Below are 115343 nucleotides of genomic sequence, written 5' to 3'. Positions count from 1 at the left end.
AGTGCGATACCGCCAAGATAGGCGAAGATCACGCCGCCGTGGGTGTTCAGGCCGATAAAGGGTACGTACTGGCCCAGACGGTCAAACAAGGCATACAACGCCACCAGCGACAGCACGGCCGGGAACATCTGGAAAATCAGCATCCCTTTCAGCAGCGTCGCTTTACCCGGGAAGCGCATGCGGGCGAAGGCGTAGGCGCAGGTAGTGGAGAGCGTCACGATGCCGATCGCGGTAATGCATGCGATTTTCACCGAGTTCCACAGCCACAGCAGCACCGGGAACGGCGGCGGCGTGACGCGGCCATCCGCGTGTTCCACACTGAAGCCCAGCGCGAGCTTCCAGTGCTCCCAGGAGATTTCGTCCGGGATCAGGCTCCCGGTGGCGAAGTTACCCGAACGCAGGGAGATGGCGATAACCATCAGCAGCGGGAACATGATCGCCGCGATGAAAATCAGCAGGCCTAAGTGTGTTGCGAAGAGGCGCAGCTTTTGTGATTTGGGTTGGACCATAGACATAATCAGTGCCCTCCTTAGTCAAATTTCATACGTGTGGCTTTCAGGTTCACAATCGCCAGAGCGCCTACCAGCAGGAAGATCAGGGTGGCAATTGCTGCCGCCAGACCGAAGTCCTGACCGCCGCCGCCTTCGAAGGCGATACGGTAGGTGTAGCTCACGAGCAGGTCGGTATAGCCTGCTGGCGTCGTGGTGCCAAGGCGGTCCGGGCCGCCGTTGGTCAACAGCTGAATCAGCACGAAGTTGTTAAAGTTAAAGGCGAAGCTGGCAATCATCAGCGGCGTCAGCGGCTTAATGAGCAGCGGCAGCGTAATTTTAAAGAAGTTCTGGAACGGGCCCGCACCGTCCATCGCCGAGGCTTCATACAGATCGTCAGGGATAGCCTTCAGCAGGCCCATGCACAGGATCATCATGTATGGATAACCGAGCCAGGTGTTCACGATGATAATCATCGAGCGAGCGGTGGTCGGGTCGCTGAACCAGGCCGGTTTGATGCCGAACAGGGCGCTCAGCATCATGTTGATTTCACCGAAGCTCTGGTTAAACAGCCCTTTGAAAATCAGAATCGAGATAAACGACGGCACGGCATACGGCAGAATCAGCAGCACGCGGTAAATCGCTTTGCCTTTCAGGGATTCCCACTGGACCAGACAGGCCAGCACCATGCCCACGGCAACGGTCAGGATCACCGTGAGCACCGAGAAGACCACCGTCCAGACGAAGATGGCGAAGAACGGTTTCTGAATGCCTTCGTCGGTAAACACGCGGGTAAAGTTGTCCCAGCCAATGGTGACGGTATAGCCAGGGCTGAGCTTGTCATCACCCCATTTGCCGTCGGCAGTAATGGACTGATAGAAACCAATGTCGTTATTCGGACGATATTTCACGCCGCTCTGGTTGTTGGTCAGCGTGCCGTCGTCCGCCAGGGTATAGAGTGGCTGCGTGCCGGAGAACTGGCGCAGCGAGCTCATGGTCACTTTGCTTTCGTCTGGCAGCACGGCGGTGAGCTGGGTCAGCGCCTGACGGTTCTGGGTAATGACGCGCAGGTTGGCACGTTCACCTTCCGGCAGGGCCTGTGCCTCTTTTAAGGCCAGCTTCTGCTCGCCGCCAAATTTGAACGCGTCAGAGACATAGTATTTGCTGCTTGCTTCGTCAGTAAGCGCTAACTTCCACTCGTTACCGGCAGGATACAGGCCGAAGTTAAAGGTCTTGCCTGCCTGATATGAGCGATCCAGCAGGACCTGCTGCGCGCGCTCCTGCGCAAGCTGGTTGGTGCTGCTGTAGTTGGTGAACGCAATGGCGATGGTACAAATCAGCGGGAACAGGACAAACAGCCCCATCCCGGCCACGCCCGGGTAGACATAGCGCCAGGCATAGGCTTTACGATTAGCGAAAATATACAGGCCAGCAGAGCTTAAAATCAGCGTCATGATGGCAAACAGATATTCCCCTTGTACGTACATTAAAACAACAAGGTAACCCACCAGCAGGCACAGCAGACCTATCGCTGACCACTTCAGCGCGTCGCTTTGCCACCAGCGTTTCTTTTTAATGACATCCATGGGGTTTTTCCTCTACAACGTTTGATCTTTTCTCCCTCTCCTGGGGGAGAGGGCCGGGGTGAGGGCGTGCGGATAGCGCCAACCCTCACCCTAACCCTCTCCCAAAGGGAGAGGGGACTACGTCATTACTTAGTAATACGACCCTGAGCATCTTTCAGCGCGGCATCGACAGTCTGACGACCGCTTGCAGCGTTGATGACCGCGGTACGCGTGGCGTACCAGAACGCAGCCATTTGTGGGATGTTCGGCATGATTTCGCCTTTCTGGGCGTTATCCATGGTGGCCGCGATACGTGGGTCTTTCGCCAGCTGATCCTGGAAGGATTTCAGCGCGACGGCGCCCAGCGGTTTGTCCTTGTTCACTTCATCCAGACCCTGATCGGTCAGCAGGTAGTTTTCCAGGAACTCTTTCGCCAGCTCTTTGTTCGGGCTGGCGGCGTTGATGCCCGCGCTCAGCACGCCAACGAACGGTTTAGACGGCTTGCCTTTGAAGGTTGGCAGCAGGGTCACGCCGTAGTTGATTTTGCTCTTGTCGATGTTGGTCCAGGCCCACGGACCGTTGATGGTCATCGCGGTTTCGCCTTTGTTGAACGCCGCTTCCGCGATGGAGTAATCGGTATCCGCGTTCATGTGTTTGTTCTTGATCAGATCGACCAGGAAGGTCAGACCCGCTTTCGCGCCCGCGTTGTCCACGCCCACGTCTTTCACGTCATATTTGCCGTTTTCAAACTTGAACGCGTAGCCGCCGTCGGCAGCAATCAGCGGCCAGGTGAAGTACGGCTCTTGCAGGTTGAACATCAGGGCGGATTTACCTTTCGCCTTCAGCTCTTTATCCAGTTTCGGGATCTCTTCCCAGGTTTTCGGTGGGTTTGGTACCAGGTCTTTATTGTAAATCAGAGACAGGGCTTCAACCGCGATAGGGTAAGCGATCAGCTTGCCGTTATAGCGAACGGCGTCCCAGGTGAACGGGAACAGCTTGTCCTGGAAGGCTTTATCTGGCGTCACTTCTGCCAGCAGGCCAGACTGCGCGTAACCCCCGAAACGGTCATGCGCCCAGAAGATGATGTCCGGGCCGTCGCCGGTTGCTGCAACCTGCGGGAACTTCTCTTCCAGCTTGTCCGGGTGTTCTACGGTAACTTTGATGCCGGTATCTTTTTCGAATTTTTTGCCCACTTCGGCCAGGCCGTTATAGCCCTTGTCGCCGTTAATCCAGATAACCAGCTTGCCTTCTTCAATTTTGGCGAGCGCTGGGGCGGAAACCATCATTGCTGCAAGGGCGGACAATGCGAAAACGCGTGCGCCAGTCTTGATATTCATATCTGCCATCCTTTTTGGTGATGTGCTCGTGGATACATAAGGTGGTTCAACGTGTCTCAGTCTCCTTATTTGACATCCTCTTTCCATCCTCCCAACCCCTACGCCCCACCCCCCGTTTGTGTGATCTCCGTTGCATAAATTTAAGTTATGAGTGGTGGCGCACATAAAAACCCACCGAATTTTGCAGGCGGCTTCACGAATTTTGCCTCAGCCCGCCCGCGGCGGTCGCAGAGCCTGCTCCCTCATCCTCCCGCCTCCTCCCCCATAAAAAAGGCGGGGGGTGGAGGATTCGGGAAAGTAATGGATACCCCATAGTGAACTTATCTTGAATGTTTCTGTCGGTGACAGGTTGTAACGAAGGGAGAAGGGCATGGCGAGCGTACAGCTGCGTAATGTAACGAAAGCCTGGGGTGACGTTGTGGTGTCGAAAGACATCAATCTGGACATCAACGAAGGCGAATTCGTGGTGTTTGTTGGCCCATCAGGCTGTGGTAAATCTACTCTGCTGCGTATGATTGCCGGTCTTGAAACCATCACCAGCGGTGACCTGCTGATTGGTGATACCCGAATGAACGACATCCCGCCTGCCGAACGTGGCGTCGGTATGGTGTTCCAGTCTTATGCACTCTATCCACACCTTTCCGTTGCCGAAAATATGTCCTTTGGCCTGAAGCTGGCCGGCGCGAAGAAAGAAGTGATTAACCAGCGCGTGACGCAGGTGGCGGAAGTGTTACAGCTGGCCCACCTGCTGGAGCGTAAACCAAAAGCGCTTTCCGGTGGTCAGCGTCAGCGTGTGGCGATTGGCCGTACGCTGGTGGCCGAACCGCGCGTGTTCCTGCTCGATGAACCTCTCTCTAACCTGGATGCCGCCCTGCGCGTCCAGATGCGTATTGAAATCTCCCGTCTGCACAAGCGTCTTGGCCGCACGATGATTTACGTCACCCACGATCAGGTGGAAGCGATGACCCTCGCCGACAAAATCGTGGTGCTGGATGCCGGCCGCGTGGCGCAGGTAGGTAAACCGCTGGAGCTGTACCACTACCCGGCAGACCGCTTTGTTGCGGGCTTTATTGGCTCGCCAAAGATGAACTTCCTGCCCGTCAAAGTGACCGCGACAGCCATTGAACAGGTACAGGTGGAGCTGCCAAACCGCCAGCAGGTCTGGCTGCCGGTCGACAGCGCCAACGTACAGGTCGGGGCAAACATGTCCCTCGGTATTCGTCCTGAGCACCTGCTGCCGAGCCACATCGCTGATGTGACTCTGGAAGGTGACGTTCAGGTCGTCGAACAGCTTGGTCACGAAACACAGATTCATATCCAGATCCCCGCCATCCGTCAGAACCTGGTCTACCGCCAGAACGACGTGGTGTTGGTAGAAGAGGGTGCCACATTCGCTATCGGCTTGCCGCCAGAGCGTTGCCATCTGTTCCGTGAGGATGGCACTGCATGTCGTCGGTTGCACAAAGAGCCAGGCGTTTAAGCAATCCCAAAAGAAGACACGAAACCGACAGGTGAAGTGTTCAAAGAAAAGCAATGATCTCAGGAGATAGAATGATGATTACTCTGCGCAAACAAGTCCCTCTGGCAATCGCCATTGCGGCAGGCATACTGTCTGCCCAGGCAGGCGCCGTGGACTTTAAAGGTTATGCTCGTTCCGGTATTGGCTGGACCGGGAGTGGCGGTGAGCAGCAATGTTTCCAGGCAACAGGTGCACAAAGTAAATACCGTCTCGGTAACGAATGTGAGACCTACGCTGAACTGAAACTGGGCCAGGAAGTGTGGAAAGAGGGCGATAAGAGCTTCTACTTCGACACCAACGTCGCGTATTCCGTTTCTCAGCAGAACGACTGGGAATCCACCAGCCCGGCCTTCCGTGAAGCTAACGTGCAGGGTAAAAACCTCATTGAAGCACTGCCAGGTTCCACCATCTGGGCCGGTAAGCGCTTCTATCAGCGTCATGACGTTCACATGATCGACTTCTACTACTGGGATATTTCAGGTCCTGGTGCGGGTATCGAAAACATCGACCTGGGCTTCGGTAAGCTCTCTCTGGCCGCAACCCGTTCTTCTGAAGCAGGCGGCTCAGCGACCTTTGCCGATCGTGACGCGCTGGGTAACCGTATTTATGACAACCTGGTACCGAACGATGTCTTCGACGTCCGTTTAGCACAGATGCAGGTCAACGAAGGCGGTACGCTGGAGTTCGGTGTTGATTATGGTCACACCAATATTCCTGATGATTACTACCTGCAGCCTGGCGCGTCTAAAGACGGCTGGATGTTCACTGCTGAACATACCCAGAGCATGCTGAAGGGCTTTAACAAATTTGTGCTGCAGTACGCAACTGACTCTATGACCTCCAACGGCAAGGGCCGTGCGGAAGGTGGTAGCATCAACAACAACGGCGACATGTGGCGTGTTCTGGACCACGGTGCGATCTCTCTGGGCGACTCCTGGGACCTGATGTACGTGGGTATGTACCAGGACATCAACCTGGATAACAACAACGGCACCAAATGGTGGACTGTCGGTGTTCGTCCTATGTACAAATGGACGCCAATCATGAGCACCCTGCTGGAAGTGGGCTACGACAACGTCAAGTCTCAGAAAACTGACGACACTAACAGCCAGTACAAAATTACCCTGGCACAGCAATGGCAGGCTGGCGACAGCATCTGGTCCCGTCCGGCTATCCGTGTCTTCGCAACCTACGCGAAATGGGATGAGAAATGGGGCTACGCGAACGGCGACTCCGGTGCAGGCTATGACTCTGGTATTGCGTACAGCGACACGTCCGCAAAAACCTTCAGCCGCGGCGACTCTGATGAGTGGACCTTCGGTGCCCAGATGGAAATCTGGTGGTAATTCGTTAGACCTGACGTAATGACCTAAAAAGAGGGGCGCAAGCCCCTCTATCCTTAGGGTGCTGCGCGCTATTGCCTGGCCACCGCAGTGCTCACGCTATCAGAGGTAATAACAATGAAAATGAAGAAAAGTCTCGTCGCGCTGTGCCTCTCTGCGGGGCTGATGGCCTGTGTTCCGGCGGTCTCCTTTGCAGACGTGAATTTCGTGCCACAAAATACCAGCGCTGCGCCGGCTATCCCGGCGGCGGCCCTCCAGCAGCTGACATGGACGCCGGTTGATCAATCCAAAACCCAGTCGACACAGCTTTCTACGGGCGGCCAGCAGCTGAACGTGCCGGGTATCACCGGGCCGGTTGCCGCCTACAGCGTGCCGGCTAACATTGGTGAGCTAACCCTGACGCTGACCAGCGAAGTGAACAAGCAAACCAGCGTCTTTGCGCCGAACGTTCTGATTCTGGATCAGAATCTGACGCCGTCTGCCTTCTTCCCAAGCGAGTACTTTAGTTATCAGGAGCCTGGCGTCATGAGCGCCGACCGTCTGGAAGGCAAAATGCGCCTGACGCCAGCGTTGGGACAGCAGAAGATTTATGTTCTGGTTTTCACGACTGAAAAAGATCTACAGCAGACCACTAAGCTTATCGATCCGGCAAAAGCCTACGCCAAAGGAACGGGTAACTCTGTTCCGGATATTCCGGATCCGTTAGCGCGCCACGTCACCGACGGCCTGCTCAAACTGAAAGTCTCAACTAACAATGCGTCCAGCGTGCTGGTCGGCCCGCTGTTTGGCTCCTCCGGCACAGGCCCTGTCACTGTAGGTAACACTGCTGCTCCTGTTTATACCGCGCCAGCTGCCACGGCAGCCGCACCGGTAGCGACCGCAGCGCCTGCCCCGGCGAAGAAAGCCGAGCCGGTACTGAACGACACCGAAGAGTACTTCAACAACGCCATTAAGCAGGCGGTGAAGCGCGGCGATGTCGATAAAGCGCTAAAACTGCTTGATGAAGCCGAACGTTTAGGTTCAACCACTGCCCGTTCCACCTTTATCAGCAGTGTAAAAGGCAAGGGGTAACCGTTTCCCCACAGTGCTGATTTGTTAGTAGTTTGGTGCGCCTGAGTGGGCGCACTTTTTTTCGTATCTGCCAGGCTGTTGCGCCCATGTTGCGATCGTGATCGTTAAATAACGTTTGGCCCCCCTCAATCCGTGTTTCTGCGATACAATGCCATTACGTTATGTATCGGAGAGTCTGGCATGTCACACCCTGCGCTAACGCAACTGCGTGCGCTGCGCTATTTCGACCAAATACCTGCGCTTGATCCGCAGCAGCTTGACTGGCTGTTGCTGGAAGATTCCATGACGAAACGTTTTGAGCAACAGGGTAAAACGGTCACGGTGACCCTGATTCAGGAAGGGTTTGTCTCTGGCGATGAGATCGCCAGCGAGCTGCCGCTGCTGCCGCAGGAACCACGCTACTGGCTGCGGGAAATTTTACTCTGTGCTGATGGTGAACCATGGCTTGCCGGGCGGACGGTGGTGCCCGAGTCCACCCTTTCCGGGCCAGAGCTGGCGCTGCAACGTCTGGGGAAAACGCCGCTGGGGCGCTACCTTTTCACCTCGTCTGAGCTTACCCGGGATTTTATTGAGATTGGTCGTGATGCCGAACTCTGGGGGCGTCGTTCCCGCCTTCGCCTGAGCGGTAAACCGTTAATTCTGACGGAGCTTTTTTTACCGGCATCACCGTTGTACTAAGAGGAAGAAAAAATGGAGTGGAGTCTGACGCAGAATAAGCTGTTGGCGTATCACCGCTTAATGCGTACCGATAAACCCATTGGCGCGTTACTGCTGCTGTGGCCGACCCTGTGGGCGCTGTGGCTCGCCACGCCGGGCGTGCCGCCGCTGTGGATCCTGGCCGTGTTCGTTGCCGGCGTCTGGCTGATGCGTGCGGCGGGCTGCGTGGTGAATGACTATGCCGATCGTAAATTCGACGGTCATGTTAAGCGTACTGCCGGTCGCCCGTTACCCAGCGGACAGGTCACCGGGAAAGAAGCCCGCGTGCTGTTCATTGTTCTGGTGCTGCTCTCTTTCCTGCTGGTGTTAACCCTCAACACCATGACCATCCTGCTTTCCGTTGCGGCGCTGGCGTTGGCCTGGGTTTATCCGTTTATGAAGCGCTACACCCACCTGCCTCAGGTGGTGCTGGGCGCGGCGTTTGGCTGGTCGATTCCGATGGCGTTTGCGGCGGTTAGTGAGTCCTTACCGCTCAGCTGCTGGCTGATGTTCCTGGCGAACATTCTCTGGGCGGTGGCGTATGACACGCAATACGCGATGGTAGACCGCGACGATGACCTGAAGATTGGCATCAAATCCACCGCCATCCTCTTTGGTCGTCAGGATAAGCTGATTATCGGTATCCTTCAGGTCGCGGTACTGGCGCTGATGGTTGCGATCGGTCGCCTGAACGGGCTGAACTGGGAGTTTTACTGGTCCGTGCTGGTGGCGGGACTGCTGTTCGCGTACCAGCAAAAGCTGATTGCGAAGCGTGAACGTGACGCCTGTTTTAAAGCGTTTATGAACAATAACTACGTTGGTCTGGTGCTGTTTTTAGGCCTGGCGATGAGCTATTTCTTATAAAAAAGTCGGGTGGCGGCTTCGCCTTACCCGACCTACGAGTTAGCAGGACATGTAGGCCCGGTAAGCGTTAGCGCCACCGGGCTTTTTTTATCGGCGACGCAGCAGTCGAAGCGCGTTCGCCGTCACCAGTACCGTTGCCCCGGTATCTGCCAGCACCGCCAGCCACAATCCGGTCATGCCGAGCAGGGTCGTCACCAGGAAAATCCCTTTCAGTCCGAGCGCGATGCCGATGTTCTGACGGATATTGGCCCGCGTCGCCCGCGCCAGGCTAATCATCTGCGCCAGCCCGGTCAGGCGGTTGTGCGTCAATGCCGCGTCGGCCGTTTCCAGCGCCACGTCGGTACCGCTGCCCATCGCTATACCGATGGTGGACGCTTTCATCGCCGGGGCATCGTTAATCCCGTCACCGACCATTGCCAGCGGCGCGCGAGCGTTCAGCTCCGTCACGGCGCTGACCTTATCCGCGGGCAACAATCCGGCTTTAAACTCCAGCCCCAGCTCACCCGCAATCGCTGCCGCCGCGCGAGGGTTATCACCGGTGAGTATAACGCCCTGCACGCCCAGCTTGTGCAGCGCCGCCACGGCTTCTTTGGCATCATCGCGCAGGGTATCGCGCAGCGCCAGCATCCCTTTCGCGACGCCGTCCTGCAGGACGACCACGACGGTTTGTCCGGTCTGTTCTAACGCCTCAACCTCTGGATGAGAAGACTTGCCCGCCGCGACAATCAGTACCTTTTTACCGTCAACGGTGGCCTCAATCCCTGACCCGACCAGCGCCCGCTGGGCGGTTGCCGGAGGGATATTCAGCCCGCGCGACTGCGCTTCACGCACAATCGCCTGCGCCAGCGGGTGAGTGGACCCCTGCTCAACGGCGGCGGCCAGCGTAAGCAGCTCATCTTCACTGATTTCCTGCGGATACACGCCGGTCACCTGCGGCTTGCCGACGGTTAACGTACCGGTTTTATCGAAGGCGATATGCTGAACCTGGCTCAGCTGTTCCAGCGCCGCGCCGCCCTTAATCAGCGCGCCGCGACGTGCCGCAGCCGCCAGACCTGAGGTAATTGCCGCCGGGGTGGAAATCACCAGCGCGCACGGGCAGCCAATCAACAGCAGCGTCAGCCCTTTATAAATCCAGCCCTCCCACGGCGCGCCAAAGAACAGCGGCGGGACGACGGTGACCAGCAGGGCAACCAGCATGATGGCAGGGGTATAAATCCGGCTGAAGCGATCGATAAAGCGTTCGACCGGCGCGCGGCGCTCCTCCGCCTCTTCAATCAGCTTCAGGATACGGTCGATAGCGCTGTCGCCCGGCTCGGAAAGCACGGTGAGCTGCACCAGACGGTCGACGCTGGTGGCGCCAGCAGGCACTTTTTCACCCGCGGCACGCTCTACCGGAATGGATTCCCCGGTCAGGGCGCTTTCATCAAAGCTCGCGGTGGCGGTAAGCAGCGCGCCGTCTGCGGGCAGACGCCCCCCTGCGGCCACTTCAATCACGTCACCCGGGCGCAGCGTATTGATGGCGACCGTTTCACGCGTGCCGTTTATCACGCGAGTGGCGGTTTCCGGCTTCAGCGCCATCAGCGCGCTGACCCCTTTACGCGCCCGGCTCGCCGCCCAGCCCTCAAGGCGTTCACCGATTAAGAACAGCAGCAGCACCATCGCCGCTTCTGCCGTCGCGCCAATGAACAGCGCGCCGATTGCCGCCACGCTCATCAGCGTTTCGATGGCAAACCAGCTGCCGCTTTTCATCAGGCGAAGCGCCTGACGGGCAATCGGGAACAGCCCGACCAGCGTGGTGGCGATAAACGCCAGATTGCCGAACGGATGGTTAATCTGCTCCAGACCCCAGCTCAGGGCCATCATGATGATGAGGGTAATGAGCGGCAGGTTTTCTTTCAGGGATGAGGTTTTTTCAACGGGCGCCGTTTCGCTGCGCAGGGTATAGCCCGCCTGGCTGACGGCGGCTTCAACCTGTTTGCTGACGTCGTTATCGGCGCTGACCAGCAGCTTTTCGGTGGCGAACAGCACCTGAACGTGACTCACGCCCGGCACCTGCTTGACGGCGTTTTCCACCTTGCGGGCGCAGGCCGCGCAGTCCATGCCGTTAACGACCCAGCTGAAGCGGTTGCCGCTTTCAGGAAGGGGTTGAGTTGGCGTTTCGCACGCGCCTTCGCAGCAGCAGTCGTCTTTCGACGGAGCCGGGCTGAGCTTAAGTGCCGAGAATTGAGGTACTTTTTTAGGTATTTCTGGAGTCGACATGGCAGTCTCCGGCAATGATAATTTTCTCATTAACCGCAGCATACACTCTGGAGTCGACTCCAGAGTCAAGCGCTATTTAGATATACAGCGAACGCACAATCAGGAAATGCCCGGCAAAGTAGCAGGCGGAGGCAATCGCGTTATCCGCCCGGAAGCGGCGGCGATAGTGGCTGCCCAGCCACACGATATTCCCGATCAGCAGCAGCGCGGCACCGAAGAACGCGGACATCGCCGGAGCGGTCGGACGGAAGAACCACAGCTCGCCCGCCAGCCACACCATCACCAGCGTCATGGCGATAAAGGTACAGACCGGCAAACGCATCTCTTCCAGACGTGACCAGATCACCGCAATCAGCAGCGCGCCAATCACCAGCAGCACCAGCGGCAGCGGCCAGAAGAAGGAGAGCGTCATCTGGCTGGCAAAGTAGATGGTATACAGCAGATGGGAGAGGAAGAACGCCCCAACGGCGTACAGCAGGCGCTGGCGCGGCAGCAGGGTTAAGGCATCGCCAATCAGGGATGCACACAGCCCGGCGAGCACCAGATAGCTGACGGCGTTGAACATCGGCGCTTGCCATGCCAGCAGCAGCAGGAGCAACAGCGTGACCGGTTTAAACAACCAGCGCTGCCAGGTGGGACCGCGGTACGACGCATCGACATAAAGCCATGCGGAAAAACAGACAGCGATAAATGACCAAAGCATATTAACTCCCTGTATCTGTTAAGTCTGAATAATCAGTTTCTGATCCAGTGTAGTGACGCGGGCGGGCGTTTGGCAATGGCGGTACAGGCAATGTATCCTGAATTCCGCATAATCTGATGGGATTTTTCAATGAGCAAGATGCCGCTTTTTTTCATTATCGTGGTGGCGATTATCGTCATTGCCGCCTCGTTCCGTTTCGTGCAGCAGCGCCGCGAGAAGGCGGATAACGATGCCGCGCCGCTGATGCAAAAGCGCGTGGAGGTGACCAACAAACGCGAGAAGCCGCTCAACGATCGCCGCTCGCGCCAGCAGCAGGTGACGCCTGCGGGCACAGCAATGCGCTATGAAGCGAGCTTTAAGCCGGAAACGGGCGGCCTGGAGATGACCTTCCGCCTGGAGGCGCAGCAGTACCATCAGCTGACGGTGGGGGAGAAAGGGACGTTGAGCTACAAAGGATCGCGGTTTGAGGGGTTTGAACCGGAGCGGTAATTTTCCCCTCACCCCTGCCCTCTCCCACAGGGAGAGGGTGTAATCGTTCCCTCTCCCTGTGGGAGAGGGCATCAGGCCGCACCTTACTTCTTCACCTGCGCCTTAAACTTCTTCATCCACACCAGCAGTTCAAACACGCCGAAAATAAACACGCGCAGCTGCTGCCAGCCCGTCATCTGCGGGCCGTCTTTCGGCAGGCCGTTTTTCAGCATCACCATCTGCAGGGCGTGCATGAACGACGTGAAAATCAGCGCGACGTTAACGAAAATGTTCATCGGGCGCGGGAACGGGTGCACAAGATTTAAAATCAAAAATGCCCAGACGCCCAGCATCAGCAAACGTCCCAGGTTAATCAGTACCGGCATCGGAGCCTCCTTGTGCCTGACGGTGATAAAGACGATAGGCCACCTGACCGGCGACCTTTTCGCGGTGCAGATCCCAGTGCGCGGGTACCGGCGGTAAACCGTTTTCCACTTCGCTTTCAACGTAAATTAGCGCGTCATCCGCAAGCCAGCCGTTTTGCTCCAGCAGGGATAACGTCTCCTCCAGCAGCCCCTTACGGAACGGCGGGTCGACAAACACCACGTTATGCGGCGTGCCTTTCTGCGCAAGAAAACTCAGCGTGTTGGTGTTCACGACTTTGGCGTTGCTCGCCTTCAGCGTCGCCAGATTTTGCTGCAGCGTCTGCGCCACGCCGCGCTCCATCTCCAGCAGCGTGGCGCTGGCGGCATAGCGCGACAGCGCTTCCAGCCCGAGCGCGCCGCTTCCGGCGAAGCAGTCCAGGCAGTGGGCGTCTACCATTGACGGGGCCAGCCAGTTAAACAGCGTCTCGCGCACGCGGTCGGTAGTAGGGCGTAAACCGGGGCTATCCGGCACCGGTAATTTCCGGCCTCGCCACTGACCGCCGATAATACGAATTTGACCGGCCGGGGCGCGGTTGGGTTTCTTCATTTCAGGAAAGCTCTGTTAACAATTGGCCTGCGATTGCGGGCGGTGATGTCAATTAAGTAAAGTGTTAGACTATTTCATCATTTTTTTAGCTTCCATGTATATAGCGCCGCGAGGAGTGTAGTCGCAGATGGCAAAACAAAAAAAACGTGGCTTCTTTTCCTGGCTGGGCTTCGGTGAAAAAGAGCAAGAAACAGAACAGAAAACCGAAGAGCAACAAGCCGTTGAAGAGCAGTCACAGCCTGAAACGCCTGTAGAAACCGCCGCGGTTGTCGAAGCGGAAGAAACGGCGCACAGCAAAGAAGAGATTGAATCCTTTGCGGAAGAGGTGGTTGAGGTCACGGAACAGGTTCAGGAGAGCGAGAAGCCAGAACCGATTATCGTTGAGGATATTACCGAAACGCCGCAGGCCGTTATCGAACACGAAGAGCTGCCGCTGCCGGAAGAGGTGAAAGCCGAAGAGGTGTCTGCCGAAGAGTGGCAGGCGGAAGCGGAAACCGTTGAAATTGTTGAGGCGGTGGAAGAAGAAGCGGCACTCGAGCCAGAGCTGACCGACGAAGAGCTGGAAGCCCAGGCGCTGGCGGCAGAAGCGGCTGAAGAAGCGGTCATCGTCGTGCCGGTAGAAGAGCAGGCCGAAGAAGAGAGCGTCCAGGAGCAGGAAAAACCGACCAAAGAAGGTTTCTTCGCGCGCCTGAAGCGCAGCCTGCTCAAAACCAAAGAAAACTTAGGTTCCGGATTTATCAGTCTGTTCCGCGGCAAAAAGATCGACGACGATCTCTTTGAAGAGCTGGAAGAACAGCTGCTGATTGCGGACGTCGGCGTGGAAACCACCCGTAAGATCATCGCCAATCTGACCGAAGGGGCGAGCCGCAAACAGCTGCGCGACGCCGAAGCGCTGTACGGTCTGCTGAAAGACGAGATGGGTGAAATTCTCGCAAAAGTTGACGAACCGCTTAATATTGAAGGCAAAACGCCATTTGTTATTCTGATGGTCGGCGTAAACGGCGTGGGTAAAACCACCACCATCGGCAAGCTGGCGCGTCAGTTCGAGCAGCAGGGCAAATCGGTGATGCTGGCGGCGGGCGATACCTTCCGTGCGGCAGCGGTTGAGCAGCTGCAGGTTTGGGGCCAGCGCAACAACATTCCGGTGATTGCCCAGCATACCGGCGCTGACTCCGCGTCCGTGATCTTCGACGCCATCCAGGCGGCGAAGGCGCGCAACGTGGACGTGCTGATTGCCGATACCGCAGGGCGTTTGCAGAACAAATCGCACCTGATGGAAGAGTTGAAGAAAATCGTTCGCGTCATGAAGAAGCTGGACGAAGACGCACCGCATGAAATTATGCTGACCATTGATGCCAGCACCGGACAGAACGCCATCAGCCAGGCGAAGCTGTTCAATGAAGCGGTAGGACTGACGGGGATCGCGCTGACCAAGCTGGACGGCACCGCGAAGGGCGGGGTGATCTTCTCCGTGGCCGACCAGTTCGGCATTCCTATCCGCTACATCGGTGTGGGCGAGCGTATTGAGGATTTGCGTCCGTTTAAAGCGGACGACTTTATTGAGGCATTATTTGCCCGAGAGGACTAACAATGATTCGCTTTGAACACGTCAGCAAGGCCTATCTCGGTGGGAGACAAGCGCTGCAGGGGGTGACATTCCACCTGCAGCCGGGCGAGATGGCATTCCTGACCGGCCATTCCGGCGCGGGGAAAAGTACCCTGCTCAAGCTTATCTGTGGGATCGAGCGGCCAAGCGCCGGGAAAATCTTTTTCGGCGGCCATGAGATCAGCCGCCTGAAAAACCGCGAAGTGCCGTTCCTGCGTCGTCAGATCGGCATGATTTTCCAGGATCACCACCTGCTGATGGATCGCACCGTTTTCGACAACGTGGCCATTCCGCTGATTATTGCCGGCGCCAGCTATGACGATATCCGCCGTCGCGTTTCTGCGGCGCTGGATAAGGTCGGGCTGCTGGACAAAGCGAAGAACTTCCCGATCCAGCTCTCCGGCGGTGAACAGCAGCGCGTGGGCATCGCCCGCGCGGTGGTGAACAAGCCTGCCGTACTGCTGGCGGATGAACCAACCGGTAACCTGGACGATGCCCTGTCCGAAGGGATTTTGCGTCTGTTTGAGGAATTCAACCGCGTAGGGGTCACGGTATTGATGGCGACGCACGACATCGGGCTCATTTCCCGTCGTTCGTACCGCATGCTGACCCTGAGCGACGGGCATTTGCACGGAGGCCACGGTGAACAAGCGTGATGCAATAAACCAGATTCGGCAGTTCGGAAACCGGTTTGACCGTTTCCGTAAGCCGCAGGGCGGTGGTGACGGCAATCGTAATGCGCCGAAGCGCCAGAAGGCCGCGCCAAAACCGGCCTCCCGTAAAACCAACGTGTTCAACGAGCAGGTGCGCTATGCCTTCCACGGCGCGCTGCAGGACCTGAAAAGCAAACCGCTGGCGACGTTCCTGACGGTGATGGTAATTGCCATCTCCCTGACGCTGCCAAGCGTCTGCTATATGGTCTATAAAAACGTCAATCAGGCGGCCTCACAGTATTATCCGTCTCCGCAGATCACTGTCTATATGGATAAAGCGCTCGACGATAACGCCGCAGCGCAGGTGGTTGGGCAAATCCAGGCCGAGCAGGGCGTGGAGAAGGTCAACTATCTCTCACGCGAAGACGCGCTGGGCGAGTTCCGTAACTGGTCTGGCTTTGGCGGCGCGCTGGATATGCTCGAAGAGAACCCGCTGCCCGCCGTGGCGGTGGTGATCCCGAAGCTGGATTTCCAGGGGACCGATTCGCTTAACACCCTGCGCGATCGCATCACGCGCATTAAGGGCATTGATGAAGTGCGCATGGACGACAGCTGGTTTGCGCGCCTTGCTGCCCTGACCGGGCTGGTAGGGCGCGTCGCGGCGATGATTGGCGTGCTGATGGTGGCGGCGGTCTTCCTCGTCATCGGTAACAGCGTGCGCCTGAGCATTTTCGCCCGTCGCGATACCATCAACGTGCAGAAACTGATTGGTGCGACAGATGGTTTCATCCTCCGACCGTTCCTTTACGGTGGCGCACTGCTCGGTTTTTCCGGTGCATTTCTTTCACTGATATTGTCAGAAATTTTGGTGATGCGGCTTTCATCTGCCGTCACTGAAGTGGCGCAGGTTTTCGGAACGAAGTTTGATATCAGTGGCTTAGGCTTCGATGAGTGTCTGTTGCTGCTGCTGGTTTGCTCGATGATTGGGTGGGTGGCAGCCTGGCTGGCAACCGTTCAACATTTACGTCACTTTACTCCCGACTAATAAAAGCGTGATATAATCTTTCCCTGCACCGAGATGTTCGCTCTGCAGGGAAAGCGTCCCTGTTGTCGCTTCCCCTGTTATAATCTCCATGTCACAATTTGTGCGTAATTTATTCACCGTTGCACCTGGAACTTGTGGATAAAATCACTGTCTGATAAAAGAGTGAATGCTAATCTCGTTGCTCAAACGCTTTGGCATGGTTGTTGCCTGACGGGGACGACCAGGACCAGAAGAAACATTGAGAGGAATGAATGACCAAAGAAATGCAAACTTTAGCTTTAGCCCCTGTTGGTAACCTGGAATCTTATATCCGGGCTGCGAACACCTGGCCGATGTTAACGGCCGAGGAAGAAAAGGAGCTTGCTGAAAAGCTGCATTACCAGGGCGATCTGGAAGCAGCGAAAAAGCTGATCCTGTCTCACCTGCGCTTTGTTGTTCACATTGCTCGTAACTATGCGGGCTATGGCCTGCCGCAGGCGGACTTGATTCAGGAAGGTAACATCGGCCTGATGAAGGCTGTGCGTCGCTTTAACCCGGAAGTGGGTGTGCGACTCGTCTCCTTCGCTGTGCACTGGATCAAAGCAGAAATTCATGAATACGTGCTGCGCAACTGGCGTATCGTGAAAGTCGCCACGACAAAAGCGCAACGCAAACTGTTCTTCAACCTGCGTAAAGCCAAGCAGCGTCTGGGCTGGTTCAACCAGGATGAAGTGGAAATGGTGGCGCGCGAGCTGGGCGTAACCAGCAAAGACGTGCGTGAGATGGAATCCCGTATGGCCGCGCAGGACATGACCTTTGATATGTCCTCCGACGACGACGCATCTGACAGCCAGCCGATGGCGCCGGTTCTGTATCTGCAGGATAAAACCTCTAACTTTGCTGATGGCATCGAAGAGGATAACTGGGAAGATCAGGCCGCGAACAAGCTGACCCATGCGATGGAAGGCCTCGACGAACGTAGCCAGGATATTATTCGCGCCCGCTGGCTGGACGAAGACAACAAGTCCACGCTGCAGGAGCTGGCCGACCGCTACGGCGTTTCTGCGGAACGTGTCCGTCAGCTTGAAAAGAACGCCATGAAAAAACTTCGCGCCGCTATCGAAGCGTAATTTTCGCGAAGTACACCGAGAACCCTCGAATGCAAATTCGGGGGGTTTTGTTTTTTTAGCGCCCGCTCTGGCGAATTCCCTCCCCCTGGCAAACACTTACTGATGCGCTAAGCAGGCGATTTTCTCAGGGGGACAGGGTGAAAAATAACGAACTGAACGACCGGCGTTTACAGGCGACGCCGCGCGGTATCGGCGTGATGTGTAACTTCTATGCCGATAAAGCTGAAAACGCCACGGTGTGGGACGTGGAAGGCAACGAGTACATCGACTTCGCCGCCGGGATCGCGGTGCTGAACACCGGCCATCGCCATCCAAAAGTCATTTCCGCCATTGAAAAACAGCTCCACGCGTTTACCCATACGGCGTACCAGATTGTGCCGTACGAAGGCTATGTGGCGCTTGCCGAGCGCATCAACCAGCGCGTGCCCGTTGACGGTCCGGCTAAAACGGCGTTCTTCTCCACGGGGGCAGAGGCGGTTGAAAACGCGGTTAAAATTGCGCGGGCGTACACCAAACGCCCCGGCCTTATTACCTTCGGCGGCGCGTTCCACGGCCGCACCTTTATGACCATGGCGCTGACCGGCAAAGTTGCGCCGTACAAGCTCGGCTTTGGCCCGTTCCCCGGTTCGGTGTATCACGCGCAGTATCCGAATGAACTGCACGGCGTCAGCACGGCGGAAGCGTTGAAAAGCCTGGAACGTATCTTTAAAGCGGACATCGCATCCGACCAGGTCGCGGCCATTATTCTCGAACCGGTTCAGGGAGAGGGCGGTTTCAACATTGCGCCAGCTGATTTTATGCAGGCGCTGCGCGCCCTGTGCGACACCCACGGTATTTTGCTGATTGCCGACGAGGTGCAAAGCGGCTTTGCCCGTACCGGCAAGCTGTTCTCGATGGAACACCACTGCGTGAAGCCCGATCTGATCACCATGGCGAAAAGCCTGGCGGGCGGGATGCCGCTTTCTGCGGTGTCGGGCCGTGCGGAGGTGATGGACGCACCCGCGCCGGGCGGGCTGGGCGGTACCTACGCCGGAAACCCGCTGGCGATTGCGGCGGCGCATGCCGTGCTCGACGTGATTGATGAAGAGGATCTCTGCACGCGCTCGGCTCATCTTGGCCATCACCTGGTGGAAGTGCTGAACAAGGCGAAGGAACACTGCCCGTATATCGCTGACATTCGCGCGCAGGGCTCGATGGTGGCGGTGGAGTTTAACGACCCGCAAACGGGTCAGCCTTCGCCGGAATTTACCCGCCAGGTGCAGGAGCGCGCGTTGCAGGAAGGGCTGCTTCTTCTGAGCTGCGGCGTCTACGGCAACGTCATTCGCTTCCTCTATCCGCTGACTATTCCTGAAGCGCAGTTCCGTAAAGCGCTGGACATTATCTCCGCGTCGCTGACACGTTAAAGCCACATGCCCGGCGAAAATCCCAGCCGGGCCTGGCATATATTCATTTCAAATTAGCTATTCCAAAATCATAAAAATCGGGTATGTTTTAGCAGAGTATGCTGAAAAAGCGCGGACAGCACACCTATAACTGACATAAAGCGCTGCACAACAACATCACAACAATCGTAATAACCATAATAATGGGGAATCTCAGGATGAACATGAAGGGTAAAGCGTTACTGGCAGGATGTATCGCGTTGGCATTCAGCACCATGGCACAGGCAGACATCAAGGTGGCCGTTGTTGGCGCAATGTCCGGTCCGGTAGCACAGTACGGCGACCAGGAGTTTACCGGCGCTGAGCAGGCGGTTGCAGACATTAATGCCAAGGGCGGTATCAAGGGCGAAAAACTGCAGATCGTAAAATATGATGATGCCTGTGACCCGAAACAAGCGGTCGCGGTCGCGAACAAAGTGGTGAACGACGGGATCAAATACGTTATCGGCCACCTGTGCTCTTCCTCAACTCAGCCAGCGTCTGACATCTACGAAGACGAAGGTATTCTGATGATCACCCCGGCAGCGACCGCACCAGAGCTGACCGCGCGCGGCTACAAGCTGACCCTGCGCACCACCGGTCTGGACTCTGACCAGGGCCCAACCGCGGCGAAATACATCGTTGAAAAAGTGAAGCCGAAGCGCATTGCCATCGTTCATGACAAGCAGCAGTACGGTGAAGGTCTGGCGCGTTCAGTGCAGGATAATCTCAAGAAAGCGAATGCCGACGTGGTGTTCTTCGACGGGATCACCGCCGGTGAGAAAGACTTCTCCACCCTGGTGGCGCGTCTGAAGAAAGAGAATATTGATTTCGTTTACTACGGTGGCTACCACCCGGAAATGGGCCAGATCCTGCGCCAGGCGCGCGCTGCGGGCCTGAAAACCCAGTTTATGGGCCCGGAAGGCGTGGCGAACGTGTCCCTGTCTAACATTGCGGGTGAATCAGCTGAAGGCCTGCTGGTGACCAAGCCGAAGAACTACGACCAGGTTCCTGCGAACAAACCTATCGTAGATGCCATCAAGGCGAAGAAACAGGATCCAAGCGGCGCGTTCGTCTGGACCACCTACGCGGCGCTGCAGTCGCTGCAGGCGGGCCTGAACCAGTCGGCCGATCCGGCTGAGATTGCCACCTGGCTGAAAGCGAATACCGTCGAGACCGTCATGGGACCACTCTCCTGGGACGCGAAGGGCGACCTGAAGGGCTTCGAGTTCGGCGTGTTTGACTGGCATGCGAACGGCACGGCTACTGACGCCAAATAATGCTGGTGAGGGCATCAGGCCGCACAGCCCCTCTTTTGCCCGGTGGCGCTTCGCTTACCGGGCCTACAATGAGCACCTCGTAGGCCGGGTAAGGCGCAGCCGCCACCCGGCTTTCTTTTAGCGCTTCTCCCACCCGCTCTCCTGCGCCGTAAACCCTAACGCCTGCATAAACGCCGCCATCACGGCACGGTCTTCCACGCCCACGTCAGCCATCCACCATGAGGTCACGCTCGGGTTTTCACGGATCACTTCTTCAATTAAATACTGTCCCACACCGCGGCGACGGGTGACGTCACGCACGCGCAGCGAGTCCAGCGCCCCTTCCGTACCGCTCAGGGTTACGCGAACCGCTGCCAGCAGGCGTTCGTTAAAACGCGCGGCATAAATACGGTGGGTCTCATCAACGCGCAGCGACGAAGGGGAATATTCCGGCCAGATCTTGCCCAGGTCGATATGATCCTGGTCGCTAAAGGTCACCAGACGCACGATAGTCAGTTTCATTAGCCACTTGTCCAAATCAGATTGAGTAGGGGCAGTGTACTCAATTTATTCACCCAGCGGCTTCCTCTTTTTATTCTCATTAACCAGGCGATTAGTTTTTTGGCAACGCGATGGGCAGCTTGAAAACACATGGATCGAAAAATAAGCAGAATTTTAACCTGAACGGTAGTGATTTATTCGGCGCTTTGTACCGTTATTTTATGCTGCAAACTGCACTTTTATTTGTTTATCTCTGCCTGATTTCAGAATATTATCTTTGCTTAATCGCCTGAAAAATAGAGATTTTAGTCTGGTTTTTGACAAAAACCTGCGCTAAACCATTAAAGGCACTGGTAAAAATAGCGTTGTTCATTAAAAGTACAGAATGCTTTTTAACCATAATAAAACAAAATATAAACACGACATCACGAATGGGGATTCAGAGATGAAAAGGAACGCGAAGACGTTAATCGCGGGGATGGTCGCACTGTCGATCTCGCATGCCGCTATGGCAGACGACATTAAGGTTGCGGTAGTGGGGGCGATGTCCGGCCCTGTTGCCCAGTGGGGTGACATGGAGTTCAACGGCGCGCGCCAGGCCATTAAAGACATCAACGCCAAGGGCGGCATTAAGGGCGACAAGCTGGTGGGCGTGGAATATGACGACGCCTGCGATCCGAAACAGGCCGTCGCGGTCGCCAACAAAATCGTCAACGACGGTATTCAGTATGTGATCGGCCACCTGTGCTCATCCTCCACGCAGCCTGCGTCTGATATCTACGAAGACGAAGGCATTCTGATGATCACCCCAGGCGCAACGAACCCTGAGCTGACCCAGCGCGGCTATCAGCACATTATGCGTACCGCCGGTCTGGACTCCTCGCAGGGTCCCACCGCCGCCAAATACATCCTCGAGAGCGTTAAGCCACAGCGCATTGCCATTATTCATGACAAACAGCAGTACGGCGAAGGCCTGGCGCGCTCCGTTCAGGACGGCCTGAAAAAAGGCGGCGCGAACATCGTCTTCTTCGACGGCATTACCGCCGGTGAGAAAGACTTCTCCGCGCTGATCGCCCGTCTGCAAAAAGAGAACATCGACTTCGTTTACTACGGCGGCTATTACCCGGAGATGGGCCAGATGCTGCGCCAGGCGCGCGCCACCGGCCTGAAAACCCAGTTTATGGGGCCAGAGGGCGTGGGCAATGCCTCCCTGTCAAACATCGCGGGGGATTCTGCTGAAGGCATGCTGGTGACGATGCCAAAACGCTATGACCAGGATCCGGCCAACAAGGCTATCGTGGATGCGCTCAAGGCGCAGAAGAAAGATCCGAGTGGTCCATATGTCTGGATCACCTACGCGGCCGTACAGTCTCTGGCCACCGCGCTGGATCGCTCCGGCAGCAAAGAACCGCTGGATCTGGTTAAAGATTTAAAAGCGCACGGGGCGAACACCGTGATTGGGCCGCTGAACTGGGATGAGAAAGGCGATCTGAAGGGATTTGAGTTTGGTGTCTTTAAGTGGCACGCCGATGGTTCATCCTCGGCCGCCAAATAATTATCCCACCGCCCGGCATGACGGGCGGGTATAAAAAGGTTTGCATATGTCCGAGCAGTTTCTCTATTTCCTGCAGCAGATGTTTAACGGCGTTACGCTGGGAAGCACCTACGCGCTGATCGCCATCGGCTATACGATGGTTTACGGCATTATCGGCATGATCAACTTCGCCCACGGCGAGGTGTACATGATCGGTAGCTACGTCTCCTTTATGATTATCGCCGCCCTGATGATGATGGGCATCGACAGCAGCTGGCTGCTGGTCGCCGCCGGGTTTGTCGGCGCGATTGTGATTGCCAGCGCCTACGGCTGGAGCATTGAGCGCGTGGCCTACCGGCCGGTGCGCAGCTCCAAGCGTTTGATTGCGCTTATTTCCGCGATCGGGATGTCGATCTTCCTGCAAAACTACGTCAGCCTGACCGAAGGCTCGCGCGACGTGGCGCTGCCAAGCCTGTTTAACGGCCAGTGGATTGTGGGGGCCAGCGAAAACTTCGCGGCCTCTATCACCACCATGCAGCTGGTTATCTGGGTCGTGACCTTTATTGCGATGCTCGCTCTGACGCTGTTCATCCGATACTCGCGTATGGGACGCGCCTGCCGCGCCTGCGCGGAAGACCTGAAGATGGCGAGTCTCCTCGGCATCAACACCGACCGCGTGATTGCCCTGACCTTCGTGATTGGCGCCGCGATGGCGGCGGTGGCGGGTGTCCTGCTCGGCCAGTTCTACGGCGTGATCAACCCGTACATCGGCTTCATGGCCGGGATGAAAGCCTTCACCGCGGCGGTTCTGGGCGGTATCGGCAGTATTCCGGGCGCGATGATTGGCGGCCTGATTCTGGGCGTGGCGGAAGCGCTCTCCTCGGCGTACCTGAGCACGGAATATAAAGACGTGGTGTCGTTTGCCCTGCTGATTCTGGTTCTGCTGGTGATGCCTACCGGTATTCTGGGCCGTCCGGAGGTAGAGAAAGTATGAAACCGATGCATTTTGCAATGGCGCTGCTCTCTGCCGCCATGTTCTTCGTGCTGGCCAGCGTCTTTATGGGCGTCCAGCTTGAGCTGAATGGCACCAAACTGGTTGTCGATACCGCAGCTGACATCCGCTGGCAGTGGGTGTTTATCGGTACGGCCGTGGTGTTCCTGTTCCAGCTGCTGCGTCCGCTGTTCCAGAAGACGCTGAAAAACGTCTCCGGTCCAAAATTCGTGCTGCCGGCAATCGACGGTTCTACGGTTAAGCAGAAGCTGTTCCTCGTGGCGCTGCTGGTGGCCGCCGTGGCGTGGCCGTTTGTGGTGTCTCGCGGCACCGTGGATATCGCCACTCTGACCATGATCTACGTGATTCTCGGCCTCGGGCTGAACGTGGTGGTGGGGCTCTCAGGCCTGCTGGTGCTGGGCTACGGCGGCTTCTACGCCATCGGTGCCTACACCTTCGCGCTGCTGAACCACTATTACGGTCTCGGGTTCTGGACCTGCCTGCCGCTGGCGGGGCTGGTCTCTGCCGCGGCGGGCTTCCTGCTTGGCTTCCCGGTTCTGCGCCTGCGCGGTGACTACCTGGCGATTGTGACCTTAGGCTTCGGCGAAATCGTCCGTATCCTGCTGCTCAACAATACCGAAGTGACCGGCGGCCCGAACGGCATCAGCCAGATCCCGAAACCGACCTTCTTTGGCCTGGAGTTCAGCCGTACCGCCCGCGAAGGCGGCTGGGATACCTTCAGCAACTTCTTCGGCGTGAAGTATGACCCGTCCGACCGCGTGATCTGGCTCTATCTGGTGGCGCTGCTGCTGGTGGTGATTACCCTGTTCGTGATCAACCGTCTGCTGCGCATGCCGCTGGGCCGCGCGTGGGAAGCGCTGCGTGAAGATGAGATCGCCTGCCGCTCCCTGGGCCTGAACCCGACCCGCATCAAGCTGACCGCGTTCACCATCAGCGCCGCGTTTGCCGGTTTCGCCGGAACGCTGTTTGCCGCGCGTCAGGGCTTCGTCAGCCCGGAATCGTTCACCTTTGCCGAATCCGCCTTCGTGCTGGCGATTGTGGTGCTCGGCGGGATGGGCTCGCAGTTTGCCGTTATCCTCGCGGCCATCCTGCTGGTGGTCTCGCGCGAGCTTATGCGCGACTTTAACGAATACAGCATGCTGATGCTGGGTGGTTTGATGGTGCTGATGATGATCTGGCGTCCGCAGGGTCTGCTGCCGATGACCCGTCCACAGCTGAAGCTGAAGAACGGGCAAGCGAAAGGAGAGCAGGCATGAGTCAGCCATTATTATCCGTTAACGGTCTGATGATGCGTTTTGGCGGCCTGCTGGCAGTCAACAACGTGAATCTGGATCTGCACAAGAAAGAGATTGTCTCCCTGATTGGCCCGAACGGTGCAGGGAAAACCACGGTCTTCAACTGTCTGACCGGCTTCTACAAGCCGACGGGCGGCACCATCATGCTGCGCGACCAGCACCTGGAAGGGCTGCCGGGCCAGCAGATCGCCCGCATGGGCGTGGTGCGTACCTTCCAGCACGTGCGTCTGTTCCGTGAGATGACGGTAATTGAGAACCTGCTGGTGGCACAGCATCAGCAGTTGAAAACCGGGCTGTTCTCCGGCCTGCTGAAAACCCCGGCCTTCCGCCGCGCGCAGGGTGAAGCGCTTGACCGCGCCGCCACCTGGCTCGACCGAATTGGCCTGCTGCAGCACGCCAACCGTCAGGCGAGCAACCTGGCCTACGGCGACCAGCGTCGCCTGGAGATTGTGCGCTGCATGGTGACGCAGCCGGAAATCCTGATGCTCGACGAACCGGCGGCAGGGCTCAACCCGAAAGAGACCAAAGAGCTGGACGAGCTGATTGCCGAGCTGCGCGACAGTCACGACACCACCATCCTGCTGATTGAGCACGACATGAAGCTGGTGATGGGTATTTCGGATCGTATCTACGTGGTCAACCAGGGCACGCCGCTGGCAAACGGCACGCCGGAAGAGATCCGCAACAACCCGGACGTGATCCGCGCATACCTTGGTGAGGCATAAGATGGAAAAAGCGATGTTAACGTTCGACAATGTCAACGCGCACTACGGCAAGATCCAGGCGCTGCACGACGTCAGCCTGCATATCAATCAGGGGGAAATCGTGACCCTGATTGGGGCCAACGGCGCGGGCAAAACCACGCTGCTCGGCACCCTGTGCGGCGACCCGCGCGCCACCAGCGGGCGGATTGTGTTCGATGGTAAAGACATTACCGACTGGCAGACCGCCAGAATCATGCGCGAGGCGGTGGCGATTGTTCCGGAAGGGCGCCGCGTCTTCTCCCGCATGACGGTGGAAGAGAATCTGGCGATGGGCGGGTTCTTCGCTCACCGCGATGAATACCAGTCCCGCATCAAGCGGGTGTACGAACTCTTCCCGCGCCTGTGGGAGCGCCGCATCCAGCGTGCGGGCACCATGTCCGGAGGCGAGCAGCAGATGCTGGCGATTGGCCGCGCGCTGATGAGCCAGCCGCGCCTGCTGCTGCTGGACGAGCCGTCGCTCGGTCTGGCACCGATCATCATCCAGCAGATCTTCGACACCATTGAACAGCTGCGTAAAGAGGGGATGACCATCTTCCTCGTCGAGCAGAACGCCAACCAGGCGCTGAAGCTCGCTGACCGTGGCTACGTGCTGGAGAACGGCCGCGTGGTGCTGGAGGATACCGGCGACGCGCTGCTGGCGAACGAGGCGGTGCGGAGCGCGTATCTGGGCGGCTGAGCCGTCTGTATCGCCCGGTGGCGCTACGCTTACCGGGCCTACACGCTTTTCTCCCTCTCCCCGTGGGAGAGGGCGGGGTGAGGGCACCAGACCGCACGAGGTAAAAGCAAAAGGCAACGCAAGTTGCCTTTTTTAGTGTTTGCTCCCTCTCCCTGTGGGAGAGGGTTGGGGTGAGGGCACCAGACCGCACCTAAACCACACCCCCAACCCTTTCACACAACCATCATCCCCCTGACGCCTGGCTGTCACTTATCTGTAAACAAACAGTTATTTTTCTGTAATTCGAGCATGTCATGTTACCTCGCGAACATAAAACGCGTGATATCGCGCATCCGGCACAATAAGAGAGATGACAATGACATCGTTACGACACACAGCTTTGGGTCTGGCACTGGGTCTGGCTTTTGCGACGAACGCAATGGCTGTCACCACCATTCCGTTCTGGCATTCAATGGAAGGGGAGTTGGGTAAAGAAGTTGACTCCCTGGCGCAGCGTTTCAACGACACCCACCCGGATTACAAAATTGTGCCGGTGTACAAAGGCAACTACGAGCAGAGCCTGAGCGCGGGGATCGCCGCCTTCCGTACCGGCAACGCGCCTGCCCTGTTACAGGTTTATGAAGTGGGCACCGCCACCATGATGGCCTCCAAAGCCATCAAGCCGGTCTATGAAGTTTTCAAAGAGGCGGGCATCAACTTCGACGAATCGCAGTTCGTGCCGACCGTAGCGGGTTACTACACGGATTCCAAAACCGGCCATCTGCTGTCCCAGCCGTTTAACAGCTCTACGCCGGTGCTGTACTACAACAAAGACGCCTTCAAAAAAGCCGGTTTAGACCCGGAGCAGCCGCCAAAAACCTGGCAGGACCTGGCGGAGTACACCGCGAAGCTAAAAGCGGCGGGGATGAAGTGCGGCTACGCCAGCGGCTGGCAGGGCTGGATCCAGATTGAAAACTTCAGCGCCTGGCATGGCCTGCCGGTGGCGACCAAAAACAACGGCTTCGACGGCACCGACGCGGTCCTGGAGTTCAACAAGCCGGAGCAGGTGAAGCATATCGCGCTGCTTGCCGATCTGAACAAGAAGGGCGACTTCAGCTACTTCGGACGTAAAGACGAATCCACCGAGAAGTTCTACAACGGCGACTGCGCCATTACCACCGCCTCGTCCGGCTCGCTGGCGGATATCCGTCACTACGCCAAATTCAACTACGGAGTGGGCATGATGCCGTACGACGCAGACGTGAAGGGCGCGCCGCAGAACGCCATCATTGGCGGGGCGAGCCTGTGGGTCATGCAGGGTAAAGACAAAGGCACCTACAAAGGCGTAGCCGAGTTCCTCGACTTCCTGGCCAAGCCTGAAAACGCCGCCGAATGGCACCAGAAGACCGGCTACCTGCCGATCACCAAAGCCGCGTACGACCTGACCCGCGAGCAGGGCTTCTACAGCAAGAACCCGGGCGCGGATATCGCGACGCGCCAGATGCTGAACAAGCCGCCGTTGCCGTTCACCAAAGGCCTGCGTCTGGGCAACATGCCGCAGATCCGCACCATCGTGGATGAAGAGCTGGAAAGCGTGTGGACCGGTAAGAAAACGCCACAGCAGGCGCTGGACTCTGCGGTAGAGCGTGGAAATCAGCTGCTGCGCCGCTTTGAGCAGTCGACGAAGTCTTAATCTTTTTACCCTCACCCTAACCCTCTCCCAAAGGGAGAGGGAACGTATACCCCCTCTCCCTTTGGGAGAGGGCCGGGGTGAGGGGAAACCAACCTGAGCAAACCTATGTCATCATCCCGTCCGGTGTTCCGTTCCCGCTGGCTGCCGTATCTGCTGGTCGCGCCGCAGCTGGTCATCACCGTTATTTTCTTTATCTGGCCTGCGGGCGAAGCGCTGTGGTACTCGGTGCAAAGCGTCGATCCGTTCGGGCTTTCCAGCCAGTTTGTTGGCCTGGACAACTTCACCGCGCTGTTCCACGACAGCTACTACCTGGACTCCTTCTGGACGACGATGAAGTTCAGCGCCCTCGTAACCGTCAGCGGTCTGGTTGCCTCGCTGTTTTTCGCCGCGCTGGTGGACTACGTGGTGCGCGGCAGCCGTATTTATCAAACCCTGATGCTGCTGCCTTACGCCGTGGCTCCCGCCGTCGCTGCCGTGCTGTGGATCTTCCTGTTTAACCCGGGGCGCGGGTTGATTACCCACTTCCTGGCCGAACTGGGCTACGACTGGAACCACGCCCAGAACAGCGGTCAGGCGATGTTCCTGGTGGTATTCGCCTCGGTGTGGAAGCAGATCAGCTACAACTTCCTGTTCTTCTTTGCCGCGCTGCAGTCCATCCCGCGCTCGCTGGTGGAAGCCGCGGCGATTGACGGCGCAGGGCCCATTCGTCGTTTCTTCAGGCTGTCGCTGCCGCTGATCGCCCCGGTGAGTTTCTTCCTGCTGGTGGTTAACCTCGTGTACGCCTTCTTCGACACCTTCCCGGTGATCGACGCGGCGACCGCAGGCGGCCCGGTGCAGGCGACAACGACGCTTATCTATAAGATCTACCGCGAAGGCTTCGCGGGGCTGGACCTCTCCGCCTCTGCCGCGCAGTCGGTCGTGCTGATGTTCCTCGTCATCATCCTCACGGTGGTGCAGTTCCGCTATGTCGAAAGTAAGGTGCGCTACCAATGATTGAGAACCGTCGCGGGCTGACGATTTTCAGCCATACCATGCTGATTTTAGGGATCATCGTCATCCTCTTCCCGCTGTACGTGGCGTTTGTCGCCGCCACGCTGGACACAAAAGCGGTGTTCGACACGCCGATGACGCTGATCCCAGGCACACATCTTTTCGAGAACATGAAGACCATCTGGACCCAGGGCGTGGGCGCCAACAGCGCCCCGTTCTGGCTGATGATGCTCAACAGCTTCATCATGGCGTTTGGCATTACGGTCGGCAAAATTACGGTGTCGATGCTTTCGGCCTTCGCCATCGTCTGGTTCCGCTTTCCGCTGCGTAACCTCTTCTTCTGGATGATCTTCATTACCCTGATGCTGCCGGTGGAAGTGCGTATCTTCCCGACGGTGGAGGTGATCGCCAACCTGAAGATGCTCGACAGCTATGCGGGCTTAACCCTGCCGCTGATGGCCTCGGCGACCGCCACCTTCCTGTTCCGCCAGTTCTTTATGACTCTGCCGGACGAGCTGATTGAAGCGGCGCGCATCGACGGCGCGTCGCCGATGCGCTTCTTCCGCGACATCGTGCTGCCGCTGTCGAAAACCAACCTTGCGGCGCTGTTTGTGATCACCTTTATCTACGGCTGGAACCAGTACCTGTGGCCGCTGCTGATTATTCAGGACGTCAACCTCGGCACCGCCGTGGCGGGCATCAAAGGCATGATCGCCACCGGCGAAGGCACCACCCTCTGGAACCAGGTGATGGCGGCGATGCTGCTCACCCTTATCCCACCCGTAGTCATTGTTTTAGCCATGCAGCGTGCGTTTGTCCGCGGCCTGGTCGATAGCGAGAAATAAGATGGCAGGTTTAAAACTTCAGGCAGTAACCAAAAGCTGGGATGGCAAAACCCAGGTTATTCAGCCGCTGACGCTCGACGTGGCGGACGGGGAATTTATCGTGATGGTCGGCCCGTCCGGCTGTGGCAAATCCACCCTGCTGCGCATGGTGGCGGGGCTGGAGCGCGTGACCTCCGGGGATATCTGGATTGACCGCCAGCGCGTCACCGAGATGGAGCCGAAAGACAGAGGCATCGCAATGGTGTTCCAGAACTACGCCCTCTATCCGCACATGAGCGTGGAAGAGAACATGGCCTGGGGGCTGAAAATCCGCGGCATGGGCAAAGGCCATATCGACGAGCGGGTGAAAGAGGCGGCGCGCATTCTCGAGCTGGACGGCCTGCTGAAGCGCCGCCCGCGCGAGCTCTCCGGCGGCCAGCGCCAGCGCGTGGCGATGGGGCGCGCCATCGTGCGCGATCCGGCGGTATTCCTCTTCGACGAGCCGCTGTCTAACCTCGACGCCAAGCTGCGCGTGCAGATGCGTCTTGAGCTGCAGCAGCTGCACCGTCGTCTGAAAACCACCTCTCTGTACGTGACCCACGATCAGGTCGAAGCCATGACCCTCGCCCAGCGCGTGATGGTGATGAACAAAGGCATCGCCGAGCAGATTGGCACTCCGGTGGAGGTGTACGAGAAACCGGCCACCCGCTTTGTGGCAAGCTTTATCGGCAGCCCGGCAATGAACCTGCTCGAAGGGCGTATCAGCAGCGCGGGCACGCATTTTGAGCTGGAAAGCGGGATGGCGTTGCCGATCAACTGGTACTATCGTGGCTACGCCGGGCGTAAGATGACGCTCGGAATCCGCCCGGAGCATATTGCTTTAACCTCTCAGGCGGACGGCGGCGTGCCGCTGGTGATGGACACGCTGGAGATGTTGGGTGCAGATAACCTGGCGCACGGGCGCTGGGGCGAACAAAAAATGGTGGTGCGCCTGCCGCATCAGGAGCGCCCTAAAGCAGGCAGCACGCTGTGGCTTCACCTGCCGGAAAACCATCTGCACCTGTTTGACGGTGAAACAGGACAACGAGTATGAGCAACTGGCCTTATCCCCACGTCGTCGCCCACCGGGGCGGCGGTAAGCTGGCGCCGGAGAACACCCTGGCGGCAATTGACGTTGGCGCGCGCTACGGTCACACGATGATCGAGTTCGACGCCAAGCTGTCGAAAGACGGCGAAATTTTCCTGCTGCATGACGATAATCTCGAACGCACCAGCAACGGCTGGGGCGTGGCGGGTGAACTGCCGTGGCGCGATCTGCTAAAGGTGGACGCCGGAAGCTGGTACAGCGGCGAATTTAAAGGCGAACCGCTGCCGCTGCTGGCGGAAGTGGCCGATCGCTGTCGCCAGCACGGCATGATGGCCAATATCGAAATCAAACCGACTACCGGCACCGGGCCGCTGACGGGCAAAGTCATTGCCCTGGCCGCGCGCGAGCTGTGGGAAGGAATGACCGCGCCGCTGCTGTCATCATTTGAAATCGATGCGCTGGAGGCCGCACAGGCGGCCGTGCCGGAGCTACCGCGCGGGCTGCTGCTTGACGAGTGGCGCGAGGACTGGCGCGAGCTGACGACGCGCTTAGCGTGCGTTTCTATCCATCTCAACCACAGGCTGCTGGATGAAGTGCGGGTGAAGATGCTGAAGGACGCGGGTCTGCATATTCTGGTCTACACCGTTAACAAACCCCAGCGCGCAGCCGAGCTGCTGCGCTGGGGCGTGGACAGCATCTGTACCGATGCAATCGACCTGATCGGCCCGAACTTTAGTTCTGCGGATTAAGCATACTGCCATTCGACTGCGGCGGCAGCATATGCTGCTGTCCGCTGCCTGACGACGTCATTCCCCCTAACATCCCGCCGTTTTTATTCGGCAGCGGCTGCTCGCGCACCTGCCCCTGCTGCACGCGCTGGGTGTTGGCGTTCATCTGATTTTGCAGGCTTTGCTGCTGCATTTGGGTCTGCGTTTTAAGCTGCTGGTTAAGCATCCCTTTCTGCTGCTGTTGCTGGCTCATCATCTCCGTCTGCATACGCTGCTGGCTCGGGATAACGTAACCCTGCTGGTTCGGGTTATTCATGGTGTTGAGCGGCTGTGCGAGCGCGGCAAACGGGATCAGCGCCGTAAGAATCAATAAGCGTTTCATTGTCATTTCCTCCTCTTGAGGTCTCTCTTAAGTTTACCCTGATTTCACCATGACGATGATTTTTTAGGAGTTGTGAACCAGGCTTAAGCGGGGAATATGGATCCCTTCACCTGGAGAACAATAATGATGAAACCAACGTTTTTGCGCTGGGTTGCCATCGCCGCGCTGATGGCAGGCGGTACATTTAGCGTGGCGGCCAACCCGCCAGCGGCGCCTCCGGTCTCTTACGGCGTGGAGGAAGATGTTTTTCATCCCGTGCGGGCAACCCATGGCATGGTGGCGTCGGTGGATGCGCTGGCAACAAAAGTGGGCGTCGATATTCTCAGGCAGGGCGGCAACGCGGTGGATGCAGCTGTCGCCGTCGGCTATGCGCTGGCGGTGACGCATCCGCAGGCGGGGAACCTGGGCGGCGGCGGTTTTATGATGCTGCGCACCAAAGACGGCAAAACCACCGCCATCGATTTCCGAGAAATGGCGCCTTCTCAGGCGTCCCGCGATATGTTCCTCGACGATCAGGGTAACCCTGACAGCAAAAAATCCCTGACTTCGCACCTCGCCACCGGCACGCCGGGCACCGTTGCGGGCTTCTCGCTGGCGCTGGAAAAATACGGCACGATGCCGCTGAACAAGGTGGTGCAGCCTGCCATCAAGCTGGCGCGCGACGGCTTTGTGGTAAACGATGCGCTGGCGGACGATCTCAAGACCTACGGCAGCGAAGTGATTCCGAATCACGAAAACAGCAAGGCCATCTTCTGGAAAGACGGCGAGCCGCTGAAGAAGGGCGATAAGCTGGTGCAGAAGAACCTCGCCAAAAGCCTGGAGCTGATTGCGGAGCACGGTCCGGACGCCTTCTACAAAGGGGCAATTGCCGACCAGATTGCTGAAGAGATGCAAAAGAACGGCGGGCTCATCACCAAAGCGGATCTGGCGGAATACAAGGCGGTGGAGCGCGAGCCAATTAGCGGCACCTATCGCGGCTACGAGGTCTTCTCCATGCCGCCGCCGTCCTCCGGCGGGATCCATATCGTGCAGATCCTCAATATTCTCGAAAACTTCGACATGCACAAGTTCGGCTTCGGCAGCGCGGACGCCATGCAGGTGATGGCGGAAGCGGAAAAACGCGCCTACGCCGACCGTTCGGAATATCTCGGCGATCCAGACTTCGTGAAGGTGCCGTGGCAGGCGCTGACCAACAAGGCGTATGCCAAATCCATTGCCGATCAGATCGATATCAACAAGGCCAAACCGTCGAGCGAGATCCGCCCCGGCAAGCTGGCGCCGTACGAAAGCAACCAGACCACCCACTTCTCGGTGGTGGATAAAGACGGTAACGCGGTGGCGGTGACGTACACGCTCAACACTACCTTCGGCACCGGGATTGTGGCGGGCAACAGCGGCATTCTGCTGAACAACGAGATGGATGACTTCTCTGCCAAACCGGGCGTGCCGAACGTCTACGGGCTGGTTGGCGGCGATGCGAATGCGGTAGGGCCGAAGAAACGTCCGCTGTCGTCCATGTCGCCCACCATTGTCGTGAAAGACGGGAAAACCTGGCTGGTGACCGGCAGCCCTGGCGGGAGCCGTATTATCACCACCGTGCTGCAGATGGTGGTGAACAGCATCGACTTTGGGATGAACGTCGCCGAAGCGACCAACGCTCCGCGTTTCCATCACCAGTGGCTGCCTGACGAGCTGCGCGTGGAGAAGGGCTTTAGCCCGGATACCATCAAGCTGCTGGAGCAGCGCGGTCAAAAGGTGGCGGTGAAAGAGGCGATGGGCAGCACCCAGAGCATTATGGTGGGGCCAGACGGGGCGCTGTTTGGCGCGTCGGACCCGCGGTCGGTGGATGATTTGTCGGCGGGGTATTGATGTGTTGCCGGGTGGCGGCTTCGCCTTACCCGGCCTACGTGTTTCATTCCCTCTCCCTGTGGGAGAGGGTTAGGGTGAGGGCAACAAACTACTTCATCCGCGCCATATAATACGCATCCACATACTCGCCGTTGCGCAGGGCAAATTTCCTGCCGGTGCCTTCGATTTCAAAGCCAAACTTCTGGTACAGCGCCAGTGCAGCAGGGTTATCGGCAAAAACCGTTAACTCGATACGTTCGATGCGCATCCAGTTGTCGCACAGGTTGATCATCTCGCGCATGAGCGCGCTCCCGACGCCGCGCCCTTGAGCGTGCGCCGCAACGCTGATACCGAACGTTGCCACATGGCTGCGTCGCGGGCTGGCTTCCACCTGAAGCATCAGATCGCCAACGATTTGCTCATCAATGCAGGCGACCAGCCGTTTTTGTCCGGGTTTTGTAATAAGACGTTCTTGCCAGTACTCAAGGGAAGGATGAGGTAGCTGTAGCGTGTCGTGATACACCCCCGGATGCATGTAGTTCTGGCGTAAAGCTTCGGCATCTTTCGATTCAGCGTGGCGTATCACTATCTCACTCATTCCTTGTTCCTCAGTCAGTTAAATGTCCCTTCCAACATCAATGACTTTAAAATTTGAGTCAACCGCTATTTTTTGCAAAAAGTATTGGACAAGTGCGAATGAGAATGATTATTATTGCTCTGCATTCAGGAAGACCCCTACGGGAACCTGAAAGCACGACATTGCTCACATTGCTTCCAGTATTACTTTAGCCAGCTTCTAGCTGGCTTTTTTTTTGTTATGGTTAGACTCAGTAACCTTCCAAAAGGACTGAGCCATGACACTACATTGCGCATTTATTGGATTTGGTAAAAGTACGACCCGCTACCACCTGCCGTATGTTCTCAACCGTAAAGACAGCTGGCACGTCGCGCACATCTTCCGCCGCCGCGCGAAGCCGGAAGAGCAATCTCCGCAGTATTCTCATATCCATTTCACCAGCGATCTTGATGAAGTACTTAACGACCCGCAGGTCAAACTGGTTGTCGTCTGCACCCACGCCGACAGCCATTTTGACTATGCGAAACGCGCGCTGGAAGCGGGTAAAAACGTGCTGGTGGAAAAGCCGTTCACCCCAACTATCGCCGAAGCAAAAGAGTTGTTCGCGCTGGCGAAAAATAAAGGCCTGACCGTTACGCCGTATCAGAACCGTCGCTTTGACAGCTGCTTCCTGACGGCGAAAAAAGCGATTGAAAGCGGCAAGCTGGGCGACATTGTGGAAATCGAAAGCCACTTCGATTACTACCGTCCGGTAGCGGAAACCCAACCCGGTCTGCCGCAGGACGGCTCGTTCTATGGTCTGGGCGTGCATACTATGGACCAGATCATCTCCCTGTTTGGCCGACCGGACCACGTGGCGTATGACATCCGCAGCCTGCGTAATAAAGCCAACCCGGACGACACGTTTGAAGCGCAGCTGTTCTACGGCGACCTGAAGGCCATCGTCAAAACCAGCCATCTGGTGAAAATCGACTATCCGAAATTTATCGTTCACGGCACCCTGGGCTCGTTCATCAAGTACGGCATCGACCAGCAGGAGACCAGCCTGAAGGCCAACATCATGCCGGGTGAGCCGGGCTTTGCGGCGGATGATTCCGTGGGCGTGCTGGAGTATGTGAAGGCTGATGGCACAACCGCAAAAGAAGAACTCAAACCGGAAGTGGGCGACTATGGCCGCGTCTACGATGCGCTGTATGAAACCCTCACAACAGGCTCGCCGAATTACGTCAAGGAATCTGACGTTCTGACCAACCTGGAAATCCTTGAGCGGGCCTTCGAGCAGGCTTCTCCTGCCACGGTAACCCTCGCGAAATAAGCAAAAACGGCTCCTCTGCGCTTGTTCATATTTTTTGAACAGAGGAGTCAATTTTCACCCTCTATGATCCCAGGCGGTTTGCGTCCACACTTACTCCATCGAAACGAACTGAGGGTGAAACAATGATCTACTTACGCAAAGCAAACGAACGTGGTCACGCGAATCATGGCTGGCTGGACTCATGGCATTCATTCTCGTTTGCCGACTACTACGACCCGAACTTCATGGGCTTCTCCGCACTGCGCGTGATTAACGACGACGTGATTGATGCAGGCCAGGGCTTCGGTACCCACCCGCACAAGGACATGGAAATCCTGACCTATGTGCTGGAAGGGGCGGTTGAGCACCAGGACAGCATGGGCAACAAAGAGCAGGTTCCGGCGGGCGAGTTCCAGATTATGAGCGCAGGTACAGGGGTGCGTCACTCCGAGTACAACCCGAGCAAAACGGAAAAACTGCACCTGTATCAAATCTGGATCATTCCAGAAGAGACCGGCATCACGCCGCGCTACGAGCAGCGCCGCTTCGATGCAAAACAGGGCAAACAGCTGGTGCTGTCCCCGGATGCGCGTGAAGGTTCCCTGAAGGTGCATCAGGATATGGAGCTGTACCGCTGGGCGCTGGCAAAAGACGAACAGTCTGTGCACCAGATTGCCGCCAACCGCCGCGTCTGGATCCAGGTGGTGAAAGGTGAGGTGTCCATCAACGGCACCAAAGCAACCACCGCCGATGGCCTGGCCGTCTGGGATGAGCAGGCGCTCTCCGTGCATGCCGACAGCGAAAGTGAAATTCTGCTGTTTGACCTGCCGCCGGTGTAATAAATCATAAATAAATGCCCATCCTTCCCTTTGACAGGGGAAGGATGGGCTTTGTCCGTGATAAACTGAGCAAATCTCTCACTTCAAGATTTCTCAGGACGATGAAAAAGAAACGCCCCGTACTTCAGGATGTCGCCGATCGCGTCGGTGTGACCAAAATGACGGTCAGCCGTTTTTTACGTAACCCGGAGCAGGTTTCCGTGGCGTTACGTGGCAAGATTGCCGCTGCCCTTGATGAACTGGGTTATATCCCCAACCGCGCGCCCGATATTCTCTCCAATGCGACCAGCCGTGCGGTGGGCGTCCTGCTTCCTTCCCTGACCAACCAGGTTTTCGCCGAAGTATTACGAGGAATCGAAAGCGTCACCGATGCTTTTGGCTATCAGACCATGCTCGCCCACTACGGGTACAAGCCGGAGCTGGAAGAGGAACGTCTTGAATCGATGCTTTCCTGGAACATCGACGGCCTGATTTTAACCGAACGTACCCACACTGCCCGCACGCTCAAAATGATCGAAGTGGCCGGTATCCCGGTGGTGGAGCTGATGGACAGCCAGTCGCCGTGCCTCGATATCGCCGTGGGGTTCGATAACTTCGAAGCGGCGCGCCAGATGACGGCGGCTATCATCGCTCGTGGGCATCGTCATATCGCCTATCTGGGTGCGCGTCTTGATGAACGTACTATCATCAAACAGAAGGGATACGAGCAGGCGATGCTCGACGCGAACTTAACCCCGTACAGCGTGATGGTGGAGCAGTCCTCTTCCTATACGTCGGGTATTGAGCTGATGCGTCAGGCACGACGCGAGTATCCGCAACTGGACGGTATTTTCTGCACCAACGACGACCTTGCGGTTGGCGCGGCGTTTGAGTGCCAGCGTCTGGGGCTCAAGATCCCTGATGATATGGCAATTGCCGGTTTCCACGGCCACGACATCGGCCAGGTGATGGAGCCGCGTCTGGCGAGCGTCCTGACCCCGCGTGAACGTATGGGCCGCATTGGCGCAGAACGCCTGCTGGCGCGCATTCGTGGCGAGACGGTTACCCCGAAAATGTTAGATTTAGGTTTCACCTTGTCACCGGGTGGATCTATTTGAACTGACAAATTTGAAGTAGCTCACACTTATTCACTTCGCGCACGTTTGGATATTGCTTCTCTTTTGCCCCGGCAGGACAATGTTACCGATAACTGTTACCCGTAACAATTGACTGAGGGACACCCTTTGAGCACGACTAATCACGATCACCACGTCTACGTCCTGATGGGCGTTTCCGGTAGCGGGAAATCAGCCGTAGCCAGCGAAGTGGCGCATCAACTCCAGGCTGCGTTCCTTGATGGCGACTTCCTCCATCCGCGCAGCAACATCATGAAAATGGCCTCCGGCGAGCCGCTGAACGACGACGACCGCAAACCGTGGCTACAGGCGCTGAATGACGCCGCGTTTGCGATGCAGCGCACCAATAAAGTCTCCCTGATCGTCTGCTCTGCGCTGAAAAAAACCTACCGCGACCTGCTGCGTGACGGCAACCCGAACCTCTCTTTCATCTACCTGAAAGGGGATTTCGAGGTGATTGAAAGCCGCCTGAAGGCGCGTAAAGGTCACTTCTTCAAAACCCAGATGCTGGTGACGCAGTTCGAAGCGCTGCAGGAGCCGGGCGAAGATGAGAAAGACGTCTTAGTGGTTGATATCGATCAGTCACTGGAGGGTGTTGTTGCCAGCACCATCGAGGTCATTAATAAAAGGCAGTAAGTTTTGAGTACATTAACGCTAGTTTTGACAGCAGTGGGTTCCGTGTTGCTGCTGCTGTTTTTAGTGATGAAGGCGCGTATGCACGCTTTTGTTGCTTTGATGGTGGTTTCTATTGGTGCAGGTCTCTTTTCCGGTATGCCGCTCGACAAGATCGCCGCGACGATGGAAAAAGGGATGGGCGGTACGCTGGGCTTCCTGGCGATTGTGGTCGCCCTTGGCGCGATGTTTGGCAAGATTTTGCACGAGACGGGCGCGGTCGACCAGATTGCTGTCAAAATGCTGAAATCCTTCGGCCACAGCCGCGCGCACTACGCGATTGGTCTGGCTGGCCTGATTTGCGCGCTGCCGCTGTTCTTCGAAGTGGCCGTTGTGCTGCTGATAAGCGTCGCGTTCTCCATGGCGCGCCATACCGGCACTAACCTCGTGAAGCTGGTTATTCCGCTGTTTGCGGGCGTGGCGGCGGCCGCAGCGTTTCTGCTGCCGGGACCTGCGCCGATGCTGCTGGCGTCCCAGATGCACGCTGACTTTGGCTGGATGATCCTGATTGGCCTGTGCGCGGCAATTCCGGGAATGATTATTGCCGGTCCGCTGTGGGGCAACTTCATCAGCCGTTACGTTGAGCTGCACATTCCGGACGACATCACCGAGCCGCACCTGGGCGAGGGCAAAATGCCGTCCTTCGGCTTCAGCCTGTCGCTGATCCTGCTCCCGCTGGTTCTCGTGGGTCTGAAAACCATTGCCGCGCGCTTTGTGCCGGTGGGCTCCAGCGCCTACGAATGGTTCGAGTTCATCGGTCACCCGTTCACGGCGATCCTGGTGGCCTGTCTGGTGGCGATTTACGGCCTGGCGATGCGCCAGGGGATGCCAAAAGACCGGGTGATGGAGATCTGCGGTGCCGCGCTGCAGCCTGCGGGTATTATCCTGCTGGTGATCGGTGCCGGCGGCGTGTTCAAGCAGGTGCTGGTGGATTCCGGGGTAGGCCCGGCTCTGGGCGAAGCGCTGACCGGGATGGGCCTGCCGATTGCGGTAACCTGCTTCGTGCTGGCTGCGGCGGTGCGTATCATCCAGGGTTCCGCAACCGTGGCGTGTTTAACCGCCGTGGGTCTGGTGATGCCGGTGATTGAACAGCTGAACTACTCCGGTGCGCAGATGGCCGCGCTGTCTATCTGTATCGCGGGCGGTTCGATTGTGGTCTCTCACGTTAACGACGCGGGCTTCTGGCTGTTCGGGAAATTTACCGGCGCCACCGAAGCGCAAACCCTGAAAACCTGGACGCTGATGGAAACCATCCTCGGTACGACGGGTGCGATTGTCGGGATGATTGCCTTTACGCTGCTGAGCTGAATGCGGTGATTTAACAAGGCTCAAAAATAAGGCCCGGTAGCGTTAGCGCTTACCGGGCCTTAATATTATGCAGAATGCCAGGCCGGGTCAGGTGAAACCACCACCCGGCTTTTTCACATCACTCGCCCTGCGTCGCGCTCTCGATCGTCAAACGCACATCCGACGTAATGAGTTCGGCCAGCATCTGGTACACCTTCAGCGTCTCTTCCGGCTCGGCATCGCCCGTATCGCTGATGTAGCCTTCGTCACGCAGCGTCAGGACCAGAGAACTGAAGACCGCTTTGTCGAAGAACTCCGGGGCGTTAATGCCGTGCAGAACGGACAGGCGCTGTGCCAGCGTCCGGCTCTCTTTCTCCAGCGTACCGCGGTTGATAGACGGGTTCGCACTCAGCAGCCAGAACGTAATGGCGTAGCGCTGCAGCGTTTCGCGCGCACCGGCCGCCAGCAGTTGCAGGGTGCGGGAGCGTGACGGATTGATGTGCAGCTCGTCGTTTGAAACGGCGATCAGCCCCTGACGACGCAGCTCTTCCGTCAGTTTGTCCAGTTCGCCCGCCAGCTCATCCTTGCTCCAGCGCAGGAACAGTTCCGCTTTCAGCATCGGATAGAGCGTCTCAACGTGACGCAATAGCTCCTGACGCGAAATACTGCGGTGCTGGGTGATGATAGCCGCCATGAGCGACGGCAGCATCAGCATATGGGTGATATTATTGCGGTAGTAGGTCATCAGCACTGCCTGCTCGCGCGGCAGAATGATGATGTCGCCGATCGTGTCCTTTTCGACTTCAAACTTGTTCATCTGCAGTGCGTGATCGATAAGCTCACTGGCGGTAGCAGAAGGCACGGTTGAATCAACGGAATACGGCACGTTGCGCATCATGTCCAGATAGCAATCCAGCTGCTCCGTGAGCTGTTCGCGGGTCAGCGAGCGCTGACGCGAAGCCAGAAGCGCCGTACAGCACAGGTTCATGGCGTTAGCCGCACCGGCGTTGTTAATGCGCACCATCAGCTCGGACGCGATGCCGTTGACCGTTGGCGTCAGCCAGGCCGGACGAATCGCTTCGATAGGATCGATGGACTCGCGCCACTCGGGAACGTGATGGTTCAGGTACGTCATCAGCGGCATTGGTTCGCCGAAGTTCACGTAGCCCTGACCGAGATTGCGTAGCTTGCTCAAGCCGCGCAGCATCTGCGGCAGGCTCTCTTTCTCTTTGGTTGCACCGCGCAGCTCTTTGGCGTACGTGCCCACTTCCATCACGTGCTCATAGCCAATGTAGATTGGCACCAGCGTGATTGGACGGGTTCCTCCGCGCAGCATCGCCTGAATGGTCATCGACAGCGTGCCGGTCTTCGGATCGAGCAGACGTCCGGTACGGGAACGACCGCCCTCCACGAAGTATTCGACGGAATAGCCGCGGCTGAACAGCTCGCCCAGATACTCGCGGAACACGGTGGAGTAGAGCTTGTTGCCCTTGAAGGTGCGACGGATAAAGAACGCACCCAGTCGGCGGAAAATCGGACCTGCTGGCCAGAAATTCAGGTTGATACCGGCTGCAATGTGCGGCGGTACCAGCCCCTGGTGATAGAGCACGTAGGAAAGAAGCAGGTAGTCCATGTGGCTGCGGTGGCAGGGGACATAGACAATCTCATGGCCGTCATGCGCCAGCTGACGTACTCGCTCGGCGTTATGAACGTTGATGCCCTGGTAGAGACGGTTCCAGGTAAAGCCGAGAATACGATCGGACAGGCGAATCATCTCGTAAGAGAAGTTCGCTGCAATCTCTTCCATCAGCGCAATGGCGTTCTGCTGGGCTTTCTCATGCGATATTTTCTTGCTGCGCGCTTCGTCTTCAACGGCGCGAGCAATCGCTTTGGAGGCCAACAGCTTGTTGAACAGATCCTGACGCGCCGGGAGACGTGGCCCTACGGCAGCCAGGCGCTGGCGGGCGAAGTGCATACGCGCCACGCGCGCCAGTTTCTGCGCGATGATCTTGTCGGTTCCATGCTCGTCCGCCATTCGACGCAGCGAAACGGAAGGAGAGAAACGCACAAAGCTGTCGCGTCCCAGCCAGGAGACCGCGAAGAACTTCTGGATGCCGTTAAGCATGCGCAGCGGCGGGTTCTCTTCACCTTTTTCACGGCCCGGACGACGACCAAACATCACCGACACCGGCACCATCTGCACATCCAGATCGGGGTTGCTGCGGTGCAGGTCGAGATAGTCGTGGAACAGCTTGATGGACTCTTCTTTTGGCGTGTAGTAGGTAAACACGCGCGGTCCACCGTGAATGAACACGTAGCGCGGCAGCAATGTACCGTCAACTTCAAGCGGTTCAAGCGGGTCAGGTAAGTCATGCGCTAGACACTGGGCGCGAAGCGTCAGTAAGTCTGCCTTCGAGTTATAAGGCAAAACGTACATAATAGGACGCGAGGTATCGAGCCCCAATTCCAGCGCGGGTTCTGCTGGGATAGACTTGCTTTTTACCAGGATGCTTAATGGTAAATTAAGTAATTTGTAGTAAATTCGTGGCCAGCCGGACATAAACGATGTAAAGCCTCTGGTTAATAATGCAATTGCGGCGCAAGGATAACAGAAAGCGCGCAAAATTTCTGTTGTTACCCGTCATACTTCAGGCTGCAGCGAAACGCGCTACAGTTCCTGTTACTGACGCTTTTTTTCATAAAAGGTTCTTTTAATGGCCAATAATACCACTGGGTTAACGCGTATCATCAAAGCCGCCGGCTATTCATGGAAAGGTTTCCGTGCCGCCTGGATCAACGAAGCTGCCTTTCGCCAGGAGGGCGTCGCTGCAATCATCGCGGTGATCATCGCCTGTTTCCTTGATGTTGATGCTATTACCCGCGTACTTCTTATCGGTTCCGTACTTCTGGTGATGATAGTGGAAATTCTTAATAGCGCTATTGAGGCCGTTGTTGATCGCATTGGTTCAGATTTCCACGAGCTTTCTGGCCGCGCAAAAGACATGGGCTCTGCTGCCGTGTTGCTGGCGATTATCACTGCCGTTATCACCTGGGTCACGCTGCTTTGGTCACATTTCCGATGAGCCTCGAGGAATAATTAAGTCCCTGGTTTTTTGTGCAGTTTTTGGTTCCAAAATCGCCTTTGACTGTATATACTCACAGCATAACTGTATATACACCCAGGGGGCGGAATGAAAGCGTTAACGACCAGGCAGCAAGAGGTGTTTGATCTCATCCGGGATCATATCGGCCAGACGGGTATGCCACCCACGCGTGCGGAAATCGCGCAGCGTCTGGGCTTCCGTTCTCCGAATGCTGCTGAAGAACACCTGAAAGCGCTGGCGCGTAAAGGCGTGATTGAGATTGTTTCAGGCGCGTCACGCGGTATCCGCCTGCTGGTGGAAGAAGAGACGGGCATTCCGCTGATAGGCCGTGTTGCTGCCGGTGAGCCTTTACTGGCACAGCAGCATATTGAAGGCCACTACCAGGTCGATCCTGGCATGTTCAAACCGAGCGCTGATTTCCTGCTGCGCGTCAGCGGTATGTCGATGAAAGATATCGGTATTCTTGACGGCGATCTGCTTGCGGTGCACAAAACGCAGGATGTGCGTAACGGCCAGGTGGTTGTCGCGCGCATTGATGATGAAGTCACCGTCAAACGTCTGAAAAAACAGGGGAACACCGTTCAGCTACTGCCTGAAAACAACGAGTTCTCCCCGATTGTGGTCGATCTCCGCGAACACAACTTCTCTATCGAAGGACTGGCGGTTGGGGTCATTCGCAACGGCGAATGGCTGTAACTTCTTCCTGACAGGCTATGGCGCCGCTGTAGCCTGCTTCATTCTCGACTCCCGGTATTTTCATGTCACTGCTGACGGCATCCGATAAGGCATTGTGGCGTCTTGCTCTGCCGATGATTTTCTCCAATATTACCGTTCCCTTGCTGGGGCTGGTCGATACTGCCGTTATTGGCCACCTTGATTCGCCTGTTTATCTCGGCGGCGTGGCGATTGGCGCGACGGCAACCAGCTTCCTGTTTATGCTGCTGCTCTTTTTGCGCATGAGCACCACCGGGCTAACGGCCCAGGCTTATGGTGCAAAAGATCCGCTGCGTCTGGCGCGCGCACTGGTCCAGCCGCTGATCCTTGCGCTTGGCGCGGGGGCGTTAATCGTTTTATTACGTGCGCCTCTTATCGACCTTGCGCTCCATGTTGTCGGCGGCAGCGAGGCGGTACTGGCGCAGGCGCGACGTTTTCTTGAAATCCGCTGGCTCAGCGCGCCCGCCTCGCTGGCAAACCTGGTTCTGCTGGGGTGGCTATTGGGCGTGCAGTACGCCCGTGCGCCAGTGATTTTGCTGGTGGTAGGCAACCTTCTCAACATTGTGCTGGATGTCTGGCTGGTAATGGGCCTGCATATGAACGTGCAGGGCGCGGCGCTGGCGACGGCGATTGCCGAGTACGGAACCTTTATTATTGGCCTGTGGATGGTCTGGCGCGTGCTGGCGATGCGCGGCATCTCTCTGGCGCTGCTCAAAACCGCATGGCGCGGCAATATCCGTAAGCTGCTGGCACTTAATCGTGACATCATGCTGCGCTCGCTGCTGCTTCAGCTCTGCTTCGGCGCGCTGACGGTTTTCGGGGCCCGACTGGGGCCAGAAATCGTTGCGGTCAACGCGGTATTGATGACGCTGCTGACCTTTACCGCCTACGCGCTGGACGGTTTTGCCTATGCGGTAGAAGCGCATTCCGGGCAGGCGTACGGCGCGCGCGAAAGCGGGCAGCTGCGGGACGTCTGGCGGGCAGCCTGCCGCCAGTCTGGGCTGGTGGCGCTGGCGTTCGGCCTGGTTTACGCCTGCTTTGGTGAGCAAATTGTCGCATTGCTTACGTCTCTTCCTGCGCTGCGCGAGTTGGCGAGTCACTATCTCATCTGGCAAGTCATCTTACCGGTGGTCGGCGTCTGGTGTTATCTGCTGGACGGCATGTTTATTGGTGCGACTCGCGGAACGGAAATGCGTAACAGCATGGCGGTCGCGGCGGCCGGGTTTGGCCTGACGCTGCTGACGCTCCCCTGGCTGGGTAATCACGGTTTGTGGCTGGCCCTGGCCGTTTTCCTCTCGCTGAGAGGGATATCGCTGGCTTTTATCTGGCACCGCCACTGGCAAAAAGATACCTGGTTCCCTTCACGTCACGATATATCGTGACGGTTAAAGATTCCGAATATGAAATCAACTGCCGAATCCTTAACTACAATAATTATCACGTCCAGCAGAAAAGAACGTAACGGACGTTACGACCCGACGCTTAACTAAGAGGACACGATGATGAATAAAGACGAAATCGGCGGCAACTGGAAGCAGTTCAAAGGTAAAGCGAAAGAACAGTGGGGTAAGCTGACTGATGACGATATGACCGTCATTGAAGGTAAACGCGATCAGCTTGTCGGTAAAATTCAGGAACGTTACGGCTACGCGAAAGACCAGGCGGAAAAAGAAGTAGGCGACTGGGAAAAACGCAACGACTACCGCTGGTAACCGGGCTATACCCGCAAGTACAAGGAAGTACACCCTGAGGGCGGCCATGAGCCGCCTTTTCTTTTGCCGTTAACGCGGTTTTTTCTTCACAAGAATAGAGTGGTCGTGCTGACACGCGTCCTGATGACGACAGGCTTCCACTTCCACGCAGGCAGAGCACAGCCCGTGCGCTTCAATCACGTTATGACGCAGGGCAAAACCCATTTTTGCTGCCAGCGTATGCATAATATCTTCCACGCCTTCCGCAGCTTCTTCTTTCACCACGCCGCAGCGGTCACAGATAAACATCGCCGATGTGTGGGTGGGCTGATCGAACAGATGGCACAACACATAGCTGTTTGTGGACTCAACTTTATGCACGAATCCTTGTTCCAGCAGGAAATCCAGGGCGCGATATACGGTCGGTGGTTTCGCCTGCGGCTCGCTTTCGCGGAGCAGGTCCAGCAGATCGTAGGCGCTGATAGCGCCCTGCTGCAGGCTCATCAGACGTAAGACTTCAAGGCGCTGCGGAGTCAGGCGCACATTGCGTTGGGCGCACAGCTTTTCGGCCTGCGCTAACAGCTCTTTTGTGGACTTATCCATTTAGCACCCCGGATGTTATAGGACGGAAACCCCCACTTTATCATGTTCTGGTAAAAACGCCGAGATCCGCCAGTCTGTGCTATACCTGACCCATTGCAAACCGGGAAATAAACAATGAAAAAACCTGACTGTATTCGGCACTGGCGCGACGTTGAAGGCGCGGATGATTCGACCTACCCAGATAGCGATGAGCGTTTTTCTATCGGCGCCCCGTTGGCTCGCAAGCTTGGGCTCGGGCGCATTGGTATCCATCATGAGCGTTTACCGCCCGGGCGCAGGACGTCCTATCCGCACGCGGAAAGCGATGAAGAAGAGTTCGTTTATGTGCTCGAAGGTCATCCAGAAGCGTGGATTAACGGCTATTTATGGAAACTTGAACCGGGCGACAGCGTGGGGTTTCCTGCCGGAACCGGTATTTGCCATACCTTTATCAACAACACGGACGAAGAGGTGCGGTTACTGGTCGTTGGCGAGGCGAATAAGAAGCACAACCGCATCTACTATCCGCTTAACCCCGTGTATGCCGCTACCCGTGAGGATCGCTGGGTAGACCACCCGCCCCAGTTTTTTGGACCGCATGATGGAAAACCTGGGAAAAAATAATTTCCTCTTCTATAAATATTGAGGGCCGTCACAAAATACAACAGGCCGTAAGGAAGTTTTACTTAGGGATAGAAATAGCGGGTCTTTTACTACTTATTCACAGCAATAGTTCGTTCCTGTTTGGGTGATAACAGACAGGGGTTATTTCATAACAGACTATAACGGGCATACTGTGAAAAAAAATTTTAAATTTTCGGTGGTTAGTATCGCTGTTTCCTTGTTTATGGCAAATCAGGCGGGAGCAGCCAATACCTGGACAGAATCACGTAGCGACGCAATGGGTGGCACTGGCGTTGCCTCCGGGAGCTATGGTAGCGGGGCGTTAATCAACCCCGCGTTGCTGGCAAAGGCAAAACCGGACGATGATGTGACGGTCATTTTGCCGTCCGTTGGCGTACAGGTGACGGATGAGGACAATCTTCAGGACGAGATAGATACCATCAACGACAAAATCAATCACTATAAGGATGTGGTTGACGACCTCACGCCAGGAGACATTATCACCAATCCTTTAGGTTCCATTAATCAGTTCCAGGGCGCGGCCAAAGATCTGGCCGATGAGCTGGACTATCTCAAGGGCAAAACCGCACGCGCGACGGCAGGTGCAGGGCTTGCCGTAAGTATCCCTAACGATGTGCTTTCCGTGGCCTTTATGGCGAAAGGCTATGCCCATGGCCGGGTGAGCTCGTCTATCGATCAGCAAGATATTGATTATCTGCGCGGTATTCAACAAAGCAAGGTGGTGGCTGCCGGTGTTGCCCTGGACGCTGCGCTGAACGGCACGGATCAGATCACTAAAAATCTCAACTCAACGGCGTCTGGCCGGGCGGCGATTGTGTCCGACTATGGTGTTGCCGTAGCCCGTCAGTTTGACCTTGGCGGCGTCCCGGTTTCCGTAGGCGTGACGCCAAAGCTGCAAAAAACCTGGGTCTATAACTACACCACCTCAATCTACGATTACGACAGTAACAAGTGGAACGACAGCCGCTATCGTACGGACGACACGGGCTTCAACGTCGATGCCGGTATTGCGGCTGATTTCGGCGAACACTGGACGGTCGGCGTGAGCGGTCAAAACCTGATGTCGCGTGATATCGACACCAAAGATATCCGTATCCGCAACGGCCGTACGGGAGAAGTGGTGAGCTATAAAGACACCTATCAGATCCGTCCGCTGGTGACCGCCGGGGCCGCCTGGCACAACGATCTGGTGACGCTGACCGCCGATGGCGACCTGACGGAAACCAAAGGCTTCAAGAGCGAAGATACGTCGCAGTACGTGGGGGTCGGTGCTGAGGTTACGCCGCTCAGCTGGCTGGCGGTGCGTGCGGGTTATCGCGCGGACGTGAAGGGTAACGACAGCAATGTCTTTACCGGCGGTGTCGGTTTCGCGCCGTTCAGTACCGTTCATGTTGACCTGATGGGCCTGTACGGCGAGGACGAAACCTGGGGCGCCGGGGCTCAGCTGAGCATGACGTTCTAAAGTCCACCGGAGGCGCTGCGCCTCCGGCTTTTCTTTGTGCTATAGTAGCGCCCCTTTTCCACCAGATGCTTAAAACTTCGCCATGTCGTCAGAATTACAGACCGCTTTCCCTGCACACCGTTTCTCCATTGCGCCGATGCTCGACTGGACGGACAGACACTGCCGCTATTTCCTGCGCCAGCTCTCCCGCCATACGCTGCTGTACACCGAAATGGTGACCACGGGCGCAATCATTCATGGGAAGGGCGACTATCTGGCCTATAGCGAAGAAGAGCATCCGGTTGCCCTGCAGCTGGGCGGCAGCGATCCGGCCGCGCTGGCGCAGTGCGCGAAGCTGGCAGAAGAACGCGGCTACGACGAGATCAACCTGAACGTTGGCTGCCCGTCCGACCGCGTGCAGAACGGCATGTTTGGCGCCTGTCTGATGGGGAATGCACAGCTGGTAGCGGACTGTATCAAGGCGATGCGCGATGTGGTCTCCATTCCGGTCACGGTCAAAACCCGTATCGGCATTGATGATCAGGACAGCTACGAATTCCTGTGCGACTTCATCAACACGGTATCCGGGAAAGGCGAGTGCGAGATGTTCATCATTCACGCGCGAAAAGCCTGGCTCTCCGGCCTCAGCCCGAAAGAGAACCGTGAGATCCCGCCGCTGGACTATCCGCGCGTGTATCAACTGAAGCGTGACTTCCCGCACCTGACGATGTCCATCAACGGCGGCATCAAGTCGCTGGAAGAAGCTAAAGCGCATCTGGGGCATATGGATGGCGTGATGGTCGGCCGCGAGGCGTATCAGAACCCGGGCATTCTGGCGACGGTCGATCGCGAAATCTTTGGTATCGAAGGCGCGGACACCGATCCGGTTGCCGTCGTGCGTGCGATGTATCCTTACATTGAGCGCGAGCTGAGCAATGGCACGTATCTCGGCCATATCACTCGCCATATGCTTGGCCTGTTCCAGGGGATTCCGGGTGCGCGTCAGTGGCGCCGCTACCTGAGCGAGAATGCGCATAAAGCCGGAGCCGATATTGAGGTGCTGGAACATGCGCTGCGACTGGTGGCAGACAAGCGATAACTTTCGCTAAAAGTTCGTCAAATTCACCACGCCCTACGACCGTTCGCGGGGCGTTTTGCTTTAATAACAACAGGTTAATACTGGCATGATTCTTGTAATGCTGAGTGCATTACTCGGGAACTCGTGGGAGAGCACCATGCTGGAACTACTTTTTGTGATTGGTTTTTTTGTCATGCTGTTAGCGACAGGCGTTTCGCTGCTCGGCATTCTCGCGGCTATCGTGGTGGCGACGGTGGTCATGTTTATTGGCGGACTGTTTGCGCTGACGATCAAACTGTTGCCGTGGCTATTGCTGGCCATTGCGGTCGTGTGGGTGATTCGGGCGATTAAAGCGCCAAAAGTGCCCAGTTATCAGCGCAATAACCGCTTCCGTTACTAAGGTATTGAGGGGTTCGTCACATACTTGTAACTTTTCCGGCGGCATGGCTTAGAACAGAATAGGATTTAGTTATCGAATCTGTCACTATGACTGCCGTTAAAGAATTCATCGAGCTGTACCCTACATACAGCCGAACTAAAAAAAGAAAGGGCTTCCCACGGGAAGCCCAATTTCTTTTTGGGGCTCAGGGAATCAACAAGCTCGACCCCTGCGTCGCCCGGCTCTCCAGCACCTCATGCGCGCGCTGCGCATCGGTCAGCGCGAATTTCTGCGCATCTGACACATCCACTTTAATGACCCCGCTGGCGATCAGCGAGAACAGCTCGTTGCTGGCTTCCTCAAGTTCTTCCCGGTTGGTGATGTATCCTTGCAGGGAAGGGCGCGTCACGTACAGAGAACCTTTCTGGTTCAGTATGCCGAGGTTAACGCCGGTTACCGCGCCTGACGCATTGCCGAAGCTGACCATCAGACCACGGCGCTGCAGACAGTCCAGCGACGCTTCCCACGTGTCTTTCCCCACCGAGTCATACACCACGCGCACTTTTTTGCCGCTGGTGATCTCCTTCAGCCGCTCAACAATGCTCTCTTCACGGTAGTTAATCACCTGCCAGGCGCCCGCCTGGAGCGCGCGCTGCGCTTTTTGTGCATTTCCGACCGTGCCGATCAGCTTCGCGCCCAGTGCTTTTGCCCACTGACAGGCGATGAGCCCGACGCCACCCGCTGCGGCATGGAACAGGAACTGCTCGTCGGGCTTAATTTCATAGGTTTTGCGCAGCAGGTAGTAAACCGTCAGACCTTTCAGGAACGAGGCCGCCGCCTGCTCAAAGGAGATGGCGTTAGGCAGCAGGGCGGCTTTATCCGCCGGAACGTTGTGGACGGAGCTGTAAGCGCCCAGCGCAGACTGCGCGTATATCACGCGGTCGCCCTCTTTAATATGCTTAACCGCGCTGCCCACTTTAACGACGACACCGGCTGCCTCGGTGCCCAGGCCGCTCGGCAATGATGGAGGCGGGTAGAGACCGCCGCGAATATAGGTGTCGATGTAGTTAATGCCGATGGCTTTGTTTTCAACCTGCACTTCGTTTTCGCCAGGTGCGGCAGGGGTGAACTCCACCGCTTTCAGTACGTCTGGCCCACCGTGTTTCTGGAATTCAATGCGCGTTGCCATGCTCCCTCCGTAAGAAAAATATGGTAATCTTTCGACCCACTCTTTATCTCGGTAACTCCATTCACTATGGCAGGAAACAAACCCTTCAACAAACAGACTGAACCTCGCGAGCGTGATTTCCAGGTCGCAGGGTTAAAGGTCCCGCCGCACTCGATTGAAGCGGAACAGTCGGTGTTGGGCGGTTTAATGCTGGATAACGAGCGCTGGGACGACGTCGCCGAGCGCGTCGTGGCGGAAGATTTCTACACCCGCCCGCACCGCCACATCTTTACTGAAATGGCGCGTCTGCAGGAGTCGGGCAGCCCGATCGACCTGATCACGCTCGCGGAATCGCTGGAGCGTCTTGGTCAGCTCGACAGCTGCGGCGGGTTTGCCTATCTGGCGGAACTGTCAAAAAACACGCCTAGTGCGGCGAACATCAGCGCTTATGCCGATATCGTGCGCGAACGTGCCGTCGTTCGTGAGATGATCTCGGTGGCGAACGAGATCGCCGAAGCCGGTTTTGATCCGCAGGGGCGTACCAGCGAAGACCTGCTCGACCTCGCTGAATCCCGCGTCTTTAAAATCGCCGAAAGCCGCGCCAATAAAGACGAAGGCCCAAAAAACATCGCCGATGTCCTCGATGCCACCGTGGCCCGTATCGAACAGCTGTTCCAGCAGCCGCACGACGGCGTCACCGGCGTGAACACCGGCTATGACGATTTGAACAAGAAAACCGCCGGCCTGCAGCCGTCGGATTTGATCATCGTCGCCGCGCGTCCGTCGATGGGTAAAACCACATTTGCGATGAACCTCGTCGAAAACGCGGCGATGTTGCAGGATAAGCCGGTGCTGATCTTCAGCCTTGAGATGCCCTCCGAGCAGATTATGATGCGTTCTCTGGCGTCGCTGTCGCGCGTGGATCAGACCCGCATTCGTACCGGCCAGCTCGATGATGAAGACTGGGCGCGCATCTCCGGCACCATGGGCATTCTGCTGGAAAAACGTAACATCTATATCGATGACTCCTCCGGCCTGACGCCGACGGAAGTGCGCTCCCGCGCGCGCCGTATCGCCCGTGAACACGGCGGCATCGGCCTCATCATGATCGACTACCTTCAGCTGATGCGCGTCCCGTCGCTCTCCGACAACCGTACGCTGGAAATTGCGGAGATTTCCCGCTCGCTCAAGGCGTTAGCCAAAGAGCTGCACGTACCGGTCGTTGCGCTGTCGCAGCTGAACCGCTCTCTGGAACAACGTGCCGACAAGCGCCCGGTCAACTCTGACCTGCGTGAGTCCGGCTCCATCGAGCAGGATGCCGACTTAATCATGTTTATCTACCGTGATGAGGTTTATCACGAGAACAGCGACCTGAAAGGGATCGCCGAAATTATTATTGGTAAACAACGTAACGGCCCAATCGGGACGGTGCGTCTGACCTTTAACGGACAGTGGTCGCGTTTCGACAACTATGCCGGTCCTCAATATGATGATGAGTAATTTCTAAGGAATTCAAATGCAAGCGGCAACTGTTGTTATTAACCGCCGCGCTCTGCGACACAACCTGCAACGTCTGCGTGAACTGGCGCCTGCCAGCAAGCTCGTTGCAGTCGTGAAAGCGAACGCTTACGGACACGGTCTTCTGGAGACCGCGCGAACGCTCCCCGATGCCGACGCCTTTGGCGTCGCCCGTCTTGAAGAAGCCCTCCGCCTGCGCGCGGGCGGCATTACCCAACCCATTCTGCTCCTCGAAGGCTTTTTCGAAGCCAGCGATCTGCCGACCATTGCAGACCAGCATCTGCATACCGCGGTACATAACGAAGAACAGCTCGCCGCACTGGAAACCGCCGAGCTGAGCGAGCCGGTGACCGTCTGGATGAAGCTCGACACGGGCATGCACCGTCTGGGCGTGCGTCCGGAAAGCGCGGAAGCCTTTTATCAGCGTTTATGCCGGTGCAAAAACGTGCGCCAGCCGGTGAATATCGTTAGCCACTTCGCCCGCGCCGATGAGCCCGAGTGCGGTGCGACCGAGCGCCAGCTGGATATTTTCAACACCTTCTGCGAAGGCAAGCCGGGGATGCGCTCGATTGCGGCATCCGGCGGTATTCTGCTGTGGCCGCAGTCGCATTTCGACTGGGCGCGACCGGGCATCATTCTCTACGGCGTGTCGCCGCTGGAGAATAAACCCTGGGGGCCGGACTTTGGCTTCCAGCCGGTCATGTCGCTGGTCTCTAACCTGATTGCCGTGCGTGACCATAAAGCGGGCGAGCCAGTCGGCTACGGCGGTACCTGGACCAGCGAGCGTGATACCCGTCTCGGCGTGGTGGCGATGGGCTATGGTGACGGCTATCCGCGCGCCGCGCCGTCGGGCACGCCGGTTCTGGTCAACGGTCGCGAGGTGAAGATTGTTGGCCGCGTGGCGATGGACATGATTTGTGTCGATCTGGGCCCTGAAGCCCAGGATAAGCCCGGCGACGATGTGGTGATGTGGGGCGAAGGTTTGCCCGTCGAACGCATTGCTGAAATTACGAAAGTGAGTGCTTACGAACTTATCACGCGCCTGACGTCAAGGGTCGCGATGAAGTACATCGACTGAGACTCGCAGATAGTCGTCCAACGGCATTAGCTGCCGTTGGACGCGTAACGCTTATTTCAACACGTTATAGATTGCCTGATTAGTCAAATAATCCGACGCGAGCCCTGACTCCGGACTGAAGCGCGAACCCTGGATGGACGAGAACCGTTTTCCGGTGCTGCCCAGCGAGACATAGCGCTCCCCCCCATCGTTTTCCGAAATGGTGTACACCGTTTTCTGCATCTCGGCGAATAGCGGAGCGTTACGCTGAATGGCCTGATGCAATTCCAGCAGCTGCACCCCATCCAGATTGAGCTTTTTATCCAGCGTGACGCCCCATCTTTGCAGGCAAACTTCTGCGAAATGACGCACGATCGTGCCGGGTTCATGGACCACTTTTTCCCCGCTATTCCCATTGGCCGAAGCATTCCCCACCAGCGTAGCGTGGCGACCAGACATGGGATAAATATGTACTTTTGTCGCGCTATCGGTCTGTGGAATGACGCACGAGAAACCTTTTGATCGCTCATGTCTGGCATAGAAAGCCACATACTCCTTCACGTTGCTGCCCAGAGTGACTTTGTCCGCCTGGAAATTACCCATGCCCGGAACTGGATCGACCGCAAAAATATTCACCGGAATCGTCGTTAAAAGAGGATCGGCCAGCATTGCATTGGCAAGCATATGGCAGCTAATTCCCCCCCGGCTCCACCCAACAAGGTTCACCTGAGTGGGCAGGATCTGCCCCTGGCGGAAGGTTTTGATGATTTGCTGCTGTAGCGCCTGCTGGGTCACTTTACGATCGCCATAGTCATATTTTCGCCACCAAAATGAGCCGGTAACCTCAACGTCCTGAATCGGTACGCCCGCCTTTTTAAGCTGCTCATAGTTTTCTTTTGTGAGCTTTTCACGCTGCCAGTCAACGTGGCCTTTGATAATATTGATCGCATGCTGAACATTCTCATTCCAACCGCTGCCCAGAAGCTGGGCACGAAGCTGAGAATATTCTCCGCTTTTGACCCAAAGCTCATCGCTTTGTAGATTGCCGCTCCCCGGACCATCAAGAATGACCCATTCGGCGAACTCTTTACCCTTGTTATTGGCTGCCAGAGAAGAGATGAGCTCGCCGTTCCAGTAATTAGCATGAGACTCATCAAATTTATTAGATCCAGTACCACAGAAATACACTGTTAGTATTGTCATAAATGACCTCATTGAAATATTAATATGTAGGTGGATGGCACGCGTGCAGTTAAATAATATGTGTCAGCAATTTTTCGGGGAATATGCTATTAAGCCCAGGCTGTTTTTGATAATGATAAGATCGTTTTTAATTAAATATGGCTATGTCTAATGTGTAGTACTGCTTAACTTTTTGCTTTGGGTATATGACGTTTGCCTTATGCCGAATGCTGTTTTTACAGTTTTGTAATAGCACGCATACTTAATTTCGGAATAAGTTGGTTGAATAACCTAAGAAAATAGATTTCACACGGGGTTATGCTACGATGAATATATTAATGATCGATGAGTTACCGATCTTCATTCACGGTATGAAAACAGAGCTGGAACGCGTAATGCCGGAATGCACTGTTTTTGCAGCGAACAATTTTGAAGATGCACACGCAATTTTAACCTCTATGCCGGTCAGCATTATTTTGCTGGATGGTGAAATGAAGTGCCGTGATTTTATCACTAATTTGATGACAAACTGGCCTGAGCTACCGATCGTGGTGATGTTACGAAAAACGACGGATAAGATATTCAACTTCTACATCCGACAAAGCATTAAGGGCATTTTTACCAAGGATCTCCCCGCCGAGAAAATCAGCCAGATACTTTGCATGGTCTCCTCGGGGGTGGTCTGTTTTCCGGAGCAAGCCGTGGTCCAGCGAGAACAACCCACTGGCGGGTTGCCGATCTACTCCCTGAGTCGTCGGCAGAAGGAAGTTCTTAAGCTGCTGGCGAATGGAGGAACAAATAAGCAGATCAGCCGGCAATTGAATATCAGTGCAGGTACGGTCAAAGTACATCTTGAATCCATCTTTCACCGACTACAGGTCAACAATCGGACACAGGCCGCAATGCTCTATTTTAAATATATGTCTAATTAGCCGATTTTCAGGAAAGCGAAAGGCTGCAGTCAAAATGCGTTAAAAGAAAAGCGCAACAGATGGACCTCTGTTGCGCTTTGTTTTTTTAACGGTACTGAGATTTGAAATAATATATCACCACCACCAGCGTTCCGAAGTCCTGCAATAGCCAGAATGGAAAGCTGTCACTCAGTATATCAGCACCGGTAAGAATAAATTTCATGTTTAAGCTACTTTCACCAAAAAAACCAAAGGCGAGGGCGGCTAAGCCAATTTTACACATTACCGGCAGGGCATGGACTCTTCGGCTATAGGCGGCAAACAAAATCAGCAGCGATGTTATCAGGTCGACGAAGATAATAAAGGGAAGTACCCAGCCATTCATTATGTTAAGCATTTATTCTCCATCGGGTTTGTTGTGGGTTAAATCAGGCGGAGAAAGTGATTCATGTCTGACTTTATTTTTGATGACGCTTGCAACATCAAAAATATCGCGTTGTTCATGCCGGCGAAAAAAGTTGGCCAGCCAGACGATCAGGCCATTACTCATTGCCCCGAGGATATACCCTAAACCAAGCGTGATATCGGCCTGATTAAGGTCTATCTTTAACCAGCGGGCTGCTAATCCACCTAATGCGACGGCCGCGCCCATGCTGATTCCACCAAAAATAATGCCTGCCATAAATCGGCTGTGCTGGTGCAATCGCTGCGGTTGCCAGAAAAACGAGATACTGACGCCGCCAAATAAACCTGAAAAAGCCAGCAAGGCTTCACTGATGAGGGTCGGGAGATAGATGTCAGACATACGTTCATCCTCTGCAAGGATAAATCCCCTCGGAAAAGGGGATTTATTATCGTAACGGGCGCTTATTATTGGCAGGGATCCAGCTCAACAATATGCTGATACTTATCGGTCGTAATAAAGCGCTGTTGCCCTGACAGGCTGTAAATCAAACGCTTGGGAGAGCGATATCCCTTCACGACATCGACATCCGCGCTAAGCCAGGGCTGACTGGAAGGAAGAGCGCGATCGCTGTATTTATCGCCACCGATCCATTTTTGATTGGTGAGTTTCACTCCCCAAAGCGATTCGCTTTCATTTCCCGACCAGCCGAGGCGTTTAGCCTCATCCGAGGTAATATAGCGGTCGGGCAGGCGCCCAAAATTTTTTATATGACGAAGCGTTGTCGCCAGATCGGTCACGTTATTGACGGGCACCATACCCTGAGAAGATAAAAAGGCGTTGGCTTCCTTTATTTCCTCTTCGCAGGTTGGCATGGCGGCGGTTGCCTGTAACACGGTGAATAACGAAACAGACAGTACGGCCATTTTCACTATGTATAGTGGTTTCATTGTAATTTTCCTGTTGAATTAACTAAGAAATAGCTTCATTTCCGCCTCGCGGCGTCGGGTAAGCCCGGTCAAAACCTTACCACCTGCCTTATTCCAGCTTTTGAACTGCAGTGCGGCGCCCTGGATATCGCCTGCGTTGAATTTTTTGAGCAGCGTGGATTTCTTTAAATTGCCCACGCCAAGGTTGAAGGCGAACGAAACCAGCGCGTCGAATTGGTTCTGTGTCGAAGCGCTGTTCAGCAGTTTTTTCACGCCGTCCTCGGTGCGTTTCAGATCTTTGCGCAGCAGATCTTTGGCCTCACCGGTGGTAATTTTGGTGAGCTTTTCCATCTCCTCTTTGAGGATCAAATGGCCATATCCGATGGTCCACAAACCTACGGCATCGCGATAACGCTCCAGCTTCAGCCCTTCGAACTGGCAAATAAGCTGAATGCCCCTGTCACCTGTACGTTCTGGTTGTTTTTGCATTACGGAGTCTCCTCTGCTTTCGGACGGGGAATCACCTTGTTGGTGTATTCGTCAATCAAACGCATGACGCTTTCCGGTGGCTCAAGTGCGGTAAATTGCATCTCTACATCGACGTGGCGGCTATCACGCCCGCCTTTGTTATCGCTGGAAGGCGACAGGCTGACGTGAAAGCGGCCGAAGTCGTTTTCACCGGACTGGCGGGAAGGGGCCTGCATGCCTTCCGTACGGATCGTCAGGTTGACCTTCATCTTTTCCAGCATCAGCCCGCGCGGTGTCGAAAGCGCGACTAAGGGCAGGTCAAAGTAGTGCTTTTCATCCAGTGCCAGCTGTACGGTGCGCGGTACCAACGAACCGTCCTCTGCGGGTTCGAAAAAGGGATCCAGCGCCTTCATATACTGCTGAGCAATCAGTTCGTTGGCCGCAGTGGCCGCGTACTGCATTCCGCGCGTGATATCTTCAAGCGAGATCGGCACGCCGGGAATATCGGCTGGAGGCGCTGGAGGCGTGTTTTCCTGTACCGGTGGCGTGCCTTCATCCTCTTTGCCCGTCTTGTTTTCCGGCTCTTCATCCTTGCCGCCGCGCAGCCATTTTTTAAAAGACATATTTCGCTCCTGGAAAAAGGGCTACCCGGGTAGCCCCTGCGTTACGGAATCGCACGTATGTCGCGGCGTGGAAGATTATTGCGCGGCGACAGGCTTGGTTTTGGCGTTGGTCAGGTAATCAATCACGCGCTGCAGAGCTTCAGGTGGCTCCTGGCGTTTAATCTGGGTATGAATGGAATATTTCGCGCGTGTATCGGTCGAACGGGTCTGCTCCGATTTATGGGAGACCTTGCCGGTCATTTTCGCTTTGAAAACGCCCCAGCCGATGGACGCTTCCACGGAAGCCTCCGCTTCGGTGCTGCTGGAACTGGCTTCGCTCTGGCTCACTTCCAGCTCAAAGTCGATGGTGCCTTCCTCGATGCAGATGATGGGGTGGGTGACCGCCGCCAGGAGCGGAATACTCATCTTGCGGGTCACGCTGCCTTTATTGACCCCCTGTTCGTCTACCACGGTTTCGTCGTAATCGAACTCGATCGCAACAGCTTTGCCGTCTTTAATACAGACGGAGAGCAGGAAGTCGGTATAGGACTTGCTCGCCTGGACCTGTGCTTTGATCATCGCCTGCAGCGGACCGCCGATCATATGTTCCAGCGGCAGGGCGTTAATAACTGAACCAATAAATTGTGAATCCATGATGTGAACTCCTTGAATCAGTGAATGCGCGGTTGCGCAGGAGCCACATTACGGAAAGCGAGAAGGGGAAAATATTGGGTAAATGGCATGGCGAGAGGACGCAAAAAACCTATGCCGATCGCAGGATAATCTTAAGGGGTGGTGTTGAGTGATATTCCGGTTTATTGTTGAAATCCCTGCCTCATCGAATTCCGGAGAACCATCGCGTGTTTCAGAAAGTTGACGCCTATGCCGGCGACCCTATCCTCTCCTTAATGGAGCGTTTCAAAGAAGATCCTCGCAGCGACAAAGTAAACCTCAGCATCGGTTTGTATTACAACGAGGATGGCATCATTCCTCAATTAAAAGCCGTTGCCGAAGCCGAAGCGCGTCTGAACGCTGTTCCACACGGTGCTTCTCTTTATCTGCCGATGGAAGGGTTAAACGCCTACCGCAACACCATCGCTCCGCTGTTATTCGGTGCCGATCACGCGGTGCTCGCGCAAAAACGCGTGGCGACCATCCAGACGCTGGGCGGCTCGGGTGCGCTGAAAGTGGGTGCAGACTTCCTGAAAAAATACTTCCCGGATTCAGGCGTGTGGGTCAGTGACCCGACGTGGGAAAACCACGTTGCGATCTTCGAGGGCGCAGGTTTCAACGTGGCGACCTATCCGTGGTTCGACAGCGAAACGAACGGCGTGCGCGTTGAAGCGCTGCTGGAAAAACTGAACACCCTGCCGGCGCGCAGCATTGTGCTGCTGCATCCATGCTGCCATAACCCGACCGGGGCGGATCTCACCAACGCCCAGTGGGATGCGGTGATTGAGGTACTGAAGGCCCGCGACCTGATTCCATTCCTCGACATCGCCTACCAGGGCTTTGGCGCAGGCATGGAAGAAGATGCTTACGCCATCCGCGCCGTGGCCAGCGCAGGGCTGCCAGCGCTGGTCAGCAACTCCTTCTCTAAAATTTTCTCCCTGTACGGTGAACGCGTTGGCGGTCTGTCCGTGGTGTGTGAAGACGCCGAAGCGACGGGTCGCGTGCTCGGCCAGCTGAAGGCGACGGTGCGCCGCATTTACTCCAGCCCGCCGAACTTTGGTGCGCAGGTGGTGGCGACGGTGCTCGGCGACGAACAGCTGAAAGCGTCCTGGCTTGCCGAAGTGGAAGCGATGCGTAAGCGTATCCTGTCCATGCGTCAGGAGCTGGTTAACGTGCTGAAAGAGGCGGTGCCTGGGCATAACTTCGACTATCTGCTCAAGCAGCGCGGGATGTTCAGCTATACCGGACTGAGCGCTGCGCAGGTCGATCGCCTGCGGGAAGAGTTCGGCGTTTACCTGATCGCCAGCGGCCGTATGTGCGTGGCGGGCCTGAATGCCAGCAACGTTCATCGCGTGGCGCAGGCATTTGCTGCTGTAATGTAAGTACTTACTATTCACTTTCCCCTCTCCCTGTGGGAGAGGGCCGGGTGAGGGCATCTGGCCGCACAAAAACCTTGCCCGGTGGCGCTTCGCTTACCGGGCGTACGGGCTGGGTGTTCTCCCTCTCACCGTGGGAGAGGTCCGGTGTGAGGGCATCTGGCCGCACAAAAACCTTGCCCGGTGGCGCTTCGCTTACCGGGCCTACGGGCTGGGTGTTCTCCCTCTCACCGTGGGAGAGGGCCGGGGTGAGGGCATCAGGCCGCACAAAAACCTTGCCCGGTGGCGCTTCGCTTACCGGGCCTACGGGCTGGGTGTTCTCCCTCTCCCTGTGGGAGAGGGCCGGGGTGAGGGCATCATGCCGCACAAAAACCTTGCCCGGTGGCGCTTCGCTTACCGGGCGTACGGGCTGGGTGTTCTCCCTCTCCCCGTGGGAGAGGGCTGGGGTGAGGGTATCAGGCCGCACAAAAACCTTGCCCGGCGCTTTGTGATCGTCTTCTTTTTATTCAGCTTCATAAGCAAAAACTCCTTCCCTTCACCTCCCGCTGGGGTTATGGTCGGATAGTTTTTTGACCATCTACTCAAATTAAAACGATAACAAACTGAATATTCAGGGGAAAATATGCGCAAGATCACACTGGCGCTCAGCGCCGCCTGCTTATTGTTCTCGCTTAATAGCGCCGTCGTCGCGCGAGCTTCTGCCCCGACGCCGCTTTACACCGGCACCACCGCCGCCATTCTCGCCGAGCAGGCGCCCATTCACTGGGTTTCCGTGGCCCAAATCGAAAACAGCCTGATCGGCCGTGCGCCAATGGCCGTGGGTTTTGACATTGACGATACCGTGCTGTTCTCAAGCCCCGGCTTCTGGCGCGGGAAGAAAACGTATTCACCCGACAGCGAAGCGTATCTGAAGAACCCGGAATTCTGGGAAAAAATGAATAACGGCTGGGACGAATTCAGCATCCCGAAAGAGGTTGCCCGTGCGCTTATTGCCATGCACGTGAAGCGCGGTGACAGCATCTACTTTGTCACCGGCCGCAGTCAGACCAAAACCGAAACCGTCTCTAAAACGCTGCAGGATGATTTCCAGATCCCGGCGACCAGCATGAATCCGGTCATTTTTGCCGGTGACAAAGAAGGGCAAAACACCAAAACCCAGTGGCTGGAAAAGAAAAATATCAAAGTATTCTACGGCGATTCGGATAACGACATCACCGCCGCGCATGACGTGGGGGCCAGAGGGATCAGGGTGTTACGTGCCTCTAACTCCACGTATCGACCGCTGCCGATGGCCGGAAAGTTTGGCGAAGAGGTGATCGTCAACTCGGAGTATTAAGTACACGGCAGCGGGCTTGACTCTTTTTTAATCAAATCTCGCTGCTGCGGGTTTTACCTTTCGTCTTCTTGCTGCACACTTAGAAAGATTCATCTTTCATCACGGAGCAGCACATGTGGTACCAACAGACCCTGACCTTAAGCGCTAAACCACGCGGATTTCACCTGGTGACGGATGAAGTCATCGGGCAACTCCGCGACCTGTCGCGGGTGAAAACGGGTTTGCTGCATCTGCTGCTTCAGCACACGTCTGCCTCTCTCACGCTGAATGAAAATTGCGATCCCACCGTCCGGTCCGACATGGAGCACCATTTTCTGAAGAGCGTACCGGACAACGCGCCTTACGAGCATGACTATGAGGGGGCGGACGATATGCCTTCGCATATTAAATCCTCCCTGCTGGGCGTATCGTTGATGCTGCCGGTTCACAACGGGCGGCTGCTGTTGGGAACGTGGCAGGGGATCTGGCTGGGAGAGCATCGCATTCACGGTGGTTCGCGTAAAATTATCGCCACGCTACAAGGGGAATAAAGATGACAATTTCGGAGATACTTCAGTACTGCATGAGCAAGCCCGGCGCGGAGCAGAGCGTTCACAGCGACTGGAAAGCCACGCAGATTAAAGTGGGAGATGTCCTGTTTGCGATGGTGAAAGAGGTGGAAGGCCGTCCGGCGGCGTCGCTGAAAACCAGCCCTGAACTGGCGGATTTGCTACGTCAGCAGCATGATGACGTGAGGCCGAGCAAGCACCTTAATAAGGCGCACTGGAGCACCGTCTATCTGGATGGGTCGATTCCTGGCTCGCAGATTTACTACCTGGTGGACGCGTCCTATCAGCAGGCGGTTGAGCTGCTGCCGGAAACCACCCGACAGCAACTCTCCGTCTGACAATTACAGCAACGGTTTAAGGAAGCGCGCGGTGTGCGAGGCTTCGCACTCTGCAACGGTCTCTGGCGTACCGGAGACGAGAATTTCACCGCCGCCGCTGCCGCCTTCCGGGCCGAGATCGACAATCCAGTCCGCAGTTTTAATCACGTCCAGGTTATGCTCGATGACCACGATGGTGTTGCCCTGATCGCGCAGCTGATGCAGAACCTCGAGCAGCTGCTGGATGTCGGCAAAGTGCAGGCCGGTGGTCGGCTCGTCCAGAATGTAGAGCGTCTGACCGGTGCCGCGTTTTGACAGCTCACGCGCCAGCTTCACGCGCTGCGCTTCACCGCCGGACAGCGTGGTGGCGGACTGTCCCAGACGAATGTAGGTCAGGCCTACGTCCATCAGCGTCTGCAGCTTACGCGCCAGCGCAGGGACGGCGTCAAAGAACTCGCGCGCCTCTTCGATGGTCATGTCCAGCACTTCGTGGATGGTCTTGCCTTTGTACTTAATCTCCAGCGTTTCGCGGTTATAGCGTTTGCCTTTGCACTGGTCGCACGGCACGTAGATATCCGGCAGGAAGTGCATCTCAACCTTGATCACGCCGTCGCCCTGGCACGCTTCGCAGCGGCCACCGCGCACGTTAAAGCTGAAACGTCCTGGCGTATAGCCGCGTGAGCGCGCTTCCGGCACGCCGGCAAACAGTTCACGTACGGGCGTGAAGACGCCGGTATAGGTTGCCGGGTTAGAGCGCGGAGTACGGCCAATCGGGCTCTGGTCAATGTCGATAACTTTATCGAAATGCTCCAGACCCTGGATATCGCGGTACGGCGCAGGCTCGGCCAGCGTCGCGCCGTTCAGCGCAGTCTGCGCAATCGGGAACAGCGTATCGTTGATCAGCGTCGATTTACCGGAACCGGACACGCCGGTGATGCAGGTAAACAGGCCAACCGGCAGCGTCAGGGTGACGTCTTTCAGGTTGTTGCCGCGCGCGCCGGTCAGCTTCAGCACTTTTTCCGGATCTGCCGCTACGCGCTGTTTCGGCACTTCAATCTTGCGCTTGCCGCTCATGAACTGGCCGGTCAGCGATTCGGGTACCGCCATAATGTCCTTCAGCGTCCCTTCCGCGACTACCTGGCCGCCGTGTACGCCAGCGCCTGGGCCAATGTCGATGACGTGGTCAGCCGCGCGGATCGCATCTTCATCGTGCTCGACCACAATTACCGTGTTGCCGAGGTTGCGCAGGTGAACCAGCGTCCCGAGCAGACGCTCGTTGTCGCGCTGGTGCAGGCCGATGGACGGCTCATCCAGCACGTACATCACGCCTACCAGACCTGCACCAATCTGGCTCGCCAGACGGATACGCTGGGCTTCACCGCCGGAGAGCGTTTCCGCCGAGCGGGAAAGCGTCAGGTAGTTCAGGCCAACGTTCACCAGGAACTTCAGGCGATCGCCGATCTCTTTCAGCACTTTTTCGGCAATTTTCGCGCGCTGGCCGGAGAGCTTCAGGTTGTTGAAGAAGTCCATCGCGTGACCGATGCTCATGTCTGAGATGGTCGGCAGCGCGGTGTTTTCCACAAACACGTGGCGCGCTTCGCGACGCAGACGCGTACCCTCACAGGTGGCGCAGGAGCGGTTGCTGATGAACTTTGCCAGCTCCTCGCGCACCGCGCTGGATTCGGTCTCTTTGTAGCGGCGCTCCATGTTGTGCAGCACCCCTTCGAACGGGTGGCGACGCACGGAGGTATCGCCGCGATCGTTCATGTACTTGAACTCGATGTTCTCTTTGCCGGAACCGAACAGGATCACTTTGTGCACGTTCGCGCTCAGGCTCGCCCACGGGGCTTCGACGTCGAACTTATAGTGCTCTGCCAGCGATTTCAGCATCTGGAAGTAGTAGAAGTTACGCTTGTCCCAGCCGCGAATGGCGCCGCCCGCCAGCGACAGCTCCGGGTTCTGGATCACGCGGTCCGGGTCGAAATATTGTTGAACGCCCAGGCCGTCACACGTCGGACACGCGCCCGCCGGGTTGTTGAATGAGAACAGGCGCGGTTCCAGCTCGCGCATGCTGTAGCCGCAAATCGGGCAGGCGAAGTTGGCGGAGAAGAGCAGCTCTTCCGCTTTTGGATCGTCCATGTCGGAGACCACGGCCGTGCCGCCAGAGAGTTCCAGCGCGGTTTCAAAGGACTCCGCCAGGCGCGTGGCGAGATCGTCGCGCACCTTGAAGCGGTCAATCACCACTTCGATGGTGTGCTTCTTCTGCAGCTCCAGCTTTGGCGGATCGGACAGGTCACACACCTCGCCGTCGATACGGGCGCGGATATAGCCCTGGCTTGCCAGGTTTTCCAGCGTTTTGGTGTGTTCGCCTTTTCGCTCTTTAATTATCGGCGCCAGCAGCATCAGGCGTTTGCCTTCCGGCTGCGACAGCACGTTATCCACCATCTGGCTGACGGTCTGGGCCGCCAGCGGGACGTCGTGGTCCGGGCAGCGCGGCTCGCCCACGCGGGCATACAGCAGACGCAGGTAGTCATGGATTTCGGTAATGGTACCGACCGTTGAGCGCGGGTTATGCGAGGTGGACTTCTGCTCAATAGAGATAGCAGGGGATAACCCTTCAATGTGGTCGACATCCGGTTTTTCCATCAGCGACAGGAACTGACGCGCGTACGCAGAGAGCGATTCAACGTAACGACGCTGTCCTTCGGCATACAAAGTGTCGAAAGCCAGTGAGGATTTGCCAGACCCCGAAAGCCCGGTCACGACAATGAGTTTGTCGCGAGGGATTATGAGGTTGATATTCTTGAGATTGTGGGTGCGGGCGCCCCGAACTTCGATCTTATCCATTCACCTTTCCCGGTTGGAACACGGATTGCCTGATTTGTTTGAAGGACAAACGGCTGTCAGAAACGGCTAATTATGACACAATTTGACCTGTTTGAATATACAGTATTGGAATGCATTTTCTGATTGGCTGTGTAACAATGTGGAGTTGCGAGAGAACTCTGGAACGTGCTACGCAACTATCAAAGTGCAGCATGGAAATGGTACACTCGCGCGTTTACACTATTAAGAAACGTATTCAGGAGACACGAACATGGCCAGCAGAGGCGTAAACAAGGTGATTCTCGTCGGTAATCTGGGCCAGGACCCGGAAGTACGCTACATGCCGAGTGGTGGCGCAGTTGCCAACATTACGCTGGCTACTTCCGAATCCTGGCGTGATAAAGCGACCGGTGAGATGAAAGAGCAGACCGAATGGCACCGCGTTGTGCTGTTTGGCAAACTGGCAGAAGTGGCCGGTGAGTATCTGCGTAAAGGTTCTCAGGTCTATATCGAAGGCCAGCTGCGTACCCGCAAATGGACCGATCAGTCCGGTGCTGAGAAGTACACCACTGAAGTCGTGGTTAACGTGGGCGGTACCATGCAGATGCTGGGTGGCCGTCAGGGCGGTGGTGCACCAGCAGGTGGCGGTCAGACCCAGCAGCAGGGCGGTTGGGGTCAGCCTCAGCAGCCGCAGGGCGGCAACCAGTTCAGCGGCGGCGCACAGTCTCGTCCGCAGCAGCAGTCTGCTCCGGCGCCGTCTAACGAACCGCCAATGGATTTCGACGACGACATTCCGTTCTGATTTCCGCGTGCTGAAAACAAAAAACCCAGACTAGCGTCTGGGTTTTTTTATTCCGTCAGGGATCAGGTTATCACCATCGGCCAGTCTGGCGGCGTGTGGCTCATCGCCTCAACCATCACCACTTTAATATTTTCCCAGACGGCGGCGATATCCAGCAGGGTGATGCCAAGCAGGCCCGTTGCAAACCAGCAGGCCGCACCCAGCCCCAGGAGGGTGCTGATGACAGCAAGACCCGCATAGTCAGATTTACGAAACTGAATATTCAGCGTGCTGGCTAAAAACATCAGTACCGCACTCAACAAAGGCCAGCGCAGGAGAACCATGCTGGTAGTAATGGTTGCCATAAAACCCATCCTCTACAAAACAGACGAACTGAATGAAACGGTGTTTCTCGTTACAAAATATGTGTGAACTATATCACATTTGTTGATTTATTCGCCAGTGCCTGAGCGATCAAAAAAGAGGATTTTATTCTTCAGAAAAGGCGATTGCGCGGGCTGGTCCTGCCTTCGGCGCACGAGGAGGCGGAGCCACAGCTTGCCGAAAATGCCCTTCGGGCAAGTGGGGATAGCGCAAATTCGGTTTTTATAAGAGGGACGTTATTCTCACCCAGTCCTGAAAATATTGTGGTGAAGGCTGACTATTTATAAATCAACGAGCACAATGGCTCAGAGCAAATAGCATAAAACGTCATGATGAAGTTGTACTTTTTTCATGCTGTCAGACGTTTGGCTTAATCAACGATCGTCTGTTGTGTTATCTTCCCGTCAGCCCTAACGGGCTGGATAATTATTTTCCTTAATTGAAACGGAACGAATACTTACAGTTTAACTTACGGGAAAATATTATCGGCATAACGAAATTTAAGATTTTTAATACTAAAAGTCAGTTGCTAACTTCGCATGATTCATGCAACGTAATCACCTGTTTAACAAAGCATCCGGCCTTCATTACTACAGGCGTACAACATGCAGGGATATAGGGCGGGAAATGAATCGTAGCGCGCGGCGCAAAATGCTCAGGGTGGTAGGGATCATCATGGTAGTTATGCTGCCGGTGATGCTTGCGCTATGGTTTGCCCAGCTACGAGCCGTTTCTGAAACAAGCGCCCAGCTACGCACATTTGCTGAACTGGCTTTAGACAAAACAGAGCTGGTTATTCAACAGGTTGAGCTGGCCAGGGACGAGGCTGTAAAATATCAGGGTGAGCTTTGCACGCCGGGACACCGTCAATATATGCTGAACGTTGTTCGTGGTCGCCTGTTTGTCGCCGATTTAATTTACGCTGAAGGTCAGAATTTTCTTTGTTCGACCGTTTTTACACCGGATCACCCCTACGCCATTCCTGTCGCTAATTACACGCGTAAACCTGACGTCGCTATCTATTATTATCGCGACACCCCATTTTATACTGGCTATAAAATGACATATATGCAGCGCGGAAATTATGTGGTTGTAGTTAACCCGCTTTCATACAGCGAAGTCATGTCCGCGGATCATTCTCTCTCCTGGGGTGTGTACGACACGGTAACCAATGCTTTCTTTTCCGTCAGCCAGAAAGCCAATGTTTCTTTATTAAATTCGATGATTCGGGATAAGGAATCGGTATTTCAAAAAGATAACCGCTTTTATACGATCGTAACATCTCCCAAAAGACCGATTGCGGCCATTGTGTCGACATCGAATAAACGCTTTTATGAAACGCTTTATCACCAGGCGACGTTGACGCTGCCGCTGGGCATGATCTGCAGCATTATTATTTTGCTGGTATGGTCCCGTACCCATCGTGAGCTTAATTCGCCGGGGCGCTTACTGCACCGCGCGCTGAACAAACGACAGCTTTGCGTCCACTATCAGCCGATTATTGATATTAAGAATAACCAGTGCGTGGGTGCGGAGGCGCTGTTGCGCTGGCCTGGCTTTAACGGGCAGGTGATGAGCCCGGCTGAGTTTATCCCGCTGGCGGAAAGTGAGGGAATGAGCGAGCGGATTACGGACTATGTCGTTGAGGAGGTGTTCAACGATCTGGGTCATTTCCTGGCCGAGCATCCGCATCTCTATATTTCGATTAACCTGTCGGCCACGGATTTCCACTCCTCGCGGCTGATCGCCATGATTTCCGACAAGGCCCGCCACTACGCCGTCCGTGCGCAGCAAATCAAAATAGAAGTGACGGAACGCGGTTTTATCGATGTGCCAAAAACCACGCCGGTGATTCAGGCTTTCCGTCAGGCGGGTTATGAAGTCGCGATCGATGATTTCGGTACCGGCTACTCGAACCTGCACAACCTCTACTCGCTGAACGTGGATATTCTGAAAATCGATAAATCGTTTATCGATACCTTAACGACCAACAGTACCAGCCACCTGATCGCCGAGCATATTATCGAGATGGCGCAAAGCCTGCGGCTGAAAACCATTGCGGAAGGGGTAGAGACGGCAGAGCAGGTGAGCTGGCTGCTGAAGCGCGGCGTCCAGTTTTGTCAGGGATGGCACTTCGCGAAAGCGATGCCGCCCCAGGAATTTATGACCTGGCAGCAGCAGCCTTTGCACTGAGGGTGATTAATTTAACTGGTGGCGATAGTCGCTCGGCGTGCGGTCAAACTCGCGGCGAAACACGCGGGAAAAAGTTTGTTGCGACACATAGCCAAGGTCCATCGCGATATCAAAAATGGGCCGCTGCGTTGAGCGTAGCGCCTGCGCCGCCAGCAGCAGTCTGCGCTGGCGAATGTACTCGCCCAGCGTTTGATGCATGACCGTGCGGAACATTCTCTGTAAATACCATTTCGAATAGCCCGACTTTTTAGCGACCACATCAATGTTCAACGGTTGGTCGATATGTTCATCAATCCATTCAATAAGCGTCTGAATAATCTGCTGATGCGACATAAGGTTGCCCCTCTGTAGATACAACTATCTCGGTTAATTCGTCGTTTTCTCTGCGGGGGAGTATAATTCCTCAAGTTAACTTGAGGTAAAGAGGTTTTATGGAAAAGAGATTGCCGCGCATTAAAGCGCTTTTAACTCCCGGTGAAGTGGCGAAGCGAAGCGGCGTGGCGGTATCGGCGCTCCACTTCTATGAAAGCAAAGGGTTAATTAAAAGCATCCGTAACGGGGGCAACCAGCGCCGCTATACCCGAGACGTGCTCCGCTACGTGGCGATTATCAAAATTGCGCAACGAATCGGAATTCCCCTGGCCACGATCGGCGAGGCGTTTGGCGTGCTGCCGGAAGGTCACACGCTTAGCCCGAAAGAGTGGAAAGAGCTGTCGTCCCAGTGGCGTGAAGAGCTGGACCGGCGTATTCATACGTTGGTCGTCCTGCGCGACGAACTGGACGGTTGTATCGGCTGCGGCTGCCTGTCGCGTAGCGATTGTCCGTTGCGTAACCCTGGCGACAGGCTGGGCGAGCAGGGGACGGGGGCGCGGCTGCTGGAAGAGGATTGAGCGTGCGTGTAGCCCATTCGCCCGGTGGCGCTTCGCTTACCCGGCCTACCAGACCGTAAAATGTAGGCCGGGTAAGGCGCAGCCGCCACCCGGCAAAACCCCGCGTACATAAAGAACTAAAGCGCCACATAAGGGCGCTTTAGTTTTTCCCGGTCTTTGTCTTTCACTCTATCCCGCTGGTTCACGGGAGGGTTTCCCCCGACATCAGCACCCCTCAGTGTCGAGCTGGTTGGGGAGGTTCCGGATTGTGCTGACACTTTAATTCTATGCAAGACCCGTTTTTTCGCCAGCCTCGTTGGCCGTTTTTTAGACGAATTTTTTTCGCGGTGTTGTTCAATTTTCTATAGTTAAAAAGTATGAATCACAGGAGAAAACCATGCTCACGGTACACCACCTTAACCAGTCGCGCTCGCACCGCGTGATTTGGGCGCTGGAAGAACTCGGCCTGCCTTATGAGATCGTTCACTACGAGCGCGAAAAGAACATGCTGGCACCGGAGGCTCTCAAGAAGGTGCATCCGTTGGGCAAATCGCCGGTCATCGAAGATAACGGGCTGATCCTTGCGGAGTCGGGCGCCATCCTGGAGTACCTGCAGGAAACGTACGATGCCGAGTCACGCCTTAAGCCTTTAGATCCGGCGCATAAGGTGCAATACCGCTTCTGGCTGCATTACGCCGAAGGATCGCTGATGCCGCTACTGTTAATGAAGCTGGTCTTCAACAGTCTCGGCAAGCCGCCGGTGCCGTTTGGTATCAGAACCCTGGGCAAAGCGCTGGGGCAGGGGGTGCAGAAAGCGTATCTCAACCGTCAGTTGGAGACCCATGCGCGCTTTATTGAGTCACATCTTGCCGAAAACAGCTGGTTTGCCGGGGATAGGCTCAGCATGGCCGATATTCAGATGAGCTTCCCGATCTTTGCGCTGCTGGCGCGCGGCGGCATCGCTAATCTGCCGCATATTCAGGCATGGAAGACAAAGGTTGAGAACAGCCCTGGCTGGCAAAAAACCCTGGAGCAAGGGGGTCCGTTATCTATTCCCGGTGAGGACTGAAATGTAAACAAATTGCGCATAGACGATAACGTTTGCGCATCCTCTGTTTATTTCTTCAGCGTCATAAGTGAATTTTAGCGAAAAACGAGAAAGTTCAGTTGAAAAGGGCGGGGATTACGCTAGATAATCGTTTGCCTTAATTTGACCACCCGTTTGTAAGCGCGGAGCTAAACGTTTGCTTTTTTTGTGACGCCCTTTCGTCACAAACGCAACACAAGGATTTGACGTTCAGCTGGCAGTGGCGTCTCCACCTCGCTTACGGACTTCCTAAAAAACTCTCAGGGGATGTTTTCTATGTCTACGCCATCTGCGCGTACTGGCGGTTCACTTGACGCCATGTTTAAAATTTCGGCCCGCGGCAGCACCGTGCGCCAGGAAATTGTTGCCGGTTTGACAACGTTTCTGGCGATGGTTTATTCCGTCATCGTTGTGCCGGGCATGCTGGGCAAAGCAGGCTTCCCGCCAGCGGCCGTCTTTGTGGCGACCTGCCTTGTGGCCGGCGTGGGCTCCATCGTGATGGGCCTGTGGGCGAACCTGCCGCTGGCGATTGGTTGCGCCATCTCTCTGACCGCGTTTACCGCGTTCAGCCTGGTGTTGGGTCAGCATATCAGCGTACCGGTTGCGCTGGGTGCCGTGTTCCTGATGGGTGTGCTGTTTACCGTGATTTCGGCGACCGGCATCCGTAGCTGGATCTTGCGCAACCTGCCGCAGGGCGTGGCGCACGGTACCGGCATCGGCATCGGCCTGTTCCTGTTGCTGATCGCCGCTAACGGCGTCGGTCTAGTCATCAAGAACCCGCTGGACGGTCTGCCGGTAGCGCTGGGCCACTTCGCCAGCTTCCCGGTGATCATGTCGCTGATCGGTCTGGCGGTGATTATCGGTCTGGAAAAACTGAAGGTCCCGGGCGGCATTCTGCTGACCATTATCGGCGTTTCTATTGTCGGCCTGATTTTCGATCCGACCGTACACTTCTCCGGTATCTTCGCCATGCCGTCGCTGAGCGATGACAAAGGCAACTCCCTGATTGGCAGCCTGGATATCGTTGGCGCGCTGAACCCGGTGATCCTGCCAAGCGTGCTGGCGCTGGTCATGACCGCCGTGTTTGACGCGACCGGTACCATTCGTGCGGTGGCCGGTCAGGCGAACCTGCTGGATAAAGACGGTCAGATTATTGATGGCGGAAAAGCGCTGACCACTGACTCCCTGAGCAGCGTCTTCTCCGGCCTGGTGGGCGCGGCGCCTGCGGCGGTGTACATCGAATCTGCAGCGGGTACGGCGGCAGGCGGTAAAACCGGCCTGACGGCGATCACCGTCGGCGTGCTGTTCATGCTGATCCTGTTCCTCTCTCCGCTCTCCTATCTGGTTCCGGCGTATGCGACCGCGCCAGCGCTGATGTACGTTGGCCTGCTGATGCTGAGCAACGTGGCGAAAATCGACTTTGCAGACTTCGTGGACGCCATGTCTGGCCTGATCACCGCGGTCTTCATCGTCCTGACCTGTAACATTGTGACCGGCATTATGATCGGCTTCGCGTCGCTGGTGATTGGTCGTCTGGTTTCCGGTGAATGGCGTAAGCTGAACGTTGGCACCGTGATTATCGCCGTTGCGCTGGTGGCGTTCTACGCGGGCGGCTGGGCAATCTAAGTTGTCCATTGATGCGAAAACGGGTGGCTCAGGCCGCCCGTTTTTATTTTCAGGACTCATCCTGTTGCCTTTTGCGTTACTCTGGAGAAGATAGAATAAAAGGCACGACGCCTTCCGGAGTACATAAGCAACACAGCAAACAGGGAACGCATGGAAATCTTCTTCACAATACTCATCATGACCCTTGTGGTCTCGCTATCCGGGGTGGTTACACGCGTACTGCCCTTTCAGGTCCCCCTGCCATTAATGCAAATTGCCATCGGCGCGCTGCTGGCGTGGCCGACGTTTGGCCTGCACGTGGAATTTGACCCCGAACTGTTCCTCGTGCTGTTTATCCCGCCGCTGCTGTTTGCCGATGGCTGGAAAACGCCCACGCGAGAATTCCTTGAGCACGGGCGCGAGATCTTCGGCCTGGCGCTGGCGCTGGTGGTGGTCACCGTCGTCGGGATTGGTTTTCTGATCTACTGGGCGGTACCGGGTATTCCGTTAATACCGGCTTTCGCGCTGGCCGCCGTGCTGTCGCCAACCGATGCCGTGGCGCTGTCCGGCATTGTGGGTGAAGGCCGTATTCCGAAGAAAATCATGGGGATTTTACAGGGTGAGGCGCTGATGAACGACGCCTCCGGCCTGGTTGCCCTGAAGTTTGCCGTGGCCGTTGCGATGGGCACGATGGTCTTTACCGTCGGCGGCGCAACCCTGGAATTCTTCAAGGTGGCGATTGGCGGTATTCTCGCAGGCTTCGTGGTGAGCTGGCTGTACGGCCGCTCATTGCGCTTCCTCAGCCGCTGGGGCGGCGATGAGCCCGCAACGCAGATCGTACTGCTGTTCCTGCTGCCGTTTGCCTCTTATCTGATTGCCGAACATATCGGCGTGTCGGGCATTCTGGCAGCGGTTGCGGCGGGGATGACCATTACCCGTTCCGGCGTAATGCGCCGCGCGCCGCTGGCCATGCGCCTGCGTGCAAACAGCACCTGGGCGATGCTGGAATTTGTCTTTAACGGCATGGTGTTCCTGCTGTTGGGCCTGCAGCTGCCGGGCATTATGGAATCCTCGCTGGTTGCGGCCGAAGCCGACCCGAACGTTGAGGTCTGGATGCTGTTTACCGACATCGTGCTGATCTACATGGCGCTGATGCTGGTGCGTTTCGGCTGGCTGTGGACGATGAAAAACTTCAGCGTACGTTTCCTGAAGAAAAAGCCGATGGAGTTCGGCTCGTGGACAACGCGTGAGCTGCTGATCGCCTCTTTTGCGGGCGTACGCGGGGCGATCACCCTTGCCGGTGTGCTCTCCATTCCGCTGCTGCTGCCCACGGGCGACGTCTTCCCGGCGCGCTACGAGCTGGTCTTCCTGGCGGCGGGCGTGATTCTGTTCTCCCTGTTTGTCGGCGTGATTATGCTGCCGATTTTACTCCAGCATATTGATGCCGGTGATTCGACTCAGCAGCATAAAGAAGAACGTATTGCCCGGGCGGCGACTGCCGAAGTGGCAATTGTCGCGATTCAGAAAATGGAAGAGCGTCTGGCCGCGGATGCGGAAGAGAACATCGATAATCAGCTGCTGACGGAGGTCAGTTCCCGCGTGATTGGTAACTTGCGCCGCCGCGCGGACGGGCGTAACGACGTGGAAAGCTCGCTGCAGGAGGAGAACCTGGAGCGTCGGTTCCGCCTGGCGGCGCTGCGCTCAGAGCGCGCCGAGCTGTATCACCTGCGCGCCACGCGGCAGATCAGCAACGAAACGCTGCAAAAGCTGCTGCACGATCTGGACCTGCTGGAAGCGCTGTTGATAGAGAATCAGTAGCGCTGTTTTGCCCGGTGGCGCTGCGCTTACCGGGCCTACCTTCGAACCGTAGGCCGGGTAAGGCGAAGCCGCCACCCGGCACTATTCAGACCGCACCCAAAACCCCTCACAACACTGCAGCCACGCCTGCGCGCTCTGCGATAAATACACCCCTTCGCGCCAGATCATCCCCAGTTGCCAGTGCAGGTCGCTCTCCAGCGGGATCCAGCGCAGCGTGTTTTTATCCAGACGTTCGCAAATCGGCTGCGGCAGAATGGCAATCCCCACGCCGGCCTGCACCATCGCCGCCAGGAAATCCCACTGTCCGCTGCGCACCGCTATGCGCGGCTTGACGTTATGCTGGTTAAACAGCGTCATCAGCTGGCGGCTGAGGGCGAAGTCTTCGTTGTAGATCAGCAGAGGGTGCTCGCCGAGCAGTTCAGGTCTCACCGAGTCTAACTTCAGCCAGTCGCCGGAGCGGGGCACCAGCACGCACAGCGGATGGCTAAAGAGAGGAAGCGTCGCCAGACCGCTCTCTTCCTCAACGGGAAGGGCGGTCATTGCCACGTCGAGCTCGCCGTTGGTGACGGCCTGCTGGACGGTTAACCCACCAAACTCCGAAATCTTCAGCTCAACGCCGGGATAACGCTGGCGAAACAGGCTAATCGGCCCGGCCATCATCATCCCCACCATTGGCGGAATGCCGAGGCGAAGCACACCTTTCTTCAGATGATTGATATCGCCCAGCTCCGCTTCCAGCTGGCGAAACTCCGCCAGAATCGCCAGCCCGCGTTCGAACACCACGCGTCCGGTGTCGGTCAGCAGCAGCTTGCGCCCGTCGCGGATCAGCAGGGTACAGTTCAGTTCATCTTCGAGGTTTTTCAGCATCTTGCTTATGGTGGGCTGGGTAACAAACAACTTCTCCGCTGCGCGGGTAAAACTTTGCTGACGAACCACTTCGACAAAATAGCGCAGCGTTCTTATGTCCATGATTATTCCTCGAAACTATACCTTTGATGATTTTAATTCATTTCAGTCCATACCGTGCGCTCTCTATACTGGCGCCTCGTCTCATTTTTGAGGAAAACCCCCATGGCCGTGGCGTTAAGCCGTGTTACGCCTGCCGTTGTGCAACGACTCCAGGTCCCGATGCAGGTACTGCTCTACGCGGGACTGTTTGTTTTCGCGGAATATCTTGTCGGCTGGCTGCATCTGCCGCTGCCCGCAAATCTTGTCGGGATGCTGCTGATGCTGACGCTTATTCTGTGCCGCGTGATCCCCCTTAACTGGGTGCGCGCCGGGGCGCGCTGGCTGCTGGCGGAGATGCTGCTGTTCTTTGTTCCTGCCGTGGTGGCGGTGGTGAACTACGCCCAGCTGCTGATGGTCGACGGCTGGCGAATCTTTGCCGTTATTGCGCTGAGTACGCTGATGGTGCTGGGGGCGACCGCCTGGGTGGTGGATAAAGTGTATCGCTTTGAAATCAGCAGGCACAAACATGACTAACTTTCAGATCAGCGTCTTGTGCCTGATTGCGACGCTGGCGATCTACTTTGCCAACAAGCGGCTGTATCGTCGTTTCCATGCCCTGCCGCTGATGCCGCTGGTCTTCACGCCGATCCTGCTGGTGCTGATGCTGGTCTTCGGCCACATCTCCTGGCAGAACTACATTGGCGAATCCCACTGGCTGCTGTGGCTGCTCGGCCCGGCGACCATCGCTTTTGCCGTCCCCGTTTACGACAACCTCGCCATTATCAAACGCCACTGGATGTCGCTCAGCGCAGGCGTGATCACCGCCACGGTGGTCGCGGTGTGCAGCTCCGTCTGGCTGGCGCGGCTGTTTACGCTGCCCGATGAAATTCAGCGCAGCCTGGCCGTGCGTTCGGTAACCACACCGTTTGCGCTGGCGGCCGCCAAACCGCTCGGCGGACAGCCGGATCTGGTGGCGCTGTTTGTTGTCGTGACGGGCGTGTTCGGTATGGCGGTCGGCGATATGCTGTTCCTGCGATTGTCGATCCGTGAAGGGATGGCAAAAGGCGCGGGGTTTGGCGCGGCATCGCACGGGGCGGGCACGGCACGTTCGTATGAGCTGGGGCAGCAGGAGGGCGTTGTCGCGAGCCTGGTGATGATGCTTTCGGGCGTGGTAATGGTGCTGATTGCGCCGCTGGTGGCGTGGGTGATGTTTTAAGCTCCCCGGCCAGAATGACCGGGGAGAAAGGCTTAATGCGCGCGGCCCTGCTCAACGCCCAGGCCGGTTTGAGAACGGATAAACTGGGCGCGGAATTTCTCACGCTCCAGGTTACCCTCCGGCGAATTGTCGGTGGCCGAGAAGAACCAGATGCCGATAAACGCCACGGCGATCGAGAACAGCGCCGGGTATTCATACGGGAAGATAGCGCTTGCGTGACCGAGGATCTGCACCCAGATGGTCGGGCCCAGAATCATCAGGATCACCGCCGTCAGCAGCCCCAGCCAGCCGCCAATCATCGCCCCACGCGTGGTCAGCTTCGACCAGTACATGGAGAGCAGGATGATCGGGAAGTTACAGCTTGCCGCAATCGAGAAGGCCAGCCCCACCATAAAGGCGATGTTCTGCTTCTCGAACAGAATGCCTAACAGAATCGCCACGACGCCCAGCACCAGCACGGTGATTTTCGAGACCTTCAGCTCGTCGCGCTCGCTCGCGCCTTTGCGGAAGACGTTGGCGTAGAGGTCATGCGACACCGCAGACGCGCCGGCCAGCGTCAGCCCTGCAACTACCGCAAGAATGGTGGCGAAGGCCACGGCGGAGATAAAGCCGAGGAACAGGTTACCGCCCACCGCGTCGGCCAGGTGCACCGCCGCCATGTTGTTACCGCCAATCAGCGCGCCCGCCGCGTCTTTAAACGCCGGGTTCGCCCCCACCAGCATGATCGCGCCAAAGCCGATGATAAAGGTGAGGATATAGAAGTAACCCATGAAACCGGTGGCGTAAAAGACGCTCTTGCGCGCTTCACGCGCATCGCTCACGGTAAAGAAGCGCATCAGGATATGCGGCAGGCCCGCGGTCCCGAACATCAGGCCGAGACCCAGCGAGAGCGCGGATATCGGGTCTTTCACCAGCCCGCCCGGGCTCATGATCGCTTCCCCTTTCGGGTGGACTGCCATCGCTTCGGTGAACAGGTTATTGAAGCTGAACCCGACGTGCTTCATCACCATAAAGGCCATAAAGCTGGCGCCGAACAGCAGCAATACCGCTTTGATGATCTGCACCCAGGTGGTTGCCAGCATGCCGCCGAACAGGACGTACATCACCATCAGCACGCCAACCAGCACCACCGCGATGTGGTAGTTCAGGCCGAACAGCAGTTCGATCAATTTACCCGCGCCCACCATCTGCGCAATCAGGTACAGCGCCACCACCACCAGCGAACCGCAGGCGGAGAGGGTGCGAATCGGCCCCTGCTTCAGGCGATAGGATGCCACGTCAGCGAAGGTGTAGCGTCCCAGGTTGCGCAAGCGTTCGGCAATCAGGAACAGGATGATTGGCCAGCCGACGAGGAAGCCGAGGGAGTAGATCAGGCCGTCATAGCCGGAGGTGTACACCAGCGCGGAGATCCCGAGGAACGAGGCGGCGGACATAAAGTCACCCGCGATTGCCAGCCCGTTCTGGAAGCCGGTAATGTTGCCGCCAGCGGTGTAGTAATCGTTACGGGAGCGCACGCGTTTCGACGCCCAGTAGGTGATGTACAGCGTCAGCAGGACGAAAATCAGGAACATCACAATGGCCTGCCAGTTGGTTGGCTGGCGCTGGACCTCGCCGGTAATGGCATCCGCCGCGTGGGCGGCAAAGGGAAGCGTGGCGGCGAGCGCCGTCAGAACTCTCTTCATGATGCTTTTACCTCTTGCAGTACCGCTTTATTAAGTCGATCGAATTCACCGTTCGCGCGCCAGACGTAGACGCCTGTCAGCAAGAATGAAATCACAATCACGCCAATGCCAATCGGAATCCCGCGCGTCACGCTGGTCCCCTCGTGCAGCGGGGTGCCCAGCCAGTGCGGGGCAAAGGCGATCAGCAGAATAAAGCCGACGTAGATAACCAGCATGATGATGGAAAGGATGAAGGCAAACCGTTGCCGCTTATCGACGAGCTCCCTGTAGTGCGCACTATTCTCTATCTGCTGACAAATATCGTTATTCATCACAGAGTCTCCAAAGGTAAGGTAGGTTTGTTTTTAGTCCCCTCTCCCCTTTGGGGAGAGGGTTAGGGTGAGGGGAGGAAGGGGCGGTCTGATGCCCTCACCCCGGCCCTCTCCCACGGGGAGAGGGAGAAAACACTAGGAAGGCATCGCGATGGCCTGCTTCTCTTCGAGCAGTTTTTCCACCACGCCAGGATCCGCGAGCGTTGAGGTATCACCGAGGTTGCTGGTGTCTCCAGCCGCGATTTTGCGCAAGATACGACGCATAATTTTGCCGGAACGGGTTTTCGGCAGCGAGTCGGTCCAGTGCAGCACGTCCGGCGTCGCCAGCGGGCCAATCTCTTTACGCACCCAGTTGCGCACCTCAGCGTAGAGCTCAGGCGACGGTTCTTCACCGTGGTTCAGAGTGACATAGGCGTAAATCGCCTGGCCTTTGATGTTGTGCGGAATGCCCACAACCGCCGCTTCGGCAATCTTCGGATGCGACACCAGCGCCGATTCAATCTCAGCGGTGCCCAGACGGTGGCCGGAGACGTTCAGCACGTCGTCCACGCGCCCGGTTATCCAGTAATAGCCGTCTTCGTCACGACGCGCGCCGTCGCCGCTGAAGTACATGTTTTTAAAGGTCGAGAAGTAGGTCTGCTCGAAGCGATCGTGATCGCCGAACAGGGTACGCGCCTGACCCGGCCAGGAGTCAGTGATCACCAGGTTGCCTTCGGTGGCGCCTTCCAGCGGGTTGCCTTCGTTATCCACCAGCGCAGGCTGCACGCCGAAGAACGGACGGGTTGCGGAACCGGCCTTCAGCTGCGTGGCGCCCGGCATCGGAGTGATCATGAAACCGCCGGTTTCGGTCTGCCACCAGGTGTCCATCACCGGGCATTTCTCGTTGCCGATTTTCTTCCAGTACCACTCCCAGGCTTCCGGGTTGATTGGCTCACCCACGGAACCGAGGATGCGCAATGAAGAGCGGTCAGTGCCTTCGATGGCTTTATCGCCTTCCGCCATTAATGCGCGGATCGCCGTTGGTGCGGTGTAGAGAATGTTGACCTGGTGTTTATCGACCACCTGACACATACGCGCCGGGGTCGGCCAGTTTGGTACGCCCTCAAACATCAGCGTTGTTGCGCCACAGGCCAGCGGGCCGTACAGCAGGTAGCTGTGTCCGGTAACCCAGCCCACGTCGGCGGTACACCAGTAGATGTCGCCCGGATGGTAGTCGAAGACGTATTTGAAGGTGGTGGCCGCATAGACCAGATAGCCGCCGGTGGTGTGCAGAACGCCTTTCGGCTTACCGGTGGAGCCGGAGGTATAAAGAATGAACAGCGGATCTTCTGCGTTCATCTCTTCCGGCTGATGCTGGTCGCTCGCTTTCTCAATCAGGTCGCTCCACCAGAGGTCGCGCCCCTCGTTCCAGTCGATTTTGCCGCCGGTACGCTTCAGGACGATGACGTTACTGACCGTTTTGACGTTCGGGTTTTTCAGCGCTTCGTCGACGTTTTTCTTCAGTGGGATACCGCGCCCGGCGCGCACGCCTTCATCGGCGGTGATCACCAGTTTTGAACTGGAGTCGACAATACGGCCCGCAACCGCCTCTGGCGAGAACCCGCCGAAAATCACCGAGTGGATCGCGCCGATACGCGCGCAGGCCAGCATGGCCACCGCCGCTTCCGGCACCATCGGCATATAGATAGCGACCACATCGCCTTTTTTAATGCCCTTTTCCAGCAGGACGTTGGCGAAGCGGCACACGTCGCGGTGCAGCTCTTTGTACGTAATATGTTTGCTTTGCGAGGCGTCATCGCCTTCCCAGATGATGGCCGTCTCATTCCCGCGCTCGGCGAGGTGACGATCGAGGCAGTTCGCCGCCAGGTTCAGGGTGCCATCTTCATACCATTTAATGGAGACATTGCCGGGCGCAAAGGAGGTGTTCTTCACCTTCTGATAAGGTTTGATCCAGTCAAGGATATGGCCCTGCTCACCCCAGAAGGTGTCCGGGGCGGAGACAGATTGCTGATATTTCTCGTGGTACTGCTCCGGGGTGATCAGGCAACGGTCCGCAATATTTGCGGGAATGTCGTGTTTATGTATTTGGCTCATGGCTTTTTTTCTCCTTGTAAGATGTTAATAATATGTCGCAAAAACGTTAATTGTAGGGGCTTTACAAGCTTTGTTTATTATTTGGGCTACAGATCACGCATTGTTTGAAGAGTATGAAAATTGAGCGAATGAAACTTTGAAGGAAAATAATTGATGCTGACGATTATTCACATTTATGTTTAAAAAAGCTTTTTTATAACAAAAGGTTATTTATCAGAATTAGAACAAACTCCCGTCATCATCGCTTTTGTGAGTGAAACGCGTCGTTCTTTAAGGCTTGCGCAACAGGTCGCGCAAATGATACTCATACGCCGCGTTAAAAAATCCCATAAACCAACGCAACACAATTCATACCCTTTCAGTATGTCTCCATATTCATGCAGTTTGAGTGAATACGGCGCTTCATTGAGGAAGTCAGTTTCTATGAAAAACGTTAAAGTCAGCCTTGCCTGGCAGATCTTAATCGCCCTTGTGCTGGGCATCCTGCTGGGCAGTTACCTCCACTATCACAGCGACAGCCGCGAATGGCTGATTGCGAACCTGCTTTCACCGGCAGGGGATATCTTTATTCATCTGATCAAGATGATCGTGGTACCGATTGTGATCTCGACGCTGGTGGTCGGTATTGCGGGCGTCGGCGATGCGAAGCAGTTAGGTCGTATTGGTGCGAAAACCATTATCTATTTCGAAGTGATCACTACGGTTGCGATTATCCTTGGTATCACGCTGGCGAACGTGTTCCAGCCGGGTTCCGGGATCGATATGTCGCAGCTGGCAACGGTGGATATTTCGAAATACCAAAGTACGACCGCTGACGTGCAGAGCCATGCGCATGGCCTGATGGGCACTATCCTGTCGCTGGTGCCGACCAACATCGTGGCGTCAATGGCGAAGGGCGAGATGCTGCCTATCATCTTCTTCTCGGTGCTGTTTGGTCTGGGGCTCTCTTCCCTGCCTGCGACGCACCGTGAGCCGCTGGTGACCGTGTTCCGCTCTATCTCCGAAACCATGTTCAAAGTGACCCACATGGTGATGCGTTACGCGCCGGTAGGGGTGTTTGCGCTTATCGCGGTGACCGTGGCGAACTTCGGTTTTGCCTCCCTGTGGCCGCTGGCGAAGCTGGTACTCCTGGTGCACTTCGCCATTCTGTTCTTCGCACTGGTGGTGCTGGGGATCGTGGCGCGCCTGTGCGGGCTGAGCATCTGGATCCTGATTCGCATCCTGAAAGATGAGCTGATTCTGGCGTACTCCACGGCAAGTTCTGAGAGCGTGCTGCCGCGCATCATTGAGAAGATGGAAGCCTACGGCGCGCCTGCCTCTATTACCAGCTTCGTGGTACCGACCGGCTACTCCTTTAACCTGGACGGTTCGACGCTGTACCAGAGCATCGCCGCCATCTTTATTGCGCAGCTGTACGGCATTGACCTGTCGCTGTGGCAGGAGATCGTGCTGGTGCTGACGCTGATGGTGACGTCCAAAGGTATTGCAGGCGTTCCGGGCGTCTCCTTCGTGGTGCTGCTGGCAACGCTTGGCAGCGTCGGTATTCCGCTGGAAGGTCTGGCGTTTATCGCCGGTGTCGACCGTATCCTCGACATGGCGCGTACCGCGCTGAACGTGGTGGGGAATGCTCTGGCGGTGCTGGTTATCGCCAAGTGGGAACACAAATTCGATCGTAAAAAAGCGCTGGCGTATGAACGCGAGGTGCTGGGTCGTTTTGATAAGACGGCCGACCAGTAACATCCTAAGCCCGGTGGCGCTGCGCTTACCGGGCCTACGGGTTTTGTAGGCCGGGTAAGGCGAAGCCGCCACCCGGCACTTTACTCCCCGCTTAACGCATCAAACTCTTCGCATCCCGTATCAAACCCTTCAGTGCAGCTCAGGTTCAACCAGTACAGCGCTTTCTGTTTATTGGGCGTGATAAAGCCTTTCTCTCCCTGCCTGAACAACATCCCTGCCCAGTACTCGGCGTAGCCGGTGCGTGAAAGTGCCGAGCTCCGCTTGAACCACGAGGCGGCCTGCACGTCGTCCTGGGCCACTTCAACGCCGTTGGCATAAATCAGCCCCAGCAGCATTTGCGCATCTACCGCAGAATCGTTATCGATATCTTCGGCCGCCGTTTGCAGCAGTTTGATGGCCTGAGGATAGTCAGTTTTACCTGCCTGAGTATTGACCAGCACGCGCGCCAGCATGATCGCGCCGCGTTTGCTGCCCGCGATGGTTGCCTGCTGCGCCAGCGCCTTAGCTTGCGCATAATTTCCCTGGGTAAAGAGGATTTGCGAGAGCAGCCCCATGGCGTCGACATCGCCACCTTTAGCGGCTTTCTCGGCCCACAGCGCGGCCTGCTTGCTGTCACCGGAGCTAAAGTATGTGTCGGCCAAATAATACTGGGCACGGGCGTCACCCGCTTCAGCCTGTTCTTTGTACTGGCTGCCAATCTCGTCGGCACGGACAAGCGATGTAAAAAGTAACAACAACAGAAAAATATGTTTCATGGGTTCTTATCATCGGGGTACACGCCGCGCAGTATAATCGCGGCGACAGAAGAAAAAAATGGGTGCATTAAGACCTCAGCATCCTGCAAGCCGGGCGGAACCTTGGTTCCGCCCGTAGAGGTTAGCCTGCGTTACAGGCTAATTTTGCCGCCACCTCCTGATGTTCACCCTTTATTGAAAACTCGCATAACTTACCTCGAGTAATAAAGGTAAAGATCACTATCGTCAGGCAAATAATAAAGACAATGCCTAACGCAGTTTTTAATGGCGTCATGCCTTTTACTCCTTGTCAAAAAAAGAATAAGAGGCTACTCTCAACTTGTCGGAGTTGAGGGAGTAGCCTCGGGTAAATGAAAATTTCCCGGGGCTTTCTACTTTCTGTCCCTCAACAATGCTCAAGACAGAAAGTCTTAAGCACCCGCTGCACATCTTATCCCTCTGGATTAAAATGCAAAGATGTAATTCTTTTTCGCGAAAATTACATTATTTCTGCGAGCTGCTTTCCAGAATAATAATTGATGTATTTTATGGGTTAAGCGGAAATAAAAAGGGAGTGAATATCTCACTCCCTTTATTCATCGTTTAATTAACGGCTTCAACCCATTGCGCTTTCGCGCAGTCGGGCTTTCAGCTTGTTATATTCGTCAATGACGTACTGTTCTGCAGCGTGCTGATCCGCAATCGGCTCCACGCGTACGGCGCAGTATTTATACTCCGGCGTTTTGGTTATCGGGCTTAGGTTCTCCGTGACCAGCTCGTTACAGGCGCCAATCCACCACTGGTAGGTCATATAGACCGCCCCTTTGTTCGGACGATCGCTGACCTGCGCGCGTGTGATGATCCGCCCTTTGCGCGAGTTCACCCACACCAGCGCTTCGTCCTCAATGCCGAGGCGCGCTGCGTCGGCGGTGTTGATTTGCGCGTAGCCCGGTTCGTCCGCCAGCGCCGCCAGCGCGGCGCAGTTACCCGTCATCGAACGACAGGAGTAGTGGCCCACTTCACGCACGGTGGAGAGCACCATCGGATACTCGTCGGTGAGTTTATCGATCGGCGCGACCCAGTCGCAGGTGAAGAACTGCGCCAGCCCGTTCGGGGTGTCGAACTTCTCTTTAAAGAGGTATGACGTCCCCTGATCGGCTTCTGACTCATCGCGACACGGCCACTGGATGTACCCCAGCTCACCCATTTTTTCATAGGTTGCCCCGTAGAAGTCTGGACACAGATTGCGCAGCTCGTCCCAGATCTCCTGAGTGTTGTTGTAGTGCATCGGGTAGCCCATGCGGGTGGCTATTTCGCTGATGATCTGCCAGTCCGTTTTCAGATCCCACTTCGGCTCGACCGCCTTAAAGAAGCGCTGGAAGCCGCGGTCTGCCGCCGTGTAGACGCCTTCATGCTCGCCCCAGGAGGTCGACGGTAAAATCACATCCGCCGCCGCCGCGGTTTTGGTCATGAAGATATCCTGGACAATCACCAGCTCCAGATCCTCAAACCCTTTGCGCACGGCAGACAGCTCGGCGTCGGTCTGGAGCGGATCTTCACCCATGATGTAGGCCGCACGCACTTCGCCGTGCGCCGCGCGGTGCGGCAGCTCGCTGATGCGATACCCGGTGTGTTCCGGCAGGCTTTCCACGCCCCAGGCCTTCGCGAATTTCTCGCGGTTTTCCGGGAACTTCACGTACTGGTAGCCCGGGTAGGTGTCCGGCAGCGCGCCCATATCGCAGGCGCCCTGAACGTTATTCTGCCCACGTACCGGGTTGACGCCGACGTGCGCTTTACCCAGATTGCCGGTCAGCATCGCGAGGCTTGTCAGAGAACGCACGGTTTCCACACCCTGATAGAACTGGGTCACGCCCATTCCCCACAGGATGGCGGCGGTTTTCGCCCCGGCATACATCCGTGCCGCCTGGCGGATCTCCTGCGCGCTGACGCCGGTGATTGTTTCCACCGACTCTGGCGTATAGCCTTCGACAATTTTCCGATACTCTTCAAAACCTTCCGTACGGGTCGCGACAAACGCCTGGTCGTACAGGTTCTCCTCAATAATGACGTGTCCCATTGCGTTCAACAGCGCGATGTTCGAGCCGTTTTTCAACGCGATGTGCATATCCGCAATGCGCGCGGTTTCAATTTTGCGCGGATCGCAGACGATGATTTTCGCCCCGTTCTGCTTAGCGCGAATAACGTGGTTCGCGACGATAGGGTGAGAATCCGCCGGGTTATAACCAAAGATGAAGACGAGATCGGTGTTATCTATCTCGTTGATGGCATTACTCATTGCGCCGTTACCGACCGACTGGTGCAGACCTGCAACCGATGGGCCGTGTCAAACGCGAGCGCAGCAGTCGACGTTATTGGTTCCAATAACGGCGCGCGCGAATTTTTGCATCACATAGTTGGTTTCATTCCCCGTCCCGCGTGAAGAGCCGGTGGTCTGAATTGCATCCGGGCCATACTTGGCCTTGATGGCGCTCAGACGCGTGGCGACGTAATCCAGCGCCTCGCTCCAGGAGACGGCTTCCAGCTTGCCGCCGCGCTCGCGGCGGATCATAGGGGTTTTCAGGCGCGGGGTGAGGATTTGGGTATCGTTAATAAAATCCCAGCCGTAGTAACCTTTCAGGCATAGCGTGCCCTGGTTGGTTTTCCCCTGTGCGGCCTCCGCCCGGACGATTTTGCCGTTATCGACCACCAGGTGGATCTTGCAACCTGAGGCACAATAAGGGCAAACCGTGACGACTTTTTTCATCAGTCTGCTCCAGTTAATCGAATCATTCGCACCCACTATGCAGCTTCTATGCCATGTTTTTTGTATGGGTATACCCTGACTTTACGGTCCCTTCGCGGTGAAAACCCTGACAAAAAGCAGCCAATCGTCAAAATTGACGTGTCGACAGGACAGCGGATGTGACATGGGTTGAATTTCCGTCACTGAAAAAACCATTTGACTGGAGCCGACGGCAGAATGGTTCAGACTTAACATAATCCCCTGACGGAAGCATACGATGAAACCGGCGATCCTGGTGGTTGATGACGATACGGCAGTCTGCGAACTGCTTCAGGACGTGCTGAGCGAGCACGTCTTTAGCGTGCTTGTCTGCCATAACGGCCAGGATGCACTGCGGCAGGTACAGCAGGAGCCGAATATCGCGCTGGTGCTGCTGGATATGATGCTGCCGGACATCAACGGCCTGCAGGTTCTGCTGCAGCTGCAAAAGCAGCGACCGGCGCTACCGGTTGTGATGCTAACCGGGCTGGGCAGCGAGTCAGACGTGGTGGTGGGGCTGGAAATGGGGGCCGACGATTATATTGGCAAACCGTTCAACCCGCGCGTGGTGGTCGCCCGCGTAAAAGCGGTATTGCGCCGTACGGGCGTGCTGGCTGCTGAAGTCCCGGCAGCGCCCGTCGCGGGCATTGCTTTTAACGGATGGACGCTCGATACCACCCGCTGTGAGCTGAGCGATCCTCAGCGTAACCCTGTCCCCTTAACCCAGGGCGAGTACGGCCTGCTGCTGGCGCTTACGCAAAATGCCCGTCGGGTGCTGAGCCGTGACCGGCTGCTTGAGCTGACCCACAGCGAAAGCGCGGACGTGTTCGATCGCACGATTGACGTGCTGATCATGCGCCTGCGCCGGAAGATCGAGGCGAATCCGCATCAGCCTGCGCTCATCAAAACCATCCGTGGGCTGGGCTATGTTTTTGCCACCGATGTTTCCCATAGCGAGAAAGCGGCCTAGGTATTCTCTTTGATAAACAGCTGCAGCTCGGCCAGCGTTTTCGCGCCGTCAATCGCGTTGGCGGCCAGCAGGCTTGCCCGCGCGCAGGCATGCGCCAGATAAATGCTCTCCGTGAGCGGCAGCGATTCATGGCAACCGTATAAAAACCCCGCGCAAAACGCATCGCCCGCGCCAACGCTGCCGACAATGTCTTTTTGCTCCAGTAACCATGAGGGGATCCAGCGGCCTTGCTCACCCGGCGCTTCTCCCCACGCGCCTTCCGGGCAGTGGATCACCACCCGCTGACGCACGCCTGCCGCCAGCAGCTGCGTCGCGGCATCGGCAATATGGGCGATATTCAGCGCATCGTCGCCGTCGCGCATCTCCAGCCCGCTAAACTCCCCGGCTTCCAGCTCGTTAATCACCAGATAATCCAGATGGCGCAGGGCAGGGAGCACCAGCGGCTGATAGCGCGGGTCGCCCTTGCGGGACACCAGATCGAGCGACGTTTCATACCCCTGGTCGCGCATCTGCGCCAGCAGCCGCGCGCTGCGGGTGCCAAATTCGTCATCGGGCATATCCAGGCTGTCGAGCAGCAGCAGGTAGCCGAGATGGAAGATCTTCATCGATCCGTCTAAGCGATCGAAGGCGGGAAGATCCAGCAGGCGGTTGGCGCCCGGCGAGTGGAAGAAGGTGCGCTGTCCGCTGGGATCGGTCATCACCTGCGACATGGAGGTCGGGGCAAAGGTGGTGCGCTGAACCCGCTGGCGGTTGACGTGGTACTGGTCGAGCATCGCCAGAATGTAATCCCCGTCGCCGTCTTCGCCAATCAGCCCCACCGCCTGCAGCGGCAGGCCAACGTGCATTTTCGCCAGCGTCAGCAGCACGTTGAGCGGCGCACCGCCGGTTGAGCGTTCGCTGTGGGTGATTTCCGCCAGCCAGCCGCGCTCCGGCCACTGCACGATCTGGTGGACGTGATCCACCAGCATGTTGCCTGCGGCGATGATGCCTTTGCGTTCCATTATGCCTGCCCCGCGCTGCCGAAGATGCGCATCTGTTCGGCGACCGTATCGGTAATTGCCTCTTCTATCCCCAGCAGCAGCTCGGCAAACTCATCGTACAGCGGCTGGCGGTTCGCCATGCGCTGATCCACAGCGGCGAGTGCGGCCTGCGACATGCCGGTGTAGAAGTTGATTTTATGAATGCCGAGCTCGATGGCGCGGCGGAAGTCGGCATCGCTAATCCCTGAGCCGCCGTGTAAAACCAGCGGCAGCCCCGTCTGCTGGCGAATGGCGTCCAGGCGTGGAAAATCGAGTTTCGGCTCGCCCTTGTATTTGCCGTGCGCGTTGCCGATGGCAACCGCCAGCGCGTCGATGCCGGTTGAATCGACAAATTCACGCGCCAGCTGCGGGTCGGTAAAGAACGCTTCATCCGCATGCCCGTACAGCGCGCCGCCTTCATCGCCACCGACCGCGCCCAGCTCCGCCTCCACCGACACGCCGACCGCGTGGCACATCTTCACCACCTCCCGCGTCTGGCGAATGTTCTCCTCATAGCTCAGCGTAGAGCCATCGAACATCACCGAGCTGAACCCTAAGCGCAGGGCGCGCACCACCGCCTCGAAATGCAGGCCGTGGTCGAGATTGAGCACCACGGGAATATCGTGACGGGCAGCCTCGAATTTCACCGCTTCGACAAGCGAATCCAGCGACACGTACTTAAAATGCACTTCGGCGATGTTGATGATAAACGGCGAGCGTTCCTGCTTCGCGGCGGCGAACAGCGCGCGCAGGAAGTGGGAGTCGAGCACGTTAAACGCGCCCAGCGCGTAGCGATGCGCCCTGGCGTGCTCCAGACCGTCGGTAAGAGAGATCAATGGCATCATTTACTCCTTTATATCCGAAACAGGTTGTACTCGTTGCACAGTACCAGCAGCGCCGGTTCGTCTTCTTCGATGTTGTTATAGCGGGCAATGGGCTGCAAAAAGTGGTTATCGTGCTCGTCGTCGTTTACCGATGACACCTCCCCAACCAGCACGTCACCAAAGCCGCGTTCGCCCCAGAAGCTGTGGTACAGAGTGGGTGTCAGGCAGATGCTTTCCCCTGGTGTGAGGCGCAGCTGGCTGCCGGGCGCGTGGGTCTGACGACAGCCGTCGACGGTGACCGTCACGTCGGTGTTTTCCGTCTCTTCATGCGCCCCGGCATTCCATAACTCAATAATCAGATTCCCGCCGCCCCGGTTGATGATGTCTTCCCGCTTGCGCCAGTGAAAATGCATCGGCGTCACCTGGCCGTCGCGCACGTGCATAATTTTTTCGGCATAGCACTTTTCATAAGGCACGCCGTTGGGCGAGCCGTTGCGCAGGGTAAACAGCGTCAGGCCCTCAGCGGCAAAGCTGTTGCCGCCGAACGCCGTCACGTCCCAGCCGAGCTTGAGGTCGAACACTTCCTGCCATGCGGCCTGGTCAAGCTGCTGCCATTTTGTGGGCGGGAAGCTGGCAAACGGCGGGAGATGCACGTCGTGCATGGAAAAGAACTGTCGCGTGTGGCCGAGAATTTCATTGATGTCGGAGCGTTTCATGGGGACTCCTGGAATTTTTTGCCGCCCGGCCCTCTCCCACCGGGAGAATAAGTTCCCTCTCCCTGTGGGAGAGGGTTAGGGTGAGGGCATCAGGCCGCACAACCGTTACTTAACCGTCCAGCCCTTATACGTGCCGACGTTCTTTTTATCGATCATCGTCACCGGGATCAGCACCGGCGCTTTCGGCGCAGGTTTGCCCTGTAGAATGTCATAGCCGATCTCCACCGCTTTTGCCGCCATTACCTGCGGATCCTGCGCCGGGGTTGCGACAAACAGCGAGTTTTCGCGCTTCAGCGCTTCCTCACCGTCCGGGCTACCATCCACGCCGACAATAAAGAACTCGTTGCGCTGAGCCTGCTTCGCGGCCAGATCGGCGCCGATCGCCGTCGGATCGTTAATCGCAAACACGCCGTCGATCTTCGGATTGGCCGCCAGCAGGGAGGTCATGACTTCCAGACCGCCTTCACGACTGCCCTTGGCGTTTTGGTTATCCGAGAGCACCTTGATATCCGGATGTTTTTTGAATTCCGTCTGGCAGCCTTCCACGCGGTTTTGCACCGCAGAGACCGGTGGTCCGTTGATGATCACCACGTTGCCTTTGCCTTTCAGGCGGTCGGTAATGTACTTACAGGCTATTTCGCCCGCCTGGGTGTTATCGGAGGTGATGGTCGCATCCGCTCCTTCCGCCGCCACGTCAACCGCAACGACCACGATCCCGGCGTCCTTCGCGCGCTTCACCGCCGGGCCGATCCCTTTGGAATCCGCAGCGTTGAGGATGATCATGTCCACCTTCGCGGCGATGAAGTTATCGATCTGCGCCACCTGCTGGCCCAGATCGTAACCGCTGGAGACCAGCGTCACCTTGACGTTATCGCCAGCCAGCTTGCGCGCTTCCAGCTCGGCACCTTTGGTGATCTGCACGAAGAACGGGTTGGCCAGGTCGCCCACCGTCACGCCGATGGACTTCAGATCTTTTGCCTGCGCAAACGGCGTTGCGGCAAGCAGTGCGCCAGCACAGAGCGCGGTCACTAACGGTTTCAAACGCATAGGGTTTTCCTCGAAGCTGTAGGGTTTTGTTGTTATGCACTTTGATGGTGTCGGGTACGGTATTTGTCGATCAGCACCGCTATGATGATCACCGCCCCTTTGATCACCAGCTGCCAGAAGTAGGAGACGCCCATCAGCGTCATGCCGTTATTGAGGGTGGCGATGATCAGCGCGCCGACCAGCGTGCCGGTGATCGTGCCGATCCCGCCGACGAAGCTGGTGCCGCCGAGGATCACCGCCGCAATCGCATCCAGCTCGTAACCCGTGCCGAGGTTGCCGTTGGCGCTGTAGAGGCGCGAGGCGCTCATCACGCCGCCTAAGCCCGAGAGCAGGCCGCTCATGCCGTAGACAAACAGCAGCACCAGCCAGACCTTAATGCCCGTTAAGCGAGCCGCCTGCATGTTGCCGCCTACCGCGTAGATGTGTACGCCGAGCGTGGTGCGGCGCAGGATGAACCAGCAGATAGCAATGACCGCCAGGGCGATCACCACCAGCCACGGAATCGGGCCGAGGTAGTTATTGCCGATCCACTCGAAGCTGATGTTGGAGTTAATGACCGTCGTGCCGTCCGCCAGCAGATAGGCCGCGCCGCGCAGTGCCGTATAGGTGCCGAGCGTCACGATGAAGGGGGGCAGCCCGGCAAAGGCCACCAGCGCGCCGTTGAACAGGCCCAGCACCATGCCGAGCATCAGCGCCGCCGGGATGGAGAGCATGGCGAATTCGGGAATGAGCGACACCACCATCGCCGCTACCGCCGTGGTGCCCAGAATCGAGCCCACGGAGAGGTCAATCCCGCCGGTTAAAATGATGAAGGTCATTCCCGCCGCCAGCACGATGTTGATCGACGCCTGGCGGGTAATGTTGAGCAGGTTGCTCTCGGTGAAAAAGTTAGGGGCGATAAAGCCAAATACCGCCACAATCAGGATAAGAATCGGCAGGATGCCGACCGTTTGCATCAGATCGCTCATCAGCATTTTTTTGGCGGAGGCGGATTTCGCCACCTGCTGCGGATGGGTTGGAGTTGTCATGATTGCACCGCCTGATGATGAGTATCGTTCACGCCGGTTGCCAGCGTCATAATGTTTTCCTGAGAGATGTCGCGCCCGTGCAGTTCACCCGCAATGCTGCCTTCCCGCATCACGTAGACCCGGTCGCTCATGCCTACCACTTCCGGCAGCTCGCTGGAGATCATTAAAATCGCCACCCCTTTGCGCGCCATCTGGTTCATGATGCGGTAAATCTCGCTTTTCGCGCCGACGTCCACGCCGCGCGTGGGTTCGTCCAGGATCAGAATGCGCGGGCCGATGGCGACCCAGCGGGAGATCAGCAGCTTTTGCTGATTGCCGCCTGACAGCCCGCCCGCGCGCACCTGCGAATGCGGTACGCGGATGTTGAGCAGGGCGATAGCGTCATCGGAAATCGACTGGGCTTTTTTGCGGTTTAGCATGCCGAAGGTGGCGTCGCGCTCCAGCGTTGCCATGGTGATATTCTCTTGTGCCGCCAGCTCCAGAAACAGCCCCTGCTCCTTGCGGTTTTCGGTGAGAAAACCGATGCCGTTTTCGATGGCCGCACGCGGAGAGTGGATCACCACCGGCTCGCCGTCGACCTCAATCATGCCGCCGGTGGCCTTACGCACGCCGAAGATGAGCTGCGCCAGCTCGGAGCGTCCGGCCCCGACCAGGCCCGCCAGCCCGACGATTTCGCCGGAACGCACCTGCAGGCTGCACGGCTGTACTTTTTTACCGTCGGTAAGGTGGTGGACGTTGAGGCGCGGGCTGCCGAGAGGAATATCACGCTCTTTGTTGAACAGGTCGCTTAGCGGGCGGCCCACCATCATGCGCACCAGCTCGGAGGCGTTTAGCTTGTCACGCGTCAGGCTGCCGACGTACTGCCCGTCGCGCAGCACGCTGACGCGGTCAGAGAGTTCATACACTTCCGCCATGCGGTGGCTGATATAGATGATCGCCATCCCTTCATCGCGCAGGCGCAAAATCAGTTCGAACAGGCGGTGCGTTTCCCGCGAGGAGAGGGCGGCGGTGGGTTCGTCCATCACCAGAATGCGGCTGTTGCGGTGCAGCGCGCGGGCGATTTCCACCTGCTGCTGCTCGGCGATGGTCAGCTTCATCACCAGGTCGGTAGCATTGAACTGCGCGCCGAGGCGCTCAATCACCGCCTGCGCCTGGGCGGCCATCTCTTTACGCTGGACCATCCCGCCGCGCGACAGCTCGCTGCCGAGAAAGATATTTTCGGCAACGGTCAGATTGGGCGCGAGCTGCATTTCCTGATAAATCAGGGTAATGCCTGCGGCCAGCGCATCTTTCGGCCCTTTAATGTGAAACGGCTGACCGTCGATCAGGATCTCGCCGCTGGTGGCGGTATAGGCTCCCGCGAGAATTTTCATCAGCGTGCTTTTTCCCGCGCCGTTTTCCCCCATCAGCGCATGGATCTCCCCGGGAAAGACCGTCAAATCTACACCCTTGAGCGCGTGGAAACTGCCAAACGTTTTGGCAATGCTGCGCATCTCTAGTACCGGGGTTCTGCTCATGGCGGATCTCCTGCGAATGCCGATATCTGCACTTCATCACAGGTGCGTAAATGCAAAATGTCAGAAGCTGTTCATATTTGTCATAGTTATGAATAGCTAATGTAGATCACAGTTATGAACTACCCTCACCCCGGCCCTCTCCCTGAAAGGGAGAGGGAGCAAATCATTCCCTCGCCCCTTTGGGGAGAGGGTTAGGGTGAGGGGACACCAAACCGCACAGGAGCCCAAGCCCATGCCATCACGCCGTCCGCCCTTTTTCGCCAGCGCCCGAGGACGCCTGCTGATTTTTAATCTGCTGGTGGTCGCCGTGACGCTAATGGTGAGCGGCGTGGCGGTGCTCGGCTTTCGTCACGCCAGTCAAATCCAGGAGCAGGTTCAGCAGCAAACGCTGGATGACATGACCGGCAGCATGAACCTGGCCCGCGATACCGCCAACGTGGCGACGGCGGCGGTGCGGCTTTCGCAGGTCGTCGGGGCGCTGGAGTACAAAGGCGAAGCCGAGCGCCTGAAGCAGACGCAAATGGCGCTGCGCCGCTCGCTGGAACAGCTTGCGGATGCGCCGCTGGCGCAGCAGGAGCCGGCGCTGGTGGCGCGCATTATTCAACGAAGCAATGAGCTACAGCAGAGCGTGACGGAGATGCTTGAGCGCGGCCAGCGCCGCCATCTGGAGCGTAACGCGCTGCTGAGTTCGCTGTATCAAAGCCAGAGCTACCTGCGTCATCTGCAGGACATCAACCGCCGTTACGACAGCAACGTGCCGGATGCGCAGCAGCTGATGGAGATGGACCGGCTGATCGCCGCCGCCATCGACACCCCTTCGCCGCGCGCGACCATTCAGCAGCTGGACGCCGTGGCCGCAGCGCTGCCCCGGAGTGCCGTGCAGCCGGTCGTGAAGGGGGTTCTGCCAGATTTTAATGCCGAGTTAAGCAAGCTCGCCCCGCTGTCGAAGCAGCTGGAAGAGAGCGATCTGGCGATAAGCTGGTACATGTTCCACATCAAGGCGCTGGTGGCGATCCTCAACAGCGATATTAATCAGTACGTCGGGCAGGTGGCGCAGGCCTCCCGCCTTCGTACGGCCCAGAGTCATCACGAGCTGCAGTCCATCAGCGTGTTTATCAGCATCTTCGCCGTCCTGGCGTTGATCATTACCGGGTGCGCCTGCTGGTATATCTACCGCAATCTGGCCTCTAACCTGACGGCCATTTCCCGGGCGATGTCGCGCCTTGCTCACGGCGAACAGGATGTTTCGGTGCCGGCGCTGCAGCGGCGGGACGAGCTGGGCGAGCTGGCGCGCGCGTTTAACGTTTTTGCCCGCAATACCGCCTCGCTTGAGCACACCACGCGCCTGCTGAAAGAGAAAACCACGCAGATGGAGATCGACCGCGTCGAGCGTCAGGGGCTGGAAGAGGCGCTGCTGCACAGCCAGAAGATGAAGGCGGTCGGACAGCTGACCGGCGGGCTGGCGCATGATTTTAACAACCTGCTGGCGGTGATCATCGGCAGCCTTGAGCTCACCGACCCCGAATCGAAAGACGCGCCGCGCATTACCCGGGCGCTGAAGGCGGCCGAGCGTGGTGCCTTACTGACCCAGCGCCTGCTGGCGTTTTCCCGCAAGCAGTCCCTGACGCCGCATGCGGTAGAGATTCTGCCGCTGCTGGAGAACCTCCGGGAACTGATGCGCCACTCCCTGCCTGCCACCCTCACCCTGGAGATTGAAGCGCAAACCCCGGCCTGGCCCGCGTGGATAGACGTCAGCCAGCTGGAAAACGCCATCATCAACCTGGTGATGAACGCGCGCGATGCGATGGAAGGGCAGAGCGGGGTGATTAAAATCCGGACCTGGAATCAGCGCGTCACCCGCAGCGACGGGCGCAGGCAGGATATGGTGGCGCTGGAGGTGATTGACCGCGGCAGCGGCATGTCGCAGGAGGTGAAATCCCGGGTCTTTGAACCGTTCTTCACCACCAAGCAGACCGGAAGCGGAAGCGGGTTGGGCCTGTCGATGGTCTACGGCTTTGTCCGCCAGTCCGGCGGGCGCGTGGAGATCGAAAGCGCGCCGGGGCAGGGAACGACCGTCCGGCTTCACCTCCCGCGCTCCGTGCTGCCTGCCGCGGCGGACGATGAAGCGCTGTCAGCCACCGCCTCCGTCGATAGCGAGCGGCTGGTGCTGGTGCTGGAAGATGAAGCCGATGTTCGGCAAACCCTGTGCGAGCAGCTGCATCAGCTCGGTTACCTGACGCTGGAAGCGGACAACGGCGAGCAGGCGCTGAATATGCTGGAGGCTTCACCGGATATTGGCATGTTTATCAGCGACCTGATGCTGCCCGGCAGCCTCAGCGGCGCTGAGGTGATTAGCCATGTGCGCAGCCATTACCCGCAGCTTCCTGTGCTGCTGATCAGCGGCCAGGATCTACGGCCCGCGCATAACCCTCAGCTGCCGGACGTCCAGCTACTGCGCAAGCCGTTTACGCGGGTACAGCTGGCGCAGGCGCTGCGCAAGGTCATGGTAATTTGAGATTCCTCCGCTACCTCAGTGCTCCGCCGTTCATTATCGTAAGGCCAGTTCACCTGCGAGTCTGGCCTTATGAAACGTTACTCAACTGTTCTGTTATTTGGTCTGCTGTCACTCACCAGCCAGCTGGCTCATGCCGATATTGTTGATGATGCTATTGGCAACATTCAGCAGGCGATCAACGATGCCTATAACCCCAGCAGCAGCCGCAGCAATGACGACGACGATCGTTATGACCGCAGCCGTCAAATCGACAGTCGACAATACGACGATCGTCGTCGGCAGCTTGAAGACAGACGCCGCCGTTTAGATGAACGTCAGCGTCAGCTGGATGACGATCGCCGTCGGTTAGAAGAGGATGAGCGCAGGTTAGAAGACGATTACGATCGAGGCTAAGTGCGGCCTGTTGCCCTCACCCCAACCCTCTCCCACGGGAGAGGGAGAAAACCTAATTCCGAATGTAGGCCGGGTAAGGCGCAGTCGCCACCCGGCAAAACTCAGTCGAGTACCAAAACCATCCCGTCATAGCCCGCTTCTATGCCCTGCGGCAGCGGGTTATCCATCATCCACACGTCAAACTGATGGCTGATGTGCGTCAGGATCACCTGCGGGCAGCCAATCGCTTCGTTTAACGCAATCACGGTATTTAAGTCGCAATGGTTTCGCGGCGTTTCCTCGCGCGGCTCATGGCTGCAGTCGATAATTATTATCTGCGGCTGGTTGTTGAGCAGGAACTTCACCGTTTTTTCCGGCAATCCGGCGGTGTCGGAAAGCCAGGCCACGCGGCTGTGAGCCGATTCCAGCAAATACCCGAAGGTTAGTTTCGAATGGTTGAGCGGCAGCGGCGTGACCCGCATCCCCTGGAGCTCAAACATCACAAACGGTTCGACCGTGTGGCTGAAATCCAGAATGCCGGGGTGCTTAAACAGATCGTCGCATCCCGCTTCGTCCGGCGGACCGTAAACCGGAATCGTCGCCCCCACGCCCCAGCGCAGGGGGAACAGCCCCTGAACGTGATCCATATGGTAATGGGTGAGCAAAAACTGCTGGAAGCTGCCTGCCGGCCAGTCGTCCATCAGGTGCGGAATACCGGCATCCAGCAGGGTGACGGCATCGTTGAATTTCACCACCGCGCTGCACGGGCGACGGCGATAGTTATCCTGCAGGCGCACCCGGCGACACGCCGCGCAGTCGCAGCCAAAGACCGGCACCAGCTGGGCGCCACCGGTTCCCGTCAACGTGATGGTCAGACTCATAGCGCACCTCTACAGCGGTTTGGTGAATCGGAAATGGCTCTGCGTGTATCCTTCACGAACGTAAAAACGGTGTGCGTCGGTGCGCTTCACGCTGGTGGAAAGTTCGGTCAGCTCCGCGCCGGCCTGTCGCGCCACCTCTTCCGCCCAGGCCAGCAGCTGACTTCCCACCTTTAACCCGCGCGCCTGCGGCATCACCACCAGCTCCTGGATCTCGCCGATCCAGCGCGCGTGGTGCAGGTGAAACTGCATGTGCAGGCCGATCATGCCGATGACCTGTCCCTCTCTCTCCGCAAGCTGGTAGCGCATGTTGCGATCCTGCAGATTGGCAAGAAACCCGGCGTGGAACGCCTGATGGTCGAACTCTGCCAGCTTCAGTTCGCAGATCAGGGCATAGACAATCTGCGCATCGTCGGCTGTGGCGGGGCGAAGCTGGCAGTCAGGCATGCTGTTTCTCCTTCTGACGGATAAGCGATAAAAAGGTATCGACTGACTGTAGCAAACTTCCGTCGTTATTGAGGATGTGGCAGTCCGACGGAGCATAGCGGGCCGCGCGCTCAAGCCGCATATCGATCTCACGGGCTGATTCACGCCCCCGACTCTGCAACCGGCTGCGCAGAACGTCCGGCGAAACCTGCAGACAGATCGGCAGCAGGGCCGCCTCGTAGCGGGCGCGCGCTTGTGGCAGATGCGCGCGCGAGCCGTTAACCAGCACGTCAAAACCCGCGTGCAGCCAGAGGTCGATTTCGATGCCCACGCCATAGTAAAAGCCGTTGGCGTGCCAGCTCAGCGCCAGCAGATTTTGCCCGGCGCGGGTAAAAAACTCCTGCTCGCTCAGGGCGATATGGTTTTCGCTCCCGGCATTGGCCGCGCGGGTAATATAGCGGTGCGCGACCAGCAGCTGCGGATGTTCCCGCTGTCGTAAGGCGGACAGCAGGCTGTCCTTACCGGAGCCGGAGGGCCCCATTAACCAGATGAGCCTTCCCATCAGAACACCCTTTTTCCCTGACGCCAGACGTGGTCGATATGAATATGCTCGCCCTTGCGGTGGGCGAGTACCAGATCCGCGCGTTTACCCTCAGCGATTTCTCCGCGATCCTGAAGATTAAGCGCCGAGGCCGGGTTTTTCGTCACCAGACGAATCGCCTGCGGCAGCGTAAAGCTGTTGCTCTCGTCGTCGGCCACCCGGAACGCCGCATCCAGCAGGCTGGCGGGGTAGTAGTCGGACGAGAGAATATCCAGCAGGCCGAGGGTGGCGAGCCTGCTTGCCGCCACGTTACCGGAGTGCGATCCGCCGCGCACGATGTTCGGCGCGCCCATCAGCACGTTCATGCCGTGCCTGCGTGAGGCTTCAGCCGCCTCGAACGTGGTGGGAAATTCGGCGATCACGCTGCCAAGCTGGTGGGATTCGCGCACGTGATCGTGCGTGGCGTCGTCATGACTGGCCAGCGCGATATTGCGGTCCCGGCACATCGCGGCAATCCTGAGACGGTTTGGCTGCGACCACTGCGCCGCAAGCGCCAGCTGCTCTTCTTCGTAGCGGGCCATCTCCGCATCGCTGAGAGAATATTTGCCCTGATAGTATTCACGATACTTTTCAATGTTGGCGAACTGGCGCTGCCCCGGCGAGTGGTCCATCAGGGAGACCAGCGAGACCGGCTCGCGCCCGACCAGCTTTTCAAACAGCGGCAGGGTGGTGTGGTGCGGCAGCTCGCAGCGCAGGTGCAGACGGTGCTCGGCGCGGTTGAGGCCGCGCTTTTGCGTCTCCTCCACGGCGTTGATCATCTTCTCCAGATTCTCCAGGCGATCGCCGCCGTCGCGCACGTCCCCAATCGCCACCGCGTCCAGCACCGTAGTGATACCGCTGGCGACCATCAGCGCGTCGTGGCTGCTCATCGCCGAATGGGCGGGCCAGTCGACCTTCGGGCGCGGGGTGAAAAATTTGTCCAGATTATCGGTATGCAGCTCAATCAGCCCCGGCAGTAGCCAGCCGCCTTCACCGTCCATCGCTTCAGGGGTACGGCTTTGGGTTTCGGCAAAGGCGCGAATAACGCCTTCATGAACTTCAACCGAGCCATTAACGACTTCATTTTCCAGCACCAGCCTGACGTTATTGATAATCATGCGTTTGTCCCCATCGGGTGCAGTCTGTCCGCCACGCGGCTGCGTACGGCGTCGTCGTGGAAGATCCCGACGATCGCCGCGCCTCGCGCTTTAGCCTGTTCGATCAGCTCCACCACGGCGGCGCTGTTTTTACCGTCGAGCGAGGCGGTGGGTTCATCCAGAAGTAAAATCGGGTAGTCGACGATAAACCCGCGGGCGATATTGACGCGCTGCTGCTCGCCACCGGAAAAGGTCGACGGGGCAAGGTGCCACAGGCGCTCCGGCACGTTGAGGCGCGTCAGCAGGCTGGCGGCTTTGGCGGCGCAGGTTTCGCGCGGCACGCCGAGATCCAGCAGCGGCTGCATCACCACGTCCAGGGCGGAGATCCGCGGGATCACCCGCAGAAACTGGCTCACCCAGCCGATCGTCGTGCGGCGCACTTCCAGTACCTTTCGCGCGGGGGCCTGCACCAGATCGACCCATTCATCGTTGTGGCGAATGTGAATATGGCCTTCGTCCGGCAGGTAGTTGGCGTACAGGGAGCGCAGCAGGGTGGATTTTCCGCTGCCGGAATGGCCGTGCAGCACCACGCATTCGCCGCTGCTGACCTCTAACGAGGCATTTTGCAGCACCGGCAGGCGCACGCCGTTTTGCTGGTGGAGCACAAAGGTCTTACTTACGTTTTGTACGTGGATCATGTTGGCCTCGCGATTCGTTTTGCCGGGTGGCGGCTTCGCCTTACCCGGCCTACAAGGTGCGGAGTTCGTTTTGCCGGGTGGCGGCTTCGCCTTACCCGGCCTATAAGGTGCGGAGTTCGTTTTGCCGGGTGGCGGCTTCACCTTACCCTGCCTACAGGTGCGGTGTTCGTAGGCCGGGTAAGCGCAGCGCCACCCGGCGACAGCGCCCTCAGTTCTGCAATACGGACGACACCAGCAGCTGGGTGTACGGATGGTGTGGATCGTCGAGCACCCGGTCGGTGAGCCCACTTTCCACCACCTGACCCTGCTTCATTACCAGCAGACGGTCCGCCAGCAGGCGCGCGACGCCTAAATCATGGGTGACAATCACCACCGCAAGGTTCAGCTCCACCACCAGACCGCGAAGCAGGTCGAGCAGGCGCGCCTGCACGGAGACGTCCAGCCCGCCGGTGGGTTCGTCCATAAACACCAGCTTCGGATGGGTGACCAGGTTGCGCGCAATCTGCAGGCGCTGCTGCATCCCGCCGGAGAAGGTTGTCGGCAGGTCGTCGATGCGCGAGGCGGGGATTTCCACATCGATCAGCCAGTGCTGGGCGGTGGCGCGTATGTTGCCGTAGTGGCGCGCGCCGGTGGCCATCAGGCGTTCGCCGATGTTGCCCCCGGCGGAGACCTGACGGCGCAGGCCGTCCATGGGATGCTGATGCACCACGCCCCACTCGGTGCGCAGCAGGCGGCGGCGCTCGGCCTCGCTTATGCCGTAGAGGGAGCGTCCCTGATACAGGATCTCGCCGTGTTGCGGCGTCAGGCGCGCGGAGATGGACTTCAGCAGGGTGGTTTTGCCGGAGCCGGACTCGCCGACGATCCCCAGCACTTCGCCCGGCCACAGCTCGAACGACACGTCGCTAAAGCCTTTTCCCGGCGCATAAAGGTGTGTCAGGTGATTAACCGAAAGCAGCGGTTTCATTGGCCGTTCGCCTCGCTCTGTTGGCGGCAGTAATCGGTGTCGGAGCAGACAAACATCCGTTTGCCCGTGTCGTCCAGCACCACTTCGTCCAGATAGCTGTGTTTGGAACCGCAGATGGCGCACGGCTCGTCCCACTCCTGCACCGTAAACGGGTGATCGTCGAAATCCAGGCTTTCCACGCGGGTGTAAGGCGGAACGGCGTAGATGCGCTTTTCGCGCCCGGCGCCGAACAGCTGCAGGGCAGGCATCATGTCCATCTTCGGGTTATCGAACTTCGGGATCGGCGACGGGTCCATCACGTAGCGCCCGTTCACCTTCACCGGGTAGGCGTAGGTGGTGGCGATATGGCCAAAGCGGGCGATGTCTTCATAGAGTTTGACCTGCATGACGCCGTACTCTTCCAGCGCGTGCATGGTGCGGGTTTCCGTTTCGCGCGGCTCGATAAAGCGCAGCGGCTCCGGGATCGGCACCTGGAAAATTAATATTTGATCTTCACTGAGCGGGGTTTCAGGGATGCGGTGACGGGTCTGGATCAGCGTCGCGTCTTCGGTTTTTTCGGTGGTATTGACGCCGGTTACGCGCTGGAAGAAGCTGCGGATCGACACGGCGTTGGTGGTGTCGTCGGCGCCCTGGTCGATGACCTTCAGCACGTCCGCTTCGCCGATCACGCTGGCGGTAATCTGTATACCGCCCGTGCCCCAGCCGTAGGGCATAGGCATTTCGCGGCCGCCGAACGGCACCTGATAGCCCGGTATGGCCACCGCTTTAAGTATCGCGCGGCGGATCATGCGTTTGGTTTGCTCATCCAGATAGGCAAAGTTGTAGCCGCTTAAGTTAGCCATTGGCGCGCTCCCGTTGCAGGCGTTTCAGCAGTTCCAGTTCGGCCTGGAAATCGACGTAGTGCGGCAGCTTGAGGTGCGAGACAAAGCCGGCGGCCTCAACGTTGTCCGCGTGGGCCAGCACGAACTCTTCGTCCTGCGCCGGGCCTGCAACGTGCTCGCCGTAGTCCGGCGCCTGCAGGGCGCGGTCGACCAGCGCCATTGCCATGGCCTTGCGCTCGCCGAGGCCGAATACCAGCCCGTAGCCGCGGGTGAAGTGCGGGTCTTCATTTTCGGGCGCAACAAATCCGTTCACCATCTCGCACTCGGTCATCAGCAGTTCGCCGACGTTCACCGCAAAACCCAGCTCTTCCGGCACGATTTCGACGTCGATGTAGCCGCTGCGAATTTCGGCCGCAAACGGGTGGTTGCGCCCGTAGCCGCGCTGGGTGGAGTAGGCCAGCGCCAGCAGATAGCCTTCATCGCCCCGCATCAGCTGCTGCAGGCGGGACGAGCGCGAGCACGGGTAAACCGGCGGCGTGCGGGTGATGTCATCCGGCTGCGCGCCTGAATCTTCTTCCGCCTTCGCCAGGCCCTGTCTCGCCAGCAGGCTGAAGACGTGCGGAGACGGTTCCTGTTCGGCGTCGGAGGTGCTGAGCTGCGGCGCTTCGCCGTTCGCCAGCAGGGTAAAATCCAGCAGGCGGTGGGTGTAGTCGTAGGTGGGGCCAAGCAGTTGGCCGCCGGGGATGTCTTTATAAACGGCAGAAATGCGACGCTCCAGGCGCATCTCCGCCGTGTTCACCGGCTCGCTGACCGCCAGTTTGGCAAGCGTGGTGCGGTAGGCGCGCAGCAGGAAGATGGCTTCCACGTTGTCGCCGCTGGCCTGCTTCAGGGCCAGCGCCGCCAGCTCGCGGTCGGCGATGCCGCCCTCGGTCATCACGCGGTCGACGGCAAGGTTTAGCTGCTGTTCAATCTGGGCGACGCTCAGCTCGGGAAGCCGTTCATCGCCCCGTCGTCTGTGCGCCTGTAGCGCATGGGCGGCGGCGATGGCCTTCTCGCCCCCTTTGACGGCAACGTACATCAGCACACCTCCACGTGGGTGGTCCGCGGGATTGCCAGCAGGCGCTCGCCGCAGGTCAGGATCAGGTCAATGCCCAGCGGGAACGGGTGCGGGCGTTCGGTCAGCTCGTGAATGATGCACTCCGGCAGCTGCGGCGCGACCATGCGTTCGTCGGCGATGCCTGCCCCGGTGAGGCGCAGCATGCGGCCGCCGCTCAGGCTGGAGACCTGCAGGATCAGCGTGGCGCTGGTCTCCGGGGCGACGGCGCTGCCTTCGCTCAGGGCGTTGAGCTGTTCATGGCTGATTTGCTCGTCTGCCACGGCAAAAACCGCCTGCTGGGGCTGATCGACCAGCGGGGCGCTGGTGTGAAAACGCAGGTTCTGGCTGGCGATATCGTTCGACAGCGCGCCAGAAAGCCACACCGGGGTGTCGTTATCGGCAAGCGTCAGCAGCACGCTGGTGGTCGCCAGGTTCAGCGGCAGCCAGCCCTGGGAGAGCTGGTGCAGCGAGACGATCACGCCCGGCTCGCTCATCGCCTTCAGCAGGCGACGAAAACTGTGTTGGGCATCCTGGACGGCCAGGGTAAAAGCAGGTTGAAGCGTCATGCGTTATCTCCGCGAACGAGCGTAAAGAAGTCGACCCGGCTGGTATTCACTTCGGCCTGACGTGCGGCAATGCGCGCGGCGCGGTCGGCTTCCAGCGGGGCAATAAGGGTTTCCATTAACGTCTGGAAAAAGGGTTGTTCCTGTAAAAGCGCGTCGATCACAGCGCAGCGCTCGGCGTGCGCTTTGTCGCGCCCCAGCACGTAGCTGTAGCCCAGCGTGCCGCTGTTCAGACGGATCGCCGCGCGGGTGAGGGTGGCGTCTCCGGCGAAGAAGCGTTCGCCGGTGCCGCCCATGCGCGCCTGGATCTGAACGAGGCCGATCTCCGGGGCGCGAAGGGTGTCGTAATCGGGTGCCAGACTCAGGGCACTCATGCGGGCAGAAAGCGCGGCAGGCTGGCTGTGGGCCAGCACGCGCATCCAGCGCTGTCGGGTGGAGGTATCGAAGTGCATTCAGTGCTCCATGGTGAATTCGATCATGTCGGCGCGGGTCAGACTGACGGAGTATTCCGTCGCGTTGATCTCGCCGTCACGGTGATTGAGGGTGCGCACGCAGAGCAGCGGGGCCATATTGGGAATTTCGAGCACCTTGCTCTCTTTCGCCTGCGCGCGACGGGCGCTGATGCGCGTCTGGGTGCGCTTGAGCGCAATGCCTGTCGCATCCTGAAGAAAATCATGCAGCGAGCCGCTGGAGAAATGCTGGAGCACGGGCCAGAGGGCGAGGTCCGCGAAGTAGTGGTCTATCTGACACACCGCCACGCCGTTAACGCGGCGCAGGGTGCGCAGGTGAATGACGTTATCGCCCTCCTGAATACCCAGCGCGTCCGCGACGTGGCTGGAGGCCGGACGCAATACCGAGAGCAGCTTTTCGCTGGTCGGGTGGCTGCCCTGATCCAGTAGGTTCTGGCTAAAGCGCGCCTGGGCGTTCAGCGGGTAGTCGAACGGGCGCATCAGCACCAGCACGCCCACGCCCTGACGGCGCTGGACCCAACCGCGCTCGACCAGCTGGTCAATGGCGCGACGCAGGGTGTGTCGGTTCACCTCATAGCGGTCGGCAAGCTGCTGCTCGGCGGGCAGGTAGTCCCCGCAGCGGTAGTGCGTGCGTAGCTCCACTTCGAGCTTTGCCGCAATCTCCTGCCAGCGGGTGGGGTAACTGGTCGGATGTCTGGATAAGTGCATAGAAAACAAAGCCTCGCTTCTCAGATGAAGTGCTTACGCAAACGTTGAGAGAGGAAATCCAGCAGGCTGACGGTGACGATGATGAGCACCATCATGGCGCAGGTTTGCTGGAACTGGAAACCGCGAATCGCTTCCCACAGGGTGACGCCAATCCCGCCTGCGCCCACCATGCCGACCACCGTCGCGGAGCGGACGTTGGACTCAAAGCGGTACAGGGAGTAGGAGATCAGCAGCGGCATAACCTGCGGCAGGACGCCGTAAAGGATCTCTTCGATTTTGTTGGCGCCCGTTGCGCGGATGCCTTCCACCGGACCGGGCTCGATGGCTTCTACCGCTTCAGAAAGCAGCTTGGAGAGCACGCCGGTGGTGTGGATGAACAGCGCCATCACGCCGGCGAACGGACCCAGGCCAACGGCGACCACGAACAGCATCGCAAAGACCATTTCATTGATGGCGCGACAGGCGTCCATCAGGCGACGCATCGGCTGGTATACCCACCACGGCACGATGTTTTCGGCGCTCATCAGGCCAAACGGAATCGAGAGAACGACGGCAAGGGCGGTGCCCCAGACGGCGATTTGCAGGGTGACCGCCATTTCGCTGAGATAATCCTGCCACTGGCTGAAGTCCGGCGGGAAGAAGTCGGCGGCGAAAGTCGCCATGTTGCCCGCGTCTTTGAAGAGCAGCAGCGGATCCATTTCCGCGCCCTTCCAGGAGATAACCAGCACCGCCAGCAGGATGGCCCAGCTTATGAGCGAGAACCAGCTGCGCTTCGGCGGCGGGAGGGTGATGGTTTGCATGTTGGCTCCTTTGGGTTTAGTCCCCTCTCCCTTGAGGGAGAGGGTTAGGGTGAGGGGGAAATGTGCGCGCTGATGCCCTCACCCCGGCCCTCTCCCACGGGGAGAGGGAGAAGGGCACTACTGCACCGCTTTATTCACGCTCGTCATCGCACCGAGCGCGGCGGTCAGGCGGTCGAGGTCTTCCAGCTGGGCCTCAATTGTGGCCACTTTGCTGGTCTTCTCCTCGTCCTTCAGCCCTTTGTTGTCCTTCACGCCCTGCATCTCTTTAAACAGCGCCAGCTGGCGAATCGGGACCAGCTGCAGGTCGCTTGACGGGCGGAACGGTGCCCAGCCCAGACGCGCCAGGACCGCTTTCTCTTCCGGCGTTTTGCCATAGGTCATAAAGAAGTCGTACACCTTGTCCTTGGTGCTTTCAGACAGATTTTTACGCCACACGATCGGGTCGCCCGGGATCAGCGGCGATTTCCAGATAACCTTGATCTCTTTCAGCTTGTCCGGCGCGGAGGTCTTGAGCTTGTCGAGGTTTTCGGTGTTGTTGGTGGCAACGTCCACCTGCTTGTTGGCCACGGCCAGGGCATTGGTTTCGTGGCTGGCGTTCACCGTGCGCTTGAAGTCGCTGGCGGAGGCGTTGTTTTTGGCGAAGACGTAGTAGCCGGGGACAAGGTAACCGGAGGTGGAGTTCGGGTCGCCGTTGCCAAAGGTCAGCTCTTTGCGTTTGGCGAGCATGTCGTTGAGGTTGTTGATCGGGCTGTCTTTGTTCACGATCAGCACGCTCCAGTAGCCCGGGGAGCCATCTGCCGCGACGGTCTGGGCAAACACCTGGCCGTTCGCGCGGTCCACCGCTTCCATGGCGGAGAGGTTGCCGTACCAGGCGATGTCCACTTTATTAAAGCGCATCCCCTGGATGATGCCCGCATAGTCCGGGGCGAAGAAAGCGTTCACTTTGATCCCCAGCTTGGTTTCCATATCTTTCAGGAACGGTTCCCACTGAGGCTTCAGGTTCTGCTGTGATTCCGTCGAAATAATGCCGAAGTTCAGCGCTTTTTCCTGCTCTTCCGCATACGCCGGGCTTAACAGGGTGCTGAGGCTGAACATGCTGGTAAAGGCCAGCGCGGCAACGGCTTTGTAGCTCATGTACTTTCCTCGGATCGGGTTTAATTAAGCAGCCTGCGCGTTCTCTTCGACGCGGTTAATGCTGCGGTAGAGATGGTCAAAACGTTCGTTATCAAACTGATGGCTTGCGCCATCAAAGAACACGTGTCCCTGACGCAGGGCGACAATGCGTTCGCAGTAGCGCAGGGCGTAATCCACCTGATGCAGCGTGACCACCACGGTAATGCCGTCGTTCTGGTTAATGTCGCGCAGAGTTTCCATCACGATGCGGGCGGACTCCGGGTCCAGCGAGGCAATGGGTTCGTCAGCGAGAATGATTTGTGCTTTTTGCATCAGGGCGCGGGCAATCGCCACGCGCTGCTGTTGTCCACCGGACAGGGTGGAGACGCGCTGGTGGGCAAAATGCGCCATGCCGACGCGGGTCAGGGCCTGTAAGGCTTCCTGCTTCTGGGACGGGGAGAACCAGCGCAGACAGGTGCGCCAGAACGGGGTGCTGCCGAGCGCGCCAATCAGCACGTTCTCCAGCACCGTCAGGCGGTTCACCAGGTTGAACTGCTGGAAGATGTAGCCCGTCTGGGCGCGGCTCTTGCGGATATCGCTGGCGAGACGCCCCGTGCGCTGCACGGTATTGCCCAGCAGCTCGACGTGGCTTTCCGGCGTTTTATCGCAGGTGATAAGGCCGCTTAAATGACGCAGAAGGGTGGATTTACCTGAACCGGATGGCCCCAGCAGCGCCACCATTTCGCCCTGCTGGACGGTCAGATCAACGGCATGCAGAGCCTTATTGTGATTGAAGGTCTTGCTCAGTTTCTCGACGCGGATGACGGTTTGCATGTGCTGGGCCTCACGATAAATGTGGCCTCATGCTGGCGCATCAATGTGACATTTGGGTTAAGTCTGGGTTGCGGGAGTTTGAAGAGTTGAGGGGAGTTTGATGACAATCACCGTAGGCCCGGTCAGCGCAGCGCCACCGGGCGCTGTTGCCGGTTGCGCTGCGCTTATTCGGCCTACGACGTTTGGTGTTGCTTAACGACGTTAATCATCCACGGCACGCCGTACTTATCGGTGACTTTACCGAAACCGTGTGCCCAGAAGGTTTCCTGCCAGGCCATTTCGATATTCCCGCCCGCGGCGAGGTTGTCGAACCAGCGTTTGCCTTCATTAACGTCCTGGGTGTCGAGAACCAGGGTGAAGCCCGCGTACTGCGCGTTGCTGCCCGGCGGCATCCCGTCGCTCATCATGATATCGCTGCCTGCAATGCGGACGTTGGAGTGAGCGATAGCCGAATCCGGAAATTGCATACCGGACGGACAGCCTTCTTCGCTGTTATCGCTTTTTGGCATTTCGCCGAAGGTGATTTTATAGAGAAGCTCTGCGCCGACGGCTTGCTGGTAGAAAGAAGTGGCTTCTGCACAGTTGCCGGCGAACGAGATGTAGGGACTTAACGGCATAATCTTTACCTCACGTAAGAAAAGCCCATTAAGTTTAGTTGTTGTAGGCCCGGTAAGCGAAGCGCCACCGGGCGCTTTTGCCGGATGCGCTGCGCTTAACCGGCCTACAAAAAAGAGAAATCAGTTCTTTTTCACGAACTCTGATTTCAGCTTCATCGGACCGAAGCCGTCAATTTTGCAGTCGATATTATGATCGCCTTCAACCAGACGGATATTCTTCACTTTGGTGCCGATCTTCAGCATGGAAGAACTGCCTTTCACTTTCAGATCTTTAATCACGGTTACGCTGTCGCCGTCCGCCAGCAGATTGCCGTTCGCATCTTTTACGATAAGTGCATCAGCATCGTGTGATGGTTCGGCATCATTCCATTCGTGAGCGCATTCCGGGCAGATGAACATGCCATTATCTTCGTAGGTGTATTCAGAATTGCATTTTGGGCAGTGTGGGAGTGACATATCGGTATCCTCAAAAAGTGTAAACGCGCTGGAAAGTGCCAGCTAAATGACGGCAGCGTGCCGAAAAAGGCGGCAAGTATAGCTCAAATCCACACGTTTGTCGGTGGCATTGTGAATTAAAAAAATGCAAAAAGCGTATCGGGAGTGACACTTCCTGTCAGTCAGTTAAGCGATGCTTACCTCATTAACACGGTGGGAAGAAATGACGCTAAATATATCGAATATTTTATTGCAGCAAATTGCTACGCCCCTTCATTTCGGATAAGGTGAAGCGACACATTGTTATTTATCTCCTGACCTCGCTGCCATCCATATCTTTTGGCAGGGGCGTATTACCTCTCTTTTTAGGTGGGTAAATAATGATGATATATCCTGAAGTTTCTTAAAATTGGGCTACGCTTTTTTCCTTTGGCCGTCAGGCCTGAAGGGGAGCTATACACGCCATGCAAGGATAGCGAATTATTTCTGATTATCATCAATCAGTTATATTTCGGCGAACATGTTTTCCACACGTGATCATATAAGCCTGAACAACATAATTAATACCAGTGGCTTAATAAAAGTAATAAATTTGCGTTAAGGAAAGGCTTTTATCATGCACACACAGACCATTTTTGAATTAAGCCAGGAAGCTGAGCGTTTGTTACAGCTCGCCCTGCAAAACCTTGATACGTTGAAATCAATGCCGACTGCGATGCTGGAGAGCACCGCGGCTGCTATTACGGGTGAAAAGAACAACGTTTTACCTTTGCATTTTAGCGCGCGCGGTGTCGAAGCGCAGCAGGCGATGCTGAATAATGAATTACGAAAAATAACCCGGCTGGAAATGGTCCTGGCTATTGTGGGCACCATGAAAGCGGGGAAATCGACCACCATTAATGCGATTGTGGGGACCGAAGTGTTGCCGAACCGCAATCGTCCGATGACGGCGCTCCCTACCCTGATTCGCCACACGCCGGGCCAGAAGGAGCCAGTGCTGCATTTCTCACATGCCTCGCCCATTGATGAATTGATCCAACTGCTTCAGAAAAAGCTATGTGATTACGATCGCGGGAAGCTGGCCCAGCATCTGGAAATTGATAAAGACATGAATACGCTGCTGGAGCGTATTGAAAAAGGAGAGGCTTTTGAGAAGCATCACCTGGGCGCGCAGCCGATATTTCATTGTCTGAAAAGCCTCAACGACCTGGTGAGACTTTCCCAGGCGTTAGGCGTGGAGTTTCCCTTCTCTGAATATGCCGCCATCGAACATATTCCGGTGATTGAAGTAGAGTTCGTGCATCTTGCGGGTCTTGATGCTCACCTCGGACAGCTGACGTTGCTCGATACGCCCGGGCCGAATGAGGCCGGACAGCCGCATCTGCAAAAAATGCTTAGCGAGCAGTTGTCCCGCGCGTCGGCGGTGCTGGCCGTGATGGATTATACCCAGCTTAAATCCATCTCTGATGAAGAAGTCCGCCAGGCCATTTCCGCGGCGGGAAAATCTGTGCCGCTGTATGCCCTGGTCAATAAGTTCGATCAGAAAGATCGCAATAGCGACGATGAAGAGCAGATCCGGGCGATGATCTCCGGCACCTTAATGAAAGGCAATATTTCGCCTGGCCAGATCTACCCCGTTTCGTCCATGTGGGCCTATCTGGCGAACCGCGCTCGCTACGAGATGAGTACCCACGGACAGCTGCCGGATCATCAGGAGCAACCCTGGGTGCAGGACTTTGCCGAAGCGGCGCTTGGGCGGCGCTGGCGTACGGCGGACCTGGACGATATCGAGCATGTTCGTCATGCTGCCGATTTGCTCTGGGAAGATTCGCTTTTCGAACAACCGATACGCAAGCTGATCTACGCCGCCTATGCCAATGCCTCGCTTTACGCGCTGCGTTCGGCCTCGCATAAGCTGCTCAACTACGCACAAAATGCCCGGGAGTACCTCGACTTCCGCTATCAGGGGCTGACGGTTGCCTTTGAGGCGCTGGAACTGAATATCGCACGCCTGGAAGAGGACATGGCGCTTCTCCAGACGCGTCAGAGCGTGGTGAGCGATGAGGTGAAACATGAAGTTGAGGAGGCGCTGAACGCTACCGCGGACTTTATGGGCGCCCAAAAAACCGCGCTTAACCAGGCGATTGGCGAGGTGTTCAGCACTCAGCATATTCTTGATTTAGCTGGCATCGATCGTCAGAACCCTCACGGTGAGGAGCAGCACGAGCTGAAGCAGCTGGTTCTGGACGATGAAGGGAAGGCGCAGATCGCGCTGAGTAAAATTCGCTCCTCCTGCGAACGGGTGATGCTGGATGCACAGACGAAAATCTGCCGGGAGCTGGCGTTACGCTTCGACCAGCTTGAATCAACGCTGGCGCGCTCCCTGAACGAAGCCATGCGCCCAATCGAAACGCGGATTAAAGAGCATCTGAGCCATGCGGGTTTTCGGGCGCGAATCAGTTTCCCGGCGTTTCAGGCTCACCAGCTTAACTTCAACACGCGGGCGCTGTTTAATGATGCGATAGCGCAGGATGACAGCCAGGCAGCCCCGCCATCGGGCGGGAGCAGTATGCGAGAAACGGTCTCTCGCTGGCTCAATAATCCGGGCTGGGGCTGGGATGAGTATGTGGAAACGCGCACGCGATATGTTATCGATATTGCGCAGCTACATGACAAATTTAAGCAACATATTGAGCTGTTTTGTGAACAAATACGTAAAGCTTTGTCCGCGCAGGTCGATGTCTCTGTTACGGCAGGAATGGCGACGTTCTTTGCAGAATTTTCGCTGTGCCTGACCGGGTTACAGGAAAGCTTGCGTGATAGCCTCGCAGTGCGTCAACAGAATGAGCATTCAACCCGAGCGCTCTGCCAGCTGTTGAAGCAAAGTATTACGACTGCGACGTGGATACAGGAAGATACCCGACTGTTACGCGATGATATTCAAACTCTATTCGCGGCAGAGCAACCATGACAACACCACTACTGGACGGCCCCGGGCGAACGCTGGAGTGTATTAATCCAAAATTTATGGTCGATCTGGTGCAGGGGGGAGACGCGGCGCGTCATTCTCATCTGGGACCACAACAGCTTCAGTTTCGCGAGCGTTTGACTCAGGAAATCATGACGCATACCCGGCTACGCCCCTGGGCGATGGCGGGTATGCTCAATGAAAATGCAGCGCTGCGCCTGGGGCTGGCGGAAAAACTGGCCGGCATGCTTGATCCGGGGCATCTCGCGCTGACGCTGATGGCAGAGAAACTGATAGCTTTGCGCCAGCAGACTCACCCGCGCGCCCAGCAGTCTCCCGGGCTGATGCAGCAGTACGCTGAACTCGCCTCTCATTTCACCCAACGTGCAGCATATAAAGAAAAGGCGCTAACCCAGCGCGGGCTGACGGTGCAGGCGGGCGAGCACAGCGAGCAGATTTTTACCCGCTGGCGGGCCGGGCATTATGATGGCTGGTCGCTGGCCGGGCGCTGTTTTATCGTCCTGGAAGAGCTGCGCTGGGGGGCATTTGGTGACGCATGCCGCCTCGCGAATGAAGATGTGGCGGCAATGCTTAAGGATAACCTGCGCAGCATGGCGGCTAACTATCTGGCACAGGGCATCAATGCGTCCCCCACGACGCGCCATTTCTATCACCAGTGGCTGACAACGCCGGCCTCTCCGGGTTTAATCGATCATAAAGACATGCTGGGCTGGCTGGGGGACTGGTGTCAGGCGGATCAACATCCGGTGAGCTGGTCAGTGACGCAAAACTGGCAGACCGTCGCGCTGGGTATGCCAAGGCTCTGTTCGGCAAAACGGCTGGTGGACGGGATGGTGGAAGAGATTTTTGGCTAAATCTCTCCCCCTCTCCCCTTTGGGAGAGGGAACGGTGCGGTGTGTTAATGATTCATTTCTATCGGCTTCGGTTCCGGCAGGGTCTCTTGCATATTCCCGTAGCGTTTCGCATACAGCGCCGTGATGATGGGGACCAGAATCGCGGTGACAATTACGCTCGCGGCAACCAGTGCCGTCGCTGAAGCGGCGACCGGTTCGAAGGCCGGGTTAATCTGGGCAATAATCACCGGATTTGCGACAGCAGCACCTGCGGCTGAAGAGGCAGCGACGCCAGCCGTGCCGTTTCCTCCTCCGATCACGCGGTCGGCAATAATCAGCGGAATACCGGTGATGACGATCACGGCGACGCCCAGCACAATGCCCAGCAGGCCGGTGTCGAGAATGACCTTCAGGTTGATGGTGTTCCCCAGTGCGAAACCGAAGAACGGGATTAGCACCGGCGTGGCTTTGCTGAAGAAATCACGCAGATCGCGATCGAGATTGCCAAGGGCGAAACCGACCAGGAAGGGCAGGATTGCACCGACAAAGTGGTGCGGTTCAAACGAGGCCAGGCCAGCAGAACCCAGGATCAGCATCGTCATCAATGGGCCGGACTCCAGAGACATCAACACAAATGCGCCGGACTCTTCTTTCGTTCCGTACTGGTTCATCAGGCTGGCGTACAATCCGCCGTTGGTCATATCCATCGCCGAGACAATCGCCAGGACCGATAAACCCGCAAAGAACCCGGTCTGAATTCCATTCTCCGGAATGAACATCGCGCATATCATTGCCACCGCCCAGGCTACCGCTATTTTGGTTATCACCAGCGTGCCGGATTTCCGTAATACTGTCCCCGTTGCCCGCAAATTAATGGATGCGCCGATACAAAAAAACCAGACGGCAAGAATGGGAACCGTGCCTGTTATCATGCCTTTTGTGAAACCACCGAAATAGGCTCCGGTATCGGGAGCAAGAGTATTCAGGATGGCGCCCAGTACCAGCGGAACCAGCATCATGCCGCCGGGTATACGTTCTATCGTGGCTTTAATCTTCATAGACAAACCTCACATCGGATCCCGCAGGACGGGTGATAGGTGTTATAAATTAGTCAATAAATTCAATTGATTGCTCGTATTGCTTGCGATCTTTTTTCGATAATCCTGCAACATAATTAAATGTGTGCTCCCGATTAACCTCATTCAGAAACACATAAAACGCTGAATTCGGATTTATGATGCGATCATTGGAATATTGATTCAATGAAAATAAAACATCGTTTTAGTTATCTTTATCACATATTCAATGTAAAACTTGAGGCCGATTCCTGCTGATGAAAATTTATGTAAACCTGATGTGAATTAACGTGATTTGTTTTTCCGTTAAGAAAGAAATAATGACGTGCGGGAGGATGTTCTTTAGGTGGGGTAAGGAAGTGCTTATTGGCACTCCTTGACAAAAATTGGACTGAGTTGACGAGACGCGAAAATATGTGTGAAGTTGATCACAAATATAAACGCTGGTAGGGTAAAAAGGTCATTAACTGCCCAGGCAGGCGTCAACAGGTTCGGTTGTATCGACGTAAAACGTCAATGTAAGTAAACCTGCTACGCTTGAATAAGGCGATTCGCATGGAGCGGATCCCATGGTTCACAGAACGCTAACTGGACTGTGAAACAGACAGGGCCGAGTCAACGAGGATAGCTATGCTAAGAAGGAAGAAGATTAAACCCATCACGCTTCGCGACGTCACCATTATTGATGACGCAAAGCTGCGTAAAGCCATTACCGCAGCCTCGCTCGGTAATGCGATGGAATGGTTCGATTTTGGTGTCTACGGCTTTGTAGCCTATGCGTTAGGTAAAGTGTTTTTCCCCGGGGCCGATCCCAGCCTGCAGATGATCGCCGCACTGGGTACGTTCTCCGTTCCCTTCCTGATTCGCCCGCTGGGCGGTCTGTTCTTCGGTATGCTCGGCGATAAATATGGTCGTCAGAAGATTCTGGCCATCACCATCGTCATTATGTCGATCAGTACATTCTGTATCGGCCTTATACCGTCTTACGCCACCATCGGCATTTGGGCACCCATTCTCCTGCTGATTTGTAAGATGGCGCAGGGCTTCTCCGTCGGCGGTGAATATACCGGTGCCTCGATCTTCGTTGCCGAGTATTCCCCGGACCGCAAGCGCGGATTTATGGGGAGCTGGCTGGACTTCGGCTCGATTGCCGGGTTTGTCATGGGCGCAGGCGTAGTCGTGCTGATTTCAACCGTGGTGGGTGAAGATAACTTCCTCGACTGGGGCTGGCGTATCCCGTTCTTCCTGGCATTGCCGCTGGGGATAATTGGTCTCTACCTGCGTCATGCGCTTGAGGAGACGCCTGCTTTCCAGCAGCACGTCGAAAAACTGGAACAGGGTGACCGCGAAGGGCTGCAGGATGGTCCGAAGGTGTCGTTCAAAGAGATTGCCACTAAGCACTGGCGCAGCCTGCTGACCTGTATTGGTCTGGTGATTTCGACTAACGTGACCTACTACATGCTGTTGACCTACATGCCGAGCTATCTGTCGCATAACCTGCACTACTCGGAAGATCACGGTGTGCTGATTATTATCGCCATCATGGTGGGTATGCTGTTTGTGCAGCCGATTATGGGCCTGTTGAGTGACCGTTTTGGCCGTCGACCATTCATTATCCTGGGAAGCGTTGCGCTGTTTGCTCTGGCCATTCCGGCATTCATTCTGATTAACAGTGATGTGCTGGGGCTGATTTTTGCCGGTCTGCTGATGCTGGCGGTGATCCTTAACTGCTTTATCGGGGTGATGGCCTCAACGTTGCCCGCGATGTTCCCGACGCATATTCGCTACAGCGCGCTGGCCGCGGCCTTTAACATCTCGGTGCTGATTGCCGGTCTGACCCCGACGCTTGCTGCCTCGCTGGTAGAGAGCACGCAGAACCTGATGATGCCGGCTTATTACCTGATGGTGATTGCGGTGATTGGTTTGATTACCGGTCTTACCATGAAGGAGACGGCGAATCGTCCTCTGAAAGGCGCAACGCCTGCGGCGTCTGACATCCAGGAAGCGAAAGAGATCCTGCGCGAGCACTACGATAACGTAGAGCAGAAGATTGAGGATATTGACGCAGAGATTGAAGAGCTGCAGAAAAAACGCTCCCGACTGGTGGACCAGCATCCACGCATCAACGAGTAATAAAGAAACCCGCCAACGGCGGGTTTTCTTTTATTAGCATCCGGCAGCGATGTAGTCACCATTGGCGCTGACGGGGATTACCGTCAGGAACAGCACCGTCGCAAACAGGATCAGGACTATCCCTCCGGCTATTTTGACTGCTGGCACCAGCCATCTTAATGAGGCGCTTTCTCCGAACCAGGTCACCGTGCGCTCGCGGGCGTAACGTACAGCCAGGGAAAGCCCCACGATAGAGAGCGCGGTTCCCAAAGACATGGTCATGACCGCGGCCACTCCCCAGGTGACAATGCCCAGCGCGTTCGAAAACATCAGAATCATGATCGCCCCGCTGCACGGGCGTGCGCCAATCGCCAGAATCACGCCCAGACGGGTTTTCCAGTCGCCTTGCGTCAGGTCTGTACCTACGCCGTGATGGCCGCAGCCACAGTGTTCATCGTGCTGATGAAGCGGCTTGATGGCGGAGATAGTCATCCTGCGCGGGCGCAGGCTCTTCAGCGCCTGATAAATGACAAATGCACCAAAAGCGCCAATAAGCACTGCGCTTATCTTCTCCACGTACCAGCGGCTGGTACTGATATCCCCTGAGGCGAGGTTAAACCCTACAGCCAGAATAAAGACAAACAGAATGGCGCTGACGCCCTGCATCATGCTGCCCAGGAAGGGGACGACCCGGGCGGCCAGCTCGCTTTCCTTATTGGTGGTCAGATAGGTCGTCACGATGAACTTTCCGTGTCCGGGGCCAATGGCGTGGAGAACACCATAAAGGAAAGCCCCCGTTAACAGCCATAATCCGCCGCTGTACTGGTGGTTATTAAGCTGCAGCAGATACATCACCAGATAGCGGTGCAGCGTAATTTGCGTGGCGAGACACCACTGGATAAAAGCGTTCCAGTGCGCATGCAGGGTAAAACCCGCAAAGAGGAGTGCCAGCAGCATCACCCCTGCTGCAGGGAGACGCCAGTCGCGGGCGAGGCGTTGTGTGGTCATGAGGGTGGGCCTGCACAGAGGAGATTATTTGCCGCTAGTATAGTTGATCTTCTCGCTCAATTCGTGGGAACGCATCGCGATTCGCTCATGATTGTGGATAACTTTGTGCATAAAAGGGTATAAGGCGGGGTTTTGCTGTGGAATGCAGCAGTCAGTCATTTTTCTGTCATTTAGCGGTTGCGGCCTGCTGAGAACTCCCTATAATGCGCCTCCATCGACACGGCGGATGTGAATCACTTCACACAACAAGCGGTTCGGTTGAAGAGAAAAAATCCTGAAATAACGGGTTGACTCTGAAAGAGGAAAGCGTAATATACGCCACCTCGCAACGGTGAGCGAAAGCCGCGTTGCACTGCTCTTTAACAATTTATCAGACAATCTGTGTGGGCACTCAAAGTGACATGGATTCTTAATGTCTTCGGACAATAAATGAATACCAAGTCTCTGAGTGAACATACGTAATTCATTACGAAGTTTAATTCACGAGCATCAAACTTAAATTGAAGAGTTTGATCATGGCTCAGATTGAACGCTGGCGGCAGGCCTAACACATG

The 115343-nt window shown here is 57.0% G+C and carries 112 protein-coding genes (1 of these 112 running past the window's edge); 58 read left to right on the top strand and 54 right to left on the bottom strand.

Annotated features, from left to right (window positions below; all coding sequences use genetic code 11):
• From malG to malE, 3 genes are all read right to left on the bottom strand, one after another.
• Nucleotides 1-515 carry the 5' portion of a maltose ABC transporter permease MalG gene (malG, locus tag P346_RS01420; protein WP_032662642.1) on the bottom strand. The gene continues 376 nt to the left of window position 1, outside the view, so 515 of the gene's 891 nt are visible here — the first part of the coding sequence; it begins with the start codon at nt 513-515; its stop codon lies off the left edge, out of view.
• A 14-nt stretch (nt 516-529) separates the two neighbouring features.
• On the bottom strand, nt 530-2074 hold the full coding sequence (malF, locus tag P346_RS01425; protein ID WP_029740622.1) for a maltose ABC transporter permease MalF: 1545 nt from the start codon (nt 2072-2074) through the stop codon (nt 530-532).
• 125 nt (nt 2075-2199) lie between these two features.
• Entirely contained in the window at nt 2200-3390 is a 1191-nt protein-coding gene (gene malE / locus P346_RS01430; RefSeq protein ID WP_032662640.1) for a maltose/maltodextrin ABC transporter substrate-binding protein MalE, read from the bottom strand.
• A gap of 370 nt (nt 3391-3760) precedes the next feature.
• Here malE and malK point away from each other — a divergent pair, with 370 nt between their 5' ends.
• The 5 genes from malK to ubiA all read left to right on the top strand — a co-directional run bounded on the left by malK (nt 3761) and on the right by ubiA (nt 8883).
• Nucleotides 3761-4870, top strand: coding sequence for a maltose/maltodextrin ABC transporter ATP-binding protein MalK (gene malK, locus P346_RS01435; RefSeq protein ID WP_023310005.1), 1110 nt, complete (start codon nt 3761-3763; stop codon nt 4868-4870).
• Between the two features lie 71 nt (nt 4871-4941).
• Complete coding sequence (locus P346_RS01440; protein WP_029740620.1) at nt 4942-6255, top strand: maltoporin; 1314 nt, start codon at nt 4942-4944, stop codon at nt 6253-6255.
• A gap of 114 nt (nt 6256-6369) precedes the next feature.
• Nucleotides 6370-7323 carry a maltose operon protein MalM gene (malM, locus tag P346_RS01445; RefSeq protein WP_032662638.1) on the top strand — a complete coding sequence of 318 codons (954 nt, stop codon included), beginning with the start codon at nt 6370-6372 and terminating at the stop codon, nt 7321-7323.
• A 180-nt stretch (nt 7324-7503) separates the two neighbouring features.
• Nucleotides 7504-8001 carry a chorismate lyase gene (gene ubiC, locus P346_RS01450; RefSeq protein ID WP_023334136.1) on the top strand — a complete coding sequence of 166 codons (498 nt, stop codon included), beginning with the start codon at nt 7504-7506 and terminating at the stop codon, nt 7999-8001.
• A gap of 12 nt (nt 8002-8013) precedes the next feature.
• The gene (gene ubiA / locus P346_RS01455) at nt 8014-8883 is read left to right on the top strand and encodes a 4-hydroxybenzoate octaprenyltransferase (RefSeq protein WP_032662636.1); all 870 of its coding nucleotides are present in this window, start codon (nt 8014-8016) and stop codon (nt 8881-8883) included.
• Nucleotides 8884-8970: 87 nt separating this feature from the next.
• Here ubiA and zntA read toward each other — a convergent pair whose 3' ends face one another.
• Complete coding sequence (zntA, locus tag P346_RS01460; RefSeq protein WP_032662635.1) at nt 8971-11142, bottom strand: Zn(II)/Cd(II)/Pb(II) translocating P-type ATPase ZntA; 2172 nt, start codon at nt 11140-11142, stop codon at nt 8971-8973.
• Between the two features lie 76 nt (nt 11143-11218).
• Entirely contained in the window at nt 11219-11845 is a 627-nt protein-coding gene (locus P346_RS01465) for a lysoplasmalogenase (protein ID WP_023310011.1), read from the bottom strand.
• A 129-nt stretch (nt 11846-11974) separates the two neighbouring features.
• Between P346_RS01465 and P346_RS01470 the strand changes: the two genes are divergently transcribed.
• Complete coding sequence (locus P346_RS01470) at nt 11975-12334, top strand: DUF2500 domain-containing protein (RefSeq protein WP_032662633.1); 360 nt, start codon at nt 11975-11977, stop codon at nt 12332-12334.
• Between the two features lie 83 nt (nt 12335-12417).
• Here P346_RS01470 and P346_RS01475 read toward each other — a convergent pair whose 3' ends face one another.
• Entirely contained in the window at nt 12418-12699 is a 282-nt protein-coding gene (locus P346_RS01475; protein ID WP_010436509.1) for a DUF1145 family protein, read from the bottom strand.
• Entirely contained in the window at nt 12683-13285 is a 603-nt protein-coding gene (rsmD, locus tag P346_RS01480) for a 16S rRNA (guanine(966)-N(2))-methyltransferase (RefSeq protein WP_023310014.1), read from the bottom strand. The genes P346_RS01475 and rsmD overlap by 17 nt, the downstream gene beginning before the upstream one ends.
• Before the next feature lie 127 nt (nt 13286-13412).
• On the opposite strand from rsmD, the gene ftsY reads away from it, so the two are divergent.
• The 6 genes from ftsY to livJ all read left to right on the top strand — a co-directional run bounded on the left by ftsY (nt 13413) and on the right by livJ (nt 20399).
• A complete protein-coding gene (gene ftsY, locus P346_RS01485) occupies nt 13413-14873 on the top strand; it encodes a signal recognition particle-docking protein FtsY (protein ID WP_032662631.1) in 1461 nt (486 codons plus the stop codon).
• Nucleotides 14874-14875: 2 nt separating this feature from the next.
• Entirely contained in the window at nt 14876-15547 is a 672-nt protein-coding gene (ftsE, locus tag P346_RS01490) for a cell division ATP-binding protein FtsE (protein ID WP_023310016.1), read from the top strand.
• Nucleotides 15534-16589: a permease-like cell division protein FtsX gene (gene ftsX / locus P346_RS01495; RefSeq protein WP_032662628.1), complete on the top strand. Its 1056-nt coding sequence runs from the start codon at nt 15534-15536 to the stop codon at nt 16587-16589. The genes ftsE and ftsX overlap by 14 nt, the downstream gene beginning before the upstream one ends.
• 251 nt (nt 16590-16840) lie before the next feature.
• Nucleotides 16841-17698 (top strand): RNA polymerase sigma factor RpoH, encoded by an 858-nt coding sequence (rpoH, locus tag P346_RS01500; RefSeq protein WP_023310018.1) that lies wholly within the window; start codon nt 16841-16843, stop codon nt 17696-17698.
• Between the two features lie 137 nt (nt 17699-17835).
• Entirely contained in the window at nt 17836-19101 is a 1266-nt protein-coding gene (locus P346_RS01505) for a 4-aminobutyrate--2-oxoglutarate transaminase (RefSeq protein WP_032662624.1), read from the top strand.
• 197 nt (nt 19102-19298) lie between these two features.
• Nucleotides 19299-20399, top strand: a complete 1101-nt coding sequence (gene livJ / locus P346_RS01510) for a branched chain amino acid ABC transporter substrate-binding protein LivJ (protein ID WP_072163886.1) — start codon at nt 19299-19301, stop codon at nt 20397-20399.
• Nucleotides 20400-20516: 117 nt separating this feature from the next.
• Here livJ and panM read toward each other — a convergent pair whose 3' ends face one another.
• On the bottom strand, nt 20517-20900 hold the full coding sequence (gene panM / locus P346_RS01515; RefSeq protein WP_032662622.1) for an aspartate 1-decarboxylase autocleavage activator PanM: 384 nt from the start codon (nt 20898-20900) through the stop codon (nt 20517-20519).
• 424 nt (nt 20901-21324) lie between these two features.
• Between panM and livK the strand changes: the two genes are divergently transcribed.
• The 10 genes from livK (at nt 21325) to ugpQ (ending at nt 31482) form a co-directional block, all read left to right on the top strand.
• Entirely contained in the window at nt 21325-22434 is a 1110-nt protein-coding gene (gene livK, locus P346_RS01520; RefSeq protein WP_032662620.1) for a high-affinity branched-chain amino acid ABC transporter substrate-binding protein LivK, read from the top strand.
• 46 nt (nt 22435-22480) lie between these two features.
• Nucleotides 22481-23407 (top strand): high-affinity branched-chain amino acid ABC transporter permease LivH, encoded by a 927-nt coding sequence (livH, locus tag P346_RS01525; protein WP_008500099.1) that lies wholly within the window; start codon nt 22481-22483, stop codon nt 23405-23407.
• Nucleotides 23404-24681 carry a branched chain amino acid ABC transporter permease LivM gene (livM, locus tag P346_RS01530; RefSeq protein WP_023310023.1) on the top strand — a complete coding sequence of 426 codons (1278 nt, stop codon included), beginning with the start codon at nt 23404-23406 and terminating at the stop codon, nt 24679-24681. The genes livH and livM overlap by 4 nt, the downstream gene beginning before the upstream one ends.
• Nucleotides 24678-25445, top strand: coding sequence for a high-affinity branched-chain amino acid ABC transporter ATP-binding protein LivG (gene livG, locus P346_RS01535; protein WP_032662618.1), 768 nt, complete (start codon nt 24678-24680; stop codon nt 25443-25445). Before livM ends, livG begins: the two co-directional genes overlap by 4 nt.
• Before the next feature lies 1 nt (nt 25446).
• Nucleotides 25447-26160 carry a high-affinity branched-chain amino acid ABC transporter ATP-binding protein LivF gene (gene livF, locus P346_RS01540; RefSeq protein WP_032662617.1) on the top strand — a complete coding sequence of 238 codons (714 nt, stop codon included), beginning with the start codon at nt 25447-25449 and terminating at the stop codon, nt 26158-26160.
• Between the two features lie 355 nt (nt 26161-26515).
• Nucleotides 26516-27832 (top strand): sn-glycerol-3-phosphate ABC transporter substrate-binding protein UgpB, encoded by a 1317-nt coding sequence (ugpB, locus tag P346_RS01545; RefSeq protein WP_023310025.1) that lies wholly within the window; start codon nt 26516-26518, stop codon nt 27830-27832.
• Nucleotides 27833-27937: 105 nt separating this feature from the next.
• The gene (ugpA, locus tag P346_RS01550; protein ID WP_023310026.1) at nt 27938-28825 is read left to right on the top strand and encodes a sn-glycerol-3-phosphate ABC transporter permease UgpA; all 888 of its coding nucleotides are present in this window, start codon (nt 27938-27940) and stop codon (nt 28823-28825) included.
• Nucleotides 28822-29667: a sn-glycerol-3-phosphate ABC transporter permease UgpE gene (gene ugpE / locus P346_RS01555; RefSeq protein ID WP_013099125.1), complete on the top strand. Its 846-nt coding sequence runs from the start codon at nt 28822-28824 to the stop codon at nt 29665-29667. Before ugpA ends, ugpE begins: the two co-directional genes overlap by 4 nt.
• A gap of 1 nt (nt 29668) precedes the next feature.
• Nucleotides 29669-30739 (top strand): sn-glycerol-3-phosphate import ATP-binding protein UgpC, encoded by a 1071-nt coding sequence (locus tag P346_RS01560; RefSeq protein ID WP_032662615.1) that lies wholly within the window; start codon nt 29669-29671, stop codon nt 30737-30739.
• A complete protein-coding gene (ugpQ, locus tag P346_RS01565; protein WP_032662613.1) occupies nt 30736-31482 on the top strand; it encodes a glycerophosphodiester phosphodiesterase in 747 nt (248 codons plus the stop codon). Before P346_RS01560 ends, ugpQ begins: the two co-directional genes overlap by 4 nt.
• Here ugpQ and P346_RS01570 read toward each other — a convergent pair.
• On the bottom strand, nt 31466-31843 hold the full coding sequence (locus P346_RS01570) for a DUF2756 family protein (protein ID WP_032650582.1): 378 nt from the start codon (nt 31841-31843) through the stop codon (nt 31466-31468). The two genes, ugpQ and P346_RS01570, sit on opposite strands and share 17 nt — an antisense overlap.
• A 123-nt stretch (nt 31844-31966) precedes the next feature.
• Between P346_RS01570 and ggt the strand changes: the two genes are divergently transcribed.
• On the top strand, nt 31967-33712 hold the full coding sequence (gene ggt / locus P346_RS01575; protein ID WP_193743819.1) for a gamma-glutamyltransferase: 1746 nt from the start codon (nt 31967-31969) through the stop codon (nt 33710-33712).
• An 88-nt stretch (nt 33713-33800) separates the two neighbouring features.
• On the opposite strand, the gene yhhY is transcribed toward ggt, so the two are convergent.
• Nucleotides 33801-34289: an N-acetyltransferase gene (gene yhhY / locus P346_RS01580; protein WP_032662611.1), complete on the bottom strand. Its 489-nt coding sequence runs from the start codon at nt 34287-34289 to the stop codon at nt 33801-33803.
• Between the two features lie 256 nt (nt 34290-34545).
• On the opposite strand from yhhY, the gene P346_RS01585 reads away from it, so the two are divergent.
• From P346_RS01585 to gntU, 5 genes are all read left to right on the top strand, one after another.
• A complete protein-coding gene (locus P346_RS01585) occupies nt 34546-35583 on the top strand; it encodes an oxidoreductase (protein WP_032662610.1) in 1038 nt (345 codons plus the stop codon).
• Between the two features lie 122 nt (nt 35584-35705).
• A complete protein-coding gene (locus P346_RS01590) occupies nt 35706-36401 on the top strand; it encodes a pirin family protein (RefSeq protein WP_003861565.1) in 696 nt (231 codons plus the stop codon).
• 101 nt (nt 36402-36502) lie between these two features.
• Nucleotides 36503-37498 carry a gluconate operon transcriptional repressor GntR gene (gntR, locus tag P346_RS01595; protein ID WP_021242747.1) on the top strand — a complete coding sequence of 332 codons (996 nt, stop codon included), beginning with the start codon at nt 36503-36505 and terminating at the stop codon, nt 37496-37498.
• Between the two features lie 126 nt (nt 37499-37624).
• On the top strand, nt 37625-38152 hold the full coding sequence (gene gntK, locus P346_RS01600; RefSeq protein WP_008503362.1) for a gluconokinase: 528 nt from the start codon (nt 37625-37627) through the stop codon (nt 38150-38152).
• A 3-nt stretch (nt 38153-38155) separates the two neighbouring features.
• Nucleotides 38156-39496 (top strand): gluconate transporter, encoded by a 1341-nt coding sequence (gene gntU / locus P346_RS01605; RefSeq protein WP_010436459.1) that lies wholly within the window; start codon nt 38156-38158, stop codon nt 39494-39496.
• A gap of 118 nt (nt 39497-39614) precedes the next feature.
• Here the strand turns inward: gntU and plsB are convergent, their stop codons facing one another.
• Complete coding sequence (plsB, locus tag P346_RS01610) at nt 39615-42035, bottom strand: glycerol-3-phosphate 1-O-acyltransferase PlsB (protein ID WP_029741579.1); 2421 nt, start codon at nt 42033-42035, stop codon at nt 39615-39617.
• A 154-nt stretch (nt 42036-42189) separates the two neighbouring features.
• On the opposite strand from plsB, the gene P346_RS01615 reads away from it, so the two are divergent.
• The 4 genes from P346_RS01615 to P346_RS01630 all read left to right on the top strand — a co-directional run bounded on the left by P346_RS01615 (nt 42190) and on the right by P346_RS01630 (nt 45005).
• Nucleotides 42190-42558, top strand: a complete 369-nt coding sequence (locus P346_RS01615; protein WP_023334158.1) for a diacylglycerol kinase — start codon at nt 42190-42192, stop codon at nt 42556-42558.
• Between the two features lie 108 nt (nt 42559-42666).
• Nucleotides 42667-43275 (top strand): transcriptional repressor LexA, encoded by a 609-nt coding sequence (lexA, locus tag P346_RS01620; RefSeq protein WP_023310039.1) that lies wholly within the window; start codon nt 42667-42669, stop codon nt 43273-43275.
• A gap of 62 nt (nt 43276-43337) precedes the next feature.
• A complete protein-coding gene (dinF, locus tag P346_RS01625) occupies nt 43338-44675 on the top strand; it encodes an MATE family efflux transporter DinF (RefSeq protein WP_032662608.1) in 1338 nt (445 codons plus the stop codon).
• A 120-nt stretch (nt 44676-44795) separates the two neighbouring features.
• Nucleotides 44796-45005: a CsbD family protein gene (locus tag P346_RS01630; RefSeq protein WP_014830284.1), complete on the top strand. Its 210-nt coding sequence runs from the start codon at nt 44796-44798 to the stop codon at nt 45003-45005.
• Between the two features lie 69 nt (nt 45006-45074).
• On the opposite strand, the gene zur is transcribed toward P346_RS01630, so the two are convergent.
• Entirely contained in the window at nt 45075-45587 is a 513-nt protein-coding gene (zur, locus tag P346_RS01635; protein ID WP_008503369.1) for a zinc uptake transcriptional repressor Zur, read from the bottom strand.
• Nucleotides 45588-45701: 114 nt separating this feature from the next.
• On the opposite strand from zur, the gene P346_RS01640 reads away from it, so the two are divergent.
• The 4 genes from P346_RS01640 to pspG all read left to right on the top strand — a co-directional run bounded on the left by P346_RS01640 (nt 45702) and on the right by pspG (nt 49130).
• A complete protein-coding gene (locus P346_RS01640) occupies nt 45702-46190 on the top strand; it encodes a cupin domain-containing protein (RefSeq protein ID WP_023310041.1) in 489 nt (162 codons plus the stop codon).
• A gap of 172 nt (nt 46191-46362) precedes the next feature.
• Nucleotides 46363-47673 carry a conjugal transfer protein TraF gene (locus P346_RS01645; RefSeq protein ID WP_032662606.1) on the top strand — a complete coding sequence of 437 codons (1311 nt, stop codon included), beginning with the start codon at nt 46363-46365 and terminating at the stop codon, nt 47671-47673.
• An 82-nt stretch (nt 47674-47755) separates the two neighbouring features.
• On the top strand, nt 47756-48751 hold the full coding sequence (gene dusA, locus P346_RS01650; protein WP_032662604.1) for a tRNA dihydrouridine(20/20a) synthase DusA: 996 nt from the start codon (nt 47756-47758) through the stop codon (nt 48749-48751).
• A gap of 136 nt (nt 48752-48887) precedes the next feature.
• Nucleotides 48888-49130 carry an envelope stress response protein PspG gene (pspG, locus tag P346_RS01655; protein ID WP_023310044.1) on the top strand — a complete coding sequence of 81 codons (243 nt, stop codon included), beginning with the start codon at nt 48888-48890 and terminating at the stop codon, nt 49128-49130.
• A gap of 184 nt (nt 49131-49314) precedes the next feature.
• On the opposite strand, the gene P346_RS01660 is transcribed toward pspG, so the two are convergent.
• Nucleotides 49315-50298, bottom strand: a complete 984-nt coding sequence (locus tag P346_RS01660; protein WP_032662602.1) for a quinone oxidoreductase — start codon at nt 50296-50298, stop codon at nt 49315-49317.
• A 66-nt stretch (nt 50299-50364) separates the two neighbouring features.
• Here P346_RS01660 and dnaB point away from each other — a divergent pair, with 66 nt between their 5' ends.
• Together dnaB and alr are read left to right on the top strand one after the other, a co-directional pair.
• Nucleotides 50365-51777, top strand: a complete 1413-nt coding sequence (dnaB, locus tag P346_RS01665) for a replicative DNA helicase (protein WP_023310046.1) — start codon at nt 50365-50367, stop codon at nt 51775-51777.
• Between the two features lie 16 nt (nt 51778-51793).
• A complete protein-coding gene (alr, locus tag P346_RS01670; RefSeq protein WP_032662599.1) occupies nt 51794-52873 on the top strand; it encodes an alanine racemase in 1080 nt (359 codons plus the stop codon).
• A 51-nt stretch (nt 52874-52924) separates the two neighbouring features.
• Here the strand turns inward: alr and P346_RS01675 are convergent, their stop codons facing one another.
• Nucleotides 52925-54055 carry a hypothetical protein gene (locus P346_RS01675; RefSeq protein WP_032662597.1) on the bottom strand — a complete coding sequence of 377 codons (1131 nt, stop codon included), beginning with the start codon at nt 54053-54055 and terminating at the stop codon, nt 52925-52927.
• A gap of 317 nt (nt 54056-54372) precedes the next feature.
• Between P346_RS01675 and P346_RS01680 the strand changes: the two genes are divergently transcribed.
• Nucleotides 54373-54966, top strand: coding sequence for a response regulator transcription factor (locus P346_RS01680; RefSeq protein ID WP_223862650.1), 594 nt, complete (start codon nt 54373-54375; stop codon nt 54964-54966).
• An 85-nt stretch (nt 54967-55051) separates the two neighbouring features.
• On the opposite strand, the gene P346_RS01685 is transcribed toward P346_RS01680, so the two are convergent.
• From P346_RS01685 to P346_RS01710, 6 genes are all read right to left on the bottom strand, one after another.
• Entirely contained in the window at nt 55052-55342 is a 291-nt protein-coding gene (locus P346_RS01685; protein ID WP_032662594.1) for a hypothetical protein, read from the bottom strand.
• Entirely contained in the window at nt 55343-55750 is a 408-nt protein-coding gene (locus P346_RS01690) for a hypothetical protein (protein WP_032662592.1), read from the bottom strand.
• A gap of 65 nt (nt 55751-55815) precedes the next feature.
• Complete coding sequence (locus tag P346_RS01695; protein WP_032662590.1) at nt 55816-56298, bottom strand: ribonuclease domain-containing protein; 483 nt, start codon at nt 56296-56298, stop codon at nt 55816-55818.
• Between the two features lie 18 nt (nt 56299-56316).
• Nucleotides 56317-56766 (bottom strand): lysozyme, encoded by a 450-nt coding sequence (locus P346_RS01700; protein ID WP_032662588.1) that lies wholly within the window; start codon nt 56764-56766, stop codon nt 56317-56319.
• A complete protein-coding gene (locus P346_RS01705; RefSeq protein WP_032662586.1) occupies nt 56766-57368 on the bottom strand; it encodes a DUF2589 domain-containing protein in 603 nt (200 codons plus the stop codon). Before P346_RS01705 ends, P346_RS01700 begins: the two co-directional genes overlap by 1 nt.
• A 75-nt stretch (nt 57369-57443) precedes the next feature.
• Entirely contained in the window at nt 57444-58001 is a 558-nt protein-coding gene (locus tag P346_RS01710; RefSeq protein ID WP_032662585.1) for a DUF2589 domain-containing protein, read from the bottom strand.
• A gap of 206 nt (nt 58002-58207) precedes the next feature.
• Here P346_RS01710 and tyrB point away from each other — a divergent pair, with 206 nt between their 5' ends.
• The 4 genes from tyrB to P346_RS01730 all read left to right on the top strand — a co-directional run bounded on the left by tyrB (nt 58208) and on the right by P346_RS01730 (nt 61617).
• Entirely contained in the window at nt 58208-59401 is a 1194-nt protein-coding gene (gene tyrB, locus P346_RS01715; protein ID WP_032662583.1) for an aromatic amino acid transaminase, read from the top strand.
• A 616-nt stretch (nt 59402-60017) separates the two neighbouring features.
• Nucleotides 60018-60731, top strand: a complete 714-nt coding sequence (aphA, locus tag P346_RS01720) for an acid phosphatase AphA (protein ID WP_032662578.1) — start codon at nt 60018-60020, stop codon at nt 60729-60731.
• Between the two features lie 113 nt (nt 60732-60844).
• A complete protein-coding gene (locus P346_RS01725; RefSeq protein ID WP_023310052.1) occupies nt 60845-61261 on the top strand; it encodes a secondary thiamine-phosphate synthase enzyme YjbQ in 417 nt (138 codons plus the stop codon).
• Between the two features lie 2 nt (nt 61262-61263).
• Nucleotides 61264-61617 (top strand): MmcQ/YjbR family DNA-binding protein, encoded by a 354-nt coding sequence (locus P346_RS01730; protein WP_023310053.1) that lies wholly within the window; start codon nt 61264-61266, stop codon nt 61615-61617.
• A gap of 3 nt (nt 61618-61620) precedes the next feature.
• Here the strand turns inward: P346_RS01730 and uvrA are convergent, their stop codons facing one another.
• A complete protein-coding gene (uvrA, locus tag P346_RS01735) occupies nt 61621-64443 on the bottom strand; it encodes an excinuclease ABC subunit UvrA (RefSeq protein ID WP_032639437.1) in 2823 nt (940 codons plus the stop codon).
• Between the two features lie 250 nt (nt 64444-64693).
• On the opposite strand from uvrA, the gene ssb1 reads away from it, so the two are divergent.
• A complete protein-coding gene (gene ssb1 / locus P346_RS01740) occupies nt 64694-65224 on the top strand; it encodes a single-stranded DNA-binding protein SSB1 (RefSeq protein ID WP_032662577.1) in 531 nt (176 codons plus the stop codon).
• 62 nt (nt 65225-65286) lie between these two features.
• Here ssb1 and P346_RS01745 read toward each other — a convergent pair whose 3' ends face one another.
• Complete coding sequence (locus tag P346_RS01745) at nt 65287-65568, bottom strand: YjcB family protein (protein ID WP_008503385.1); 282 nt, start codon at nt 65566-65568, stop codon at nt 65287-65289.
• Nucleotides 65569-66214: 646 nt separating this feature from the next.
• Here P346_RS01745 and P346_RS01750 point away from each other — a divergent pair.
• A complete protein-coding gene (locus tag P346_RS01750) occupies nt 66215-67780 on the top strand; it encodes an EAL domain-containing protein (RefSeq protein ID WP_032662576.1) in 1566 nt (521 codons plus the stop codon).
• 6 nt (nt 67781-67786) lie between these two features.
• Here P346_RS01750 and soxS read toward each other — a convergent pair whose 3' ends face one another.
• Entirely contained in the window at nt 67787-68113 is a 327-nt protein-coding gene (gene soxS / locus P346_RS01755; RefSeq protein ID WP_013095071.1) for a superoxide response transcriptional regulator SoxS, read from the bottom strand.
• Nucleotides 68114-68211: 98 nt separating this feature from the next.
• Here soxS and soxR point away from each other — a divergent pair, with 98 nt between their 5' ends.
• The 4 genes from soxR (at nt 68212) to P346_RS01775 (ending at nt 73159) form a co-directional block, all read left to right on the top strand.
• Nucleotides 68212-68670, top strand: coding sequence for a redox-sensitive transcriptional activator SoxR (gene soxR / locus P346_RS01760; RefSeq protein ID WP_023310057.1), 459 nt, complete (start codon nt 68212-68214; stop codon nt 68668-68670).
• 376 nt (nt 68671-69046) lie between these two features.
• The gene (locus P346_RS01765) at nt 69047-69718 is read left to right on the top strand and encodes a glutathione S-transferase family protein (protein WP_032662574.1); all 672 of its coding nucleotides are present in this window, start codon (nt 69047-69049) and stop codon (nt 69716-69718) included.
• Nucleotides 69719-70012: 294 nt separating this feature from the next.
• A complete protein-coding gene (gene ghxP, locus P346_RS01770; protein ID WP_023310059.1) occupies nt 70013-71362 on the top strand; it encodes a guanine/hypoxanthine transporter GhxP in 1350 nt (449 codons plus the stop codon).
• Between the two features lie 150 nt (nt 71363-71512).
• Nucleotides 71513-73159 (top strand): Na+/H+ antiporter, encoded by a 1647-nt coding sequence (locus P346_RS01775; protein WP_023310060.1) that lies wholly within the window; start codon nt 71513-71515, stop codon nt 73157-73159.
• Between the two features lie 81 nt (nt 73160-73240).
• Here P346_RS01775 and P346_RS01780 read toward each other — a convergent pair whose 3' ends face one another.
• Complete coding sequence (locus tag P346_RS01780) at nt 73241-74128, bottom strand: LysR family transcriptional regulator (protein WP_032662572.1); 888 nt, start codon at nt 74126-74128, stop codon at nt 73241-73243.
• A gap of 102 nt (nt 74129-74230) precedes the next feature.
• Here P346_RS01780 and P346_RS01785 point away from each other — a divergent pair, with 102 nt between their 5' ends.
• Entirely contained in the window at nt 74231-74641 is a 411-nt protein-coding gene (locus tag P346_RS01785) for a CidA/LrgA family protein (protein WP_032662570.1), read from the top strand.
• Nucleotides 74634-75323, top strand: a complete 690-nt coding sequence (locus tag P346_RS01790; RefSeq protein ID WP_023310063.1) for an LrgB family protein — start codon at nt 74634-74636, stop codon at nt 75321-75323. Before P346_RS01785 ends, P346_RS01790 begins: the two co-directional genes overlap by 8 nt.
• A 32-nt stretch (nt 75324-75355) precedes the next feature.
• Here the strand turns inward: P346_RS01790 and actP are convergent, their stop codons facing one another.
• The 3 genes from actP to acs all read right to left on the bottom strand — a co-directional run bounded on the left by actP (nt 75356) and on the right by acs (nt 79410).
• Nucleotides 75356-77005, bottom strand: a complete 1650-nt coding sequence (gene actP, locus P346_RS01795; RefSeq protein ID WP_032662568.1) for a cation/acetate symporter ActP — start codon at nt 77003-77005, stop codon at nt 75356-75358.
• Nucleotides 77002-77316 carry a DUF485 domain-containing protein gene (locus tag P346_RS01800; protein WP_023310065.1) on the bottom strand — a complete coding sequence of 105 codons (315 nt, stop codon included), beginning with the start codon at nt 77314-77316 and terminating at the stop codon, nt 77002-77004. Before P346_RS01800 ends, actP begins: the two co-directional genes overlap by 4 nt.
• A 135-nt stretch (nt 77317-77451) precedes the next feature.
• On the bottom strand, nt 77452-79410 hold the full coding sequence (gene acs / locus P346_RS0122015) for an acetate--CoA ligase (protein ID WP_032662566.1): 1959 nt from the start codon (nt 79408-79410) through the stop codon (nt 77452-77454).
• Between the two features lie 423 nt (nt 79411-79833).
• On the opposite strand from acs, the gene gltP reads away from it, so the two are divergent.
• Complete coding sequence (gene gltP / locus P346_RS01805) at nt 79834-81147, top strand: glutamate/aspartate:proton symporter GltP (protein ID WP_023310067.1); 1314 nt, start codon at nt 79834-79836, stop codon at nt 81145-81147.
• A gap of 80 nt (nt 81148-81227) precedes the next feature.
• On the opposite strand, the gene P346_RS01810 is transcribed toward gltP, so the two are convergent.
• From P346_RS01810 to fdhF, 3 genes are all read right to left on the bottom strand, one after another.
• On the bottom strand, nt 81228-81902 hold the full coding sequence (locus P346_RS01810) for a tetratricopeptide repeat protein (protein WP_029740746.1): 675 nt from the start codon (nt 81900-81902) through the stop codon (nt 81228-81230).
• 121 nt (nt 81903-82023) lie between these two features.
• Nucleotides 82024-82176: a Hok/Gef family protein gene (locus tag P346_RS01815; protein ID WP_032644722.1), complete on the bottom strand. Its 153-nt coding sequence runs from the start codon at nt 82174-82176 to the stop codon at nt 82024-82026.
• A 321-nt stretch (nt 82177-82497) separates the two neighbouring features.
• On the bottom strand, nt 82498-84645 hold the full coding sequence (fdhF, locus tag P346_RS01820) for a formate dehydrogenase subunit alpha (RefSeq protein WP_084492174.1): 2148 nt from the start codon (nt 84643-84645) through the stop codon (nt 82498-82500).
• Between the two features lie 256 nt (nt 84646-84901).
• Between fdhF and P346_RS01830 the strand changes: the two genes are divergently transcribed.
• Nucleotides 84902-85633 (top strand): response regulator, encoded by a 732-nt coding sequence (locus P346_RS01830; RefSeq protein ID WP_032662562.1) that lies wholly within the window; start codon nt 84902-84904, stop codon nt 85631-85633.
• On the opposite strand, the gene P346_RS01835 is transcribed toward P346_RS01830, so the two are convergent.
• The 6 genes from P346_RS01835 to P346_RS01860 all read right to left on the bottom strand — a co-directional run bounded on the left by P346_RS01835 (nt 85630) and on the right by P346_RS01860 (nt 91784).
• On the bottom strand, nt 85630-86634 hold the full coding sequence (locus tag P346_RS01835; RefSeq protein WP_032662560.1) for a carbohydrate kinase family protein: 1005 nt from the start codon (nt 86632-86634) through the stop codon (nt 85630-85632). The genes P346_RS01830 and P346_RS01835 overlap by 4 nt on opposite strands.
• Nucleotides 86634-87494: a ketose 1,6-bisphosphate aldolase gene (locus tag P346_RS01840; protein ID WP_032662559.1), complete on the bottom strand. Its 861-nt coding sequence runs from the start codon at nt 87492-87494 to the stop codon at nt 86634-86636. Before P346_RS01840 ends, P346_RS01835 begins: the two co-directional genes overlap by 1 nt.
• 11 nt (nt 87495-87505) lie before the next feature.
• Entirely contained in the window at nt 87506-88192 is a 687-nt protein-coding gene (locus P346_RS01845; RefSeq protein ID WP_032662557.1) for a D-lyxose/D-mannose isomerase, read from the bottom strand.
• A gap of 105 nt (nt 88193-88297) precedes the next feature.
• Complete coding sequence (locus P346_RS01850) at nt 88298-89239, bottom strand: ABC transporter substrate-binding protein (RefSeq protein WP_032662556.1); 942 nt, start codon at nt 89237-89239, stop codon at nt 88298-88300.
• Nucleotides 89240-89271: 32 nt separating this feature from the next.
• On the bottom strand, nt 89272-90267 hold the full coding sequence (locus P346_RS01855) for an ABC transporter permease subunit (RefSeq protein WP_032662554.1): 996 nt from the start codon (nt 90265-90267) through the stop codon (nt 89272-89274).
• Complete coding sequence (locus P346_RS01860) at nt 90264-91784, bottom strand: sugar ABC transporter ATP-binding protein (protein ID WP_023310078.1); 1521 nt, start codon at nt 91782-91784, stop codon at nt 90264-90266. The genes P346_RS01855 and P346_RS01860 overlap by 4 nt, the downstream gene beginning before the upstream one ends.
• Nucleotides 91785-92016: 232 nt before the next feature.
• On the opposite strand from P346_RS01860, the gene P346_RS01865 reads away from it, so the two are divergent.
• Both P346_RS01865 and yjdP read left to right on the top strand, forming a co-directional pair.
• Nucleotides 92017-94299, top strand: coding sequence for an ATP-binding protein (locus P346_RS01865; protein ID WP_032662552.1), 2283 nt, complete (start codon nt 92017-92019; stop codon nt 94297-94299).
• 69 nt (nt 94300-94368) lie between these two features.
• Nucleotides 94369-94692, top strand: coding sequence for a DDRRRQL repeat protein YjdP (gene yjdP, locus P346_RS01870; protein WP_032662549.1), 324 nt, complete (start codon nt 94369-94371; stop codon nt 94690-94692).
• A 101-nt stretch (nt 94693-94793) separates the two neighbouring features.
• Here the strand turns inward: yjdP and phnP are convergent, their stop codons facing one another.
• The 16 genes from phnP to P346_RS01950 form a co-directional block, all read right to left on the bottom strand.
• The gene (gene phnP / locus P346_RS01875) at nt 94794-95552 is read right to left on the bottom strand and encodes a phosphonate metabolism protein PhnP (protein WP_032662547.1); all 759 of its coding nucleotides are present in this window, start codon (nt 95550-95552) and stop codon (nt 94794-94796) included.
• A gap of 9 nt (nt 95553-95561) precedes the next feature.
• Nucleotides 95562-95996 carry an aminoalkylphosphonate N-acetyltransferase gene (gene phnO / locus P346_RS01880; RefSeq protein ID WP_032662545.1) on the bottom strand — a complete coding sequence of 145 codons (435 nt, stop codon included), beginning with the start codon at nt 95994-95996 and terminating at the stop codon, nt 95562-95564.
• Nucleotides 95989-96540, bottom strand: a complete 552-nt coding sequence (gene phnN / locus P346_RS01885; RefSeq protein WP_152537879.1) for a ribose 1,5-bisphosphokinase — start codon at nt 96538-96540, stop codon at nt 95989-95991. The genes phnO and phnN overlap by 8 nt, the downstream gene beginning before the upstream one ends.
• The gene (phnM, locus tag P346_RS01890; RefSeq protein ID WP_032662541.1) at nt 96537-97673 is read right to left on the bottom strand and encodes an alpha-D-ribose 1-methylphosphonate 5-triphosphate diphosphatase; all 1137 of its coding nucleotides are present in this window, start codon (nt 97671-97673) and stop codon (nt 96537-96539) included. The genes phnN and phnM overlap by 4 nt, the downstream gene beginning before the upstream one ends.
• Nucleotides 97670-98350, bottom strand: coding sequence for a phosphonate C-P lyase system protein PhnL (phnL, locus tag P346_RS01895; protein WP_032662539.1), 681 nt, complete (start codon nt 98348-98350; stop codon nt 97670-97672). The genes phnM and phnL overlap by 4 nt, the downstream gene beginning before the upstream one ends.
• Before the next feature lie 208 nt (nt 98351-98558).
• Nucleotides 98559-99314 (bottom strand): phosphonate C-P lyase system protein PhnK, encoded by a 756-nt coding sequence (phnK, locus tag P346_RS01900; protein WP_032662537.1) that lies wholly within the window; start codon nt 99312-99314, stop codon nt 98559-98561.
• On the bottom strand, nt 99311-100156 hold the full coding sequence (gene phnJ / locus P346_RS01905; RefSeq protein ID WP_032662535.1) for an alpha-D-ribose 1-methylphosphonate 5-phosphate C-P-lyase PhnJ: 846 nt from the start codon (nt 100154-100156) through the stop codon (nt 99311-99313). Before phnJ ends, phnK begins: the two co-directional genes overlap by 4 nt.
• A complete protein-coding gene (locus P346_RS01910; RefSeq protein WP_032662533.1) occupies nt 100149-101213 on the bottom strand; it encodes a carbon-phosphorus lyase complex subunit PhnI in 1065 nt (354 codons plus the stop codon). Before P346_RS01910 ends, phnJ begins: the two co-directional genes overlap by 8 nt.
• Complete coding sequence (gene phnH, locus P346_RS01915) at nt 101213-101797, bottom strand: phosphonate C-P lyase system protein PhnH (RefSeq protein ID WP_032662532.1); 585 nt, start codon at nt 101795-101797, stop codon at nt 101213-101215. The genes P346_RS01910 and phnH overlap by 1 nt, the downstream gene beginning before the upstream one ends.
• The gene (gene phnG / locus P346_RS01920) at nt 101794-102246 is read right to left on the bottom strand and encodes a phosphonate C-P lyase system protein PhnG (protein ID WP_032662530.1); all 453 of its coding nucleotides are present in this window, start codon (nt 102244-102246) and stop codon (nt 101794-101796) included. Before phnG ends, phnH begins: the two co-directional genes overlap by 4 nt.
• On the bottom strand, nt 102247-102972 hold the full coding sequence (gene phnF / locus P346_RS01925; RefSeq protein WP_032662528.1) for a phosphonate metabolism transcriptional regulator PhnF: 726 nt from the start codon (nt 102970-102972) through the stop codon (nt 102247-102249).
• 20 nt (nt 102973-102992) lie between these two features.
• The gene (gene phnE, locus P346_RS01930) at nt 102993-103772 is read right to left on the bottom strand and encodes a phosphonate ABC transporter, permease protein PhnE (protein ID WP_032662527.1); all 780 of its coding nucleotides are present in this window, start codon (nt 103770-103772) and stop codon (nt 102993-102995) included.
• A gap of 117 nt (nt 103773-103889) precedes the next feature.
• The gene (phnD, locus tag P346_RS01935; RefSeq protein WP_032662524.1) at nt 103890-104906 is read right to left on the bottom strand and encodes a phosphonate ABC transporter substrate-binding protein; all 1017 of its coding nucleotides are present in this window, start codon (nt 104904-104906) and stop codon (nt 103890-103892) included.
• Nucleotides 104907-104930: 24 nt separating this feature from the next.
• Entirely contained in the window at nt 104931-105719 is a 789-nt protein-coding gene (phnC, locus tag P346_RS01940; RefSeq protein WP_032662522.1) for a phosphonate ABC transporter ATP-binding protein, read from the bottom strand.
• 173 nt (nt 105720-105892) lie between these two features.
• Complete coding sequence (gene yjdN, locus P346_RS01945) at nt 105893-106336, bottom strand: VOC family metalloprotein YjdN (protein WP_032662520.1); 444 nt, start codon at nt 106334-106336, stop codon at nt 105893-105895.
• A 120-nt stretch (nt 106337-106456) separates the two neighbouring features.
• Entirely contained in the window at nt 106457-106792 is a 336-nt protein-coding gene (locus P346_RS01950) for a zinc ribbon domain-containing protein YjdM (RefSeq protein ID WP_032662519.1), read from the bottom strand.
• Between the two features lie 595 nt (nt 106793-107387).
• On the opposite strand from P346_RS01950, the gene crfC reads away from it, so the two are divergent.
• Nucleotides 107388-109742: a clamp-binding protein CrfC gene (gene crfC, locus P346_RS01955; protein ID WP_032662517.1), complete on the top strand. Its 2355-nt coding sequence runs from the start codon at nt 107388-107390 to the stop codon at nt 109740-109742.
• The gene (locus tag P346_RS01960; RefSeq protein WP_032662515.1) at nt 109739-110614 is read left to right on the top strand and encodes a diguanylate cyclase regulator RdcB family protein; all 876 of its coding nucleotides are present in this window, start codon (nt 109739-109741) and stop codon (nt 110612-110614) included. The genes crfC and P346_RS01960 overlap by 4 nt, the downstream gene beginning before the upstream one ends.
• A gap of 44 nt (nt 110615-110658) precedes the next feature.
• Here the strand turns inward: P346_RS01960 and kdgT are convergent, their stop codons facing one another.
• Nucleotides 110659-111651 (bottom strand): 2-keto-3-deoxygluconate transporter, encoded by a 993-nt coding sequence (gene kdgT / locus P346_RS01965; RefSeq protein WP_023310099.1) that lies wholly within the window; start codon nt 111649-111651, stop codon nt 110659-110661.
• 648 nt (nt 111652-112299) lie between these two features.
• On the opposite strand from kdgT, the gene proP reads away from it, so the two are divergent.
• Nucleotides 112300-113802: a glycine betaine/L-proline transporter ProP gene (proP, locus tag P346_RS01970; RefSeq protein WP_029740241.1), complete on the top strand. Its 1503-nt coding sequence runs from the start codon at nt 112300-112302 to the stop codon at nt 113800-113802.
• Between the two features lie 33 nt (nt 113803-113835).
• Here the strand turns inward: proP and P346_RS01975 are convergent, their stop codons facing one another.
• On the bottom strand, nt 113836-114789 hold the full coding sequence (locus P346_RS01975) for a nickel/cobalt transporter (RefSeq protein ID WP_032662513.1): 954 nt from the start codon (nt 114787-114789) through the stop codon (nt 113836-113838).
• Nucleotides 114790-115343: the final 554 nt, after the last annotated feature.

Origin of the sequence: Enterobacter sp. DC1 (assembly GCF_000568075.1) — a bacterium.
GTDB classification, from domain to species: Bacteria; Pseudomonadota; Gammaproteobacteria; order Enterobacterales; family Enterobacteriaceae; genus Enterobacter; species Enterobacter asburiae.
Note: the sequence above shows the minus strand (reverse complement) of the source record. Positions and strands in the feature narration are given on the sequence as shown.

Coding starts and splice junctions, on each gene's coding strand:
- alr (WP_032662599.1), top strand. CDS start 51,794: ATGCAAGCGGCAACTGTTGTTATTAACCGCCGCGCTCTGCGACACAAC.
- malK (WP_023310005.1), top strand. CDS start 3,761: ATGGCGAGCGTACAGCTGCGTAATGTAACGAAAGCCTGGGGTGACGTT.
- P346_RS01680 (WP_223862650.1), top strand. CDS start 54,373: ATGATCGATGAGTTACCGATCTTCATTCACGGTATGAAAACAGAGCTG.
- aphA (WP_032662578.1), top strand. CDS start 60,018: ATGCGCAAGATCACACTGGCGCTCAGCGCCGCCTGCTTATTGTTCTCG.
- ubiC (WP_023334136.1), top strand. CDS start 7,504: ATGTCACACCCTGCGCTAACGCAACTGCGTGCGCTGCGCTATTTCGAC.
- P346_RS01690 (WP_032662592.1), bottom strand. CDS start 55,750: ATGTCTGACATCTATCTCCCGACCCTCATCAGTGAAGCCTTGCTGGCT.
- P346_RS01790 (WP_023310063.1), top strand. CDS start 74,634: ATGACTAACTTTCAGATCAGCGTCTTGTGCCTGATTGCGACGCTGGCG.
- yjdN (WP_032662520.1), bottom strand. CDS start 106,336: ATGCCGTTAAGTCCCTACATCTCGTTCGCCGGCAACTGTGCAGAAGCC.
- ggt (WP_193743819.1), top strand. CDS start 31,967: ATGATGAAACCAACGTTTTTGCGCTGGGTTGCCATCGCCGCGCTGATG.
- crfC (WP_032662517.1), top strand. CDS start 107,388: ATGCACACACAGACCATTTTTGAATTAAGCCAGGAAGCTGAGCGTTTG.
- P346_RS01815 (WP_032644722.1), bottom strand. CDS start 82,176: ATGACGCCATTAAAAACTGCGTTAGGCATTGTCTTTATTATTTGCCTG.
- P346_RS01560 (WP_032662615.1), top strand. CDS start 29,669: ATGGCAGGTTTAAAACTTCAGGCAGTAACCAAAAGCTGGGATGGCAAA.
- P346_RS01440 (WP_029740620.1), top strand. CDS start 4,942: ATGATGATTACTCTGCGCAAACAAGTCCCTCTGGCAATCGCCATTGCG.
- soxR (WP_023310057.1), top strand. CDS start 68,212: ATGGAAAAGAGATTGCCGCGCATTAAAGCGCTTTTAACTCCCGGTGAA.
- P346_RS01840 (WP_032662559.1), bottom strand. CDS start 87,494: ATGCCATTGATCTCTCTTACCGACGGTCTGGAGCACGCCAGGGCGCAT.
- phnK (WP_032662537.1), bottom strand. CDS start 99,314: ATGAAACCGCTGCTTTCGGTTAATCACCTGACACACCTTTATGCGCCG.
- malE (WP_032662640.1), bottom strand. CDS start 3,390: ATGAATATCAAGACTGGCGCACGCGTTTTCGCATTGTCCGCCCTTGCA.
- plsB (WP_029741579.1), bottom strand. CDS start 42,035: ATGTCCGGCTGGCCACGAATTTACTACAAATTACTTAATTTACCATTA.
- P346_RS01570 (WP_032650582.1), bottom strand. CDS start 31,843: ATGAAACGCTTATTGATTCTTACGGCGCTGATCCCGTTTGCCGCGCTC.
- P346_RS01960 (WP_032662515.1), top strand. CDS start 109,739: ATGACAACACCACTACTGGACGGCCCCGGGCGAACGCTGGAGTGTATT.
- gntR (WP_021242747.1), top strand. CDS start 36,503: ATGAAAAAGAAACGCCCCGTACTTCAGGATGTCGCCGATCGCGTCGGT.
- P346_RS01630 (WP_014830284.1), top strand. CDS start 44,796: ATGAATAAAGACGAAATCGGCGGCAACTGGAAGCAGTTCAAAGGTAAA.
- P346_RS01860 (WP_023310078.1), bottom strand. CDS start 91,784: ATGAGCAGAACCCCGGTACTAGAGATGCGCAGCATTGCCAAAACGTTT.
- phnM (WP_032662541.1), bottom strand. CDS start 97,673: ATGATTATCAATAACGTCAGGCTGGTGCTGGAAAATGAAGTCGTTAAT.
- P346_RS01850 (WP_032662556.1), bottom strand. CDS start 89,239: ATGCGTTTGAAACCGTTAGTGACCGCGCTCTGTGCTGGCGCACTGCTT.
- ugpE (WP_013099125.1), top strand. CDS start 28,822: ATGATTGAGAACCGTCGCGGGCTGACGATTTTCAGCCATACCATGCTG.
- P346_RS01750 (WP_032662576.1), top strand. CDS start 66,215: ATGAATCGTAGCGCGCGGCGCAAAATGCTCAGGGTGGTAGGGATCATC.
- yjdP (WP_032662549.1), top strand. CDS start 94,369: ATGAAACGTTACTCAACTGTTCTGTTATTTGGTCTGCTGTCACTCACC.
- P346_RS01675 (WP_032662597.1), bottom strand. CDS start 54,055: ATGACAATACTAACAGTGTATTTCTGTGGTACTGGATCTAATAAATTT.
- P346_RS01780 (WP_032662572.1), bottom strand. CDS start 74,128: ATGGACATAAGAACGCTGCGCTATTTTGTCGAAGTGGTTCGTCAGCAA.
- livK (WP_032662620.1), top strand. CDS start 21,325: ATGAAAAGGAACGCGAAGACGTTAATCGCGGGGATGGTCGCACTGTCG.
- P346_RS01660 (WP_032662602.1), bottom strand. CDS start 50,298: ATGGCAACGCGCATTGAATTCCAGAAACACGGTGGGCCAGACGTACTG.
- dinF (WP_032662608.1), top strand. CDS start 43,338: ATGTCACTGCTGACGGCATCCGATAAGGCATTGTGGCGTCTTGCTCTG.
- P346_RS01615 (WP_023334158.1), top strand. CDS start 42,190: ATGGCCAATAATACCACTGGGTTAACGCGTATCATCAAAGCCGCCGGC.
- phnH (WP_032662532.1), bottom strand. CDS start 101,797: ATGACGCTTCAACCTGCTTTTACCCTGGCCGTCCAGGATGCCCAACAC.
- livG (WP_032662618.1), top strand. CDS start 24,678: ATGAGTCAGCCATTATTATCCGTTAACGGTCTGATGATGCGTTTTGGC.
- P346_RS01590 (WP_003861565.1), top strand. CDS start 35,706: ATGATCTACTTACGCAAAGCAAACGAACGTGGTCACGCGAATCATGGC.
- phnG (WP_032662530.1), bottom strand. CDS start 102,246: ATGCACTTCGATACCTCCACCCGACAGCGCTGGATGCGCGTGCTGGCC.
- malM (WP_032662638.1), top strand. CDS start 6,370: ATGAAAATGAAGAAAAGTCTCGTCGCGCTGTGCCTCTCTGCGGGGCTG.
- phnD (WP_032662524.1), bottom strand. CDS start 104,906: ATGAGCTACAAAGCCGTTGCCGCGCTGGCCTTTACCAGCATGTTCAGC.
- phnO (WP_032662545.1), bottom strand. CDS start 95,996: ATGCCTGACTGCCAGCTTCGCCCCGCCACAGCCGACGATGCGCAGATT.
- kdgT (WP_023310099.1), bottom strand. CDS start 111,651: ATGAAGATTAAAGCCACGATAGAACGTATACCCGGCGGCATGATGCTG.
- actP (WP_032662568.1), bottom strand. CDS start 77,005: ATGAAGAGAGTTCTGACGGCGCTCGCCGCCACGCTTCCCTTTGCCGCC.
- ubiA (WP_032662636.1), top strand. CDS start 8,014: ATGGAGTGGAGTCTGACGCAGAATAAGCTGTTGGCGTATCACCGCTTA.
- P346_RS01810 (WP_029740746.1), bottom strand. CDS start 81,902: ATGAAACATATTTTTCTGTTGTTGTTACTTTTTACATCGCTTGTCCGT.
- panM (WP_032662622.1), bottom strand. CDS start 20,900: ATGAAACTGACTATCGTGCGTCTGGTGACCTTTAGCGACCAGGATCAT.
- P346_RS01975 (WP_032662513.1), bottom strand. CDS start 114,789: ATGACCACACAACGCCTCGCCCGCGACTGGCGTCTCCCTGCAGCAGGG.
- acs (WP_032662566.1), bottom strand. CDS start 79,410: ATGAGCCAAATACATAAACACGACATTCCCGCAAATATTGCGGACCGT.
- P346_RS01765 (WP_032662574.1), top strand. CDS start 69,047: ATGCTCACGGTACACCACCTTAACCAGTCGCGCTCGCACCGCGTGATT.
- P346_RS01640 (WP_023310041.1), top strand. CDS start 45,702: ATGAAAAAACCTGACTGTATTCGGCACTGGCGCGACGTTGAAGGCGCG.
- P346_RS01470 (WP_032662633.1), top strand. CDS start 11,975: ATGAGCAAGATGCCGCTTTTTTTCATTATCGTGGTGGCGATTATCGTC.
- livH (WP_008500099.1), top strand. CDS start 22,481: ATGTCCGAGCAGTTTCTCTATTTCCTGCAGCAGATGTTTAACGGCGTT.
- zur (WP_008503369.1), bottom strand. CDS start 45,587: ATGGATAAGTCCACAAAAGAGCTGTTAGCGCAGGCCGAAAAGCTGTGC.
- P346_RS01730 (WP_023310053.1), top strand. CDS start 61,264: ATGACAATTTCGGAGATACTTCAGTACTGCATGAGCAAGCCCGGCGCG.
- ugpQ (WP_032662613.1), top strand. CDS start 30,736: ATGAGCAACTGGCCTTATCCCCACGTCGTCGCCCACCGGGGCGGCGGT.
- phnE (WP_032662527.1), bottom strand. CDS start 103,772: ATGCAAACCATCACCCTCCCGCCGCCGAAGCGCAGCTGGTTCTCGCTC.
- rsmD (WP_023310014.1), bottom strand. CDS start 13,285: ATGAAGAAACCCAACCGCGCCCCGGCCGGTCAAATTCGTATTATCGGC.
- malF (WP_029740622.1), bottom strand. CDS start 2,074: ATGGATGTCATTAAAAAGAAACGCTGGTGGCAAAGCGACGCGCTGAAG.
- ghxP (WP_023310059.1), top strand. CDS start 70,013: ATGTCTACGCCATCTGCGCGTACTGGCGGTTCACTTGACGCCATGTTT.
- phnP (WP_032662547.1), bottom strand. CDS start 95,552: ATGAGTCTGACCATCACGTTGACGGGAACCGGTGGCGCCCAGCTGGTG.
- P346_RS01745 (WP_008503385.1), bottom strand. CDS start 65,568: ATGGCAACCATTACTACCAGCATGGTTCTCCTGCGCTGGCCTTTGTTG.
- P346_RS01585 (WP_032662610.1), top strand. CDS start 34,546: ATGACACTACATTGCGCATTTATTGGATTTGGTAAAAGTACGACCCGC.
- ugpA (WP_023310026.1), top strand. CDS start 27,938: ATGTCATCATCCCGTCCGGTGTTCCGTTCCCGCTGGCTGCCGTATCTG.
- P346_RS01685 (WP_032662594.1), bottom strand. CDS start 55,342: ATGCTTAACATAATGAATGGCTGGGTACTTCCCTTTATTATCTTCGTC.
- ftsE (WP_023310016.1), top strand. CDS start 14,876: ATGATTCGCTTTGAACACGTCAGCAAGGCCTATCTCGGTGGGAGACAA.
- P346_RS01475 (WP_010436509.1), bottom strand. CDS start 12,699: ATGCCGGTACTGATTAACCTGGGACGTTTGCTGATGCTGGGCGTCTGG.
- phnJ (WP_032662535.1), bottom strand. CDS start 100,156: ATGGCTAACTTAAGCGGCTACAACTTTGCCTATCTGGATGAGCAAACC.
- P346_RS01775 (WP_023310060.1), top strand. CDS start 71,513: ATGGAAATCTTCTTCACAATACTCATCATGACCCTTGTGGTCTCGCTA.
- P346_RS01800 (WP_023310065.1), bottom strand. CDS start 77,316: ATGAATAACGATATTTGTCAGCAGATAGAGAATAGTGCGCACTACAGG.
- P346_RS01950 (WP_032662519.1), bottom strand. CDS start 106,792: ATGTCACTCCCACACTGCCCAAAATGCAATTCTGAATACACCTACGAA.
- uvrA (WP_032639437.1), bottom strand. CDS start 64,443: ATGGATAAGATCGAAGTTCGGGGCGCCCGCACCCACAATCTCAAGAAT.
- P346_RS01835 (WP_032662560.1), bottom strand. CDS start 86,634: ATGGAACGCAAAGGCATCATCGCCGCAGGCAACATGCTGGTGGATCAC.
- ssb1 (WP_032662577.1), top strand. CDS start 64,694: ATGGCCAGCAGAGGCGTAAACAAGGTGATTCTCGTCGGTAATCTGGGC.
- yhhY (WP_032662611.1), bottom strand. CDS start 34,289: ATGAGTGAGATAGTGATACGCCACGCTGAATCGAAAGATGCCGAAGCT.
- soxS (WP_013095071.1), bottom strand. CDS start 68,113: ATGTCGCATCAGCAGATTATTCAGACGCTTATTGAATGGATTGATGAA.
- phnL (WP_032662539.1), bottom strand. CDS start 98,350: ATGATCCACGTACAAAACGTAAGTAAGACCTTTGTGCTCCACCAGCAA.
- lexA (WP_023310039.1), top strand. CDS start 42,667: ATGAAAGCGTTAACGACCAGGCAGCAAGAGGTGTTTGATCTCATCCGG.
- livM (WP_023310023.1), top strand. CDS start 23,404: ATGAAACCGATGCATTTTGCAATGGCGCTGCTCTCTGCCGCCATGTTC.
- P346_RS01700 (WP_032662588.1), bottom strand. CDS start 56,766: ATGCAAAAACAACCAGAACGTACAGGTGACAGGGGCATTCAGCTTATT.
- P346_RS01845 (WP_032662557.1), bottom strand. CDS start 88,192: ATGAAACGCTCCGACATCAATGAAATTCTCGGCCACACGCGACAGTTC.
- P346_RS01910 (WP_032662533.1), bottom strand. CDS start 101,213: ATGTACGTTGCCGTCAAAGGGGGCGAGAAGGCCATCGCCGCCGCCCAT.
- dnaB (WP_023310046.1), top strand. CDS start 50,365: ATGGCAGGAAACAAACCCTTCAACAAACAGACTGAACCTCGCGAGCGT.
- P346_RS01695 (WP_032662590.1), bottom strand. CDS start 56,298: ATGAAACCACTATACATAGTGAAAATGGCCGTACTGTCTGTTTCGTTA.
- pspG (WP_023310044.1), top strand. CDS start 48,888: ATGCTGGAACTACTTTTTGTGATTGGTTTTTTTGTCATGCTGTTAGCG.
- dusA (WP_032662604.1), top strand. CDS start 47,756: ATGTCGTCAGAATTACAGACCGCTTTCCCTGCACACCGTTTCTCCATT.
- P346_RS01710 (WP_032662585.1), bottom strand. CDS start 58,001: ATGGATTCACAATTTATTGGTTCAGTTATTAACGCCCTGCCGCTGGAA.
- livF (WP_032662617.1), top strand. CDS start 25,447: ATGGAAAAAGCGATGTTAACGTTCGACAATGTCAACGCGCACTACGGC.
- livJ (WP_072163886.1), top strand. CDS start 19,299: ATGAACATGAAGGGTAAAGCGTTACTGGCAGGATGTATCGCGTTGGCA.
- P346_RS01705 (WP_032662586.1), bottom strand. CDS start 57,368: ATGTCTTTTAAAAAATGGCTGCGCGGCGGCAAGGATGAAGAGCCGGAA.
- proP (WP_029740241.1), top strand. CDS start 112,300: ATGCTAAGAAGGAAGAAGATTAAACCCATCACGCTTCGCGACGTCACC.
- P346_RS01725 (WP_023310052.1), top strand. CDS start 60,845: ATGTGGTACCAACAGACCCTGACCTTAAGCGCTAAACCACGCGGATTT.
- P346_RS01855 (WP_032662554.1), bottom strand. CDS start 90,267: ATGACAACTCCAACCCATCCGCAGCAGGTGGCGAAATCCGCCTCCGCC.
- phnC (WP_032662522.1), bottom strand. CDS start 105,719: ATGCAAACCGTCATCCGCGTCGAGAAACTGAGCAAGACCTTCAATCAC.
- zntA (WP_032662635.1), bottom strand. CDS start 11,142: ATGTCGACTCCAGAAATACCTAAAAAAGTACCTCAATTCTCGGCACTT.
- P346_RS01465 (WP_023310011.1), bottom strand. CDS start 11,845: ATGCTTTGGTCATTTATCGCTGTCTGTTTTTCCGCATGGCTTTATGTC.
- P346_RS01865 (WP_032662552.1), top strand. CDS start 92,017: ATGCCATCACGCCGTCCGCCCTTTTTCGCCAGCGCCCGAGGACGCCTG.
- ugpB (WP_023310025.1), top strand. CDS start 26,516: ATGACATCGTTACGACACACAGCTTTGGGTCTGGCACTGGGTCTGGCT.
- P346_RS01785 (WP_032662570.1), top strand. CDS start 74,231: ATGGCCGTGGCGTTAAGCCGTGTTACGCCTGCCGTTGTGCAACGACTC.
- ftsY (WP_032662631.1), top strand. CDS start 13,413: ATGGCAAAACAAAAAAAACGTGGCTTCTTTTCCTGGCTGGGCTTCGGT.
- phnF (WP_032662528.1), bottom strand. CDS start 102,972: ATGCACTTATCCAGACATCCGACCAGTTACCCCACCCGCTGGCAGGAG.
- P346_RS01830 (WP_032662562.1), top strand. CDS start 84,902: ATGAAACCGGCGATCCTGGTGGTTGATGACGATACGGCAGTCTGCGAA.
- rpoH (WP_023310018.1), top strand. CDS start 16,841: ATGACCAAAGAAATGCAAACTTTAGCTTTAGCCCCTGTTGGTAACCTG.
- gltP (WP_023310067.1), top strand. CDS start 79,834: ATGAAAAACGTTAAAGTCAGCCTTGCCTGGCAGATCTTAATCGCCCTT.